The 115,343-nt window shown below is 42.8% G+C and carries 97 protein-coding genes, 2 tRNA genes and 1 other RNA gene (1 of these 100 cut by a window edge); 58 read left to right on the top strand and 42 right to left on the bottom strand.

Annotation, left to right across the window (positions count from 1 at the left end):
• Window positions 1-421: 421 nt before the first annotated feature.
• Window positions 422-497, bottom strand: a tRNA-Lys gene (locus tag AAFF35_RS16105).
• 410 nt (window positions 498-907) lie between these two features.
• Here AAFF35_RS16105 and AAFF35_RS16100 point away from each other — a divergent pair.
• Complete coding sequence (locus AAFF35_RS16100) at window positions 908-1,330, top strand: DUF2141 domain-containing protein (RefSeq protein ID WP_342327545.1); 423 nt, start codon at window positions 908-910, stop codon at window positions 1,328-1,330.
• 84 nt (window positions 1,331-1,414) lie between these two features.
• Here the strand turns inward: AAFF35_RS16100 and AAFF35_RS16095 are convergent, their stop codons facing one another.
• The 4 genes from AAFF35_RS16095 to hmpA all read right to left on the bottom strand — a co-directional run bounded on the left by AAFF35_RS16095 (window position 1,415) and on the right by hmpA (window position 5,584).
• Window positions 1,415-3,319, bottom strand: a complete 1,905-nt coding sequence (locus AAFF35_RS16095; protein ID WP_342327544.1) for an AAA domain-containing protein — start codon at window positions 3,317-3,319, stop codon at window positions 1,415-1,417.
• Window positions 3,320-3,331: 12 nt separating this feature from the next.
• Complete coding sequence (locus AAFF35_RS16090; protein WP_342327543.1) at window positions 3,332-3,832, bottom strand: GNAT family N-acetyltransferase; 501 nt, start codon at window positions 3,830-3,832, stop codon at window positions 3,332-3,334.
• 80 nt (window positions 3,833-3,912) lie between these two features.
• Entirely contained in the window at window positions 3,913-4,365 is a 453-nt protein-coding gene (locus AAFF35_RS16085) for an Rrf2 family transcriptional regulator (protein WP_342327542.1), read from the bottom strand.
• Between the two features lie 10 nt (window positions 4,366-4,375).
• Window positions 4,376-5,584, bottom strand: a complete 1,209-nt coding sequence (gene hmpA, locus AAFF35_RS16080; protein ID WP_342327541.1) for an NO-inducible flavohemoprotein — start codon at window positions 5,582-5,584, stop codon at window positions 4,376-4,378.
• A 209-nt stretch (window positions 5,585-5,793) separates the two neighbouring features.
• Here hmpA and AAFF35_RS16075 point away from each other — a divergent pair, with 209 nt between their 5' ends.
• The gene (locus AAFF35_RS16075) at window positions 5,794-6,225 is read left to right on the top strand and encodes a VOC family protein (protein ID WP_342327540.1); all 432 of its coding nucleotides are present in this window, start codon (window positions 5,794-5,796) and stop codon (window positions 6,223-6,225) included.
• 448 nt (window positions 6,226-6,673) lie between these two features.
• Here AAFF35_RS16075 and AAFF35_RS16070 read toward each other — a convergent pair whose 3' ends face one another.
• The 3 genes from AAFF35_RS16070 to AAFF35_RS16060 form a co-directional block, all read right to left on the bottom strand.
• Window positions 6,674-6,826, bottom strand: coding sequence for a hypothetical protein (locus tag AAFF35_RS16070; protein WP_158622627.1), 153 nt, complete (start codon window positions 6,824-6,826; stop codon window positions 6,674-6,676).
• A 148-nt stretch (window positions 6,827-6,974) separates the two neighbouring features.
• Window positions 6,975-8,798: a serine hydrolase domain-containing protein gene (locus AAFF35_RS16065; protein WP_342327539.1), complete on the bottom strand. Its 1,824-nt coding sequence runs from the start codon at window positions 8,796-8,798 to the stop codon at window positions 6,975-6,977.
• An 11-nt stretch (window positions 8,799-8,809) separates the two neighbouring features.
• Window positions 8,810-9,700, bottom strand: a complete 891-nt coding sequence (locus AAFF35_RS16060; RefSeq protein ID WP_342327538.1) for a LysR family transcriptional regulator — start codon at window positions 9,698-9,700, stop codon at window positions 8,810-8,812.
• A gap of 127 nt (window positions 9,701-9,827) precedes the next feature.
• Here AAFF35_RS16060 and AAFF35_RS16055 point away from each other — a divergent pair, with 127 nt between their 5' ends.
• Both AAFF35_RS16055 and AAFF35_RS16050 read left to right on the top strand, forming a co-directional pair.
• Complete coding sequence (locus AAFF35_RS16055; RefSeq protein WP_342327537.1) at window positions 9,828-11,066, top strand: MFS transporter; 1,239 nt, start codon at window positions 9,828-9,830, stop codon at window positions 11,064-11,066.
• Window positions 11,067-11,099: 33 nt separating this feature from the next.
• Window positions 11,100-12,395 carry a serine hydrolase domain-containing protein gene (locus AAFF35_RS16050; RefSeq protein ID WP_342327536.1) on the top strand — a complete coding sequence of 432 codons (1,296 nt, stop codon included), beginning with the start codon at window positions 11,100-11,102 and terminating at the stop codon, window positions 12,393-12,395.
• 34 nt (window positions 12,396-12,429) lie between these two features.
• Here AAFF35_RS16050 and AAFF35_RS16045 read toward each other — a convergent pair whose 3' ends face one another.
• Window positions 12,430-14,115, bottom strand: coding sequence for a patatin-like phospholipase family protein (locus tag AAFF35_RS16045; RefSeq protein ID WP_342327535.1), 1,686 nt, complete (start codon window positions 14,113-14,115; stop codon window positions 12,430-12,432).
• A gap of 182 nt (window positions 14,116-14,297) precedes the next feature.
• Between AAFF35_RS16045 and AAFF35_RS16040 the strand changes: the two genes are divergently transcribed.
• From AAFF35_RS16040 to AAFF35_RS16015, 6 genes are all read left to right on the top strand, one after another.
• A complete protein-coding gene (locus AAFF35_RS16040; RefSeq protein ID WP_342327534.1) occupies window positions 14,298-14,879 on the top strand; it encodes a Crp/Fnr family transcriptional regulator in 582 nt (193 codons plus the stop codon).
• Between the two features lie 74 nt (window positions 14,880-14,953).
• Window positions 14,954-15,379 carry a MoaF N-terminal domain-containing protein gene (locus AAFF35_RS16035; RefSeq protein WP_342327533.1) on the top strand — a complete coding sequence of 142 codons (426 nt, stop codon included), beginning with the start codon at window positions 14,954-14,956 and terminating at the stop codon, window positions 15,377-15,379.
• Window positions 15,379-15,999, top strand: a complete 621-nt coding sequence (locus tag AAFF35_RS16030) for a hypothetical protein (RefSeq protein WP_342327532.1) — start codon at window positions 15,379-15,381, stop codon at window positions 15,997-15,999. The genes AAFF35_RS16035 and AAFF35_RS16030 overlap by 1 nt, the downstream gene beginning before the upstream one ends.
• A gap of 13 nt (window positions 16,000-16,012) precedes the next feature.
• On the top strand, window positions 16,013-16,915 hold the full coding sequence (locus AAFF35_RS16025) for an MBL fold metallo-hydrolase (protein ID WP_342327531.1): 903 nt from the start codon (window positions 16,013-16,015) through the stop codon (window positions 16,913-16,915).
• Window positions 16,916-17,012: 97 nt separating this feature from the next.
• Window positions 17,013-18,329, top strand: a complete 1,317-nt coding sequence (locus AAFF35_RS16020) for a hypothetical protein (protein ID WP_342327530.1) — start codon at window positions 17,013-17,015, stop codon at window positions 18,327-18,329.
• 220 nt (window positions 18,330-18,549) lie between these two features.
• Window positions 18,550-21,663: an amino acid adenylation domain-containing protein gene (locus tag AAFF35_RS16015; protein ID WP_342327529.1), complete on the top strand. Its 3,114-nt coding sequence runs from the start codon at window positions 18,550-18,552 to the stop codon at window positions 21,661-21,663.
• 84 nt (window positions 21,664-21,747) lie between these two features.
• On the opposite strand, the gene AAFF35_RS16010 is transcribed toward AAFF35_RS16015, so the two are convergent.
• The 4 genes from AAFF35_RS16010 to AAFF35_RS15995 form a co-directional block, all read right to left on the bottom strand.
• On the bottom strand, window positions 21,748-23,343 hold the full coding sequence (locus tag AAFF35_RS16010) for a Na+/H+ antiporter (protein WP_342327528.1): 1,596 nt from the start codon (window positions 23,341-23,343) through the stop codon (window positions 21,748-21,750).
• 17 nt (window positions 23,344-23,360) lie between these two features.
• Complete coding sequence (locus AAFF35_RS16005) at window positions 23,361-25,103, bottom strand: ABC transporter ATP-binding protein (RefSeq protein ID WP_342327527.1); 1,743 nt, start codon at window positions 25,101-25,103, stop codon at window positions 23,361-23,363.
• 104 nt (window positions 25,104-25,207) lie between these two features.
• Window positions 25,208-25,633: an organic hydroperoxide resistance protein gene (locus AAFF35_RS16000; protein ID WP_342327526.1), complete on the bottom strand. Its 426-nt coding sequence runs from the start codon at window positions 25,631-25,633 to the stop codon at window positions 25,208-25,210.
• A 33-nt stretch (window positions 25,634-25,666) separates the two neighbouring features.
• Window positions 25,667-26,098, bottom strand: coding sequence for a MarR family transcriptional regulator (locus tag AAFF35_RS15995; protein WP_342327525.1), 432 nt, complete (start codon window positions 26,096-26,098; stop codon window positions 25,667-25,669).
• Window positions 26,099-26,286: 188 nt separating this feature from the next.
• Between AAFF35_RS15995 and AAFF35_RS15990 the strand changes: the two genes are divergently transcribed.
• Window positions 26,287-27,057: a DUF6515 family protein gene (locus AAFF35_RS15990; protein ID WP_342327524.1), complete on the top strand. Its 771-nt coding sequence runs from the start codon at window positions 26,287-26,289 to the stop codon at window positions 27,055-27,057.
• A gap of 45 nt (window positions 27,058-27,102) precedes the next feature.
• Here AAFF35_RS15990 and AAFF35_RS15985 read toward each other — a convergent pair whose 3' ends face one another.
• Window positions 27,103-27,288 carry a DUF4269 domain-containing protein gene (locus AAFF35_RS15985; protein WP_342327523.1) on the bottom strand — a complete coding sequence of 62 codons (186 nt, stop codon included), beginning with the start codon at window positions 27,286-27,288 and terminating at the stop codon, window positions 27,103-27,105.
• Between the two features lie 206 nt (window positions 27,289-27,494).
• On the opposite strand from AAFF35_RS15985, the gene AAFF35_RS15980 reads away from it, so the two are divergent.
• Both AAFF35_RS15980 and AAFF35_RS15975 read left to right on the top strand, forming a co-directional pair.
• Window positions 27,495-28,736 carry an MFS transporter gene (locus AAFF35_RS15980; RefSeq protein ID WP_342327522.1) on the top strand — a complete coding sequence of 414 codons (1,242 nt, stop codon included), beginning with the start codon at window positions 27,495-27,497 and terminating at the stop codon, window positions 28,734-28,736.
• A gap of 119 nt (window positions 28,737-28,855) precedes the next feature.
• The gene (locus AAFF35_RS15975; protein ID WP_342327521.1) at window positions 28,856-29,269 is read left to right on the top strand and encodes a nuclear transport factor 2 family protein; all 414 of its coding nucleotides are present in this window, start codon (window positions 28,856-28,858) and stop codon (window positions 29,267-29,269) included.
• 2 nt (window positions 29,270-29,271) lie between these two features.
• Here the strand turns inward: AAFF35_RS15975 and AAFF35_RS15970 are convergent, their stop codons facing one another.
• Entirely contained in the window at window positions 29,272-31,668 is a 2,397-nt protein-coding gene (locus AAFF35_RS15970; RefSeq protein ID WP_342327520.1) for an outer membrane beta-barrel family protein, read from the bottom strand.
• Between the two features lie 126 nt (window positions 31,669-31,794).
• Between AAFF35_RS15970 and AAFF35_RS15965 the strand changes: the two genes are divergently transcribed.
• Window positions 31,795-33,465 carry a histidine kinase gene (locus AAFF35_RS15965; protein WP_342327519.1) on the top strand — a complete coding sequence of 557 codons (1,671 nt, stop codon included), beginning with the start codon at window positions 31,795-31,797 and terminating at the stop codon, window positions 33,463-33,465.
• Window positions 33,462-34,163 (top strand): LytTR family DNA-binding domain-containing protein, encoded by a 702-nt coding sequence (locus AAFF35_RS15960; RefSeq protein WP_342327518.1) that lies wholly within the window; start codon window positions 33,462-33,464, stop codon window positions 34,161-34,163. The genes AAFF35_RS15965 and AAFF35_RS15960 overlap by 4 nt, the downstream gene beginning before the upstream one ends.
• A gap of 3 nt (window positions 34,164-34,166) precedes the next feature.
• Here AAFF35_RS15960 and AAFF35_RS15955 read toward each other — a convergent pair whose 3' ends face one another.
• Window positions 34,167-34,466, bottom strand: a complete 300-nt coding sequence (locus tag AAFF35_RS15955; RefSeq protein WP_342327517.1) for a hypothetical protein — start codon at window positions 34,464-34,466, stop codon at window positions 34,167-34,169.
• 32 nt (window positions 34,467-34,498) lie between these two features.
• Here AAFF35_RS15955 and AAFF35_RS15950 point away from each other — a divergent pair, with 32 nt between their 5' ends.
• Complete coding sequence (locus tag AAFF35_RS15950) at window positions 34,499-36,388, top strand: gamma-glutamyltransferase (RefSeq protein WP_342327516.1); 1,890 nt, start codon at window positions 34,499-34,501, stop codon at window positions 36,386-36,388.
• A 7-nt stretch (window positions 36,389-36,395) separates the two neighbouring features.
• Here AAFF35_RS15950 and AAFF35_RS15945 read toward each other — a convergent pair whose 3' ends face one another.
• Window positions 36,396-36,848 carry a hypothetical protein gene (locus AAFF35_RS15945; RefSeq protein ID WP_342327515.1) on the bottom strand — a complete coding sequence of 151 codons (453 nt, stop codon included), beginning with the start codon at window positions 36,846-36,848 and terminating at the stop codon, window positions 36,396-36,398.
• A 66-nt stretch (window positions 36,849-36,914) separates the two neighbouring features.
• Between AAFF35_RS15945 and AAFF35_RS15940 the strand changes: the two genes are divergently transcribed.
• Window positions 36,915-37,652: a class I SAM-dependent methyltransferase gene (locus tag AAFF35_RS15940; RefSeq protein WP_342327514.1), complete on the top strand. Its 738-nt coding sequence runs from the start codon at window positions 36,915-36,917 to the stop codon at window positions 37,650-37,652.
• Window positions 37,653-37,880: 228 nt separating this feature from the next.
• Here AAFF35_RS15940 and AAFF35_RS15935 read toward each other — a convergent pair whose 3' ends face one another.
• A complete protein-coding gene (locus AAFF35_RS15935; RefSeq protein ID WP_342327513.1) occupies window positions 37,881-38,780 on the bottom strand; it encodes a LysR family transcriptional regulator in 900 nt (299 codons plus the stop codon).
• A 96-nt stretch (window positions 38,781-38,876) separates the two neighbouring features.
• Between AAFF35_RS15935 and AAFF35_RS15930 the strand changes: the two genes are divergently transcribed.
• Window positions 38,877-39,833, top strand: coding sequence for an alpha/beta hydrolase (locus tag AAFF35_RS15930; RefSeq protein ID WP_342327512.1), 957 nt, complete (start codon window positions 38,877-38,879; stop codon window positions 39,831-39,833).
• A complete protein-coding gene (locus AAFF35_RS15925) occupies window positions 39,833-40,996 on the top strand; it encodes an MFS transporter (protein ID WP_342327511.1) in 1,164 nt (387 codons plus the stop codon). The genes AAFF35_RS15930 and AAFF35_RS15925 overlap by 1 nt, the downstream gene beginning before the upstream one ends.
• Here AAFF35_RS15925 and AAFF35_RS15920 read toward each other — a convergent pair.
• Complete coding sequence (locus tag AAFF35_RS15920) at window positions 40,959-41,615, bottom strand: hypothetical protein (protein ID WP_342327510.1); 657 nt, start codon at window positions 41,613-41,615, stop codon at window positions 40,959-40,961. The two genes, AAFF35_RS15925 and AAFF35_RS15920, sit on opposite strands and share 38 nt — an antisense overlap.
• A gap of 43 nt (window positions 41,616-41,658) precedes the next feature.
• On the bottom strand, window positions 41,659-42,810 hold the full coding sequence (locus AAFF35_RS15915) for an AraC family transcriptional regulator (RefSeq protein WP_342327509.1): 1,152 nt from the start codon (window positions 42,808-42,810) through the stop codon (window positions 41,659-41,661).
• Between the two features lie 242 nt (window positions 42,811-43,052).
• Here AAFF35_RS15915 and AAFF35_RS15910 point away from each other — a divergent pair, with 242 nt between their 5' ends.
• From AAFF35_RS15910 to AAFF35_RS15810, 21 genes are all read left to right on the top strand, one after another.
• Window positions 43,053-43,766, top strand: coding sequence for a helix-turn-helix transcriptional regulator (locus tag AAFF35_RS15910; protein ID WP_342327508.1), 714 nt, complete (start codon window positions 43,053-43,055; stop codon window positions 43,764-43,766).
• 124 nt (window positions 43,767-43,890) lie between these two features.
• The gene (locus tag AAFF35_RS15905; protein WP_342327507.1) at window positions 43,891-44,496 is read left to right on the top strand and encodes a DUF4255 domain-containing protein; all 606 of its coding nucleotides are present in this window, start codon (window positions 43,891-43,893) and stop codon (window positions 44,494-44,496) included.
• Complete coding sequence (locus tag AAFF35_RS15900; protein ID WP_342327506.1) at window positions 44,496-45,818, top strand: hypothetical protein; 1,323 nt, start codon at window positions 44,496-44,498, stop codon at window positions 45,816-45,818. The genes AAFF35_RS15905 and AAFF35_RS15900 overlap by 1 nt, the downstream gene beginning before the upstream one ends.
• Before the next feature lie 42 nt (window positions 45,819-45,860).
• On the top strand, window positions 45,861-47,291 hold the full coding sequence (locus tag AAFF35_RS15895; protein WP_342327505.1) for a phage tail sheath C-terminal domain-containing protein: 1,431 nt from the start codon (window positions 45,861-45,863) through the stop codon (window positions 47,289-47,291).
• 38 nt (window positions 47,292-47,329) lie between these two features.
• Window positions 47,330-48,358, top strand: coding sequence for a hypothetical protein (locus tag AAFF35_RS15890; RefSeq protein WP_342327504.1), 1,029 nt, complete (start codon window positions 47,330-47,332; stop codon window positions 48,356-48,358).
• A 48-nt stretch (window positions 48,359-48,406) separates the two neighbouring features.
• Entirely contained in the window at window positions 48,407-49,348 is a 942-nt protein-coding gene (locus tag AAFF35_RS15885) for a hypothetical protein (RefSeq protein ID WP_342327503.1), read from the top strand.
• Between the two features lie 26 nt (window positions 49,349-49,374).
• Window positions 49,375-49,839, top strand: a complete 465-nt coding sequence (locus AAFF35_RS15880) for a phage tail protein (RefSeq protein ID WP_342327502.1) — start codon at window positions 49,375-49,377, stop codon at window positions 49,837-49,839.
• 13 nt (window positions 49,840-49,852) lie between these two features.
• Window positions 49,853-50,311: a phage tail protein gene (locus AAFF35_RS15875; RefSeq protein ID WP_342327501.1), complete on the top strand. Its 459-nt coding sequence runs from the start codon at window positions 49,853-49,855 to the stop codon at window positions 50,309-50,311.
• A 1-nt stretch (window position 50,312) separates the two neighbouring features.
• The gene (locus tag AAFF35_RS15870; RefSeq protein ID WP_342327500.1) at window positions 50,313-50,471 is read left to right on the top strand and encodes a DUF5908 family protein; all 159 of its coding nucleotides are present in this window, start codon (window positions 50,313-50,315) and stop codon (window positions 50,469-50,471) included.
• The gene (locus tag AAFF35_RS15865) at window positions 50,461-51,183 is read left to right on the top strand and encodes a LysM peptidoglycan-binding domain-containing protein (protein ID WP_342327499.1); all 723 of its coding nucleotides are present in this window, start codon (window positions 50,461-50,463) and stop codon (window positions 51,181-51,183) included. The genes AAFF35_RS15870 and AAFF35_RS15865 overlap by 11 nt, the downstream gene beginning before the upstream one ends.
• Entirely contained in the window at window positions 51,183-52,958 is a 1,776-nt protein-coding gene (gene vgrG, locus AAFF35_RS15860) for a type VI secretion system tip protein VgrG (RefSeq protein ID WP_342327498.1), read from the top strand. Before AAFF35_RS15865 ends, vgrG begins: the two co-directional genes overlap by 1 nt.
• Before the next feature lie 11 nt (window positions 52,959-52,969).
• Complete coding sequence (locus AAFF35_RS15855; RefSeq protein WP_342327497.1) at window positions 52,970-53,260, top strand: PAAR domain-containing protein; 291 nt, start codon at window positions 52,970-52,972, stop codon at window positions 53,258-53,260.
• Window positions 53,261-53,274: 14 nt separating this feature from the next.
• Complete coding sequence (locus tag AAFF35_RS15850; protein ID WP_342327496.1) at window positions 53,275-53,700, top strand: GPW/gp25 family protein; 426 nt, start codon at window positions 53,275-53,277, stop codon at window positions 53,698-53,700.
• Window positions 53,701-58,269, top strand: a complete 4,569-nt coding sequence (locus tag AAFF35_RS15845) for a hypothetical protein (protein ID WP_342327495.1) — start codon at window positions 53,701-53,703, stop codon at window positions 58,267-58,269.
• Between the two features lie 3 nt (window positions 58,270-58,272).
• The gene (locus AAFF35_RS15840; RefSeq protein ID WP_342327494.1) at window positions 58,273-64,716 is read left to right on the top strand and encodes a hypothetical protein; all 6,444 of its coding nucleotides are present in this window, start codon (window positions 58,273-58,275) and stop codon (window positions 64,714-64,716) included.
• 1 nt (window position 64,717) lies between these two features.
• On the top strand, window positions 64,718-66,166 hold the full coding sequence (locus AAFF35_RS15835) for a contractile injection system tape measure protein (protein WP_342327493.1): 1,449 nt from the start codon (window positions 64,718-64,720) through the stop codon (window positions 66,164-66,166).
• 34 nt (window positions 66,167-66,200) lie between these two features.
• Complete coding sequence (locus AAFF35_RS15830) at window positions 66,201-69,710, top strand: DUF4157 domain-containing protein (protein WP_342327492.1); 3,510 nt, start codon at window positions 66,201-66,203, stop codon at window positions 69,708-69,710.
• An 11-nt stretch (window positions 69,711-69,721) separates the two neighbouring features.
• Window positions 69,722-70,258, top strand: a complete 537-nt coding sequence (locus AAFF35_RS15825) for an ankyrin repeat domain-containing protein (protein ID WP_342327491.1) — start codon at window positions 69,722-69,724, stop codon at window positions 70,256-70,258.
• Window positions 70,259-70,289: 31 nt separating this feature from the next.
• Window positions 70,290-71,627, top strand: coding sequence for a DUF6851 domain-containing protein (locus AAFF35_RS15820; protein ID WP_342327490.1), 1,338 nt, complete (start codon window positions 70,290-70,292; stop codon window positions 71,625-71,627).
• A gap of 11 nt (window positions 71,628-71,638) precedes the next feature.
• Window positions 71,639-72,769 (top strand): DUF4157 domain-containing protein, encoded by a 1,131-nt coding sequence (locus AAFF35_RS15815; protein WP_342327489.1) that lies wholly within the window; start codon window positions 71,639-71,641, stop codon window positions 72,767-72,769.
• 10 nt (window positions 72,770-72,779) lie between these two features.
• The gene (locus AAFF35_RS15810) at window positions 72,780-74,288 is read left to right on the top strand and encodes an ATP-binding protein (RefSeq protein WP_342327488.1); all 1,509 of its coding nucleotides are present in this window, start codon (window positions 72,780-72,782) and stop codon (window positions 74,286-74,288) included.
• Here AAFF35_RS15810 and AAFF35_RS15805 read toward each other — a convergent pair.
• Window positions 74,285-74,677 carry an acyl-CoA thioesterase gene (locus AAFF35_RS15805; RefSeq protein WP_342327487.1) on the bottom strand — a complete coding sequence of 131 codons (393 nt, stop codon included), beginning with the start codon at window positions 74,675-74,677 and terminating at the stop codon, window positions 74,285-74,287. The two genes, AAFF35_RS15810 and AAFF35_RS15805, sit on opposite strands and share 4 nt — an antisense overlap.
• Before the next feature lie 120 nt (window positions 74,678-74,797).
• Between AAFF35_RS15805 and AAFF35_RS15800 the strand changes: the two genes are divergently transcribed.
• Together AAFF35_RS15800 and AAFF35_RS15795 are read left to right on the top strand one after the other, a co-directional pair.
• Window positions 74,798-75,436 carry a class I SAM-dependent methyltransferase gene (locus AAFF35_RS15800; protein WP_342327486.1) on the top strand — a complete coding sequence of 213 codons (639 nt, stop codon included), beginning with the start codon at window positions 74,798-74,800 and terminating at the stop codon, window positions 75,434-75,436.
• Between the two features lie 77 nt (window positions 75,437-75,513).
• Window positions 75,514-76,347 (top strand): DUF1080 domain-containing protein, encoded by an 834-nt coding sequence (locus tag AAFF35_RS15795; RefSeq protein WP_342327485.1) that lies wholly within the window; start codon window positions 75,514-75,516, stop codon window positions 76,345-76,347.
• A gap of 61 nt (window positions 76,348-76,408) precedes the next feature.
• Here AAFF35_RS15795 and AAFF35_RS15790 read toward each other — a convergent pair whose 3' ends face one another.
• A complete protein-coding gene (locus tag AAFF35_RS15790) occupies window positions 76,409-76,795 on the bottom strand; it encodes a DoxX family protein (RefSeq protein ID WP_342327484.1) in 387 nt (128 codons plus the stop codon).
• 200 nt (window positions 76,796-76,995) lie between these two features.
• Complete coding sequence (locus AAFF35_RS15785; RefSeq protein ID WP_342327483.1) at window positions 76,996-78,126, bottom strand: DEAD/DEAH box helicase; 1,131 nt, start codon at window positions 78,124-78,126, stop codon at window positions 76,996-76,998.
• Between the two features lie 625 nt (window positions 78,127-78,751).
• Here AAFF35_RS15785 and AAFF35_RS15780 point away from each other — a divergent pair.
• A complete protein-coding gene (locus AAFF35_RS15780) occupies window positions 78,752-79,342 on the top strand; it encodes a hypothetical protein (protein ID WP_342327482.1) in 591 nt (196 codons plus the stop codon).
• A 74-nt stretch (window positions 79,343-79,416) separates the two neighbouring features.
• On the opposite strand, the gene AAFF35_RS15775 is transcribed toward AAFF35_RS15780, so the two are convergent.
• Window positions 79,417-80,199: a hypothetical protein gene (locus AAFF35_RS15775; protein ID WP_342327481.1), complete on the bottom strand. Its 783-nt coding sequence runs from the start codon at window positions 80,197-80,199 to the stop codon at window positions 79,417-79,419.
• A gap of 150 nt (window positions 80,200-80,349) precedes the next feature.
• Between AAFF35_RS15775 and AAFF35_RS15770 the strand changes: the two genes are divergently transcribed.
• On the top strand, window positions 80,350-80,982 hold the full coding sequence (locus AAFF35_RS15770; protein WP_342327480.1) for a hypothetical protein: 633 nt from the start codon (window positions 80,350-80,352) through the stop codon (window positions 80,980-80,982).
• A 182-nt stretch (window positions 80,983-81,164) separates the two neighbouring features.
• Here AAFF35_RS15770 and AAFF35_RS15765 read toward each other — a convergent pair.
• A tRNA-Lys gene (locus AAFF35_RS15765) sits at window positions 81,165-81,240 on the bottom strand.
• Between the two features lie 194 nt (window positions 81,241-81,434).
• Entirely contained in the window at window positions 81,435-82,268 is an 834-nt protein-coding gene (locus AAFF35_RS15760; protein ID WP_342327479.1) for an alpha/beta hydrolase, read from the bottom strand.
• A 121-nt stretch (window positions 82,269-82,389) separates the two neighbouring features.
• On the opposite strand from AAFF35_RS15760, the gene AAFF35_RS15755 reads away from it, so the two are divergent.
• Complete coding sequence (locus tag AAFF35_RS15755) at window positions 82,390-82,884, top strand: HAD family hydrolase (protein WP_342327478.1); 495 nt, start codon at window positions 82,390-82,392, stop codon at window positions 82,882-82,884.
• Window positions 82,885-82,915: 31 nt separating this feature from the next.
• Here AAFF35_RS15755 and fsa read toward each other — a convergent pair whose 3' ends face one another.
• Both fsa and ffs read right to left on the bottom strand, forming a co-directional pair.
• Window positions 82,916-83,575 carry a fructose-6-phosphate aldolase gene (gene fsa / locus AAFF35_RS15750; RefSeq protein WP_074610889.1) on the bottom strand — a complete coding sequence of 220 codons (660 nt, stop codon included), beginning with the start codon at window positions 83,573-83,575 and terminating at the stop codon, window positions 82,916-82,918.
• 101 nt (window positions 83,576-83,676) lie between these two features.
• Window positions 83,677-83,776: signal recognition particle sRNA small type (ffs, locus tag AAFF35_RS15745), an RNA gene on the bottom strand.
• A 399-nt stretch (window positions 83,777-84,175) separates the two neighbouring features.
• Here ffs and gltB point away from each other — a divergent pair.
• The 4 genes from gltB (at window position 84,176) to AAFF35_RS15725 (ending at window position 95,325) form a co-directional block, all read left to right on the top strand.
• Window positions 84,176-88,681 (top strand): glutamate synthase large subunit, encoded by a 4,506-nt coding sequence (gene gltB, locus AAFF35_RS15740; RefSeq protein ID WP_342327476.1) that lies wholly within the window; start codon window positions 84,176-84,178, stop codon window positions 88,679-88,681.
• A gap of 75 nt (window positions 88,682-88,756) precedes the next feature.
• On the top strand, window positions 88,757-90,223 hold the full coding sequence (locus AAFF35_RS15735; RefSeq protein WP_342327475.1) for a glutamate synthase subunit beta: 1,467 nt from the start codon (window positions 88,757-88,759) through the stop codon (window positions 90,221-90,223).
• A gap of 622 nt (window positions 90,224-90,845) precedes the next feature.
• Complete coding sequence (locus tag AAFF35_RS15730) at window positions 90,846-93,890, top strand: SusC/RagA family TonB-linked outer membrane protein (RefSeq protein WP_342327474.1); 3,045 nt, start codon at window positions 90,846-90,848, stop codon at window positions 93,888-93,890.
• A 10-nt stretch (window positions 93,891-93,900) separates the two neighbouring features.
• Window positions 93,901-95,325 carry a SusD/RagB family nutrient-binding outer membrane lipoprotein gene (locus tag AAFF35_RS15725; RefSeq protein ID WP_342327473.1) on the top strand — a complete coding sequence of 475 codons (1,425 nt, stop codon included), beginning with the start codon at window positions 93,901-93,903 and terminating at the stop codon, window positions 95,323-95,325.
• A 70-nt stretch (window positions 95,326-95,395) separates the two neighbouring features.
• Here the strand turns inward: AAFF35_RS15725 and AAFF35_RS15720 are convergent, their stop codons facing one another.
• The 3 genes from AAFF35_RS15720 to AAFF35_RS15710 are packed head-to-tail and all read right to left on the bottom strand — an operon-like array spanning window position 95,396 to window position 97,807.
• Window positions 95,396-96,058 carry a YdeI/OmpD-associated family protein gene (locus tag AAFF35_RS15720; RefSeq protein ID WP_342327472.1) on the bottom strand — a complete coding sequence of 221 codons (663 nt, stop codon included), beginning with the start codon at window positions 96,056-96,058 and terminating at the stop codon, window positions 95,396-95,398.
• 29 nt (window positions 96,059-96,087) lie between these two features.
• The gene (locus tag AAFF35_RS15715; protein ID WP_342327471.1) at window positions 96,088-96,618 is read right to left on the bottom strand and encodes an RNA methyltransferase; all 531 of its coding nucleotides are present in this window, start codon (window positions 96,616-96,618) and stop codon (window positions 96,088-96,090) included.
• Window positions 96,619-96,655: 37 nt separating this feature from the next.
• Window positions 96,656-97,807 (bottom strand): galactokinase, encoded by a 1,152-nt coding sequence (locus AAFF35_RS15710; protein ID WP_342327469.1) that lies wholly within the window; start codon window positions 97,805-97,807, stop codon window positions 96,656-96,658.
• 84 nt (window positions 97,808-97,891) lie between these two features.
• On the opposite strand from AAFF35_RS15710, the gene AAFF35_RS15705 reads away from it, so the two are divergent.
• The 3 genes from AAFF35_RS15705 to AAFF35_RS15695 all read left to right on the top strand — a co-directional run bounded on the left by AAFF35_RS15705 (window position 97,892) and on the right by AAFF35_RS15695 (window position 101,065).
• Window positions 97,892-98,929 (top strand): aldose epimerase family protein, encoded by a 1,038-nt coding sequence (locus AAFF35_RS15705; RefSeq protein ID WP_342327468.1) that lies wholly within the window; start codon window positions 97,892-97,894, stop codon window positions 98,927-98,929.
• On the top strand, window positions 98,930-99,568 hold the full coding sequence (locus AAFF35_RS15700; protein WP_342327467.1) for a DsbA family oxidoreductase: 639 nt from the start codon (window positions 98,930-98,932) through the stop codon (window positions 99,566-99,568).
• Window positions 99,569-99,730: 162 nt separating this feature from the next.
• Complete coding sequence (locus AAFF35_RS15695) at window positions 99,731-101,065, top strand: Gfo/Idh/MocA family oxidoreductase (RefSeq protein ID WP_342327466.1); 1,335 nt, start codon at window positions 99,731-99,733, stop codon at window positions 101,063-101,065.
• 88 nt (window positions 101,066-101,153) lie between these two features.
• On the opposite strand, the gene AAFF35_RS15690 is transcribed toward AAFF35_RS15695, so the two are convergent.
• The 6 genes from AAFF35_RS15690 to AAFF35_RS15665 form a co-directional block, all read right to left on the bottom strand.
• Window positions 101,154-102,068: an NAD(P)H-binding protein gene (locus tag AAFF35_RS15690; protein WP_342327465.1), complete on the bottom strand. Its 915-nt coding sequence runs from the start codon at window positions 102,066-102,068 to the stop codon at window positions 101,154-101,156.
• Window positions 102,055-102,462: a hypothetical protein gene (locus AAFF35_RS15685; protein ID WP_342327464.1), complete on the bottom strand. Its 408-nt coding sequence runs from the start codon at window positions 102,460-102,462 to the stop codon at window positions 102,055-102,057. The genes AAFF35_RS15690 and AAFF35_RS15685 overlap by 14 nt, the downstream gene beginning before the upstream one ends.
• A gap of 4 nt (window positions 102,463-102,466) precedes the next feature.
• Window positions 102,467-102,880 carry a DUF2141 domain-containing protein gene (locus AAFF35_RS15680; RefSeq protein WP_342327463.1) on the bottom strand — a complete coding sequence of 138 codons (414 nt, stop codon included), beginning with the start codon at window positions 102,878-102,880 and terminating at the stop codon, window positions 102,467-102,469.
• Complete coding sequence (locus tag AAFF35_RS15675; protein ID WP_342327462.1) at window positions 102,880-103,917, bottom strand: DUF6268 family outer membrane beta-barrel protein; 1,038 nt, start codon at window positions 103,915-103,917, stop codon at window positions 102,880-102,882. Before AAFF35_RS15675 ends, AAFF35_RS15680 begins: the two co-directional genes overlap by 1 nt.
• Window positions 103,918-103,983: 66 nt before the next feature.
• The gene (locus AAFF35_RS15670) at window positions 103,984-104,817 is read right to left on the bottom strand and encodes a helix-turn-helix domain-containing protein (protein WP_342327461.1); all 834 of its coding nucleotides are present in this window, start codon (window positions 104,815-104,817) and stop codon (window positions 103,984-103,986) included.
• Between the two features lie 101 nt (window positions 104,818-104,918).
• Complete coding sequence (locus tag AAFF35_RS15665; RefSeq protein ID WP_342327460.1) at window positions 104,919-106,583, bottom strand: FAD-binding dehydrogenase; 1,665 nt, start codon at window positions 106,581-106,583, stop codon at window positions 104,919-104,921.
• Here AAFF35_RS15665 and AAFF35_RS15660 point away from each other — a divergent pair.
• Window positions 106,543-106,827: a glycoside hydrolase domain-containing protein gene (locus AAFF35_RS15660; RefSeq protein WP_342327458.1), complete on the top strand. Its 285-nt coding sequence runs from the start codon at window positions 106,543-106,545 to the stop codon at window positions 106,825-106,827. The genes AAFF35_RS15665 and AAFF35_RS15660 overlap by 41 nt on opposite strands.
• Before the next feature lie 34 nt (window positions 106,828-106,861).
• On the opposite strand, the gene AAFF35_RS15655 is transcribed toward AAFF35_RS15660, so the two are convergent.
• Complete coding sequence (locus AAFF35_RS15655) at window positions 106,862-107,188, bottom strand: MazG-like protein (protein ID WP_342327457.1); 327 nt, start codon at window positions 107,186-107,188, stop codon at window positions 106,862-106,864.
• Window positions 107,189-107,357: 169 nt separating this feature from the next.
• Here AAFF35_RS15655 and AAFF35_RS15650 point away from each other — a divergent pair, with 169 nt between their 5' ends.
• The 3 genes from AAFF35_RS15650 to AAFF35_RS15640 are packed head-to-tail and all read left to right on the top strand — an operon-like array spanning window position 107,358 to window position 109,456.
• Window positions 107,358-108,164, top strand: a complete 807-nt coding sequence (locus AAFF35_RS15650) for an SDR family oxidoreductase (RefSeq protein WP_342327456.1) — start codon at window positions 107,358-107,360, stop codon at window positions 108,162-108,164.
• A 22-nt stretch (window positions 108,165-108,186) separates the two neighbouring features.
• Window positions 108,187-108,525: a hypothetical protein gene (locus tag AAFF35_RS15645; RefSeq protein WP_342327455.1), complete on the top strand. Its 339-nt coding sequence runs from the start codon at window positions 108,187-108,189 to the stop codon at window positions 108,523-108,525.
• 1 nt (window position 108,526) lies between these two features.
• Window positions 108,527-109,456: a helix-turn-helix transcriptional regulator gene (locus tag AAFF35_RS15640; RefSeq protein ID WP_342327454.1), complete on the top strand. Its 930-nt coding sequence runs from the start codon at window positions 108,527-108,529 to the stop codon at window positions 109,454-109,456.
• Between the two features lie 10 nt (window positions 109,457-109,466).
• On the opposite strand, the gene AAFF35_RS15635 is transcribed toward AAFF35_RS15640, so the two are convergent.
• From AAFF35_RS15635 to AAFF35_RS15625, 3 genes are all read right to left on the bottom strand, one after another.
• Entirely contained in the window at window positions 109,467-110,210 is a 744-nt protein-coding gene (locus tag AAFF35_RS15635) for a hypothetical protein (protein WP_342327453.1), read from the bottom strand.
• A gap of 89 nt (window positions 110,211-110,299) precedes the next feature.
• Window positions 110,300-111,046 (bottom strand): M57 family metalloprotease, encoded by a 747-nt coding sequence (locus AAFF35_RS15630; RefSeq protein WP_342327452.1) that lies wholly within the window; start codon window positions 111,044-111,046, stop codon window positions 110,300-110,302.
• 120 nt (window positions 111,047-111,166) lie between these two features.
• A complete protein-coding gene (locus AAFF35_RS15625; protein WP_074610972.1) occupies window positions 111,167-111,628 on the bottom strand; it encodes an Lrp/AsnC family transcriptional regulator in 462 nt (153 codons plus the stop codon).
• Window positions 111,629-111,864: 236 nt separating this feature from the next.
• Here AAFF35_RS15625 and metE point away from each other — a divergent pair, with 236 nt between their 5' ends.
• Window positions 111,865-114,180, top strand: coding sequence for a 5-methyltetrahydropteroyltriglutamate--homocysteine S-methyltransferase (gene metE / locus AAFF35_RS15620; protein ID WP_342327451.1), 2,316 nt, complete (start codon window positions 111,865-111,867; stop codon window positions 114,178-114,180).
• Between the two features lie 89 nt (window positions 114,181-114,269).
• On the opposite strand, the gene AAFF35_RS15615 is transcribed toward metE, so the two are convergent.
• On the bottom strand, window positions 114,270-114,578 hold the full coding sequence (locus AAFF35_RS15615) for a hypothetical protein (protein WP_342327450.1): 309 nt from the start codon (window positions 114,576-114,578) through the stop codon (window positions 114,270-114,272).
• Window positions 114,579-114,663: 85 nt separating this feature from the next.
• On the opposite strand from AAFF35_RS15615, the gene AAFF35_RS15610 reads away from it, so the two are divergent.
• Window positions 114,664-115,343: the 5' end (the start) of an endonuclease/exonuclease/phosphatase family protein gene (locus AAFF35_RS15610; protein WP_342327449.1), read on the top strand. 850 nt of this gene lie beyond the right edge of the window; only the first 680 of its 1,530 coding nucleotides appear in the window; its start codon is at window positions 114,664-114,666; its stop codon lies beyond the right edge, outside the window.

The raw sequence follows: 115,343 nt of genomic DNA, 5'->3' as shown, positions 1-115,343 counted from the left end.
TTCGACTTGTAGCGCTCAATTTCAGAAAGATGTTTTTTTCTTGTTAATTCGGGGACGTCTTGGTAAATGACCATGTTGGTTATTAGAATCAATATAACGCAAATTATCAAAGCCAGTAGAATTTTTTTCATCATTAAAAGTTAACCAATATCATAAAGATATAAATCATTATCTTAAAACAATCTATAGCGTCGAGAAAATTATATCTTTGATAAGATTTACATTTTAGAAAGCTAGCGCTTTCCTTTGGCGTACTTGATGAGAAGTTATCAGTCAGTTTAATTGTGTAAAGTTGTCCAGATTTTTAACTTTATCAATAACAGATAGTTAAATTTATAGGTAATTTTTTGCGGTCTGCCGTAAAAACAAAAAACCTGCAAACATTATGTTTGCAGGTTTTTATACGTTTTGATGATGAATCTGGTGATCCCGCTGGGATTCGAACCCAGGACCACTACATTAAAAGTGTAATGCTCTACCAGCTGAGCTACGGAATCATTTATGTTCCCTTGTTTCGGGAGTGCAAAGGTAGAAAATTTATATTAAGTTGCTAATAATTTTGAAAAAAAAATAGATTAAATTTCTGTAGACTTCCACATCTTTAAATGCTGACGCTGAATTGCCTTAATAATCAGCCTTTTCCGAAAAACTTAACCAGGCGAAAATATTTGCGCAAAAAAGAGCAATCTGTGTTTTTGGGCTAATGAATACTTGATGAAGGGGAGAGGGGAAATCAGCGCATGGGAAATAGAAAGAGAATTTTATTAAGAAGAGCTTTGCCAGATTGTTCAGAAAGCCAATTAAAAGACATCTGCTGAAATAATCTGAACCCTGCGGCGTTATCTTGCAAAAGACAAAAAGACGGCTTCACGCTTCTTTAATGAGTTCTAAAACACCTAAAAGAATTATGATGAGATACATCTTGGTACTGGCCCTTTTTTTCGGCCTTCAAAAAGGTTACGCACAACAAGGGCAGTTGAAAATAACGATTCCAAACATTGATAAAATTGAAGGGAAGATACAGGTCAGTCTGTATAATAGTAAAGATAAATTTATAAAGAAGGGGCAGGAATACAAATCCCAGATCAGAAACGTTAAGTCAAATTCTGAAACCTTTATTTTTAAAAATCTTCCGGTAGGAGTGTATGCGGTTGCGCTTTACCATGATGAAAATTCCGACGGCAAATGCAATACGAATTTGATCGGAATTCCAAAGGAAGGCTATGGCTTTTCACAGAATTTTAAGCCATCTTTATCAGCTCCTAAGTTTGACGACACGAAATTTAAGCTGGAAAACGAAACTGAAATTAGTGTTAAACTTATATATTAGGCTTTATATGTTAACTATCTGTATGCTTTGTATTTAAAATACTCATATTGATAAAATGGAATGTTCATTCCATGAGTTTGCAGACTAAATATCTGCAAACTCCCAGGCACTTTGGTAAGCGTTATGTGTTTCTGCGTAGCCAATGAAATCACTGTAAAAAGGCAATCTTGAAAGTGTGGCACTATCACCGATTACGACCAGTTTCTTTCTTGCTCTGGTCATGGCCACATTCATCCTGCGCGTGTCGGAAAGGAAGCCAATGGTTCCTTCATTATTGCTCCTTGTCATGCTGATATAAACCAGGTCCCGTTCCTGTCCCTGAAAACTATCGATGGTATTCACGGAGATCTTGTCTCCATAAGCTTTCAGCAGGGGCGAGTGTTGCAGGAGTTCTTTCATCAGGAAGATCTGCTGTTTATAAGGCGAGATCACGGCAATACTTGGGAATTCTTCGACCGTGTAATGGGCGCTCAGTTGTTCCACCATTTGTGTCAGGTGCTTGAACAGGAAAGCAGCTTCCTCCGGATTGGTGGTGCTGGTTCCTTCTGATTTTTCCTCAAATCCACAGCCTGCAGTATCTACAAAAGCAAGGGGCATGTCATCCGCAAACAACCTGTGATTGGCTACCGACTGATGTGCTTTTAATTTGTTTTCATAAAAGACCTTTGACGAATAACCCATAATGGTTTCGTGCATTCGGTACTGTTCTTCTAGTAGAATAACTGATTCAGGGTGAGCTGTTACTGATTTTTCAAGTAATGTAGTACTTAATCCGCTTTTTGCCGCCTCGTTGGATTTTATGGTTGGGGAGAGCTGGCAATGATCACCGGCAAATATTACTTTTTTTGCTTTCAGGATGGGGATCCAGCAAGCGGGTTCAAGGGCTTGTCCGGCTTCATCAATCACGACCGTATGAAATTTAAGACCTCTGATGGTATAGTGGTTGGCTCCAACCAGAGTCGCGGTAACTACCTGAGCTTTGCTTAACAGATCATCGATGATGTACTGCTCTGTATTGCCGACTTCCTTCATGATCTTATGTGCTTCATCAAAAAGGGCTTTGCGCTGTTCTTTTTCTGCCCTTCCAAAATTCCGCTTATACTTATGGGCCATGTTTTTGAATTCATTGGCCTGTTTCTTAAATGCACGCGCTTGTTTCATGCTCGGATGCTCAGCCATCCTGCCATCGAGGGTGAGGGAGAGCAATTTCTCTGATACCCTGGCCGGATTTCCTACCCGAAGTACATTTAAACCTTGTTCATCCAGTTTTTCGGTCAGCAGGTCGACAGCCGTATTGCTGGGTGCAACCACCAGAATTTGCTGGTGATCCTGCTTGATCAATGCTTTGATGGCTTGTACCAGGGTGGTTGTTTTTCCCGTTCCCGGAGGGCCATGGACAATGGCCAGCTCCTGTGCGGAAAGGATTTTATCTACCGCCTGCTGTTGTACTTCATTTAGTAAGGGGATGGCATAATGAGGGATCTGATTAGAAAAGGTAGGGCTGCTTACACCCGTCAGGATTTTTACCAATCGCTGATCCTCAGTACTGTCCATTGAAATGGCTGCCTGTTTTAAGGCCGCCTGCATCTCATCGTAACTGTTGTTGTCAAACAAGACGTCGATTCCCAGCTTACCATCACGTGTCCAGTCTGGCAACTCATCTGTTTTTAACGTAATTTTAAGCTTATTACCGCTTTGGTGGGTGATGGTTCCTTCTACACGGTCTTTTGCATCGTGGTTAGAGAACAATACCGCCGAAGCGCCAAAACGAAGCTGATGGGAGAGTTCCTGGTGGGTAGTACGTTCTATTTCTACCGTTAAATAGTCGCCACGACTCATCTCGGAGCCTCTGATGGCAACTGGATACCAGGAAAGTCCATTGGCCCGTCGCTCTGCGACAGAAGACGATTCGGTTAATTTTAGGTAAGACCTTAAGTCTTCTTCGCGCTCTATTTTTAGTAAGTCAAGGAGCTTTTTGAAATATTCCAACAGGTATCGGGGTTAAACTAGTTTTTTGTCCATTATAAAATCTTCCATCAGGAAACCATCTCCGATATCTATGTTTTCTTCTCCAACTTTTTCAAAGCCTATGTTTTTATAGAAATCAAAAGCAGAATTGTCCCGGTTCACATTTAAGGATAAAATGGTATCCTGATTTTCTTTGGCAATGGCTGTGATGCTGTTCATCAGTAATTTGCCTACACCTTTGCCCTGAGCTTCAGGAAGGATATAGATTTTATGGATTTTTGTTTTTGATAAACCTTTGTAATTTAATTCGTAAGAGGCGTAACCTAAATGCTTTGTTTCGTCTTTCACAAGAAGGAATTGGTGTCCTTTTTTAGAGGTTTGCTCCGTTAGTGATGCCGTACTGTACATCATTTCGAGCATGTAACTGATCTGTTCTTTGGATAAAATGGCACCGAAAGTATCCGGCCATGTTACATAGGCGATCTCCTGAATGATGGGAAAATCGCTGGAAGTTGCGTTGTAAATATGAAGCATTCGTAATTGTTAGAATGTTAAATGTATTTAGAAAGAATTATTTTTTCAACTATTCTGCTAAAAATGATAGAAGAATAGCATTAAATTTTTTGATCAGGGAGATCAGAAAACAGGGATTGCAGGGTCTTACTGACTGCAGGTTTGCTGATGTCGTCCAGGGTATACCTGTCCAGATAGAGGTATAATGCCTCCATTCCTCCATCAAGTATATTTTTAAGTCCGCAGTCGCCGGCAAGAATACAAAGTGGGTTCTGACAATTGATCAGGTCTTCATCCTGTTCCAGCAACCGGACCAGTTTACCGATCCTGTAAGTTTCAGGAGCTGCGAACAGGCGTAAGCCCCCGCCTCTGCCTCTTTGTGCAGCTATAATTTGCTGATTAGAAAGAAACTGAACCACTTTAACGAGATGGTTTCTTGAGATTCCGAAGCGGTCGGCGAGTTCTGTAATGGTCGTGGCAGGAAGGTGTTCCGGCTTACGGCTCATGTACATCAGAATTCTCAATCCGTAATCTGTAAATTGATTCAGTTTCATTGATATGTGGTTAATTCATTTGAATGGTTTGTGGACCAAACTCTTCAAAAAACAGCTTTTTGCGATTTACTCCTAAAGCGGAAAGATCAGCAATCGTTTTTTCTATAAAGGGCTTAGGGCCGCAAAGATAATAATCTGCTTCCGGTATCAGGAGCATTTCGCTGATTTCAGTGACATCCATTCGTCCCGATCGTGTGTTCTTATCTTCTTTCTGAGCGTTTTCATAGAATACAACATGTTCAAACCAATCGTGTTCGGCATCCCAGGTTTTTACCTGATCGCGAAAGGCATGTACGTTTTCAGACCTGCAGGCATGTGCCCATCTAACCTGGCGTTGCTGATCTGCGCGGCTCAGGAAGTCCATAATAGATACAAAAGGAGTTTGACCTACACCGCCGCTTAAAAGTACAAGAGGAGAGCGCTGAGTGGTGTTCAGGACGAAATCACCGGCAGGAGTACTTGCTTCCAATACATCTCCTTCCTGAAGTACATTGTGCAGGTAATTGGATACTGTGCCATCTTCTTTGTCGGCAGTGCCCAGTTCTTTCTTTACAGAAATGCGGTAATAATGCCCATCAGGTGCAGAAGAGATGCTGTATTGTCTCGGCTGATAAATGCCTGATGCGGGGATAAAGACCTTAACGCTCAGGTATTGACCGGGTTGGTGCATGGCAACTTCCAGTCCATCTTCCGGGCGCAGGTAAAAAGAGGTGATCTCATCTGATTCAGGTGTTTTCTGATCAATAATGAACTTTCTCCAGCCCGTCCAGGCCCCCTTAACGGCCGCTTTCTGCAGGTATATCGATTTTTCGAGATTGATCATGAGGTCTGCCAGCTGGCCGTATGCTTTTGCCCATGCGGTGATCAGTTCTTCTGTTGCTGCTGCGCCAAGGACTTCAGCGATGGAGGCGAGGAGGTGCTTGCCAACAATGTCGTATTGAGCTGCACTGATCTGCAGACTGGTATGTTTATCGCCTATTCTTTGAAGAACGGGGAGCAGTACAGACGGGTTTTCAATGTGTTCCGCATAGGCAAGAACAGCGAGTGCCAATGCGGTTTGCTGGCTGCCGTTTTTTTGGTTTCCCATGTTAAAAACATGTTGAAGTTCAGGATTATGACTGAACATCCTTTTATAGAAATGTTGGGTTAGCAATACTCCATGTTCTCTTAAAATTGGGACTGTGGCTTTAATTAAGCCAATTTCTGATGTACTAAGCATAGTGTGTATTTAAAGTTGCATCAAAAATACAACTTTAAAAATGACGCAATAATTTAAATGGGTTTTTCTTAGGAAATTACATTTCTCAGATAATAGGAAGGGAGTGGTAGTTTGTCTGAATTCCCCCCTCTTATTGTCTTATACGGCCTCTTTTGTTGCGGATATATTGAATAAATTTGAGTTGTAAAACAACTAAAAAAAGACAAAACATGGCAGCAATTAATCCTTATTTGAATTTTGAAGGACAGACCGAAGAAGCATTTAATTTTTACAAATCTGTATTCGGCGGAGAATTTCAAGTGATTCAACGATTTAAAGATATGCCCGAGGGAGATAAGATGTCTGCTGAGGATGGAAATAAAATCATGCACGTTTCTTTACCGATTGGAAACGGAAATGTACTGATGGGGACCGACACCTTAGAGTCGATGGGGCAAAAACTGAATGTGGGCAATAATTTCTCTATCTCCGTTAGCACGGATAGCGAAGCAGAGTCTGATCAGATTTTCAACGCACTTGTAGCAGGTGGTGAAGTGGTGATGCCATTGGAGAAAGCTTTCTGGGGTGCATACTTTGGAATGCTGACGGATAGATTTGGTATTCAGTGGTTGGTAAACTTTGATTACGGAAAAGAAAAATAACACTCATTTCTAAAAAAAATGGGGAGTTGATACGGGTCAGCTCCCCATTTTTTTATGCTTGTTTTTTTATCGTTCTGCAGTACATTTTTGCCAAAGAAAAGAGTGCTTCGGAAAGAGGGGGAATGGAAGGAGAATGAACCTCGGATAGAACAGGGATCAAGCAGGGGATTTGTCCCTGTTCTATCCGTGTTCTATCCGTGTTTGATCCCTGTTCTATCCGAGGTTCATCCGAAGCAGTTTCGACCTTGTTTGAGCGCTTTCGCAGCACAGAATTTTTTGGCTTTTTTCGTAAATCACTGACTTGTGTTTACGCTTCAATTGATGGCTATAATCTTTAGCCGGCCTGGTCTGGAGCCAAGGCTGTTTTGTCCGTATAAATGTCTCTTGATAAAAGACATTTATACGGAGTTTTTAGGATGCTGGAATTCTTTAAAAAGCACGTTGAAGGTTAATCGTCATAATAGTCCTCATTATCCTCATCATCGTCCATTTCTCTCCAGGGTTCATCGATATCCTGGTCAAATTCATCGTCATCATACTTCCTTTGTTTTTCATCCCCTTCCTCCCTTGGATCAGGATAATTTAAGTGGCTTGTTTTCATATCGTTTTGCAAATGAGTTACTTAAAGGTAAGCAGTTTCTTGCAATTGTATTTGTCAAATTTTATTTTTTTTCCATCAGATAATCGTTTTGACAAGGAAATGGCATTGAGGGGCCTATGGCGACAGGTTAAGTAAAGATTAAAGCGCTTTAAGCCCAGAGCAGGAAAGGAACCATGCCCCAGCAGATCAGTACGACAAAGAGCTGCAACGCAAAAATCAATGCGAGGAGTGTTATTCCTGAGGTTTTAGCAGGTTTTTTATCTTTGAAATGCGCCCAGATGCCTGCAATCATGGCAATGGGGAGTATTGAAGTCAGAATGGCCAGGCTAAGACTTGCCGGAGTCACATCTCCGAGTGCCGTAAAGTCCTGGTTCATAAATAAGGCTACGGGAATCGATAACAAGAAGATGGAAAGAAAAGGAATTGAACTCAGCTGTTTCAAAAAGGCCATTCTTTGGGTAATCAGTTTTACCAATCCGTTGAGGAACAGGTAAAATATTGCGAGGACACCCAGGAGGAAACTCAGCCACATTGCCCATAAATATAGAGAATTGATCTTTTTAAACGTTCTAAAGCCGGTGCTGATCAATTGATTTCCTGCTGCATCAGTATAAAAGGCATGGGAGGATCTCATTTTGTCGGCTGATTTGAAAAGGTGATGACCGGTAGGGCTCAATACTTTGTCGTCCTTTTGAAACTGGCGAAAGATAATCTGCTCCTTTTGGGGAAGGATGGTTACAAATCCCGCGAGGAAGTCCAGGTAAGCGAAAGACTTGATCTGGTCTCTTACCGCGATATAATTGCCTTTCCATTTGCTGATGTCTGCGGGCATTTCCGCCACTGCCTGTTCTTTTACTTTTCGGAGGTTCAGCGACTGAAGGAGTATTTTATTGAACACTTCATAATCCGCTGTCTCACTATCCATGTTATGGGAAATAAAGAAACCTTTCTTTTCAGATGGAAAGAGGTATAACATGGCATGGTAGCCGATGGTATTGCCGGAATGCGCATATCCGATGACCTTATTGAAATCCCGCTTCATGAGTCCGCCGCTATAGCCAATTTCAAGGCCTTGTGCAATGGCTTCGCTTGCAGCAGGGCTCCCCATAGCGCGGAGCAGGTCTTCCCGGATAAAGGGAATGCCGTTCAGGCTGCCATCACTCAGCAGGAATCGGATAAAAATTCCCATATCATAAGCCGTCGTGGTAAATTGTCCGGCTGGTCTGAGGTACATTGGAACCGTTGGTTGTGGCCTCATTTCTTCCAGATGCCCCATAGCCAGATCTTTGTCCGCATTTTCGCCTTGTTGTGTCACAAAGTGGAAGGTACTTCTGGTCATGCCCAGTGGTGTCAAAAGAAAATTATCGAGGTAATCTTCATAGCGCTGTTTGGTAACCGCTTCAATGATCATTCCCAATAGGGTATATCCCATATTGGAATAGGCGAACTGCGTACCCGGTTTGGTATAAATGTGCAGAACGGAAGGGTCTCTGCTAAAATTATCCATCAGCTGGGTATTGGGATTCACTTTCTTACTGAACAATTGCCAGAACCTTAAGTCCTCCATGCCTGAAGTATGGTCTAATAAGTGGCGCAGGGTTACCGGATTGCTGGAAGCCCATTGGTTTTCAAATCTGATTCCGGGTAATATTTTCTCTATCGGGGTATCCAGATTTAATTTATTGATCGTCACCAGTCTGAAAATGCCCGTTGCTAAAAGTGTTTTGGTGACTGAACCTACCTGCACCCGGTCTGCGGTAGACAATGGGCGTTTTGATCCGAAAGATTTGGTGCCATAAGCATCGGCTAAAACTACACCGTTACTATCTACGGTAGACCATACTGCACCTGCCAGTTTTTCTTCAGCGAGAGCGGTCATAATTTTACCACGCAACACCAGTTGATGATCCTGGCCAATAACGGAAAGAGAGAGGAGGCTAAAAAGAAGGCAGAGCGTAAAGATCCTGGTCATGTTTTACAAATCTATTGTTTTTGCACCAGTTTTCTTACCATTTCAATCTGCCCGGTGGTGGCCCTGTTTTTATCGTAGCAAAGGTAAATGGTGTTTGTAGTGGGTTTATGGCTTTTCCAGATTTCTTTGAGTTCCTTTTTTTCGAGTAATTCTCTGACGAGGTAATCAGAAGCGATGGTCAATCCGTTTCCTTTGCTGATGCCTTTGAGAATGGAATTGAAATCAGGAATGATAAAACGAGGTTTTATGGACGGTCTTTTTTTGAAGTTCTCCAGCCAGAACCGGCGGATGATGGCAAGGTCACTGCTGTAAGCATACCAGTTTTGCTCACAGAGCCATTTTTCCGCTTTATCAGTTTCGCCATTGGCGATATAGGTGTCAAATTCCTTTGTATCCAGTTGCGCATTGGCAACGAGCACAAAGTTTTCCTCTCTGATGGGTTCGTAAACAATGTCTTTCTCATCACTGCAATGCGTTGCAATGACAAAATAAAGCTTGCCTTTACCCAGTTTTTCCATCAGATTTTTAGTCAGCCCGAATTCGAAAACGAAATTTGCAGGTGCTTTGCTGATCTCCGGACTTAAAAGGGTATAGAAAAACTCTTTCGGGGCACCAATACAGGTGAGGGGGATATTGGAGGAACGGATATACCGGAACTCGGCTTCCACATTTTCCAATTTCTCCATCGCCTCAATAATTTGGGTGTAAAATAGCTTCCCATAGTCTGTAGGGACCATTCTTCTTGGCTTTCGCTCAAATAGTTGTTTCCCGATATGCGCTTCCAGTGCAGAGAGATGCTGGCTCACATTGGGTTGAGAAATCAGGAGCTCCTGTGCCGCACCTGTTAAAGTGCCGGTATGATAGATCGCCTTAAATGTCCGGTACCATTCTAAATTTACCATTCCCAAAATTACGGATATTCAGGGATGTTATCTATAATTATATTTATAGTAAACTATAAATCATGTTATTTCATTTATAGTTGTAGAGAGATGACCTTTGTATGGACAATAGTCTAAAAAGGAAATCATGAACAACAAAACAATAAAAGCCAGAACCGGAATGCCGCTTGCCCTCTGGGCTTTAACAATTAGCGCATTCGGCATCGGCACTACAGAATTTGTCATCGTAGGTTTATTGCCTACTGTGGCCAACGATTTATCCATTTCTATTCCTTCAGCAGGATTGCTGGTCAGTTTTTATGCGATAGGGGTCGCGATTGGGGCTCCGGTTTTAACCGCCCTGACCAATAAATTTCCCCGCAAACCTTTGCTGATTTACCTGATGTTACTTTTTGTCGCAGGTAATTTGCTGGCAGGAATTTCAACAGGCTTTATTCCATTGGTACTGGCAAGGATCGTGACCGGATTTGCACATGGAGTATTTTTTGCCGTTGGCGCCACCATTGCAGCAGCATTGGTTCCTGCTGATAAGCGTGCCAGTGCCATTGCCATTATGTTTGCCGGTTTAACAGTCGCAATGGCCATTGGTGTTCCGCTGGGAACCATGATTGGGCAGCATTTTGGCTGGCGCGCTACTTTTCTTGGCGTAGCAGGGCTGGGCTTGGTTGGATTACTGGCAAACCTGATTTTATTACCCGGAAATATCAAAAATGAAGCTGCCGCACCTATAAAAGAGCAATTCGGGATTCTGGGAAATAAGAAATTATTACTCGCCTTTCTGACCACCATATTTAATTATGGAGGGGTATTTCTTGTTTTCACTTACCTCTCTCCGTTGTTGACGGAGTTAACCGGGATGTCTAAGGATATGGTCAACCTGATGCTGCTTGTCTATGGTGTAGCAATTGCTGTGGGCAATATTATTGGTGGGAAACTCGCTAATAAAATGCCGCTTAAAGCATTGTTATGGATGTTGGTCTTACAGGCAGCGGTGCTCCTGGTTTTCAGTTTTACTGTGCATCATACCATTCCTGCAGTGATCACTTTGTTTGTTGTAGGTGCCTTATCTTTTGGTACAGTTCCGGCATCTCAACTATTTGTCGTTCAGACTGCAGAGCGAATCAATCCCTCCATGGCAAACGTGGCCTCGGCTTTTAATATTGCCTCATTTAATGCAGGTGCGGCTTTAGGCGCATACGCAGGTGGATGGGTGGTTTCATCTACTTTAGGTTTAGCAGCGGCACCATGGGTTGGGGCGATTTTCGTCCTGTTTTCTATTGTACTCGTCTTGCTCAGTGCGAAAGAAGAAAAAGTGACTGCCCCAAATTTCAATACTATTGAAACAGTGGTTTCAACAGCTAAGTAAACTCTTATTTAAATCAATTAACGAAAATTAGCGATGAACTTAACAACGATAAACAGGGCTGTGATCGGCAGCGCTTTGTCCTCCATTTTCCTGCTGACCAATGTACAGGCACAGGAAAAACAGTTTGACCAGGATAGATTACTTAAAATTGATGCCCTGATTCAGCGTCAGATCAGTGCGAAACACATTCCTGGCGCTACAGCATTGGTGCTAAAGGACGGAAAGGTGGTGTATGAGAAAGCATTTGGCTATGCTGATGTGGAAAGCAAGAGAAAGATGCAGACCGACGATATTTTCAGGATTGCTTCCCAGTCAAAGGCTATTACCAGTCTGGGGGTAATGATGCTTTGGGAAGAAGGAAAGTTTCTGCTCGACGATCCCATTTCCAAATATATCCCGGCATTTAAAGCGCCTTCTGTATTGAAAGCTTATGATGCGCAGTCGAAAACCTATACCACTATAGCTGCAAAACGGGAAATTACGGTGCGTGATCTCCTGCGACATACCTCCGGAATTGCTTATCCGGCCGTTTTCAGCGATCCAACGATGGCTAAGATCTATGAACAGGCAGGCGTTCCTTCGGGAATTGGTACCACTGCCGGTACATTAAAAGAGAAAATGGAATTGCTGGGCAGGCAGCCTTTGCAACATCAGCCCGGCGAAGCTTTTACCTATGGTCTCAATATTGATTTGCTGGGTTACCTCATTGAAATATGGAGCGGACAAGCGCTGGACGTCTTTATGGAAAACAGGATCTTCCGGCCCCTGGAAATGAAGGATACTTATTTTCATCTTCCCCTGGAAAAGCAAAAAAGATTGGTGAGCCTGTACGAAAGCAGGGCGGACAATGAACTGGTTAAGGTAAATCATCCATTGTATGAGGGAGTTGATCCGAATTTCCCCAAGCTTAAAGGCAGCTATCTTTCAGGAGGAGCAGGGTTAAGCGCTACCACAAGGGATATGGCCAATTTCTACAGCCTCTACCTGAACAAAGGGTTGTTTAATGGCAAGAGGCTGATTGGAGGGAAGACCATGGAACTAATGTTGCAAAATCAGCTGGGAAATGAGGTCAGGATTTCGGCCATGCCTCCGCAACCGGAGAATTTTCAGTTTAGCTTAGCTGGTTTCGCACTGGAAACGGCAAAGAACGATTACCTTTCTCCCTTAAGTCAGGGAGCATTCGGTTGGGGAGGCGCATTTAATACACATGGATGGGCAGATCCAAAAGAAGGCCTGATTGCAATCCTGTTTACACAGGAATATCTTTCCCCTTATTTTAGTATCGGAGAAGAATTCCAGATTGCCCTTTATCAGGCCCTCAACAATTAAAAAGAAAGGCGATAGAAATGCTGACGGGGCGCTGTTATCTTTCAGATAAGAGTTTCCAGATCATCAGGTCTTTCTTGATCTTTTTGAGCACCGCATTGGAAAGTACCCTGTTGAGTACAATCTTTGCACCTGCCCAGATCAGAAATTTACTGGTACCACTGAGCTCTGCAACATTTAACAGAATGGCCTGAATGCGTTCCTTAAGCTTCGATTGATACCGGTCAATGTCTTGATCTTCCAGAACCGGCCAGCTTTCCCCTGATTTAAACTTAAGCCGGGGGAAAGTATAATCGGTCTTTTCAGCGAATATGGGGATAATCTGATATCCTCCGTCTTTGGTTGATTTAAACCGGTCGCGGTTGGCATTCGCATAACCTTCTTTGAAAATGACATGTTCTTCCAATGCACTTTCAGGTATGGTAAAATAATCCCTGAGGAAGATTTTACAGTTGTGTCTGCCCAGAAAATAATCATGAACGCGGAACTCTTTGCTAAGAAATCCTCCAAAACCGTTTAAAGTACCACAGGCGATGGCCATTTCACCGGTAACATGCTGTTCTCCTTCCGGACCATTCACAATTCTGGAAGGAGCTACAAGAAACTGACCTGCGCAACTTTTACTTAAAGCGTCTGAGATTTCCAATGGTTTTGAGCGCATCTGATTGATCATGGAGCTGAGTGTGAGCCCCAGGACATTCATCAGGTCCTGTAGTTTGGAGATTGGTTTCGGCTTCTGACTTGGAAATGGATCAATCATCAATACGGTAGAAGTAAACCGATGGAAGTCGCGGTAATCTTTGGCTTCCTGCCCGGTCACTTCATAAAGTACATCACGCACTTTTTCGAAAGGTTCATTATTGATCAGTCCGCCATCCACATTGAGCGTTTGGTAATTGCCCGGGGCAAGAGGGTTATTGGTCAAGTATTTTTTTAACCAGAGGTTCGCATTGACATAGGAGGCATCGCGGTTCAATAGCCTGGATTTTAGTCCGACAGGGAAGGCTCCGGTTGCAATTGCAGCATCTCTGGCCAGATCAACATTGATGTCATCTTTGAGGTTCAGGGGGACCCATCCGCCATTCGAGCCAATGATATGGTCTTCGGTGAGCTCAAAGCAGGCATAATCGTTATGAATGGACATGTGATACTTTCTGGTTTGTGGCTTATCGGGACCAAAATCAGCGGTATAGCTAAAGCCTTCCAGATTGGTCAGGGTACTGAAAATCTTTAAACCCGGTTTAATGAAGGCCGGTAAAGGACGCCATTTGCTCCGGTCGGCTTCAGTAGCCACTACACGCTGCGCGATTTCATCAATAAATGCAGAATTTAACCCGGAAACCAGGCCTCGTTCTTTGATGTCGGCGGTGTCGAGCATTTTTTCTAAGATATCTCCCTGGCTAAGGTCTACCCAGGTATGGTAAAACTTGTTTTCCGGGTGTTCGGCAAGGATGTTCTCCCCGGGTTTATCGATAGGGATGTGCTGGCTGTTCAGGACGGTAGAGGTCAGGATGCTGGTCATCCCTCCGGCAGAAGCACCACCGATTACCGGGATTTGTACTTTGTGACTGGGAACGCCAGGTTCATTTCTTCTTTTTTCCCATTCGGCAAGGGCTTCTAACAGGTAATCCATTACTCCGGCAGTATAAGCGCCTGCGGAGACCGCACCGGCCATACACAGGCCAAGATAAAAGGTGTTTTCGTTTTTGTTTTCGGATGACATAGGGGGCTGATTTGTAAGTTGAAATTAAAGCTTAATTTCCATTGGAACCTATTTTTTTCGTGTTCTTTATTTCTAAAGGCTTCCGGGAACCCGCAAACTCCGTTTATCGTTTATGATCTTTTTTACTTCTTTATGTCATCTGTCAGCTCATGATGCTTCCCTTTTATCTTATATTAGGCCTTATGTTTGAGCTACTCCGTAAAAATATTGAAAAACATCTTTCGATCTCCGATGCGGATTTTGAACAGTTTACCAAACCATTCTATCATCGGAAAATAGCAAAAAAACAATTTCTCCTGCGGGCAGGGCAGATTTGTAAATTTGAAGGTTTTGTGATCAAAGGTTGTTTAAGGGTGTATTATCTGGATGAACAAGGGCAGGAGCGGATTTTATATTTTGCCATCGAGGATTGGTGGATTACCGATATCGACAGTTTTACGAACAATACCCCCTCCATTTTAAATATTGAAGCCCTGGAAGACAGTGAAGTGCTGCTGATTACCCAGCCTTATAAAGAAGCGTTATATGAGCAACTTCCTATCGTGGAAAAGCTTTTTCGCATCATGACACAGAAAACGCATGTCGCTTTGCAAAGAAGAATGATTTCTGCATTGGGAAAGACTGCCGATGAACGCTACCTGGAGTTCATAGAGAAATATCCGCAACTGGAACAGCGCCTCACGCAACTACAGGTTGCTTCTTATCTGGGCATCTCCCATGAATTTCTCAGTAAAATCCGAAAAAAGCTGTCTAAGCTGAGGTAATTTTCTTTTTTGAACTAGTTCAACTTTTTCCCTGTTCAGGTGTTCTAATTTTGCTGTCCTAATCATCAGAACATATGAAAATAAACACATTGATCCCTGGATTGTCTATATTTCTACTTTTTCAGGCTTGTGCCGGAAACAGCAATTCGGCAGCAGAAAAAAACGAAACCGCAGAGACTTTAGTCGGTAAAACGGCAAAGATTACTTATCCCGACTTTAGTGCGGAAGTTCAGTACTTAAACGACAGTACGGTGCATTGGAAAGCGGTTGATAAAACCGGAAAAACCAATGAAGGAACGGAACACATTTCCTATAAACAACTCAGTAATCACCTCTATTTCCTAAACTGGATTGAAAAGGACGGACTTACCGTGAGCCAGGTGATCAATACCAAAGACGGAGAAGTTGATGCTTTTCTAAGCTATAAAGACGATAAATCTCCCGCAGGAAGAGCTGCGCAATTTTTAAAAGGAAAATTTGAATTTAACACTAAAAAATAATGAAACTCATATATGTGATGGATCCGCTTTGCGGATGGTGCTACGGAAATTACAGGAATACCTTGCAGACTGCCGAAAGGTATAAAGATATTCCATTTGAAATTATTCCGGGAGGGATGTGGGCAGGGCAGAATGTCCGTCAACAAAGCAAACAAATGGCGGCGTATTTTATAAAGCATGACCAGCAAATTGCCAGCCTTACCGGAACGGCTTTTGGAGATGCTTATTTTAAGTTCATCAATCAGGATGAAGTGGTATTGGATAGTGAGATTCCATCCAGGGCGATCTTGACGGTACAGCAGTTTTGGCCGGAAAAGAATGTTGCTTTTACTGCTGCAGTACAAAAAGAACGGTATTTCTATGGCAAAGATCTGAATCTGGACCTGACCTATCAGGAGATGCTGGATGCACTGGGAATTGAAAAGGAATTGTTTTTCAAACATTTTCATAGCCCCGAAATGAGCGCGGCCACACAGGAGGCTTTTGCGAAAGCGGCAGATTATGCCATGTCTTATCCCACCTTATTATTGGATACCGGATCGGAGATGTTACTCATCGAACAAGGTTATTCTTCCCTGGAAGAGATCTTTAGTCGCATTGAAACGGGTTTAGTTAAATAATTATCTATTAGAAATGAAAAAACAACCATATACCATACTTTCCACAACCATTTTATTCTTTTTAATCCTATTAAACATGAATGCAACAGCACAAACATTTAAAGCGATTGATGCTGGTCCGTTAAAACTTAACGTGTACCATGCTGCTGAGACCAGCTTCGGTGTCGCCTCAGTGATCATTAGTGGGGAAACCGATGTGATATTGGTGGATGCTCAGTTTACTTTGCCGGATGCCAAAAAGGTAGCAGAAGAAATCAAAGCAAGCGGTAAAACTTTGAAGGCCATTTTTGTGAGCTATGGCGATCCGGATTTTTACTTCGGACTGGAAGTCTTTAAAAGCTATTTCCCGGGAGTAACCGTTTATGCGACCGAAACAACAGTGGAGCACATTAAAGAAACTGCTCAGAAGAAACTGGAGGTATGGGGACCACAGTTAGGGGATAATGGAACAAAGAATGTGGTATTGCCACAGGTCTTGAAAGGGAATAGTCTCGATCTGGAGGGCAATAAGCTGGAGGTCGTTAATGTGGAAGGCGCTCCACAACGGACTTTTGTCTGGATTCCCTCGATTAAAGCGGTAGTTGGCGGAATTAATATTTTCGGAACAGGTTTTCATTTATGGCTTGCGGATGATGCTACGGAAGAAAAACGTCAGCAATGGTTAAAAGCCCTTGATAAAATTGAATCACTGAAACCGGCAATCATTATTCCTGCACACCATAGAGATGGCGCTGCCTTAAATATCGAGTCGCTGAAGTATGACCGGACCTACATTAAAGCATACGTGGAAGAGCTGGGGAAAGTAAAAACTTCTGCGGAACTGATTGACGCGATGAAAAAGCGCTATCCGGAGGCTACATTCGAAATTGCATTACAATTGGGTGCAAAAGTCAACACCGGAGAAATGAAATGGTAAATTTTTTTTCCTAGCTTCACTCGAATATATCCAACATTTCCCTATACCCGACTTCCGGGGATAGGGAAATGTTGTGAAAAAATAGATTTAGCTGAATATGAAAAAATATATTGCCTTGTCCCTTATTATTTTAACACTTGGATGTTCAAGCGAACAAACAGATCAGGTATTACTCGAAAAAGACCGCTTATCATTGGTGAAAAGCCTTACTTCTGATAAAATAATCGTGTGGAAGTTCGGGAAAATCGGATTGCGTTCTGCAGGAGTACAGGATACCACGATGCCGCAGTATCAGCAGCACCTTAAGGAATTACAATCTGTATCCGGTAATCTTTCTAAAATGTCTGCGGGACAAAAGGACATTCCGGTTACGGACATGATCCTCATGTATCGGGATTACCGCCGGATTAAAAACTTTATTATTGAAACTGATGAGGATATCTTTCCTCCGGTGCTCGATGGCGTAACCGCAGTCTATGGTTCGCCCGGTGAGAAGCAAAGCTTTATGCAACAGGTGGCGAAGCGCTCTGACGCGGATAAAGTTTACCTGCAAAACCTGGAACATGCAGTTTTAAGCGTTCTTGTGCTGGCCACCAGAGATCTGGGGGCAGAATTGTCTTTGTATGAATGCAGTAAAACACAGCCGGATAAATTACCGGATAGTGAAATGAAAACTTTACTGCAGTTTGTACGTGGTTTTCTGTTCTTCTCCAATAAGTTTTTTTACTTATCAGAAGACGAGATCAGCAGCAATATCAAATGGCTGGAGAAAAACAAGGAAGTAGACCTTCCTTATACCAGAGCCTTTTTTAACTGGGGCAAACTCAACAATGAACAAACACATACTGCTTTTCATGGGCTGAATCATCTTTTCAGAGGGTTTGACCGTCTGATGATGGAAAGAGCCGTGGATGAGGAAAGGGCACTGGATGATTTTGAATCCTTTCTGGCAGATGCACATAAACTTGGCATCCAGAATGAAACAGTTTGGAGCATAGAAAGCTTTGTCTACATAAAAAGAGGTAAAAATGAGCAGGCCATCGCCTCGCTTGGTAAACTTAAAAATAGTGCCTTGTTGAGTGATGCAGAGAAAGCTTCGATTCAGGAATCAATCAATTACCTGAAAGCACGTGAACCTGATGCTAAACTTAATGGGGTATACGATAAGTATTTCATCAGTAAGATTGCCACGAGGTACGTATTGGCTACTTTAGCAAAGGTGGATTGGGAAAAGGTGTTAAAAGAGAATAACGTGAGTCATGCGGAAGAGATTCTGGCAACCATTGCACAGTTTAAAGCCATTAGTGCCGGGATGCAAAAGATGACCAGTACAGAGACCATCACTGATCAGGGGAAATCATTAAAAGAAAAAGGAGGGAAAATTTTGGATAAAGTAACAGACTTTATTAAATAGAGGTGTTCTTTTTATTCATAATTACAATCGCAATCATTTTGTTCATCTTCTGAGTGTACCAGCGCTTAAAGGAGAAAAACACAAAGGAATGGTTAATTTGGGTTTAACCTGTTGATTGTGATGTTGCATACTGAACTATAATTAAACTATTTTTCGTTAGAAGGGTTGGGATGCCAGCAGGTTTACTGTTAATGATTTTTTACCATTAAAATAAACCAGCATGTCTAATCAACAATCAGCCCTAAAAAAAGCGACTACTGAAACTTCCAGTCTGCCATTGAGCATGGAAGAAAAACACAAAATCCTGAATGTATTTAATGATACAGACTGGATTTATCCAATGGAAGAGAGTCTGGTCTCCTTATTTGGAAAACAGGTCCATCGCTATCCGGAAAATCCGGCGGTGTTCTTTGGTGCAGACTGGCTCAGTTATAAAGAGCTGGACGACAGCAGTAATCAGGTGGCAAACTATCTTTTGAGTCATGGAATTGGCGTAGGACAGTTGGTCCCTGTCTGGATGGACAGGTCTATCGAATGGCTGGTTGCCGTTCTGGGAATTTTAAAAACAGGCGCTGCTTATGTGCCTGTTGATCCGGCTTACCCGCTTAAACGCGCCGAATTTATCATTGAAGATACTCAGGCAAAGGTGGTCATTACCAACGGGAATTGTGGCTCAGATTTAGTACCCAACAGCGAAACGAAATTGCTTTTCCTCGACCAGCTTTCCGTTGTAGGGGGATATTCGACTGATTCGGCCGCCATTTATCCGGATGAAAACTCATTGGCATATGTGATATATACTTCCGGCTCTACCGGCAATCCCAAGGGTGTGATGGTAGAGCATCAATCTATCCAGCATTTGGTGACCTGGCATAACCATAAATTCGGCCTCGACGAGAATTGCCGGCTCACGCTGGTTGCAGGTCTTGCCTTTGACATCTCCGTTTGGGAAATCTGGTCCGCACTCGCTTGTGGTGGCTCACTGCACATTGCGAAGGAGGAAGAAAGGATGGACGCCATTTCTTTACTGAATTTTTTTAGCCTTCATCAGATCACACATGGCTATGCACCTTCTGTACTCGTGCCCTCCATAATTGCCCATAGCAAGGTTCAGACAGGCTTAAATTTAAAATATTTATTTACCGGCGGCGAGCAGTTAAAACCTGTGTTAACCGAAGGGCTTCCTTATCAGCTGGTGGATTACTATGGGCCGACCGAATGTACGGTCTTTGCCACCTGCAACCTGGTGAATACTACAGCCACCCAACTCCGTTCTACCATTGGGATGCCCATTGCGAATACTCAGGCCTATATTCTGGATCAGAAAGGAGGGGTACAGCCTATCGGGGCAATCGGGGAACTTTGCATCGGAGGAACAGCACTGGCCAAGGGGTATTATAAGAACGAGGTGCTGACCGATCTGAAGTTCGTGTCACATCCATTTCAACCGGAAAAGAAGATTTACCTCACCGGCGACCTCGCCCGCTGGTTGCCCGACGGACAGATTCAGTTTCTGGGAAGGGTCGATAACCAGGTTAAAATCCGTGGCTTCCGGGTGGAACTTGGTGAAATTGAAGGCGCTTTAATCCGTCAGGATCAAATAAAGAATGCGGTGGTCATCACCAAAGAAAATAGCGGTCAGAATAAATACCTCATTGCTTTTATCGTACTCAAAGATGGAAATCAGCAGGCAGATCTTGCGCAGATCCGTCAGGAGCTCAAAAAAGAACTGCCGGGATATATGATTCCTGCGGAGATCATTGCAATTGCAGAAATCCCTTTAACGGCAAATGGAAAAACAAATAATGAGGAACTGGGGATCATTGCGAGAAAGCATGTTCAGGAAAACCTCAGCGTGGAGGCCCCGGTAACCGAAAGCGAAAAGGCCATTGCAACGATCTGGTCTGCAGTTCTGGAACGTCCGGCACTGAACAGGTCGGACAATTTCTTTGATATTGGAGGTGATTCCCTGCTAGTCGCAGTAGTGGCCGTTTCTATGAGCAATAAGCTTGGCATTAAAGTATACCTGCGCGATTTGTATCAATACCCGGTCTTGCAGGAATTGGCGGAATCAATTGATGCAAGGATCCAGAAGACAGAGCAGGCATTGCCAGTGGAAGACGTAGAACCATTTACAGAATTGCAGGAAGACATTTATCTTGCTCCCGGAACGGTTTTTTCCGGTGATTTTGACGAAGAAAGCCTTAAAGATCCTGCAGCAGTGATGCTGACCGGTGCTACGGGGTTTGTCGGCATTCATTTGCTTCAGGAATTGCTGGACCATACCAGGGCGAGGGTATATTGCCTGGTCAGGGCACAGGATGAGTTTCATGCGATGGAAAAAATCAACCAGACCTTCAAAACGTTTAATGTCCCCGTTAACGCCGCACAAAAATCCAGGATCATTCCGGTGGTAGGGGACCTTACGGTAAATGGGCTGGGCTGGTCTGCGGAGCAGTTTGATGAACTCGCTCAGCAGGTAGAGGTCATTTATCACTCGGGAAGCTCGGTGAACTTTATCGAACCTTATTCTTATATGAAGTCGGCCAATGTAGATGGTCTCCGTGAAATTATCCGCTTTGCGGCCGCAAAAAAGACCAAATGCCTGGTGTTGTTGTCTACCATTTCCATCTATAGCTGGGGACATGTTTTCACTAAAAAGACGGTGATGAGAGAGGATGATGACATTGCACAGAATCTTTTGGCGGTAAGTAAAGATATCGGTTATGTCAGGAGTAAATGGGTGATGGAAGGGCTGGCTGATCTGGCTGCAAGTCAGGGCTTGCCGCTGATTACGCACAGATTGGGTTATGCCATGTGCCATAGCGGGACCGGTGCGAGTGCACCTTACCAATGGTGGTCTGGTTTGGTGAGGAACTGTATTGAGTTTCAATCTTATCCGCAGTTAAAAGAGCTGAGAGAAGGCCTGATTACGGTAGATTACATGACAAAATCTATTGTGCACATTTCAAAGGATAAGAAGGCTATAGGTCAAAAGTTTAACCTGATTGCTTCGCCGGAAACCAACCTTACACTGGAAGATTTCTTCGGTCTGTTAAAGCAGTATTATCCTTTTAAACTGGATGGTTTGCCATATAAGGCATGGCGGAAACAGTGGGAAGACGATCCTAAAAACCGCTTGTTTCCATTAACCAGCTTGTTTAAGGACAATATGCATGAAGGACTTTCTACTGTAGAACTTTACCAGGATACTTATGTCTGGGATTGTGAAAATGTAAAGGCTTTTCTTCAGGATTCGGAGATCAAAGAACCTGTCTTTGATAAAGAGTTATTGGATAATTACTTTAGATATCTTGATATATCTATATCATAATATTTAGATCTGGCAGGTCAGACCTCGGTGTTCCGGGGCTTTTCCAGGAACAGCGGGGCTGTTGGTTTCTACTTATGATGGGTTTTAATGTTTGTAAAAACGTGCTTCTTCCAGATCCAGGTTGTTTTCCATATCTCTGAGCACTTCATCATCATATTTTTTGGTTGCCCGGAGTTTATTTAATTCTTTCCTTCTGAAAGTAGTGAGGTCGAGCATGATCTTTTTATATAATTTTCGTACAGAAGCAACCTGTTGTTTTTGCTCGGCAACCGTTTGTTCTGTGGCCCTGATGCTGCGCTCCATTTGCTCTTTGATCCTCCGGATGGTTTCAAAATCAGCCATTTCTTTACTGTATTTGTTGTCCAGGTATAAAACAGCTTCCTTGGCTAAGAAGAGATGAATGGCTTCTTTTTGCTGATCAAAAGGAACATGGTCGTCTATTTCTTCTACTTTTAACAGTTTAAGGAAAATAGGTAGGGTTAATCCCTGAAACACCAGGGTAATCAGGATGACAATAAAGGTGATGAACAAGATCAGGTTCCGATGCGGGAATGCTTCTCCGTTGCTTAAAGTGAGTGGAATGGCCAAAGCTGAAGCCAGGGAAACCACGCCACGCATGCCTGCCCAGCCAATAATAAATGGCAGTTTCAGGCCGGGACTCTTTTCACGTTTCCTGATTTTCGGGCTTAACCTTGGAATAAAGGTCACCAGGTATACCAGGATGATCCTGGCAATGATCACAATTGCACTGATGATCAAGGCATAATTAATGGCTTCATCTATGGAATAACCTTCCAAACCTTCCACAATGACTGGCAGTTCCAGACCAATAAGAATGAAAACAAATCCATTCAGCAGGAAGCCTACCGTAGCCCATACTTCTTTGGTCTGCAGACGCGTATGATAGTTTAAGAAATCATTGGAACGGAAAGAGAGGAACAAACCACCACTGACTACTGCTAAAACGCCCGACCAGTGGAATTGCTCTGCCACAATATACATCAGGTATGGTGCGATCAGCGTAATGGGTGTTGTAATGCTGGAGGACTTTGCCCAATAGCGAAGTACGAGGTAAAGGATATGTGCAATCGCCAGTCCGACGATGACCCCCATTACTGCAAGGATGATAAAATCTGTGGCTGCTTTTTGAAATACAAACTGCCCGGTGAGGATACAGGCCAATGCAAAACGAAATACGGTTAATGAGGCCGCATCGTTGACCAGACTTTCGCCTTCCAGCATCGTTAATCCCCGTTTTGGCATGTCGACCCCTTTTAACACAGAGGTAGCTGCGACCGCATCCGGGGGAGAAATGATTCCACCCAATAAAAAGCCCAACGCGAGGGTAAAACCGGGAATAATGCTGGCCGAGAAATAAGCAATGGCCAGAGAAGTAATGAGTACCAGTCCAAAGCCGAGTAAGAGTATAGACCTTTTCCATTTCCAGAATTCATTCCAGGAAGTGTACCAGGCTGCTTCAAATAGCAAGGGAGGAAGGAAAATGAGAAAAACGATGTCAGGATTGATATTGATTGGAGGAATGCCGGGAATAAAACTGATGCCCAGTCCGCCGATAACCAGGAAAATGGGATAGGAGATTTTCCATCGTTGGCTCAGCAGGTAAAGGAGTGCCATTGCAAAAAACAAAGCAAGGATCAGGAGGAGGTTCGCATGTATCATTTCGCAAAGTTAAAAAATCACTTCCTTTCTCCAACTTGTTGTCGCCACATTGCATAGTAGAGGCCTTTTTGTTCCAGCAGTTCTTCATGAGAGCCGGCTTCAGAGATCATTCCTTTTTCCAGCACATAGATCACATCGGCATGCATGATCGTCGAAAGGCGGTGGGCAATGACAATGGTGATGCGGTCTTTGCTCATGGAAAGGTCGCGGATGGTACTGGTAATTTCTTCTTCGGTAAGGGAATCCAATGCAGAGGTGGCTTCATCAAAAATGAGCAATCTCGGATTCCTCAATAAAGCTCTTGCAATGGAGATTCTCTGTTTTTCTCCTCCGGATAATTTCAGGCCACCTTCACCGAGCAGGGTATTGATCCCTTTCTCCGATTTGGCCAAAAGGTTGGTACAGGAGGCCTTTTCTAAAGCGCTCATCAATTCTTCATCTGTTGCCGTTCCTTTTACAAATAATAAGTTCTCTTTAATGGTGCCGGCAAACAATTGGGTATCCTGGGTCACAAAACCAATCTGGCGCCGCAATTCATTATAGCTGATCTCTTTTGCATTGAATTCATTGAAGAGAATCGACCCGGATACCGGGCGGTATAATCCGACCAGGAGTTTCACCAGGGTTGATTTTCCAGATCCTGAAGGGCCAACAAAAGCGATGGTTTCCCCACTGTTGACATGGAAAGAGATGTTGTCTATGGCATTTGTCTGTGCTGTTTTGTGTCGAAAAATGACCTGGTCAAATGATAAGTTTTTTAATGGACCCGTCTTTTTCGGAGATTCGGGCTTGCGCTCGATGGGTTTTTGCATCAGCTGATCAAAGTTATGAACTGAAGCTTCCACTTCGCGGTAGCTTAAAATGATGTTTCCAAGGTCTTGTAGAGGCCCAAAAATAGAAGTAGAAATGAATTGCATCGTGATCAGCTCTCCGGTGCTGAGTTTATTGCGGAAGATCAGCCAAAGCAGGATAAATAAAATGGATTGTTTCAGCAGGTTCAGCGTGGTTCCCTGGAGAAAGGACAATGTTCGGACCCGCTTTGTTTTCATCATTTCCAGATCATAAATCTTTTGTGTCTGGATTTTTAATCTGCGAATCTCAGGGAAGGTCAGGCCAAGACTCTTGACCAGCTCTATATTGCGGAGCGATTCTGTGATCACCCCCGCCATTTTATTGGTTTCTTTGTTGATCGAACGCTGTACAGTTTTTATTTTCTTACTTAACAAGCCGGTGAGTGATCCGAGCACCAGGATGCCAATGATAAAGACCGGAACCAGCATCCAGTTCTTGGTAATGGAATACCAGATGAGAAAACCCATTCCTACAAGGGAAGAAAAGAGAATGTTAATGAAAGAATTGATGAAACGTTCTGTATCTGTTTTTACCTTTTGTAAGATGGATAAGGTTTCTCCGCTATGGCTTTCCTCAAATTCCTGAAAGGAGAGGCGGAGTGTTTGTTTCAAGCCATCGTTAAAGATCTGCATTCCGAATTGCTGAACGGCAAGGCGGGTATAATATTCCTGAAAAGCTTTGGCGATTCTGGCGGCGATGGCAATCCCTATCGCTATGCTCAGCCAGTAAAGTACGCCTTTTACCAAAACTTCCTGACTTTTGTTACCTGGATTTGTGGCGTATTCATCAATGATCTTTCCAAAGATAATGGGGTCGGTAAGACTTAACAATTGGGCTATAGCGGCAAGGAAAAGAGCCAGAACTACCCACCATTTTTGTTCTTTAAAATATTTCCACAGGATCGGCATAGGGGAGGGAGTTTAAGTCAAAATACGAATTATTGTGCCAATAAAAAAGCCTGAGCGGATGCTGTTGAATCCGCTCAGGCTTTAAAAATTTAAAACGATGATGGTTAACCGTTATTTGTTACACTAAGGATCACTTCCATATTTCCCCTTGTGGCGTTAGAATAAGGGCAGATCTGATGTGCCTTTGCCACCAATTCTTCCGCTTGCTGCTGGTCTACTCCAGGGATATTTACCGCCATTTTAACCGCCAGACCAAATCCGCCGGTATCGTTCTGACCAATGCTCACTTCTGCAGTTACGGTGGTGACCCCTGTAGTAATTTTTCCGGTTTTGATCACCAGGTTCAAGGCGCTGTCAAAGCAGGCGGAATATCCGGCAGCAAACAATTGTTCCGGATTGGTGTAACCATCCTGTGCACCACCCAATGCTTTTGGCATGCGTACTTCAAGGTCTAATACACCATCTGAGCTTTTAACTTGTCCGTTTCTTCCGCCTGTTGCTGTAGCTGCGGCTGTATACAATACTTTCATTTTATCTGTTTTTTAAAGGGTTAATAAGGGCTTCTATTTATTTGTAGGGGTTACCGATAAGATTTGTTTCAATTGATCGCGCAAATTAAAAAGCTGCTCATCATCTGTTGACAAGGCATCTTTTATCGCCTCCGGGATAGAAAGGGCCAGTTGTTTCAATGCGGTTCCTTTAGCAGAAATCCGGATGTTGACCACCCTTTCATCTGCTTCGGAGCGGTTTCTGCTCAATAATCCATTTTCTTCCATACGTTTTAGCAATGGAGTCAGGGTGCCGCTGTCCAGCCATAATAATTTACCCAACTGTTTTACGGTGACTGTTTCATGTTCCCAAAGTGCAAGCATTACTAAATACTGAGGATAGGTGAGCTCAAGTGCTTCCAGATGAGGCCGATACAGGGCCGTAATCTGGCGTGATAACGCGTAGATAGGGAAACATAACTGGTTTTCAAGTTTTAAATTTTCCATTGCTGTTGAATTGGTTTTGTAAAATTATATTGTGTACAATTTAATTCCTAATTTATTTAGAATTCTGACTTTTCTATGAAGATAGCTCGTCAGCTTAGTTTTATCATGATTGTGTCAGCTTTTAGCAATTTCGGGATTTCAGATAATCCTTTTTATTTTCGTTTCGTCCTATAGCTAAATTGATAGATATGAAAACTTCTTGGTTTAAACCGCTGATCATTGCAGGGGCAATTGTGTTGATGAGCGGCGCTACGGTTAGCACTGTTTTTGCCCAAAGATCCGGACATGGCGGAGGAAGAGGGGGCCATGGTCCGTCCAGAGGAGGAAGTTCCTACAGACCTTCAACAGGGCAGGTATTCCGGGGAGGGAACCGGATTGGCTATATTGGCAGAAGGCCCGGACATATTTACAGACCTGGCTTCGGAATTTACAGAAGACCATTTTATGGATACCGCAGTTATTACAGACCTTACCTCGGACTTCGGATTAATGTATTGCCATTCGGGTATTATCCTTTCTTCTTTGGTACCGATCAGTTTTATTATTCCGGTGGATTATTTTACAGGGAATATGACAATGCTTATAAAGTAGTCGTTCCTCCGGTAGGCGCCGAAGTACCCAATATCCCTTCCGATGCCAAGGAAGTTCAGATCAACGGACAAACGTATTATGAATACAAAGGGGTGTACTATAACATTATTGAAAAAGCCGATGGGAAATCTGTGTATGTGGTAGCCGGAAAAGATGGGGTATTGAATACGGATTCCAATAATTCAGCTGCTAAGGATCGGGGTGTTCAGGTGGGCGATGTGGTAGAGACTTTACCTGAAAGTTCCAGAGAGGTCTTTATCAAAGGAGAAAGATATTATGTAACTGATGATGGTGCGTATTATGAAGAAGTGGTCAATGGCGGGAAAATAAGCTATAAAGTGATCGGACTGGATAATTCTGGTCTTTAACCGCTGAATCATCTTTTTCCTGGTGCTTTAAGGTCATCATCCTTCCTAACAGCAAATGACATCAAGGTCACTATCAGCGATCGCAATATCAATTGGAACCGTTCCTGCAAGAATCGGATCAAAGCTTTTTAACTTTTCTAATACCTGGTGCGTTTCCAGTGTATCATAAGCATCCTGCTGTTTTAAAGTGCCACTGGCGAGATGAGCAATGGTGTCAAACTTTTTGATCATCAGGGAAGTTCATTTTTGAATTCATGGCGCTTTTCTATAGGGGCATGATCAGTTGGCAACTGATCGGGATAAATCTACATTTTTTCGGGTTTTCCGGGGTAATAATTTCATGATCTTTCCTGAATAAGGGATTCTGGCTCAATTTCTGCGACGATTTTTGCACTGCCTTTACCTGAATTCTTTCGGTCCTTCAGGGACAAACAATTATGGATATAAGTACTTTCAACGCATTTAAGAGTCGCAATTACCGATTATATTTTACCGGACAATCCGTGTCGCTGATTGGGACCTGGATGCAAAAAACGGCAGTCAGCTGGGTGATCTATGAGAAAACGCATTCTAACTTTATGCTTGGACTGACACTCTTTGCCAGCTTATTTCCATCCTTTGTGTTCTCTTTTCTGGGTGGGGTAGCAGCAGACCGCTATAACCGTTATAAGCTCTTGCTGCTTACTCAGGTGGCCTCGATGTTGCAGGCCGTGCTTTTGACCTTGCTGATTTTCTTTAAGGACTATTCCGTTTGGGAGATCATTGCTTTAAGTGCCATGCTGGGCATCATCAATGCTTTTGATGTACCGGCAAGACAATCTTTAGTTTATGAAATGGTAGAAAATAAAGCCGACCTGCCCAATGCGCTGGCTTTGAATTCTTCTATGGTGAACCTTTCCCGGTTGATCGGACCCGGACTGGCTGGACTGGCCCTGGAGAAATTTGGAGAAGACATTTGTTTTGGCTTAAACGCTTTTAGTTTTATCGCCGTAATCGGCTCTTTATTGATGATGAGGCTGCCAAAATTTACAGCGACAGCGCATCAAAAGAATATTTTTTCAGAACTTAAAGAAGGCTTTCAATACATCAGAAGAACACCTTCCATCTCTTATGTGCTCCTGATGCTGGCATTGATCAGTCTCTTTGTCTTGCCATTTAGTACCTTGATTCCGGTATATGCAAAAGACATCTTTAAAGGTACGGCTTCTACTTTTGGTGTGATCGACAGTGTGATTGGACTCGGTGCTTTTTCCGGAGCAATTTTTCTGGCCTCTCTTAAACCCGGAAGAAACCTGAGGAGAATCCTGGCCATCAGTACCCTCATCTTTGGTGCCGGACTGGTTTTATTTTCGCACAGCACTTATTATCCGGTTGCACTGGTCTTTGCGGCAATCTCCGGCTTTGGAATGATGTCGCAGATTACCATCAGTAATACCCTCATTCAAACGACCGTAGATCCGGCAATGCGGGGAAGAGTGATCAGCTTTTATGCGATGGCATTTTTTGGAATGCAGCCTTTAGGCGGGCTTTTAATCGGGACTTTGTCTCATTTGATCGGAACACCCGATACCGTGATGATACAGGGCTTTATTACTTTGTTGATCGGCTTTTTGCTTTTCCGTTTTCTTCGTAAGGCCAAAAAAAGACTACAGGAAGCAGCAGCTCTTGATCAGAATTAATTGTTCGTTCCTTCATAAATTTGTTTGTTGCATCACTAATTATGATGCCTTGCATCGCTTTTAATCGTTTTTAAAGCAGGTATTCCTCTTGTATTTTTGTCGCAAATAAATATCAAATCATGATGGAAAAGAAATATCCGCTACCCCCATTTACGCTTGAAACAGCGATTCAAAAGGTTCAACTTGCCGAAGATGCCTGGAATTCACAGGACCCTGAACGCATTTCTATGGCGTATTCATTGGATACAGAATGGAGAAACCGCGATACATTTGTGAACGGGCGTAAAGCAGTTCAGGAATTCCTGAAAGGGAAATGGAAAAAAGAATTGAATTATAAGCTGAAAAAGGAATTATGGGCATATACCGACAACCGAATTGCGGTTCGGTTTGAATACGAATGGCAGGACCAGCAGGGGCAATGGTTCAGGGCCTATGGAAACGAAAATTGGGAGTTTAATGAAGACGGTTTGATGGAAAAACGTTATGCCAGCATTAATGACCTCCCAATTGACAAATCTGAGCGTCGGTTGTAAATTTAATTCCGGTTTCCAGTCTTTGCCTGACGCACAGACTGGCTTTCTTTCCCCTTAAAACGATAGACAAAACTCAAGCGATACCTGGATGCATCGGGACGACTGACCTGGTTTAAGACATAATTTGTCCCCCTGGTTAAAGTGTTGGTCTTCCTGCTGTTGAGCACATTTGTTCCATCTAAAACCACTGTCGCTTTATTCTTAAACAGGTTTTTACTTAAGCCCAGGTCCATGAAATGGATCGCATTGGTCCGGCTTTGCGCATTACTTTGCACTCCGGTAAAATTATATCGTCCCTGAAGACTGAACTCTGCCGGGAGCTTTACCTGTGCGCCCAGTCTCGCAGTGGAGGCTCCGCCAGAGAAATTGAAATCCTGCGTGCCGAATGCGCCGGCCTGTTCAAAATGATAAATGTTCAATTCCAGGTTTAGGGAAAGCACTTTAACCGGATTGTAAAGAATGCTCAGTTCCGCACCGCGTCTGATCTCCTGGTCAATGTTGACCGCTGAACTGATAAAAACACCATTTGAATTTCTATACGTATAATCCTGTATCGGGCTTTTGATGTATTGATAATAGAGGGAAGGATTAAAGGTTAATGTTCCCCATTTTTGTAAGAAACTGAATTCAAATACATTGGCGTAGGATGGGTTCAGGTCGGGATTGCCGACAAATTGCGCATTGAAATCCGTGAGTTCATTGAAAGGGTATAAAAGGTATAATGAAGGTCGGTTGATGCGTTTGCTATAGCTCAGCTGCAAAGCAGAGCCAGTCTTAAACTCGTAGCTGGTATGAAGGGTTGGAAACAAACGGAGGTAATCTTTTTTATTGTTGAACTCATTTCCAAGATCTTCAATCGTGATTTTTGTGGCTTCAGTACGTAAGCCGATCAAATAAGAAAACTTCTTGATTTTACTGCTAAACTGGGTATAGGCACTTCCAATCAGTTCATTGTAATCCATTTTATTGTCAATTCCATCTATGATGTGCCAGGAATCTCCCGGTTGTTCTTCTGCTTTGAAATCGCTGCTCACCAATCTCTTTTCCAGTTTTAATCCCAGTTCAAGATTGGATCGGGTACTCAGTGGCTGTACAAAATCGGTTTGTAAAAGGAAATCTTTGCTCGAACCTATGGAAGCCGTTCGGATCGGAGCGTTTGTTGCCATTACCGGCGACAGCCTGGTGGTGTTCAACTCCCAGTTTTTATCGCTGTTCCAGAAGTCATACTGCATGTCTACAGTCAGCTTTTTCCCGGCGTCCTTAAAGGTTTTGGTATAGTTAAATTCCAGTTGATTGTAATTTCTGGACTCCCTGGATTCTCCATTACGTCGAATCGTGCTGTCTGTAGCAAGGGAACTGCTGAAGTCGTAATTTAAAATTGTTTTATCGTGATCTTTGGTTGCATTTCGAAGAAAGGCTGCGGTAATGGTATTTTGAGCGTTGATAAAATAATCAGCGCCAAGGTAGAACAGCTTTCCTTTATCATTGCGGTCTTCTTTCTGTACCTGATTCAGGTGTGTCGGTTTTCCTTGATCTGTTATGGTTTGTTTAGTCTGATACAGGCCATTATAATCCGTATTTCTAATGCCAAAAGTGGAAAACAGATTGAGCTTGTCCGACTTGTAATTCAAGCTTGGATTAATCCTCGAATCATTGGGAAGACCTGCAACAATCCTGGCCTGTCCGTTAAACCCGGTATTCTTATTTTTCTTCAGAATGATGTTGATGATCCCTGCTGAACCGGAGGCATCATACCTGGAAGAAGGGTTCGTGATGACTTCGATTCTTTCGATATGATCGGCAGGAATCTGCTCGAGCGCATTGCCCTGTGTAAGTCCGGAACGGCGGCCGTTAATGAGGACAAATACATTGCTGTTTCCCCTTAGGCTCAGGGTTCCCGATGGACTTACCGCAACGGAAGGTACACTGTTCAGCAATTCCGTCAGGGAGCCACTTTGCAGCAACACGTCTTTGCCGACTTCAAATATCTTTTTATCCAGCTTTAGGTTGAGGGTTGATTTTTCGCCATTGATCGATACTTCCTTTAACAGGTTTTTGTCTTCTTCTAAAGATAAGATGCCAAGCTCAGCGGTACTTTGAGCAGCAGTCAGGATAACGGACTTTATCAATGGCTGAAAGCCCATGAACCTGAATTCTATGTTAAAGGTGCCAAAGGGAAGCTCCTCAATTTTAAAGAATCCTTTTTCGTTGCTCATTGCGACGACAACAGATTTTGCGGCCTGGTCTTTAATGCTGATGGTTACGTAGGCGATGGAAAGTTTGCTGGAATGGTCTGTTAAACGGCCACTGATCATCCCTTTATTTTTTTCAGGAGAGAGCGGCTGTGCAGCAGCGTTGAAACAAAGCAATACAAAAAGGAAAAAGAGTCGAATGTTCATGGTTTTATCAGATATATGCTGCAAGATTAACCTCCCGGATGCTTTTTTTGAGGAGAAAACATGTGAACTGCTCCATGACCTTGTGTAATACATTTTTCTCTCCTATATTCATCTTAACTTTACCAGATGTTCCGATTTACGCTATTGATTGCGCTTCTTCTTGCCTTATCCTCTTGTAAAAGAGAGGTCGTTTATGAGGTTTCCGATCCGGTTTATAAGACCGGGGATAGCCTGGCCTTGGCGGCTAAAACTTTCAATTCAAAGGGATGGGCGCAGGAACGTGGGGAAACAGGAACCGGGGTTTTTTGGCTGAGGTCTGATGTTTTGATCAGGGAAATCATGACCACCGAACATTTGGGTATAGATATTCATACTTTCGGTGCTTTTGAAGTGTTCTGGGATGGGCAGAAAATTGGGGAGAATGGAAAAGTAGCTGCCGGGACTTCGGAGTTGCCCGGTACGGAAAAAAGTAGTTTTCTGATCCCGGATTCCTTAGCCACAAAAGGAAAACACCTATTGGCGTTAAGGGCTTCCCAGTCTTATGAACAGGATACCGATCGCCGGTTTGCGGTCAGGATGGAAAGCTACGACCGGCTGCTGCAGGAACCTCTGATCATGACGTCTTTTATGAACCTGATGGCAGGCGCATTTCTGATCGCTGCGATATATTACCTCTTTATGTTTATCAACAGCAGTCGGAAGGAATATGCCATATTGATTTTCTGCGTGACTTGTTTTCTGTTTTTCGCCCTGTTAATCGTTGAATACCTCAAATTCTACGTTGACATTCCTTATACCCGTTTCTATTTGAGACTGGAGACGATCGGATGGCTTACCTTTTCCATAGCATTATTGGTTCCCCTATATTTTACCATTCAGTTTTCTTTTAAAAGGAGATGGCTGTTGATGGGCATATTGCTCATTGCATTGCTTTATATCTATGTTTCTCATTTCAGGGAATATGACCTCAGCGCGATGTATTTCAGTTATGCGATGTGGGTTGCCGCGCTGATCGTGGTGGCCAATGCACTTGTTCAAAAGGAAAAAGGAGGAGGGATTGTCCTGGCCGGACTGCTCCTTAGTGCGGTCGTCAATTTCTTTTTGTATTACGATATTGGTCTGTTTATCAGTTTTACGATCATCGTACTTTGCATGCTTTACCTGTATGCCATCAGGGCCAAGGAAGTGGAAAGGGCGCATCAAACTTCTTTGCTCTTATCCTCCCGGTTAAAACTGGAATTGCTGAAGAAAAATATCCAGCCTCATTTCATTAAGAACACCTTAACCTCCCTGATGGATTGGGTAGAGGAATCCCCAAAAGAAGGGGCACTTTTTGTGCAGGCCCTGGCCGCAGAATTTGATATCCTCAACCAGATCGCGGAGGAGACTTTAGTTCCGGTCAGCAAGGAAATCGAGTTGTGTCAGGTTCACCTGAAGGTGATGCAGTTTCGTAAAGAAATCAGTTACGACTGGACCAGCTCAAATATTGACCTGTCCGATCTGATCCCACCGGCAATTATCCATACGGCATTGGAAAATGGAATTACCCATAGTGCTCCCCCTGAAGATGGCATCATCCGCTTTAATTTAAACTTTGAACGGGGCCAGGGTTATAAGAAATATGCTTTGAGCACCACTGCTAAAAACAGACCTATGAGAAAAGATAAATCGTCCGGTACGGGCTTTCAATACATTCAGGCGCGTTTAACAGAGAGCTATGGAGCTGCCTGGGGCTTTGATTCCCGGAGTTTAACCAATGGCTGGCAAACAGAAATTACCATTTATACCCCTCAATGAGAATATTAATAGTGGAAGATGAAGGCCGCATTGCGGGAAGAATTGAACGCATGAGCCGTAGCTTTTTCGGCGCAAAGCTGCAGCAGATTACGATTTGTGAAGCGATAGAAGAAGCATTGGCTTTTTTGGAAAATAATGAGATAGAGGTATTGCTGCTGGATTTAAATCTAAATGGAAGGGATGGTTTTGAGCTGTTGAAATCGGTGGTCTCCGGATCTTTTCATACCATCATTATTTCCGCCTATATAGAAAAGGCCATCACTGCATTTGAATATGGTGTGCTTGATTTTGTAGCCAAGCCTTTTGATGAACGCAGGCTGTCTCAGGCTTTTCAAAGGATTTCTATTGCGGAAAATCAGAAGGAGAACGGGCTTCGGTTTCTGGCAGTAAAAAGATCAGGAAATATTGCGCTGATTGATGTGAATGAACTCCTTTATATTAAAGGAGCGGGGATTTACGCGGAACTGCATTTGAAAAATGGCAAACAGGAACTCCATGATAAGTCATTGGAGAAGCTGGAGCAATTGCTGCCAGCTTCTTTTGAAAGGATTCATAAATCTTATCTCGTTCCGATCGGACAGGCGATGAAAATCACCGTCAGCTCAGGAAGTAAATACCAGCTTTTACTGGAAAACGGGGAGGCACTTCCTATTGGCAGAACCCGGTATGCCGCTTTAAAAGAAAAGCTGTTTCATTAAAGGCTATTCATATTTGAGGGCATCGATTGTATTGGTCACCGCTGCTTTGTAGGAGCGGATGCTGACCGTAATCAGGGTGAGCAGCATAGAGATCAGTATCGCCAATGCAAAAGGCCAGATGCTGATTTCTGTGCGATAAGCGAAGCCCGACAACCATTTGGACACAAACAAATAAGCCAGTGGCCAGGCCAGCAGATTGGCCATAAAGACCATGATCATAAAGGAGCTGTTGAGCATTTTAACCAGCTCCAGGTAGCTATATTGTGACAAGCCGATAGGTATTGTTCTTTGGGCTTCTTTCAAAATTACTTAATTTTAAGTACTTATAGATTTTTATGAAACACTTATTCTCCGCATTGTTCCTTTCTGCAGCTTCTATACTGCCGCTTTCCGCACAGCAAACCCAAAAACCAGTGCTGCATGGCCGCAACTGGATGGCCATTACAGGCAAACCTTTGGCCGCTACAGCAGGGGCAATGATCTTTCAGAAAGGGGGGAATGCCGTTGATGCATCCTGTGCGATGCTCGCTGCGACCTGTACCATGTGGGATACGCTGAGCTGGGGCGGAGAAACACAAGTCCTGATCTATAACCCTAAAACTAAAAAGGTCATCGCGATTAATGCGATGGGCGTGGCACCAACAGGGGCGACGGTAGATTTCTTTAAGAACAAAGGGTACAACTTCCCTCCGGAATATGGAGCTCTGGCGGCGACTACACCGGGCACGCCGGGAGGACTGATCTATATGCTGATCAATTATGGAACCCTGAGCCTGGAACAGGTACTTGCTCCGGCAATGGAAATGGCAGCGGGATATCCGATTGAAGCACAGGCTGCAAACAGTATGGAGCGTGGAAAAGAACTGATCAGGCAATGGCCCTATAGTAAAAAGGTATTTCTGACCCATTCGGGAGAAAAGAGAGAAGCGCCGGAAGCAGGGGAGATCTTTGTACAAAAAGACCTCCTGGTTACGCTGACTAAAATGGTAGAGGCCGAAAAAACAGCGCTTAAACAAGGAAAAAACAGGAAACAAGCGTTAGTGGCCGCCTATGATCGATTCTATAAGGGAGATATCGCCAAAGAATTTGTACGTGGTTGTCAGGAGCAGGGAGGCTTGATTACCATGGAAGACCTTGCAAAATGGAAACCCCTTGAGGAAGCGCCGCTTACCGTGAATTATAAAGGTGTTGATGTGTACAAACTTCAGCAGTGGACACAAGGTCCGGCGATGTTACAAGCTTTAAATATCCTTGAAAATTTTGACCTTAAAGGAATGGGGTACAACAGTTCAAAATATATCCATACTCTTTACCAGGCTATGAACCTTTCTTTTGCAGACCGGGACTTTTACTACGGTGATCCGGCAACTAACCCTAAAGGACCTATTAAAGGCTTGCTGAGTAAGGAATATGCCAAACAAAGGGCTCAATTGATTCAGTTCGATAAAAACAATCCGGATATCGGTCCCGGAAATCCATATCCGTTTGAAGGTAAGGTGAATCCTTACCTGGACCTCCTTAAAAAAAGAGGATATGAACTGGATACCACTAAACGTAATTTTGCACCTAAACATGATTTGGGTAAACTCAACAATAGTCCGGACGACCTGTATCAGGAAAGGTTATGGAAGGGTACCACCTCTATAGAGGCGGCGGATAAAGAAGGATGGGTGGTTTCTGTGACCCCAAGTGGCGGCTGGCTTCCGGCATGTATTGCGGGTGAAACGGGAATAGGAATGAGTCAGCGGATGCAAAGCTTTGTATTGGATTCCACGTTGAACCCTTTCAATGTCGTTGCCCCCGGGAAAAGACCAAGGGTAACATTATCTCCTTCACTGGCCCTAAAAGATGGTAAGCCTTTTCTGGCTTCCGCCGTACAGGGTGGTGATACTCAGGACCAGAATTTATTGCAGTTTTTTTTAAACGTGACGGAGTTTGGTATGAATGTGCAACAGGCCTCAGAAGCCGCAAACATCAATACCAATCAGCTATGGCTTTCTCTGGGAGGGACAAAAACGGAAGACCGTAAGCCCAAGCCAGGGCAGATTCTGTTAAATAATAATTCCTCAACGGCTGTCCGTGAGGAATTAAAGAAAATGGGGTATACGTTAAGCTTTTCTGACCGGACCAGCGGACCAATCAATGCCATTTATTTTGACTGGAAACATGGCAGTCTCTGGGGCGGATCAAGTAACCACGGCGAAGATTACGGGATCGGATGGTAAGCTTCGGCTATTCTTGTGTTAAGATGGCTTTTGCGTTTCCCTCTTCAGTTTTATAGAGCACCCAATGTTTTTTTGCATCCTTTTCCAGCTTATATACTTTATCAGTAGATATATAGAGGTCATTTTCTGCAGCACTGATCACTAAAGCAGGTTTAAAGTCTTTGGCAAAAATTTCAACCTGTTTTTTATTCCCGGAAAAGAGTAAAAAAGCCGCCATGGTGGAATCGGTAAGGTCTTTTAGTTTATCGGTTAATTCGAAAGGGCGGATGCATTCCTGCTTGATCGTCGACCAGGAATAACCGGCAGAAGCCTTACATCCATGTTCGTCTTTATCGCCACCAACTATCGCCATGGTTTCAGGTTTGGTCTGTTGCTGTGCATTGTTTCCTGTCTTCTGACTGTTGCAGCTAAACAAAGCAAGGGAAAATAGTGAAATTGTAAAAGTGAGGATGGTTTTCATAAGGCGTTTTTATTTAGGTGGATTTTTTATTGTATACCCAACAAATGATGGTCATCTTTGTTTACGATGAAAGAAAATAAATACGACGATCCTGATTTCTTTGCCAATTATGGCAATATGCCACGTTCCGTTGAAGGATTAAATGCTGCAGGAGAATGGCAGGTATTGCAGAAAATGCTGCCTGATTTTGAGGGAAAATCAGTGCTTGACCTGGGTTGTGGTTTTGGCTGGCATTGTATTTATGCCAAACAACAAGGTGCAAAAAGAGTGGTTGGAATTGACCTTTCTGCAAAGATGCTGGAAAGGGCTAAAATGAAATCTGCCGGACTGGATATTGAATATCACCAAATGGCCATTGAAGACATTGACTTTCCCAGGGAAGAGTTTGACCTGGTGATCAGCTCTCTGGCCTTTCATTATGTGAAAGATTTTAGCCTGATCTGCCAGAAAATAAATCATTGCCTTAAGCCAGGTGGCCATTTTATCTTTTCACAGGAACATCCGGTATTTACCTCCAGACCTGAACAGGACTGGTCTGTGGATGAAGCTGGAAACCGCTTGCACTGGCCATTAGATCATTATCAGGAGGAGGGGATCAGGCCTACCAGTTTCCTGGGACATACGGTTACCAAATACCATAGAACCCTGGAAACGGTCTTTAATGCCCTGATCGATTCCCGTTTTACTTTGCAAAGGGTTTCCGAGCCAAAGCCTTCCGAAGAAACACTGGCGGCTTACCCGGAGATGAAAGATGAAAAGCGCAGGCCAATTTTTTTAATGGTTGCTGCAATTAAAGAAAATTAATTTGGGCTTTCCTGAAAAGAACCTGGAGGTTTTGAATGGCATCTCCGAAAGTCTCAGGAAGTAAATAATTAAAAGACATTTGAAATAGATGGAATCTATGTCTGCCAGTTTTGTACTTCTTATCTGTGGACATGGCTGGAAGCGCTAAAGAGTTATCTGGACAGCAACGAAATGACTTATATCATAATTGATTACCAGGAATAGCATAAGGGACAGTCTGCTATTTATTTATAATTGTTGTGATGTTTTTAACAGATCGTTCATGATTTTGATTTGCTCCTGACTCACTTTGCTCTGATCATAGGCCAGGTACAAGGTGTTTGACGTTTCCCGTCTTCCTGTCCAGATTGTTTTTATCTTTTGTTCCGAAATTAAGGCTTCGGTAAGGTAATTTGCCGCAATGCTGATTCCCTTGCCGTTACTTATCGCCTGAAGAATGGTGTTCATATCCGGGATTATAAATGCGGGTTTTATGGCCGGCCGTTTTTCGAAATTGTTTAGCCAGAACCTCCGGATAATTGCCAGATCAGGACTATAGGCAAACCAGGTTTGCTGAAGCAGCCATTGTTCTGCTGCTGTCCAGTTTTCATGCTGAAGGTATTCGTTAAATGTGGAAGTATCTATGCCTGCATCTCCGACAAGCGTAAAATGTTCTGTCAGTATCGGCTCATAAACGATACCTTGTTCCTGACCGTGCTGTGTCGCGATCACAAAATCCAATTCCTCTTTTAAAAGTTTCTGAATAAGGTCTTTAGTCAGGCCGAAGGATACTTTCAACTGAGCGGGAAGGTCAGTCAGGTACCTGGAAGAAACGGCATGGAAGTATTCTTTTGCAGATCCCAGACGAAGTAAGGGGAGCTTTTTGGAAAGACAAATGGCCCTAAATTCGGTTTCCACATCTTCCAGTTTTTCCAGCGGTTCTACGACCTGCGTGTAAAATAATTTTCCGTAATCCGTAGCCAGGAACTTAGGCTTTCTCTCAAATAATTGTTTCCCGACATGAGCCTCCAGCGCCGAGAGATGCTGACTTACATTGGGTTGTGAGATGAACAATACTTTAGCAGCTGCGGTGACCGAGCCCGTCTGATAGATCGCTTTAAATGTTCTGTACCATTCCAGGTTTACCATCAGATAAAGGTATAAATATTTTTATGAGGTATGATAAATCACCTTATTTTATTTATATGTTTTATAGTGCCAGATTTGCGGACTAAAGATAATATCATGAAAAATAAACTGTCATTTTTGCCTCAGGTAGAGGCTGCGTTAGCATTTATAGCGGGCATCGAGGTATCCGCTGATCTGGAGGAGTTGGAAGCAGGAAGAGCATTCTATAAGGGATTTATTCCCATGGCTGGAGCAGCAGAAAATGTATACCAGATAGAAGACCGGTTAATTCCATCTTTACAGGATCAGCAGGAGATCGGGATACGGATCTATCGTCCCTCCGCACAGGAGAATCTTCCTGCAGTAGTTTATTTCCATGGAGGCTGGTTTATTGCCGGAGGCTTGGATACCCACGATAGGCCCCTGCGCTCATTGGCAAACTTATCGGCCGCTGTAATTGTATCTATTGATTATCGTCTTGCGCCGGAATTTCCCTTCCCCTATGGAATTAACGATTGTTATGATGCCTTACTGTGGATTGTCGCAAATGCTGCTGAGCTCGGCATTGATAGCAATCGCATTGCGCTGGCAGGCGACAGCGCAGGAGGGGCGCTTGCTGCCGTAACTTCAAGAAGAGCTGTTATGGAAGGTGGTCCTAAAATAGCCGGGCAGGTACTCATCTATCCGGTTACGGATTCCTCACTTGGTACTCCGTCCTGGAAAGAATTTGCAGAAGGTCCAAACTTAACTTTGGAAGGGGCGGAGCAGGCCTGGAATTGCTATACCCCGAAAGTCGGGGATAGCATCCGGCCTGATGCCTCACCGCTAATGGCGGATGACCTTTCCGAATTACCACCTACACACATTATCATGGCAGAATATGATCCTTTGCGGGATGAAGCAGCCCTTTACGCCAAAAAACTGAAAGCTGCAGGTGTAATTCTTACGGAAACTACTTACGGTGGTATGGTACATGGTTTTTTCCAAATGGGAGGGTTGATCGATCAGGGAAATGAAGCGATAAAAGAAGTTGCCGGAGTTTTACGGAGTTACCTGAAAATGACTGAAGCATAATGGAGAGGAAGAAAGTCGCCTATATGGGTTGCCTTGGTTTGATTGGGGTAATCACGACCGAATTCGGTGTGATCGGAATATTGCCGCAACTGGCGGCACATTATCAGATCAGTATTGAGGTCGCCGGGCTATTACTCAGTGCATTTGCCATCGTTATCGCGCTGGCAGGTCCGTTCATGACGCTTTTTATGTCCGGTTACAATAGAAAACACATGATGGCGCTTAGTCTTGCTGTATTTTTATTTACGGGAATTGTCTCCGCGCTTTCGCCTCCATTCTGGTTGTTGTTGCTGGTTCGGATGCTTCCTGCATTTCTCCAGCCTGTTTACATCTCTACTGCAGTTGCCGCAGCAACAAATGGGGTAGACAAAAAAGAGGAACATCAGATGATGGCCATTGTATTGGGAGGAATTGGGATTGCTACGGTGACTACCGTTCCCTTTGCCACTTATATTGCGGACGAACTTCATGGCTGGAATTATTCTTTTGTAGTTCAGGCCGTCGTTAGTTTACTGGCACTGATTGGTATATTGACGGGCTTACCTTCGATGCCGGTGCCGGAGAGAAAGACTTATGGAAAGCAACTGAAAATTTTAAAGAAACCTGGATTTCTAATCAGCTCATTGGTCGTGTTGCTGATGAATGCAGCCATGTTTACCACTTATTCTTATTTTGCCGATTACCTGGGTCGGGTAAATGGGATGGAGCCTAAAATGATCAGCAGCATGTTATTGCTCTTTGGAGTGATGGGCGTACTTGGGAATTTTGTCGCGGGTAAAGCATTGAGCAAAAGCCTGACCATGACGACTGCATTCTTTTTAGCCGGGCTGGCATTGGTTGCTGCAGGAATTTATTATTCCGCATCTTTGTCGTCTGTTGGCACCATTCTGCTCATCGGCATTTGGGGTTTCCTGCATACTCCATGCTTCCTCACCGGACAGGCTTACATGATCGCAACCGCAACAGAAGCGTCTGAATTTGCCAATAGCCTTTCGATCTCTTTTGGAAACCTTGGCATCGCCATAGGTACGGCAGTAAGCGGTGTGGTGATTGCTGGTTATGGCATTCACAATGCGCCATGGGCGATGCTGGGTTTTAGCGCATTTGCTTTGTTGATGATGTGGGTTAAAGCGCTCCCTGTTTTCGATAAGCGGCGATCATAAAACCAATGGCAACCAAGGCCCCGAAAACAGAAGGAAGGAATTGGCTGTAAGGCTGATATTGTGGGAAAACGGTTCCCGTAAATGCGGATAACAAACCGCTGAATGCGCTGATCATTTTAAGGATATGTTCATATCGCCATAAATTGGCATAAAAGGGAACAGGGATAAAATATCGTCCTAAATCATAAGTAACTACTGCAATTAAATAACCCAGTGTACTGTAAATTATCGAAGGTGCCCATATCATTCCAATCGACTTGAAATAGTATAAAAAATAACATACAGAAAGAACGGAAAGTAAGGCAATACCAATGTCTGTTATCTTAGGTTGGTTTGACCTGGTTTTCAAAGTCCGGTAGCCTGAGTAACCTAAATACCCGCTTAATACAGTGATGACCAACAGAAACGAATTTCTTTTAAAAACAAACACACCAACAAGTCCTGTGAAGATGACGATCGCTAATAAGATCAAAAATATTTTACCTGCATTGCGATGAAATCTACCGCCTTTGCTGGTCGTTAAGATGATGATTCCGGCGATTAAAGCGATAGATCCGGCTGTAATATGAAGGATAATATTGGACTGGTGTAGGCTGGAAAGCGTTTCTGTAGTCATCATTTTTTTATCATTTGATGAGGCAAAGAAAAGGCAAATCAGGTGTTTAAGCGTCTTTATGGGTAGGGATGGACCTATACTCTGAAGGTGTTTGACCAACTATTTCCTTGAAAATTTTGTTGAATGAAGATTTAGAGCGAAAACCGCAGTCGTAACCGATGGCAAGAATGGAATAATGGCTATAGGCAGGATCATTTAACCGTTCCTTCACAACCGCTACCCGGTAGCGGTTTATAAAAGTGAAAAAGTTAACCGCTGACTTTTGATTGATCACCTGCGAAAGTTGATTTGCGGTTAATCCCAATTGAACAGCAAGGATGCTGAGGCTTAAATCTTCTGCTAAAAAAGGTTTATTTTCCTCCATGTGATGTTTTAACTGATGAAAGAGCTGTTCACACATTTCCTCGTCCATCCCTGAATTTTTATAGCTGGTTTTGGGAACAACCTCCGTTACAAAATCTGTTGTTAAAGGATGATCCCTAAAGACGGTCGTTTGACATAAGCCAAAGTAGCCGATAAAAAAGATATAGAAAGAAAGAATGGCCCCGACTACTGCAAATAAATTATCATAAGTGAGTAATTCATAATTTACCCCATATTTTATCAGCAGAAATAAAGTAATAAACAGAATTAACAGGGATATGATGATCCATTTGAGCCAATTGAGGGTTATTTTTTCGGTATAAGCATAATTATCGGGTAATAAGCGCTGATATTTTAGCAGAATAAGCAGGCTGTAAATGGTGTAAAACCCGGGTATGGCGGCCATTAACGAAGTTAAAAACCAGATCATTGGCCCGGGTATTTCTTTATTGAAATGTGGAAATCCATTGCTGATCAAAATGCTATCCGGATTTTGTAAACAAAAGTAGTAGAGCAGCAGGTTGAACAGGAAATATGGAATTAAGTGCAGCCAAATCCGCTTCCATTTAAACTGATTACCAAAAGCGAGGGCATAGGTGTAAAGAAAAAGCAGGGGAGAGCCGATCAATGGCAGGGAAAACCCTAAAAGCTGCAGGAATTCCGGAGCGAGGGGAGTCTTTGATAGGTTGTCGTAATAAAATAAGAGCTGGACAGAAATGATGCCGAGCCAGATCATCAGCAATTGATCTGATATGGAATTTTTTCTTTTAGTTTTTAACAGTAGTATTAAAAAAAAGCCTTGTATTGCTCCGGTTAATATCAAGGATTTAAGCATGATGCTGTCGCTTAACTTTTGGCCGGGGTTGTGCTATTTCCATGTCCAAATATAACAGATTTGCTATGTTCCTGCCTTTTGTTTGAATATATTGATTTGCAAATTGCCTATAATGATCTGTAGAGTAGGTTGTTAGTATAGGGTTTGCTGATTTTGAAATAAGTCATATTTAATTTTTTTTTTCGAAAACAATTTATAATACATAGGTGTTGTGCTGTACGATTAGCAAAGAATCATACCCTATGAATCTAGTACATTCCATCCCGGTCGAGCAGGTGGGGACTTGCCCGGATCAAATGCATCGTGTCATTAACCTGATCATGCAACGGAATTTTCATGCAACTGAAATTGGCGATTACTTTCTTGGAAATGTGCTGGTAGATAATCAAAAAGTAATGGTCAGTAATTATGCCAATAAGGTTGAATCAAGACTCCTGAACCAGAACGATAAAGAAGCGCATCAGCTTTGGCTTGCTTACTTCGAGTTTTTTTTTCCTCCAGAGGATGACATTGTCATTGACCCGGAATTGTTTGAGGCCATCCGGGAAAAAGAGCATTGGAAAGTTCATTTCTTTTTTCAACGTTTGAGACCTCCAAAAAAATCAGATTATAAATGGCATTTCTCCACTTCGAGACTCTGCTGCCCGGAAGAAAAAAACGTTTCTCCAATCTTGTTTCATTATGCTTTTGAGCTTAACATTTCCGGCTGCAGCTCCGAAAGCCTTGAGGAAACAGATTATGCACAAAAATACCATAGTCGCTTTGAGCTGCTAAGCAAGCGGGAAAAGGAGATCATTAAATTGATTGTGGAGGGGAAAAGTAGTTTTGAGATCTCCATCATCCTGTATATATCCATGCATACCGTTAACAATCACCGGAAGAACATCATTAGAAAGCTGGAAATAAATAACCTCTGCCAGCTCACCAAATTCGCCATGTCATTTCATATCATTTAACATCAAAAAAAGATACTTGCATCCTGCTTAGGACTGCAGGTATCTTTCCTGATAGAAATGACTAGTAGTAGCTATTGTGGTTATAGCAAAACTTATGGAGCTTTAATCTGATAATTATTTAGCTATGATTGACAAGACGCTCCAATTGTTAAAATCAGAACTGACGAGTTACCTTATTGCTAAGGGCGACAATGCTGCGAATGTCATCATCGACAATATCGGCTTGTCGGAAACTGCAAGTGGTACTAGTCTGGTAGATAGCATTGTCATCAGTCTGGTTAACATTGAAGAAGAAAGTACCCTCAAAAACCAATCTCCTTTAAAACGTTTCCCTTCCGGAACGGCGATTTATGAAAATGCTCCGGTCTATTTAAACCTGTATGTTTTATTAAGTTGTAATTACTTTGGAGACGGATACCTGCTGGCACTCAAAAGGCTTTCTTCTGTGATCCGTTTTCTTCAGAGCAAAAACTCCTTCGCTTCTTCGACATCTTCAAGTGGCGGATCAACAGATCCCAATGACCTGGAGGAACTGACCTTTACCATGGAGCTTTATACGCTGACTTTCGAACAGATCAACCATTTATGGGGTTCACTCGGCGGAAGGCAGGTTCCTTTTGCCATGTATAAACTCAGATTGGTGGCCATCTCTGAACATGCCACCGTGAGAGAAGTACCATTGATCGAAGAAATTGAAACCAATATATCCACCTTATCCGGGCACAACTGATGAATACGGTTTATAAGATCTTATTTGAAATGCGATTGCTGCATGAGTTTTATCTGACAGATAAGGAGGGTAAAACAATATTTGATTTTCCTGCACAGGCCGACCGGTTGAACTTTTTAAAGCAACGATTCGATACCGATGCTGAAAATATAGAAGATGAAATTGCATTTGAGCTACCTGAAAAAACTAAGGTTTTGTTTGATAATTATCATTTGAAATTGGTGCCCACTTATGCCGGATTCAAAGTGGCCGTTAATGTTATCCCTAAGAAATTACCAGGCGGAACGGTGGTTTACGAACCTAAATACACTTTGCCGGATGATTTGTGCCTCTCCATTCTGGCAGTTAAGAAAAGCCAGCGCCTGGATAGTTTTACAAATGCTAAAATGGAAAAGATCTTACCTGCGATGTATTACTTCTCCAATGAAAACACCGTTACCGGACCAAGGATCTTTCCTTTTTTATCTGCTGATATTACGGCATTTGATGCAGGCGCGACTTACGAACAGGGAGAACTGGTGAAATTCGCGGCCAATGACTACCGGGAATTCTATAAAGACGATGCCGATGCGGTACAATGGATTTCCTTATCCGGGAAAGCCTTTGCCAATGAAAATGACCGGATGCTATTACCGCTTAACTTCTATTACGCATTTCCGAAAAATACCGCTGTTACCAAAGCAGATTTCTTACTCAAAGATAAAGATGGAAATACCGTCGATAAATATCAGTTTAAAGGAATCCAGCCCCTACGTAAAGTTCAGCTGGCCATAGATCCAAAGAAAGTACTACAGATCCCCGGTCCGGCGGTGACAGATCAAATGGTGTATAGCCTGAAGGTAACCGGGAACGGGGGCTATAATAAAACCCATAAACTCATCTTTTACCAGAATGAGCAGGAGATCAGAGATAGCCTGGCGCTGATTGTGATGAAAGTGAAAACATCTGTACCTGCCTATAATCTGATCGACAATCTCGGGCGACTGATCACGAGGAAGCTACCTGATCAAACGGTGAATCCGCTTCCTCCGGTATTTGAGCTCAATTTTAAAAGCAAGCCTTCCTTCTGGCGTTACATCAATAACCGCAGGAAAAATCTGAAAGTGGGGCTTCATCCCGATTTCCTACTCTCCAAAAATGGACTACTGGTGACTAAGAAACCCCGGTCACTGACCTATAGCGCTACCTTATTCCGTAAGCCCGATAACAGCCTGTATTATCTGCCGAATCCAGAACCTTATCAAACTTTAACCTTTGAAAATAATAAACTGTATAGTGATATCCTGGTGCAGGAATCAACCCTGTTTCCCTTAGCACCTTAATCTAAGAATGTATTTAAACTTTTAAACTAAATAACATTTGTTATGCAAGATTATAAAACTCCGGGAGTTTATATTGAGGAAATTCCGCATCTCCCACCTTCTATTGCATCAGTAGAAACAGCTATTCCAGCGTTTATCGGTTATACCGAAAAGGCACAGTGGAAAGAGACAGATGACCTGAGAAACAAGCCATGGCGCATCGAATCTTTGTTGCAATATGAACAGTTTTTTGGCTATCCTGATCCTGAAAAGGAAAGCCTGACCGTCGTGTTTGATACCACTGCCGGTAAAAATGAGGTGAACGGAAAAATTGACGAAACCAAGAGGTCTAAATTTCTGATGTATTACTCCCTGCAGCTGTTTTTCGGTAACGGTGGGGGTGCCTGCTGGATTACCTCTGTAGGAAATTACACGGATACCGGAGGACTGATCATGGCCGCAGACTTATCGGCCGGGCTGAAACAGGTGGCTAAAATCAATGAAGTGACCCTACTGGTCTTTCCAGACTCAGTTAACCTGGCAACGTTGACTGATTATTATGACATCCATACTCAGGCCATTCAGCAATGCGTGGACCTTCAGGACCGGTTTACCGTTTTGGACGTTTATCATGATGCAGCAAACCTCGAAGAATGGGAGCTCGATATCCAGGCCTTGCGTGATACCTTATCAGGGCCTACAGATTTTCTGAAATACGCTGCGGTATATTTTCCTAAAATATACTCCGGTGTGGATTATAACTATAAGGTGGTTGGAGATCAGTCTAAAGACAATGACGACCTGGTGAAAATAACAGGCATTGCCGGCGTAACGAAACTCTCTGAACTGCTGGCCACTAAAAATGCCCAATACTTTCAGGCTAAAAGTGCGATCACGAATATCCAGATGTTATTGCCTGTTTCGGTAGCCATGGTAGGCGTATACGCACAGGTAGACAATGCGCGTGGCGTATGGAAAGCACCTGCAAATATCAATATCGCCAATGCGATAAGGCCACAATACCTTATCACGCACAGCGAACAAATGGGCCTCAATGTAGATGCACAGGCCGGTAAATCCATCAATGTGATCCGTTCTTTTGCGGGCCGCGGACCGGCCATCATCTGGGGTGCCAGAACATTGGCCGGAAACGACAATGAATGGCGTTATGTACCGGTAAGACGTTTCTTCAGCATGGTCGAAGAATCGGTGAAGAATGCAACCGAACAATTCGTCTTTGAGCCCAACGACCGCAATACCTGGGTAAGGGTGAAATCAATGATCGAAAACTACCTGACCCAGCAATGGAAATCAGGTGCGCTGATGGGTGCTTCCACCAAGGAAGCCTTTTTTGTGCACATCGGGCTTGGGGAAACCATGACAGAACTCGATCTGTGGGAGGGAAGGATGATCGTCGAAATCGGTATGGCCGCTGTTCGTCCGGCAGAGTTTATTATCCTCAGGTTTATGCATAAAATGCTGGCTGAGTCTTAATCATCGAATTGTTATTTATTGAACTTAAATCTATTGTCATGTCTATAGAAAGCTCAGGTTCCTGGGAACCAAAAAATGGGAATTGCAATGATGCAGAAGCAGAGACAGCAACACAAAAAACAATCCACCTGCTGAAGGAGGAGTACTGCAAAAGGCTAAAAGGGAAAGTCGCTGAGCTCGGTGAAAGCGAACTGACCTACGATGGTGCGGTAATGAGCTACCAGAAAAAGAAATGCGCTTTTGTGAAAACCGAGAAAAACTACCTGCTGGTCAGGAATCTGGAACTCAAAATCGGTGTCGAGCTGATCACGGCTTCGGAGGAGATCAAGAAAAATGTAACCGCGGATATCTCGCAGAATGACGCATTGGTCCTCGCTTTGAAAGCCGTGGTGAAAACGGCGAAAGAAGCGAAGGCGAAATTCGGAGAACTCAGGGAAGCTGCGGGAAAACTGGATGGCTGCAGAAAAGACAGCTGCAGCGCAGTGCAAATGAAAATATTAGGTTGTAGTGAGGGTGACGATTGTAATGACAACAACAAGCAGGAGGATTCGGCCAGAAGGCCAGACCCATGTCGCAATGTTTGTCAGATTCTGGACGACCTGATCACGATACCGGATGGCCTGAGCCAGGATATCGACATCATCTTTAATTCGGCAGCCGAAATTGTAGGCATTCAGTCTTTTTCCAATATCAAATCTCTGGAGAAATTTCAACAGGATTTTGCCGCCAACGCGAAAGCATTTGACGACCTGATCCTGGCACAAATGACAAGCGGAGGAGTCAGTCTGAAAAAGGCGCAGGAGGATTTTGTGCTGGCTACCAAGACCGTCACTCAGTCGGGTTATGCCTTGTACAATAAACGCAATGAAGTCGGAACGCTCGATGAGACTAAAGATTATCTGTGTCACCATGAATGTAAATGCATTTCCGGTTGTGGCTGTGATGGGGAAAAAGGCGAGGATGATAACAGGCTTAAAAAATGTAAATGTGACATCTGCGATATCTGTAAAGAGGTTACAGAGGTGTATTCCTGTGAGAATCCCTCCGATAATTCATCCTGCGATTAAGCCTTGAGGGGGCTGGCGCAAATTTGTTAAATCATTAAAATCACTACTATGTTAGTCTACGATAAAATATGCAACATTGACAGAGATATATTTGATTGTTGTCATAAAAATCCAGGAACTGAGACCCCTGGAGGGGATTGTTGTTATGATGCCTGGGTAAAAGATCTGGTACAGGTTACGGCCGACTGGAAGCAGGCTAATGCAGATGCCCAGAATAAAGAAACGGAATATAACCTGACCGTTGAAGAGCTGGAAAGGCTTAAAGGATGGTGGGCAGATTGGGAAGCAACCGATGAAAAAGCCGATGCGCTTTGTCGCCAGTTAGAACTGTTTACCCTGCACCTCGGTAAAGTATGCATGGTCACAGAAAAGACCAATGACGCCATTGAAATTCTGTTCTGTATGACGGAAGACCTGTATATCCGCGTGGATAAACTCAAAGCCTCCTACGACAGGCTGATTCAATGCATTCAATGCCTGAAAAGACCGGAGCTTGCGCCTGGAGTAGGGATCATGAAATGTATCGAAAACTACGGCGCAAAACTGGATGCGGTGATCCTGACGAGGGATGTCCTGATTACTCAGATTGTAACCGCGCTGGAACTTGCCTATGGTATGCACCTCAGCATCTGCGAAGATTATGGCCTGAAAGAAGTGATCCTTTACTGGAAGAAAAAATTCAACTGCGGAGGCACTTGTGGCGAGCAGCCTAATTCTAATCCTAACCCTTATCCGCAGCAACAATCCAAAATTGAGCATAGCGGATATGCCAAAGAATGCTGCTGCCTGGAACCACGGATTTCATTACCAATAGATGAAGATGAGTATTTCATCCACCTGGAAAATGACTATAAAAAATTAAAGAATGAGGTGGTTCAGCTTAAAAAAGACCTCGATGCGGCGAAAGAGAAAAGAGATGCTTTACTGTCTTGTAAACAAAGTCTGGAGAAAGCAATAGAAGAGGTGAATCCTGCAAATAAGTGTAAATAAATACCATAAAAATAAAACCTACCATTATGGCAACGGATCCTAAAAAGAATTATCCTCTTCCAAAATTTCACTTTCAATTGGATTGGGGAGGAACAAGAATCGGGTTTACAGAAGTAAGTGGACTTGATTTTGAAACAGAGGTAATTGAATACAGGGAAGGCAGCAGCCCGACTTACAATAAAACAAAACAACCAGGGCTTACCAAATATCCGAACGTGGTTCTGAAAAGGGGAACCTTTCTTGGCGACTTCGAATTCTTCGAACAATGGAAGAAAACGATGATGTTCCAGGAAGGTAAGGAGAAGTTCAGGAGGGATGTGACCATCCGGCTGCTGGACGAAGAACACCAGCCCATCATTTCCTGGACACTGTCGAGGGCATGGCCTTCAAAAGTGCAATCCACCAATCTGAAATCGGATGCCAATGAAGTGGCGATCGAGACGATAGAGCTGGTGCATGAGGGATTGTCCATCGTTGAGGCGAAAAAATAAATCCAGCTGAACCATGGCCGATCAAACTTATCAAACCGTCAACTTTCATTTTGCGGTGAATTTTACACTGCAGGGGGCGAAGTCTGTAGACATCAAATTCCAATCTGTAATGGGTTTAGACGCCACTATTGATACGGATACCGTGAAAGAAGGTGGGGAGAACAGATTTGAACATGTGATCCCTACCCGGCGTAAGTATGGTCCCTTGATTTTGAAACGTGGACTGCTCGCACCGGGAACTTCGGGCGTGACGGACTGGTTAAAAAAAGCTTTTGACGACCAGATCTATGAAACACTGGAGACTGTTGTGATTAGCCTGCTGGATGAACAGCATCAATCCTTAATGCATTGGAAAATTAACAATGTCTGGCCCCGAAGCTGGAAAATTGCCGAGCTGAACGGAACAAAAGGTGATGTGCTGATCGAAACCCTGGAATTGAATTATAACCGTCTGATTTTTCAAAAATCATAATATGCCCATTGAAATAAGAGAGTTGGTGATCAAGGCCACGATATTGCAGGACCTCAATAGCAGTTCTGCGCAAAGCAATGGTGTTCCTCCTTCTGAGGAGCTGGTAAAAGTATGTGTTGAAAAGGTACTGGAAATTTTAAAAGAAAGAAATGAGCGCTGATTACATGTCCGGAAAACTGGAGAAATTACTGATTTATTCCTTTACTGACCGCAAATTCCAGATTAAGGATGCGGAACAGAAGAATAAGCCAGCATTTGTCGCGCCTATTAACCCAGAATCTTTTACTAAGAACTATAAGATTGAACACGATGTACAGCGCCCGCATGGCAGTGGTGCGCCTGAGGTGAAATTTAAATCCACGGCACCTGAAGAGCTGAAGCTGGAGTTTATTCTCGATGGCACGGGCACGATGGAAGGCTATTGGAAGGAATATAAAGAAAAACCGGTTTATGAGCAGCTGAAGATTTTTATGAACTGTGCCTATAATTACCAGGGCGACATTCACCGGCCAAACTTCCTGCTGATCATCTGGGGATCGGAAATCCGGTTTCGCTGTGTACTCACGAATCTGGATGTGAATTATACGCTGTTCAAACCCGATGGTACGCCCTTGAGAGCGAAGCTAAGCGCTACTTTTCTTGATTATCAGTCGCGGGAAACAAGGATTGCAGCAGATAAACCAGCCTCACCAGACCTTACCCATCACCGGACGATAAAACAGGGAGACCGTTTAGACCTGATGACTTATGCCATTTACAATGACCCAAAATACTTTATGCAGGTCGCGAAGGCCAACAACCTGATCTCGCTTAAAAAGCTGAAATCAGGCAATGACATTTATTTCCCACCTTTTAATAAAAATGAAATCTGATGGAAGAGCTGATCATACCCAATCCCTCCAAGCACGATGTATCCAGTTATAATATTTTGCTGGATGGTGCCGCTATGGATGCTTCGTATGAGGTGCTGAGCATTTCCATCGAAAAGGAAATCAACCGGATTCCAACTGCGAGGATCTTATTGAAAGACGGGGATGCAGCGCTGGCCGATTTTGAAATCAGCAATAAAGAAGATTTTGTGCCCGGCAAAGAGATCATTATAAAAATGGGCTTCGATGGCAACAATACTCAGGCATTTAAAGGAATCATCACCAAACATACCATCAAGGTAAAAGAGAATGGGAACACCCAGCTCCTGATCGAATGCAGGGATTTAGCGCTACGGATGACGATTGGTCGCCATAGCCGCTACTTTCTGGAGGTAAAAGACAGTGAGGTTTTTGACCGGCTGATTGGAGATTATAAAGGTTTAAAAGGAGACATCAGTACGACCAGCTTAAAACATAAAGAATTGGTACAACACCACCTGAGCAATTGGGATTTTATGTTGCTTCGGGCAGAAGCAAATGGGATGCTCGTGAATGTGGACGATGGAACCGTCAAAGTGGCGCAGCCGGATACCTCAGCATCGCCGGTTTTGCAGGTGAGTTATGGATCTTCCATCATCGAGTTTGAGGCGGAAATGGATGCAAGAAGCCAATGGGCGAACGTAGAAGCCATATCCTGGGATTACAAAACGCAAAACCTGTTTAAAGCCGATGTCTCAGAAGCAAAATCCTTTACCCAACATGGAAACGTGTCGGGAACAGACCTTGCGGCGGCGGTAGACCTGGATAAATTCCAGCTCAACCATAGTGGCCATCTGATGGAGCAGGAATTGCAGAACTGGGCAGATGGAACCATGTTACGCAGTCGCCTGGCAAAAATCAGGGGCAGGGCAAGAGTAACCGGATTTGCAGGAATAAAACCTGGAAATATGTTAAAGCTCAGCGGAGTGGGCAACAGGTTTAATGGAAATGCTTATGTGACCGCGGTAAAGCAGGATATGGGCGATGGTTCCTGGTATACTCATATCCAGTTTGGCCTCGATCCGGAGCGCTATAGCGCCGCTCATCCGGACATCAACGATTTTTCTGCTGCCGGTTTAATCGGTGGCATCAAAGGATTACAGATTGCCAAGGTATTGCAGCTGGAGAACGATCCGGAAGGAGAGGACCGCATTCTGGTGAAGATTCCGGTGATCGACAATACCTCTAATGGCACATGGGTAAGGATTGCCTGCCTGGATGCAGGTTCTTCCCGGGGTTCCTTTTTCAGACCTGAGATTGACGATGAAGTGATTGTAGGCTTTATCAACGATGATCCCCGTCATGCGGTGATGTTGGGCATGCTTAACAGCAGTGCAAAGAAAGCACCACTGCCCGGAAAGGACGTAAACCATGAAAAAGGCTTTTTTACCCGCAGCAATATGCGCATTCATTTTAATGACGATACCAAAACCATTACCATAGACACGCCTGCAGGAAACAGCATTCAGCTGGATGAACAGGGAAGTAAAATTGAAATTAAAGACCAGAACAGTAATAAAGTAACCATGAACAGCAGTGGGGTTTCTATGGAGAGCCCGAACAATGTGGAAATAAAAGCAGGACTGAACCTGACGTTGAGCGCAGGGGCGAGTTTGTCTATCGGGGCGGCTTCCATCTCTCTGAAAGCAGACACGAGCCTGGGATTGGAAGGTGCAGCAGCAAAGCTTTCTTCTTCAGGGATTACAGAAATCAGCGGTTCATTGGTTAAAATAAACTAACAGATAAAATTATGCCTTCAGCAGCAAGAATCAGCGATATGCACGTTTGTCCGATGGTAACGGGTGTAGTACCACATGTAGGTGGTCCGGTTTCAGGGCCTTGCGTGCCTACGGTTTTGATCGGCAGCATTCCGGCAGCAGTGGTTGGTGACTTGCTCGTCTGCACTGGACCGCCTGATTCCATAGTGAAAGGATCGGCAACGGTGTTGATTGGGGGTAAACCTGCGGCAAGGCAGGGAGACCTGACGGCACATGGCGGTGTGATTGTAGCGGGATTACCCACTGTACAAATTGGAGGTTAAATAAAACAGCAGATATGGACAATTCTTTTAAATCATTTCTTGGAACCGGATGGTCTTTCCCTCCGGAGTTTAATCCGGAATCAGGAGCTGCCGAAATGGTTAGCGGGGCCGAAGATATTGAGCAGAGTTTAAATATCCTGCTTTCCACCTCTCTTGGGGAAAGGGTGATGCAGCCGCAATATGGCTGTGACCTGAACGATTATGTATTCGAGGCTTTAAACAGTTCTGTGATCGGTTACCTGAAAGACCGGGTAACCAATGCCATTCTGTTCTATGAGCCCCGGATTAAAGCGGAGCGGATAGAGGTAACCGCCAGTGATTCTTTTGACCTCATCGAGGGCCGCTTTACCATCAGTGTGGAATATTCCATACCCGGCACCAACTCGAGGTTCAATTATGTATATGATTATTATAAGAATGAAGCCTTAAAGCCTATATAAATGGAATGCAGCTCAGTTATACATCCTTTCCAGAATGATCCAGGTGTAAGCCAGCGTCAGCGGGTGATGGACGACCTGCTGTCTGGGGCTGCAAAAATAGATGGCAGAAGCTTAGCCGATCTGCTGGATTACTTTGTGCAGTTGTCAAGACACATCAATTATTATGATCCGCAGATGAAGGTCACTGATTGGCAGCCTTTTTTCCAGTCGAGCCTGCCTTTTACCCTGAGCGCCATTTTAAAGTACGACCGCAATAAGGTGAACGATAAACTTGCTTTCTACAATAACCTCTTCGATAAAAGACCGGGAAAAGCGAGTTTGCAGCTGTTGTTTAATTACATCTACCATACGGTAATCCGACCGCTGAATACCTGGAGTACAAAATTCAGGGACAGTGGCCTGCCGATAGAACTCCTGCTGGATAAACTGATTAAAGACAAGCTGACTGACCCGCTTAAAGTATTTATCGTTCAGTTAAATGCAGGTGTAAAGTGGTATCATCTGAAAGCGCTGGACTTTAACGAGCTGCTGGACAATGAAGTCTGGGGTCTGGACATTACCGATACCTATGCCAATTTTGATGCTGCTGCATTTGCTGCCAAAGGGGCGACCAAACGGAAACGCCTGATTGCGCTTCGCAATGAAATGGTCGGGTTGGTTGCTTCTTTTTTGGACGCCATCCAGCTCATTGAAGGTACTGCAGAATTGAGTATGGAGCAGAGTTTGTTTCCTCTGAAAGAAGAACTTAAAGAAAAACACACCCCGCATCTGGCCTTATTGTTCTCCTTCCTGAAGCTTTTTCAGCACCTTCAGGGAGACCTGAATTCTTTCAGTAAAAAACACCTGGATTTCTTTTACAAAGAGGTGTTGGCCCTAAAGCCCAAAGCAGCAAAGCCAGACCAGGCGCACCTGGTGTTTGAAATCCAGAACCAGCTGGATAAATACCTCTTAAAAAAAGGGTTGCTCGTTAAAGACGGGAAGGACAGCAATAAAACAGAGATTCTGTTTTCCCTTGACGAAGAAATTGTGGTCAACAAAACTCAGGTGGCCGATCAAAGAACCCTGTTTCTCAATAACCAGATCCATGGTGACGATACCTTTCTGGAAGGACTGTATATTGCGCCTGACGCCACCAAAGCGGATGGCCTGACTAAAGAATTTAAAGAGGTCCCTGCAAGCTGGCCAACCTTAGGTGCAGCATACAGCAAATACGTTGATCCGGAGCATAAATTTGTAAAACCTTATCCCAATGCGCGATTGGGTTTTATGCTAGCTTCACCGGTTTTACTGTTAAACGAAGGAACCCGGACGGTGAACATTACGCTCTCCTGTAAACTGCAGGACGATTGCTGCAGTTTTTTAATGACCGAAAATGGTCACAGTAATCCATGTTGTGAGGAACATACCGCTCCGGGAACCGGAGCTGGAAAGCCTTCGAAAAGTAAATCCCCACATTTCTATGCTGCAACGGCTTTATACCATAAGGTGAGGGCGGCATTGAATCAGGTGTATTATGAGGTGAACCGGGACCTGATTGCTGCAGCATGGAAGAAAGGCATCAGTAAGGAACTAAAGGCTGCACTGGATCAGGTGCTGATCAAGGACCCTATTCCGGGCAAAGAAAAGTTATGCTATTGTCCGGTGGATACCTTATTATTTGAAAAAACATTAACTGAAGCCGAGTTTTTTAAGGCGATTCCTGATGTAGAAGAAAGGAAAATGCTGGCGGAGATTTTTAAGCCTATGAAGGCATTAAACATTCTTTTTAGCGGGGAAAAGGAATGGATCAGTCCGGCAGAAGTTCCGCTCATCAAACTCAGTCCCTTGAATTTAGGCAATGACGGCGCCTTTAAAATCAACATCACTGCCATTTTATTGCCGGAACAAAAGGCCATTACCTTTTACAATGCGGAAGCATTGAAGGAAGATTTCGATACGACGATGCCAGTGGTTAAAATAGAACTGAATGATAAGGTCAAATGGAAACAAGATGTTCAATGGAGTAGTCAGGAGGAATGTTGTGAAAAGAAATCAAAAGAGCAATTCCAGCAGGTTTCCTTGTATCATTTCTTTAGAAATGTGAAAATTGCTGCGGATGACCAGACCAAAATTCATGTCCAGGTTTGCGGATTGAAGAACTTCATTGTACAAAATGATGAAAGCGTACAGAACGTAAACGGACCTGTTTATCCCTTTGGAACGAGACCTGAGGTGATCGATTTTGACATTAAACACCCTTTGAATCCTCCTTTTTCTACCAATGCCAATCTTATCGGTCCTAATTTTTACATTGGCAGTAAGGAGGTATTCGGTAAAAAATGGGACAACATTTACATCAATCTGGACTGGAAAGATAAACCCACCGACTTTAGGGATTATTATAAAGGCTATTTAAAAGATGGCGCCTTATTCGGACTGGATGTCAACAAGTTTCTGATCAACCTTTCCATCCTTGAAAATGGAAAATGGAAAGGAGAAGCCACACATGGTAATGCTACTACGGTAGAAGTTGAGATCCTAAGTAAGAAATATAATGACCGGAGGTTGTTTGCGAACGACGGTAAATTCAGCAGTTGTACACCTGCCAACCCTTTTCAACAAACGATTCACCTCGAGAGTTCTTTCTTCGGTCTGGATCAGCAATTTGTGGTAGACAATAAGCCTTTTGTGAAATACGGTGTAGATAGCTTTAATGGCTTTGTTCGCCTGAACCTGCAGAATCAGGATTTTTGTCATAAAGTATATTCTTATGTTCTTGCCCGGCAAATGATGGCCTTGGGCAGGCCTAAAGACGATAAGCTGGAGGATGCGATCTATTATGACGTCAATAATGGCAATTTGATTGTTTTTAGCACCAACACCATTAAAAACGATTTGCTTGCGGCAGGTGTGACCGCAGATCGGGTGGAAAGTCGCGTAAATGACAATCCCGATGGGATCATTTCAAAAATCGGCCCTCATGGAGATGGCCCGATCAACGATCCTAATGCGGAAAATATTCGGAAAATCGTTTATGCGCCAAACTTCCTGCACCCGACTGATAAAAACCTGACCGGGGATGTGACGGCTTTAAAGAATCAGATTGCGGCAATCAGTACGGTCATTGCCGGTAATGACCAGTTTCAGGCAGTTATCCCTGCGGAACCCTGGACACCTGTTTTGAAAAACATGTCGCTGGATTATACCGCCACTGCCACAATTAAAGACATTGACCTGATTCACTTATATCCTTATCAGCATACTTACAAACCGGAGGAGCTGGAGTTACAGCCTGCACTTTTTCCAACGTTCTGTGAAGAAGGTACACTATTTATCGGCCTTAAAGATTTGCAGCCTGGCAGTAACCTGAACATGCTGTTTCAGCTGGCAGAGGCGACGGCAGATTCCGAATCTGAAAGAGTGGATGTACAATGGTATTACCTGGAAAATAACTCATGGAAAGCTTTACGTAAAGGCTTTGAAGTATTGGAAGATGATACCGATGCGCTGACCACTTCGGGGATCATAAAATTCGCTTTGCCTGCCAATATTACTAAGGAGAATACCATCCTTCCGAAAGGATTACATTGGATAAAAGTGGCCATTCCTTACAGTAGTAAATCCGTGAGTGAAACGATGGCGATCTATACCCAAGCCATCAGGGCGACCTTTACCAATGACGATGCGAATGATAAGCTTCGCCTGTCGCAACCTTTGCCTTCGGGCGCTTTAAGCAAACTGAACGAGGCTGATGCTTCGGTTAAAAAGCTAAGTCAGCCTTTCGATTCTTTTGCCGGCAGGGTTTCTGAAGGGGAAGGACATTTTTATACCCGTGTGAGCGAATTGCTGCGGCATAAAGGTAAGGCGATTCAGAAATTTGATTATGAGAGATTGGCTTTAGAAGCTTTTCCTCAATTGTTTAAGGTGAAGTGTATCAACCATAGCTTCGCTTTGAATGCACATCGGTATTTGAACGATATGCCAATGGCACCCGGATATGTATTGCTGGCGGTAATCCCTGATCTGAACCAGTTAAAGGCCGCACAGCAGTTTGAACCCAGGGTTCCGGTGAGCCTGCTGGAAGAGATACAGGCTTACCTGAAACAACGAAATTCTCCTTTTGCAAGGCTGAGGGTGATGAATCCAAGGTATGAAAAGGTCAACTTTTGTCTGAAAGTAAAACTCTATCCAGGGAAGGATGAGAACTTCTACAAGGAAAAACTGAGACAGGATCTGAGGACCTTTCTTGCCCCATGGGCAATAGGTGAATTTGATAAGCTCAGCTTCGGACAATGCATCAATCAGTCGGACCTGGTAGGCTTCCTGGAAACGCGGGATTACCTGGATTATATCATGGAATTAAAAATGCAGCATGAGGAAGATATAGGCGCAATTGCGAATGCTGAACAAAAGTCAATCTGCCCGATCAGTCCGCGGTCTATTTTGATAGCCGGCGACATCGATGTGTGCATTTTGCAGCAGGATTGTGAAAACTGGGGAAACCGTAAGGAGTATCCGCCATGTGAAAACAGACCTGTTCCAATTGGAGATTATTGTAAGGATCAAATCAATTTTCGGCCCAACGCATAATTTATGGCAAACGAGGAACAAAATATCAAAGTGATTAGCAAGAACAATTCTGGTTTTCCGGAGTACCTCGATTTTGAGAAATTACGGACGGAAGGGATTGAGTATCTGGGGCAGCTGTCCGGGAAAATCTGGACGGATCATAATGTGCATGATCCCGGAATTACCATCTTGGAAGTCCTTTGTTATTCGCTTTTAGATCTAGGCTACCGTACAAATTTACCCGCAAAAGATATCTTTACACGCAATCCATCGGCGACAGGGAAAGACGATAATTTCTTTAGTCCTGCGGAGATTCTTGCCTGTAATCCGCTAACCATCATTGATTACCGGAAATTGCTGATCGATATTGATGGGGTGAAAAATGCCTGGCTCAGCGCGGCTACTGATCAGCATGACTTTTGCAAAACAGGAACGGATACCCACGAGATGGCGACTGGAAACCGGGAATGTGAAGAGTTTTTAAACGGCCTTTACCATGTTTATATAGAACCGGAAAAGAATGCAGCAACAGATTTCAAGACGGAAGCTGATGCAAAGTCCTATTTCAATGCGCTTATTGATAAGGTAAAAAGCACGTTGATGGCACATCGCAATTTCTGCGAAGATTTTGTAGATGTCTACCTGATGTGTAAACTTCCGATGGGGGTATGTGCTGATATCGAGCTCGAAGAAGACGCAGATCCCGAAAAAGTATACCTAAGTGTTACACAGCGCTTAAGAGATTTCTTTTCCCCATCACCGCAGTTTTATACACTGCAGCAGTTGTTGGATAAAAATAAACCGATAGATGAGATCTTTGCAGGTCGTCCTTACGATGTCAATGAAAGCCATGGCTTTATCGATACGGAGGAGTTGATGCAGCTCAAACTAAAAAAAGAGATCCATCTTTCTGATGTCTATCATGTCATCCTGGAGACCGGGGGTGTTAAAAAAGTAAACAACCTCGGACTGAGAAACTGTCAGGACCAGTCCTTGAAGACAAATTCCGACTGGAAGTTTAAACTCCCTGAAAATCATATTCCTGATTTTTCCATGACCTGTTCCGGATTTCAGTTTACCAGGAATGGATTAGCCCTTGAATTTGATGCTAAAAAGTACGAAGGACTGCTAAACATCAATTTTACGCACAACGGAAAGGTTTTGTACCAATCGCCTTCCGCATATCTGGATAAAGAAATTCCGAAAGGCATTTATCACAGTGATCTGGAGGAGTATTTCCTGTTGCAGGATGATTTCCCAAGGGTATATGGCATAGCCGAGGGTGGATTGCCTGAAGATGCGTCCAGTCATAGGAAAGCCCAGGCATTACAGCTGAGGGGTTATTTGTTGTTCTTTGATCAGCTGCTGGCTGGTTATCTGGCGCAGTTAAAAAACATCAGGTCCTTATTTGCCATGTCTTCCTCCGGCGATAAGGATCAGCAGCGAACCTATTTCCTAAATGAACTGGAGTCTCTACCTGAACTGAATCAGTTGCTTCGTTTTGCCATGGGTGCAGGGGAGCTGAATGGATTGGGGAAAGCAGGCAGTATTTTGATCCGTGTGATCTCAAAGGCAGCATTGCAGGGATTGATCAGCCAGAATCAGACCAAAGAAGTCGACCCTTCCTTAGTTCCGGGGCATACTTTTCCATCGATGGCCAGACAGCAAATTGCGATTAACGGACTAAAAGACGACCTGTACAACCGTCAGTTTCAGTATGGTTTTCTGAACGAAGGTACTTCCTGTATCTATTACTATATCAACTGTTCGACTGATGAATTCTCTTTGGTCAGTAATAAAAGTTTTAAAACAGTTGAGGCGGCAGAACTGCATTTAAGCTCAGTGGTTTATGTGGGGATATTTGATGAAAACTACCGCAGTTTTATTAAAGATGCCGATCATGTTTCTTTTGACCTCGAACTCAATATTGTCTCCGCCAAAGGATACCTCCAACGGGTAGTGGAAGATGAGCAATTGTATTCAGAGCGGAGGAACAGTTTTCTCGATCACCTGTTGTCCCGTTTTGCCGAGCGCTTTACCGATTTTGCCTTGTTCTCCTTTGGTAACCTCAATGCTCAGGAACGGTCCACAGCGACCATCCACGCGAAAGAAGAATTCCTGTCCAATTATGATACGCTTAGTGCCAACCGTGGAAAAGGCTACGATTACTTTAAAAATAAATGGAACAACAATAATATTTCCGGCTTTGAACGGGAAGCGAAATACCTGAGCGGAATTGACAACAAGCAGTTGCACAGCCTCTGTAATTTTGTAGTCGAGCAATATGATGAACAGTACCTGGTTAACCTTAAAATTGCCGGGGAAACATTCTTTGCCCTTAGAGAGAAATTCGATTCCAGAGCGGAAGCAGAAGATGCTGCAAAAGGGGTATTGGCCGCTTTATCCAATCCGGATAAGTTGAAAACCCAATATCTTGCACATGAGAAAGTCTATGCGGTACAGTTGCAATACGACGATCGGAACGTGGTTTTCTTTACTGAAAAATATAAAAGCTCACAGGAAGCAGATGCGGTAAGGGCTAATTTCAGCAGGATGTTTCTGGGGACTGCCCATGAAGAAGACGTGTTCATCAGCAGCTATAAGTACAACTTGCATCTGGTTGATCATAATGGAGATATATTTAGAACTGCTGCTGCTTCATTTGAGAATATTGCGGAAGCCGATGCCGGGGCAAAGGCACTGATTCCAAAAATCAATGAAGCGAAAAACTGGCAGACTGATCAAAAGCTAAAGACCGGAATTGGTACCTTATACTTCAATAAAGCGAATCCTGAGGCCTTGAAATTTGTAAATGTTAAATCTTTCAAGATTGACATCAACAATACCATTGTTGGAAAGCCTGATCTGTTTACTTATGATTTGCTGGACAGTGACAACACCTTTAAACTTTATCCTGAAAAGGAATTTGGAACCGCTAAGGAAGCACGTCAGCATTGTTATTTCGTGATCAGCCTCGCGGCAGATGAGGCCAATTACCGGATAGATCCTAAATCGGATAGTTTTAAAATCAGCCTTTTGCACAACAAGGAATTAGAGGCCAGTTGTTATTCCGAATTCGCGACGCTGGAAGAAGCGCTGAAGATGCAGCAACAAATCGTTGCGCTGGTTCGGAAACGTGAATTTACCTTGAAAACGGAACCTGTAGCCAATGGCTGGCGGTTTAATTACCGCTTGGGGTATGATCCCGCATCGGATCTCCGGTTTACGAGTGTATCCGAATATTCCTCCCCGGAGGAAGGGCTGAAAGCGGCAAAGGCATTTCATCAGGCTGTTCCTTCTTTAAAAATCCAGCGTAGCCAGGAACGTACATTTTTAGCGGTGGCGCAGAAAAACAGTCAGACGCCTATGGTTGATCTGGTCAGTGTTAAAAGTGAGGCGGCGCAACAGGAGCAATTCCTGACCAGGGCTCTGGAGCAGCAAAAGGAGATTGCAGGCTTGTATAAAAACAGTAAATCTCCTGCATTCCGCAGGGCGGTAGAAGTAGATGAGTCCAATGGCGATGGCAGATATGTCTATCGATTAGTAGACAAAGACAATGTCCTGGCCTTTTACCTGGACCGCTATTTCGATAAGGAACAAGCTGGACTGGGCAGAAGGAAATTGGCCAGAACCTTACGACGGAATCTGAAATACCTGCAGCTTTGCCTGGGAGGAGCTATTGTTCATGAAATATCAGTGGGGAATGGCAAAGCACCACTGTACCGTTATCAGCTAAAAGCGCACAATTACTGGTACAGTTCCGCTGAATTGAACGGCCAGGAAATGGTCTTGTTTGAGAGTTGGAAGACTTATGCGACTAAGGACCTTGCTATCCAGGCTTTTGAAGAAAATTACTTTTCCATTTTGGAACTGGCAATTGATCAGAACAGCTATGCCAATCAGATCAGTTTGGAAGAGCCTCAGGACAGTATAAGTCAGCTCCCTGTAAATCAGCCGGCAATGGTGTTTATACCGGTTGCCACTCAAAAGGAAATAGAAAGTCAGGCCGGGGGAATGTCTTTGAGGGAGGCGATGGTCAACCTGATCAAAACTTATCCCATTAAGCGGGTGGAATATGGTTCTGAAACCTTTGGGCAATTGTTCTGCGAAGCGGTTGACAGCTCGGCAAATGACCCTTGTAAAACAGGGGAGCCGCGCAAACAAGTCTATTATTTCAGCACTTATAACAACCCTAAAGATCCCGGAGAATGGCAAAGTGTTAAATATTACGACACGCCGGAAGCAGCGATGAAAGACTTTATCTTCTTTATTGCCTTGCTTCGCTTTACCGGAAACCTCTATGTAGACTGTGATTTATGCGACCAGCAGAAAGGGCCTTTTTACAGGATCTACCTGCGCGAAGTCCTTGCAGAAAGCAGTACCAGGTTTGTTGATGAAGCTACGGCCTGGGGCAAAGAAGGAGTAGAGAAATTCATCTGTGCGGTACAGTCGGGCAGAGGCTTTCACAATTATCAGAGAAGGGAAGATTGCTGTTATACCTTTTACCTGAACTGCGGGGAAGATCTTGTGATTCACCCTTGTGTTTACGATACCGCTAAAAAAAGAAATGAAGTACTGAATGATATCTACAGGCAGTTTAACGCAATATTGGAAAAAGAATCCTATGGATTGAAAGTGGAAGAGAAAACCTTGTTGTGGTTAGATGAAGGCGGTCAGCCTTTTGCCCTCCAAAGGCTCGACAACGAGGATGCTTCCTGTGACTCCTTAATGGAGCTGCTGGATCGCATAGGGGCTGCCGATAGTATCTACACAGAAGAGAGTGGTCTCTTGTTTTTGAAAGATGGTTCGGGTAAAGTGATTCTTCAATCTTATACCAAGGACTATGGTTTAGCCCGATGGAAAGCGACCTTAGCGGCCTTTGTTTACTTTTTTCCGCTCGTTAAAAGCAAAGATGAAAAGACGGGGCGGGACCTTTTTGGAATAGAATTAAAATTCCCGGGTTTCAGCAGCTGTGAGGAGGAAGAAAAAGTCAAAGATCCTTGTGGTTGTGAGGAACAACCTGGTCTGGAAGAGCCCCGGTCTTATACCGCCTGGAAATCTCCTTGTCGTTATGCTTCCTGTGAAGAAGCTCTTCGGGTATTGGCAGAGGTCCGCCGTTTGCTGGGTATTTTTGAAAACTATCAGGGGGTGTTTGATTGTGAATGTAATTCTTTCGGCATTGCGCTTCATTTCAATCTTCAGGAAAGCAGGCCAGGAACCGGGACACATGAACTGAAGGGGCTGAATCGGATTACCGGCAATCGCATTGCTTTTAATCCACAGTGTTATGAGTCTGCGCAGATGGCTTGCAGCGCTGTTGCCCGTACCAAAAAACTCAGCAATGCTGAAGGATTACATGTGGCGGAACATATTCTGCTCAGACCGCGTTGTTATGAAGATTGTGACTGTAGAAGGAATTCCTGGTGCGGAGAAGAGAAACGTCATTGTGGCTATAAATGGCTTGCTGATGATGATCCCTGCAGCGAAGAGAAAGATATTTGTTTCATTCCAGGCAGCGATCCTTATTCTTTTATTGCCACTGTTGTCTTACCAGCATGGCCGGAGCGGTTCCGGACGGCCTCAGGGCGTATGTTGATGGAAGACTTGCTTTATAGGCTTGCGCCTGCCCATGTGATGCTCCGGATCCTTTGGCTGGCACCACATGATTTCTGTTGTTTTGAAAGCAAATATAAGAACTGGCACCTTTGGCTGGCCGGAAAACAAGGTTGCAGAATGGATTTCTCTGTTTGTGATTTTCTGGACCTGCTGTTCAGAAGGAACTATGAGTGCCTGAAGGATTGCGATACCTGTCTGCCTTGTGGAAATGGAAATCCTGAACCGAGCCCTTGTTTTAAAGAAACAAAAGTCGAAAAAGATCCGAATGCCTTCCTGAACCAGATCAACAGGACTTTCTGTTGGCGGACACAACAATGTGAAGAATATGAGTTTATTCCTTGTGAGACGGAAAAAAGGCGAATCGTAGAAAACATCTCTCAACCAGAGATCAGTGCTGCAGATAAGAATGTTTTCCGGGCTAAACGGTTGGAAGCATACCGGACCAGCACTGCTCATATTGCTGAAAAACTAAAGAAAAATAAACTCGTAACAGAGGTGCAGGCCTTCCTTCAGGAGAAAGCGCCGGACATTCCTCAGTTTGAAGCAATTGTAACGGCCATTATTCAGAATAAAAAACCTTCAGGGAAGCAGGATATACCGGCACTCAACAGGCATCAGGTCCTACATTTAATGGAGAATGTGACCGGCTATGTCCTTGATCATTTGTTTTTCAAAAAGGGAAAAGCCGCAGGTCTGGAACAATTGAATCCGGCTTTTGAAAAAATGAGGAAGGCAAAAATAGATGTTGCGGCAATTTTTAACCATTGGGATGGACTGGAGTTGAAAAAGTACCTGCCCAACCTGCATATAGAGGACATAAAAACAGTATTCACAGGGACTAACAAGAAATGAGATGCAGCATGTGATCAGAAAACAGCGGATTGACCTTCAGTTAGATAAACAGCTGGACAGTTTTCGTGTACAGCAGCAATTCAGCGATCAATTCTGGAAGTATATGGTCCCTTTGCTTGACCATGAATTTGATAAAATGGCGAATGAAGAGGAGGTGATCTCTCTGGATCGGATAGAAATAGACCTTGGTGTCATTACTGAAGCCCAAATCAGTCAGATTGTTTGGAATCCTGATCTTTATGAACTCTTTAAAACTGAAATCAAAAAAGCCATTTTTCAGCAAGAAGCTTTGGTTACCGAGGGTAGGCAGACCGTTAAGCGATCTATTTCCGGACATGCTTTCCAGCAATGGATTTTCTATATGCAAAAAGGGTATTTGCCATGGAGCCTGACTCAGGTCAATGCACAATGGTACGATCAGGTGATGGAAGAGCTCGCCACAGATTACACCAGTACTGCTGTCCTGAGACGGGAGATTCAGGAAAATGAGGCCTTTTTGTTGCGGATCATCCGACAACATCCTTTGTCATTTCTGATGAAACTGCTGGAAATACTGACCGCTGAAAAGCAAAGCCAACTTTTTACTGCGGTTCATCAGCTCCATGACCGCCTGTCTGACTGGTCGATTCCCGGGCAGAAATCCAGGTCTTCAAAAAATATCGCAGCACTGATCCGGGTCTTCCAGCAGCGCTATGAAGAGATCTGGACAGAAATTTTAAGGATTTCCACGGAAACTAACGGAACGACCTTGTTCGCTGTATTTGAGTCCCGGATTCAGGAGATGATCAAGGCCACTGAACTGAGTAAAACGGATGTGACTTCAGGCACTGATTTACTGGAAGCGATCTATAACAAATCCTACCAATCTTTTCAGGAAGAAGGAGGAACTCTGGAAGAAAAAGAAGAGAACAAAAGCGATGAAGATATTTTAAGAGATGCCATTGGCGATGAAGGTGTTTTTACGACACACGCGGGATTGGTACTTATTCATCCTTTTTTAAATTCGCTGTTCCAGCTTCTGGGTTTACTTCAGGAGAAGCGGTTTTCCCAGATATCCGCACAGGAAAAAGCGGTCTATTTACTGCATTACCTTGCTACAGGCCAAAATAAAGCCGAGGAGTATGAACTGCTCATGCCTAAAATCCTTTGTGCTTATCCGATTGATCAACCGATACCCGCGCAGATCAAACTCTCAGAGGAGGAAATGGAAGAAGCAGATACTTTGCTGAAAGCAGCCATTGCTTCCTGGGACATTTTAAAGAATACCAGTCCGGCGGGACTTCGTGAAGGATTTTTACAGCGAAGTGGAAAGTTGCAGGTTCGGGATGGAAAAATAGGCTTACAGGTGGAGAAAGCAGCGATTGACGCGTTGCTGGATCATTTGCCATGGAACCTAAGCATTATAAAGTTACCCTGGCTCAGGGAAGTTGTTCAAGTGGAGTGGAGATAGAAGAAGATTTAATGTGGTATTAAAAAGATAAACTATGAAAGCTGCTGAAGCTAAATCAGTGGCAACACCTGCCAAATCGGATGCTCCTTTCTTTAATAAGGGGACGGATACGGCTTTGCTCAGTGACAGCTCCAGGGAAACCTCTTTTTTTCATAAACAGAACAACGATCCTTTTTTTGTACAAACCAAGTTGACTGTTGGCCAGCCTAATGATAAATATGAACAGGAGGCTGATGTCACTGCTGATAAGGTAGTCCAGCGACTGGGAAATGCGGAAAGAAGCCCATCCGCTTCTGTTGAAAGTGCCGGAGTTAATTTCTTGCAAACAAAAACCTTAGCTCCGGTCGCCAGTTCGATCAGTCCTTTTGTACAAACCAAATGTGCCGCCTGTGAGGAAGAAGAAAAAAAAGAAGAAAAGGATAAAGGTGAACTTAAAGGAGGGAAAATAAGGCGTAAACCTATTTTTGAAAGTAATGCTGATCCGGAGGATACAGATGGAAATCCGGTACAAAGGAAGTGTTCCGCCTGTGAGGAAGAAGAGAAACACATCCATAAAAAAGACGATGCCTCTGGTTCAGAGAACGACATGCCTACTATCGAAAACAGACTGTCTGAGTCCAAAGGGTCGGGAAGGCCGATGTCGGAAAATACCCGGGCAGAGATGGAAAGCTCATTTGGCGTTGATTTTTCCGATGTACGCATCCACGACAATAGTAATGCAGTGGAGATGAACAAAGGCCTGAATGCCCAGGCCTTCGCCCATGGCAGTGACATCTATTTTAACAGCGGGAAATACGATCCGGAGAGCACTTCCGGTAAGCACCTGCTTGCCCATGAGCTGACGCATACCGTTCAGCAGGGAGGCAGCAATCTGAAGAAAAAGCCTCAGCAAGGCGGTGCCGGTGCAGGAATCAAAAGTGATGCCGCCACGCCAAACATCCAGGCCAGCTGGTACAATTTCAATATCCCCTTTACAGACTATCAGTTTGACCCAAGTATCAACGGCTTGAAGAATGCCGGAAATATGGCGGTAGATGCCGCAAAATGGACTGGCGGGAAGGTCAGGGATGGAGCAGTATGGGTGAAAGATAAGGCTGTTGAAGGTTTTGAATGGGTCTTTGATCAGATCAAAGGGCTGGTTAACTCGGGTATTGAATGGCTCAGCAATAAATTCGATGAGATTAAAAAGTTTGCGACCTCTGCATTCGACAGCATAAAAGCGACACTTGGGGCGGCGGTCAACCTGGTAACTGCACCATTAAATATGATTACTGCGGCATTTACCAATATGAATGCCGATACGTTGCTTGCGGCCTGGAACATGCTTACAGCGGGAGCAAATGCCATGATGAACATGGTGACCAGCGTGGTGACTGGTATCCTGAAAATAGGAGAAGGCATTTGGGGCACTGTTGCAGGATTTATCAGCTCTATATTTAGCCGGATTAACGGGGTCATAAATAGTACGGTATTCGGTTATCTTCCTGACTTTCTTCAAAAAGCGGCCAGGGCCTTATTTGATACTCTTAAAGGATTATGGGATGCTGTCCGCAATTTCTGGACAAACTTCTGGCAAAAAATAACCGCGCAGATTAAGCAAATTTTAACCGCCATTAAGAACTTTGTAAATAAGGTCTTGTCCTTTGCCATCCATGGGGTAATTAAGCTGGTGAGGATGCTTAAAACGGCCTGGGATCTGGTGACACAGGTAGCTAAGGATCCGGAAGCTTTTATCAAACCTATTCTCGAGAAGCTGGCGGCCAAGCTAAATACAGAGGCTCCTCCTAAAGCCAAAGAAGAAGCAAGGAAAAAACTTAAAGAAAATGTTCCCAATAAAGGGAATGACCCATCTGCCGGCGGAGTGGTTCAAAGGGAGCCGGAAAAAGGTGCAGAAGCTAAGACCAGCAGAAGTACGGCAAGCTATACAGAGATTGACCGGGGAATTGATCAGGCCATTTCAAAACAGTGGGACGACATTAAAATTGTTCCGATGTTATGGCAGACGGTGAAGAATATGTTCTGGCCGCCGGCAACTATTAAGGCGATAGGTCATGAGTTCTACGAGCTATGGACGGTGGATTGGGCTAACGCGGTAGATAGTTTGTTCATGCCGCGGAATATACTGGATGATCCGCTGGGATTTTTCCATGATATCTGGTCTAACTTCCTTTTTCTGCTGGATTTTCCTCTGGCCCTATGGAGAAGATTGAACAGTATTTTAATGCTGCTGATGGGCTATGTAACGATTGTTCTGGTGATCATTGGACTTGTTGGTGGTGCGGCAGTTGGCGGTGGTGTAGGAGGCTTGCCTGGGGCAGCGGCGGGATTGGCCCTTGCGGGTACGCTTGGAGAAGGGTTAATGATTTCCTTCCTGCTGGCGGAGGGAATAACGATCGTCAAAGCCTTGCTGGATCTGTTTACAGCCAGACAGACGGCAAAAGAAAAAGATGGGGATTATAAACAGATTGCAGGAAGTGCTATCGGGATCGGAATTGCCATTGCACTGGAGATGCTCTTTGCTTTCCTATCGAGCCTGGTTTCGGAAATTGTTGCGCGTATTAAAGCAAAACCCGGAGCGGCTGTACCTGAGCCTAATGTTAAAGGAGAAGCACCTAAACCCGGTGAGCCGGTGGAGCCTAAACCTGGAGAGAAGGTGGAACCGAAATCCGGAGAAGGGGAAGGGGCTAAGGCGGGAGAGACGAAGGTCGGGGAAGGTGAAGTTTCACCAAGTAAAGATGGAAACAGGGATATCCGGATGAATGAGAAGGGCAAGTGTGAAGTTTGTGCTTCGCCATGCGCGGATATCAGGGCGAAATACAAGGAAGAGATCACACCCGAAATCAGGGGAAAAATTGAGGCGATAGAAAACAATCCGAAGCTCTCTGAAGCGGCGCAAAAAGAAGCGCTGAAACCAATTGAGCAGGAGCTGGCGGATTTGAAAGTAGCAAACGAAACCAAAGGTGGGGCTGAGATTGCCAAGCAGCTGGGACTACCTGATCCGCCACCCGGGCATCACTGGGTTAAAAAACCTAGCGGTGGTGTCAGATTGCAGCGGAATCCTGAATTTAAAGGTCAGTTGCTGGAATACGATCCTGCGGCGCCGAAAACGGAAGGGATCCCAGAGGGCTTTAAAAAGGCAGAAGGCTCTTATATGTCTGAAAGAGAACTCAACCTGCCTAAGCCATTACAGCGCAGAGTAGAGTTATCTGTGAAAACCAGAGAAGCAATCCTGCGTAATGCGGAGACCAGACTTGATCCTAAAGGCGAAAGAAGATGGGTGGATGGAAAAACTGACAAACTCATCCCCGGAGAAAAACAAACGCTGGATCCGACGACCGGTGAAATGACCAAAGGTGATTTTGCTTTTGGACATAAAGAAGGCGATATTGCATGGAAGAAATTTCAGGATGCCCATGCCAATGATGTTCCGCCAATCACGAGAGAAGATGTGATCAAGTATCAGGATGATCCTAAAATTTATCAGGTAGAAGAAGGCAGGAACAATTCGGTCTCAGGGGCAAAAGGAAATGCAGCAGACAAATAAAAGAAAATCATATGTATACAGAATTTCAAAAATTACAATCAGCAGTTCGTCTTCCTTCAGCTGAACAAGCGTTGGCCGCATTTAAAGACATAGCAGATTTAAATGCCAGATATGAAGATAAATATGATAACATTCTTCATTATATGATTAGTGCTTTTGAAAAAGAGCACCTGAGGATTGCGGACTTTGAGGCATTGATCGAATCAGGTGTAGATGTTAATGCCAGAGACAAGGAAGGGCAAAGCCCATTACATTACACCACCTTATATCCGAATTTTGCATTGGCAAAAATACTGATCAGTCATGATGCCGACATCCATGCAGAAGACAAGATGGGAAACACGGTGCTTTGGAGAGCCGTCAAGAATTATCGTGGAGAAAAAGAGCTTTTAGACATTATTCTGCTCCTCCTGGAAAAAGGCGCCGATATCAATAAAAAGAACAATTACGACAGGTCATCCAGAGATATGATTGAGGACCGGAAAGCGAATATCACCAGTGGTAGCGCAGAGTCTGACCTTTCTGAAGCACTTAAAGCGTATTTATGATTTAAAAACAGGAAACTAAATAATTTACACCATGTCAGAAAAAAGCCTGGTTATTCAATGGAATGAACTCATTCTTGACGCCATTAAACTGACCAAAACCTCGCCGCCACTTGCAGCCAGAGCTTTGGCAATGGTACATACGGCCATGTATGATGCATGGTCGGTGTTTGATAAATGTGCCATCAGCACCACGACGGCAAAATACCTAAAAATGGCAGATCATGAATGTGTAAAAGAGAACACAAGGAAAGCATTCAGTTATGCCGCTTACCGGGTGTTGATGGACCTCTTTTGGCTGGCCCTTCCTGCTCCAAATAAAGATATGTTCCGTGATCTGATGTGTACCTGTGATTATGATCCGGACGATACGACGCTGGACATCTCTTTGCCGCAGGGAATCGGAAACCTGGTTGCCCGGCTGGTGATAGAAAAAGGGCATGGTGATGGAGCCAACCAGCAGGGGACTTTGCACATGCCACATTGGTCTGATTATACGGGATACCGGCCCATCAATACTCCGGATCAGGTCAATGACCTGAGTTACTGGCAGCCATTGAGAAAAAATGGAGCTACACAGGAATTTCTGACGCCTCAATGGGGATTGCTGAAATCATTCTCTTTAAATTTTAACTGGCAATTCAGACCGGCGCCTCCTTTCCGGAAGGAAGATTTTGATTTTAGGCCCCAGGTTAAAGCAGTCCTGGAAATCAGTGCGGCACTCACAGAGGAGCAAAAAGCAATTGCCTCTTACTGGGCGGATGGTGTAGGAACATTTACCCCTCCGGGGCATTGGTGTGAGATCGCACAGTTCATTGCAGAAAGAGAAAAATACAGAAATACAGCTTGTATCAAATTGTTTTTTGCCTTGAGTAACGCCTTGTTTGACACCTCTATTGCCTGTTGGGAAGCTAAACATCACTATAATTCCGTACGTCCGGTAACGGCGATCAGAACGATATACAAAGGACTGGAAGTACAAGCCTGGGCTGGTCCGGGCAAAGGAACACAAACCATGAAAGGAGAACAATGGACCTCCTATATTGAAACACCTCCCTTTCCCGAGCATGTATCCGGACACAGCAGTTTTAGCAGGGCCGCCGCAACCGTATTGCGGCAATTTACGGGCAGCGATCATTTTGGTGGCTGTACCACACTGAAGCCGGGGAGTTCCATTATCGAACCAGGCACATCACCATGTACAGAAGTGCGACTGGACTGGCCAACATTTACCAGCGCTGCGGAACAGGCGGGATTATCCCGGATATATGGGGGGATTCATTTTCCCAGAGGAAATGAAGAAGGACAGAAGCTGGGGCTCAGCATAGGTACAAATGCCTGGGAAAAAGCGCTGTTTTATTTTAACGATTAAATCTTAAAATTATGCCTTATAGCTCAAGAGTCTATCGTCAACGCAATGCACATGTGCATGATGACGTAAAGCCACAACCGTTTTTTAGCAATCAGCAGGAACAGGCCAAAGCAAAAGCCGGTGGCTTTTTTCAGGCAAAATTAACCGTAAACAAGCCCGGCGACCACTATGAACATGAGGCCGATGCCCTTGCCGATCAGGTGGTCAACAGGCCATCTGAAAAGAAGGCAACGCAACAGGTCAGCAGCGTACAGCGTCTCGCCACTTCTGCGGAGGATGAGAAACAGGGAACAAACGACGCGAGGATGGCGGCAGATAAGGAAATTCAGGAAAAACCAGAGCCTGATGCAGAGCAAATAAAGGAAGAGCAGGAAGAAAATAAGAAAATACAGGCCAAAGCAGAGGGGAATGCAAGTCATGCCTCAGCCAAAGTGGCTTCCAAAATAGAAAGCAACACGGGAAAAGGAAATGCCTTGCCTAAAGCTGTGCTGAGAGAAATGAACAGTTCTTTTGCTGCGGATTTCAGTAAGGTCCGGATACATGACAACGGGGAATCTGCTGGTATGGCTAAAGCGTTACATGCCCAGGCATTTACCCATGGTCATGACATTTACTTTAATGCGGGTAAGTTTGATCCCGGAAGTAATGCCGGTAAATTTCTGCTGGCACATGAGCTGACTCATGTATTGCAGCAAAAAGGAGGCTCTATGGAAAGACATATTCAGAAAGAGGGGGAGCAGAATCCGGCAACGGCCGTTCAACCTGGCGGCCCTTTTGATATGAATGACCAGACTTTTACCTTAAACTGGAAAAATGGGCAATGGGAAGGCTGTGGGCCGGTTCCAGGTACGGCAGCGGGAGGGGAGAATGCCTGTGTCAGTTCAGACGCTATAGAACAGATTAAAAACTATTTCAAAAAGAAACCAGTACCGGGAAATGTTGACCGGCCGGCAAATTGTCCGCCTGAACGATGGAATTTTATGTTTAATTATTGCTGCAGCCAGGGCAAACATATCGATCCCAATCAAAAGAGCAATTGTATTCCGGATAAAGTGCAGGAACCGGAAATGAAAATAGAAAAACCTGAAGCTCCTGAAAAAGGAGATTTTGAAGTACCTGATGGTGATACAAAAATGGCTTAACAGAGAGATCATGAACCTGCAGAAGTTAAAATCAATTCTTGGAAAAAATCCGAATGAAGGACCTTTTAGTCGGCTGGAAGATGGCTCCTCAGCCGGGCGTCTTGCCGAAGCGACAACCATACAGGATGATCCTACAGAAAACATAAATTCAAGTGATATGCCCCAAACCTTTACCGACCGGAATGCCCCTGAAGAGTTCAGGTATCTGGAACAATTGATTTTATACCGCCTGGATAGCTGGTTTCCTTCAGACGAGGAGATTAAAGAGCCAATCCTGGATACCAGCAAATGGTCCCCCTCTTTGGCAAACTTTATTCAGCAGCATGAGCTCAGCTCAGATGAAGCGGTCTTGCTGCTGATTGGCATTACGCCACATGTTCAATCTGACCTGTTTGACCGGGTGATCAGTTATAAAATCCAAAATTCGGGAGATTTTCAAAGAATCGGAGGGGTAAGAGGGAAAGATTTCAGGGGCTTTATGCCCACTGGTGAAACGGCGGTGTTCCTGCTGGGAGCTGATGATTTTGAAAGGCGTTTAGCCATTCAGCAGTTGTTCTGGCCGGATCATTTGTTCGAAAAGAATAAGATCCTGTGGTTGGCCGAGCAGCCGCATGGAGAACCTGTGATGAGTGGTAGAATTATACTCTCCGCGGAGTATCTTGATACTTTCATTTATGGCAAGCCCATTCCGCCAAGATTCAGCATGACCTTTCCGGCAAAACTAATCCATACCGACCTGGGCTGGGATGATCTGGTGATCAATGATGAACTGAAAGAACAGATCAATGAATTGAAGAGCTGGTTGAAATACAATGACCAGCTGGTTGGAGAATGGGGAATGGGCGATCGCCTGAGAAAAGGTTACCGCACTTTACTTTACGGTCCATCAGGTACAGGAAAGACCTTTACCGCAGGTTTATTGGGTAAAGAAGTGGGGAAAGATGTCTATAAGATTGACCTCTCTATGGTCGTGTCTAAATATATCGGGGAAACTGAAAAGAACCTCGAACTGCTCTTCGCCAGGGCGGAAGATAAAGGATGGATCCTGTTTTTCGATGAGGCAGATGCTTTATTTGGAAAACGGACAAATGTGAGGGATGCCCATGATAAGTATGCGAACCAGGAGGTGTCTTACCTGTTGCAACGGATTGAAGATTATAATGGAATGGTGATCCTCGCCACGAATATGAAGAATAATATTGACGATGCTTTTATTCGCAGGTTCAATTCTATCTTGAAATTCTCCTTACCGGAAGCAGAGGAGCGGGTCGAAATATGGCGCCTTGCCTTTCCTAAAGACGTTCGGTTTAGTAATGAACAGGAGGAAACAGTTGATATTCCCGATCTCGTAAAGAATTACCTCCTCTCCGGAGGCTGCATCGTAAACGTAGTTCATTATGCGAGTATTAAGGCGCTGGAACGATACAATGAACAGAATGGAGCAAAAAACATTTACCTGAGTGATGTATTGTATGGCATAAAGAAAGAATTGCTGAAAGAAGGTAAACCTTTTAATTAAAACCTCAGGGTATCGAAAATTTCTCCTCTGCTCAGTGTGCCATTTATCTTGGCAATAACTTCAACCTTAGCTTTCAGGCATAAGCTATTGTCAGCACTGCGAAAGATGTCCTGAAAAAACAGGAGCTTCAAGCCTTGTCGCTCTGTTCTTAGTTTCACCGAAAAGGTATCACCGGAGGTCAGCGACCTTTTAAAGTCCATTTCTATTCTGGAGACCATTAGCAAGATGTCTTTTTCTGCCAGTTCCTTAAAGGAAACCTCTTTTGACGAGAGGTATTCATGCCTGGCATGTTCTAAATAATTCTGATATACGGCGTTATTTACCACGCCCTGCAGGTCACATTCGTAATCTCTTACTTTTAACTGAATTTCAAAAATATAGTTTTGCATATTGTTTTGTAAAGATGTAAATAATGTAGCTATCCGCTGCGCCCTCATGCAGACATTTTTTTATTTAATAAATAATGGATAAATAGCAGCTGTTAAAAAGATACCAATTGCAGAACTACAATGAAAAAGGATAAGACAAAAATCGCCGTAGCGGTATTTAATAAACGTGCAAATGAATATCAGGATAAATTTATGGATACACAGTTGTATCAGGAATCCTTCGATTTCTTCTGTGCGCAGATCACAAAAGAAAATGCTGATATTTTAGATCTTGCCTGTGGACCTGGTAACATCACTAAATACCTGTTAAGGAAACGTCCCGATTTTAACATCTTAGGCATTGACCTGTCTTTGAATATGATTGACCTTGCTAAGGCAAACAACCCAACCGCCACATTTGAATTAATGGACTGTAGAGCTATTGGGTTAATTGATAAAAAATATAATGCGATTATGTGTGGTTTTGCGCTGCCGTATCTGTCAAAAGAAGAAGCACTGGAACTCATCACTCATGCATCCATACTGTTAGCACCGGATGGCATACTTTATTTAAGTACAATGGAAGGGAATTACAGCAGTTCCGGACTTCAACGGTCAAGTTCAGGTGATGAAATCTATATTCATTTTCATGAGGAAGATTATCTTGTCAATGGGCTTAAAGGAAAAGGTTTTGAAATTTTAGAACTGCAGCGTAAGCATTACCTGATACAGGGAGGGACGGAGACTACAGATCTGATTATCATCGCGAGAAAAAGGTAACTACTTGTTTAGCCAGCCAAATCTTGCTGGGATGGGTTTAAATTCCTATTTTTAAAGCCTAACCATTGCTTTTAAGTATGAAACTAAAAATCGGCTTGTCGCTATTTGTATCCCTGACTTTCTTATTTGTAACCCAGTGTTCCGCTCAAAAGGGCTGGATAGATCTTTTTAACGGAAAAGATCTGAAAGACTGGAACATTAAAATTTCTAAACATGATTACAATGAAAACTACGCGAATACTTTTCGTGTGGAAGATGGCTTAATCAAAGTAAATTATGATGGATATGCAGATTTTGATCAGCAATACGGGCATATTTTTTACAAAACACCCTTCTCTTATTACCTGCTAGAGGTCACTTATCGTTTTGTTGGTGAACAAGCCAAAGGAGGAGAAGGTTGGGCGCTGCGGAATAGTGGGGCGATGCTGCATTGTCAGGCACCTGAAACGATGCTTAAGGACCAGGATTTTCCAATCTCCGTCGAAGCACAAATTCTGGGTGGTGACGGTACACATATCCGTCCAACCAGCAATTTATGTACGCCAGGCACACAAGTCATTTATGAAGGGAAATTATTTACACCACATTGTTTGGATTCTAAATCAAAAACTTATGCTGGTGATCAATGGGTGACCGCCAAATTCCTGGTTTTGGGAGATTCAGTGATTAAACATATTATTGATAAGGAAGTGGTGCTGGAATATTCTAAACCTCAAATTGGTGGGGGTAATGTAGCCAACTACGACCCGAAAATGAAAGAAGATGGTAAAGCCTTAACCGGTGGTTATATTTCTTTACAGAGCGAAAGCCATCCTATTGAATTTAAAAAAGTAAGACTTTATAACCTGGAAGCTTACTCAAAAGATAGGTCGAAGTTGGCTAAAGTAATAGAAAAGGTTTTAAAGCAGTAATGCCCATTTTTGATCGTGTAAATACTGAATATTTACACGATCAATTACCAAAAAGGAAAAATTAATAAGACTTTGATTCACTGACCATAGGTTTGTATTTGTTCCAGTTGTCGCCGATTATCCAGAGATTGATCAGAAAAAACGGCAATGCGATGGTTAAGCCAGATGGATCGAAAATAGCATTATGAAATACGATACCTACCATAACCGGTAAAATGACAATGGCACCAAGGGCTCTGTATTTTGGTAATGCAAATAGCAGTCCGCCAATTACTTCAATCGCGCCGATTAAAGGCATCAGCCAGGAAATCTTAACAAAAGCTCCCATTAATGCCATTTGATCTGCCGTCATTTCAGGCATGGGCATATAGTTAAAAAATTTGTTTAACCCGGCATTGATAAACATCAGACCGAAAAGAATACATACTACGATTTTTACGATTTTCATTTTATTAATTTTAATGGTTAATAATCTATGCCGTCTCTATTCAAAAACCAGCGGCATTTTCAATAGTTAAATTACATTTTTTATATTGTAAATCAATGGCTTAGCTGTAAAAATAGGTTGGCTTGTTGTCGCATAAAAAAAGGCTTCCAAACCTATGTCGGGAAGCCTTTTTAGACCTTAGCGGTCGTCGTTGTATTTGTTTACAGGATGTTTTCTCCATCAATCAGATTGACCTTTTTACCCATCTTTTTTTGAATGACTTCAAAATGGTGCAGTTCATTTTTGCTCACCATGGAAATGGCATCTCCTGCAGTCCCTGCACGACCGGTTCTACCTATGCGGTGCACGTAATCTTTTGGGGAACGTGGTAACTCATAATTGATCACAAAAGGAAGGAAATTAATGTCTATTCCCCTGGCCATTAAATCTGTGGCTACCAGGACCCGGAGTTTACCTGATTTAAAATGATGTAAAACTTCCGTTCTGGCACCCTGACTTTTTTTGCTGTGAACGGCTTTTGCATCAATGTTATTTTTGCGAAGCTTGTTCACGATAGCATCGGCCTGATGAACCGAAGATGCAAAGACCAACACTTGTTTCATATCATGGTGATTGATCAGATAACGCAGAAAAGGACCTTTTTTCTCATCCGAAATAATATAAGCGACTTGGTTGATCAGCTCAAGAGATTCCTCTTCAGCTTCTATCTTAACCACTACCGGGTCATGTAATAAGATTTGGTGAATATGTTGAAGATCGCTGCTCAATGTGGCAGATAGCAATATATTCTGACGCTTTTCAGGTAAAAGCGATAAAATCTTGTTCAGCTCTTCTTTAAATCCCAGATTAAGCATTTTGTCTGCTTCATCCAGTACTAATGTTTCAATCGCGGATAAATGAACGGCATTAGAATCCACTAATTCCAATAAGCGGCCCGGTGTAGCAACGAGTATATTTATGCCCTGCATGGCCATCATTTGAGGGTTTATAGAAACGCCACCATAAACTGCCAGTGTTTTAATCGATTCGGGAAGTGGCTGACTAAAAGTGATAAAAACATTTTTCACCTGTTCAGCAAGCTCACGGGTAGGCACTAAAACCAATACATTCGCATGGCGATTCTTTTGTCCGAATGTCTTTTGTACATTCATTAAAAGCGGTAAAACATAACTTGCAGTTTTTCCGGAGCCTGTTTGAGCAATGGCTAATACATCTTTATGATTTAATATAGCGGGTATAACACTTTGTTGAATGGGAGTGGGTACTGTGAAATTTTGATCTACCAGTGCTTTTGTTAAAGCAGGTGATAAACCTAAGGACGTAAAAGGCATATTACTCGATTTTTTTGTAAAAATAAGCAAAAATCACGGGAAGACAGGTTTACTTATCATTGCTGTGTTATAGGTCTGCCAAAAAATAAAACATAACCATCGGCATCTGTTACTTCAAAGCCACGTAACCCATCATCATCGTCCTGAATAAATTGTTGAAATGTTACACCAGCAGAACTGTATTCCTCAAATAATGTATCCGGTTCAACGGTGTGAATAAATGAGCCCCAGCGTGCCCATTCATGCCGGGAATGGTTGGGGAGGGGTGGTATGTCGTTAGCAATATGCCAGACTTCGAATCCAAGCTTATTTACATAGAAGGATACCGAATCTGCTATATTCGATACGATGAAAAAAGGGGAAATGTAAGTAAGATTTGATATCGCTATTTAAAATCGATGAACTCACACTTTAATTGTACAAATAATGAAACCTATTGCGATATCTAGTTTCCAAATCATTACCTCTAAGTATGGAAGCGAAAAAGGTCAAATTCATTTCGATGCTAAGGAAGAAGTCGTACATGACATTTTTTCAAACCGAATTGTATTGAATACAAATTTTAGGGATGAACGATCCTACGAAACTTACATGGAGGATGATGTACTCCATGTAAAAAAAACTGATGTATAATACCCGCAAAAAAGAATTATTCGAGACTATTATGGATGAGGATGATTGGGAGGAGCTGGATGAATTATGGAGTCGAATGGAATATGAGTTGGTTACAGGGTCAAGATTGAACGAAATGGACGTTCGGGCAGAATTACTCGAACTATTTTCTCTTATCTTAACGGAGAGAGAAGCTGAAATCTTTTCTAAAAAGCTCCCGACTAAGAAAAATCCTGATTTAAAATGGGTGTGGAAGCAAATTGCTTCGGCATTAGCGCAGGTAAAGAGGTCAGTCTCTTTTGAATGGAAGGAGTGGGGAGAAATTGGAATTATGGAGGTAAACAATTTAGCCGTAGTAAGGGAATTGGACATTAGCTTACCTTATCCAGGTGAAGAACAAATACAGGAAGTAGCTCATGATTCTGATTGGGAAAGTGCCATTTTACGATATTTTAATCGGCTAAATGCTTCTGACCTTAAATTAATTGCGATAGGGAAACATTTCGATGAATACCAAATGTTCGCCTGCCTGCCTATACGTGAGCTTAACCTGGCTAATGCTTTTGAAATACTTAAAAAGCTAGGAATTGTTTATAAGGGTTAAGGGGATAAAACTTAAAAGCCCTGCCAATCGTGGTGATTGGCAGAGTTTTTTTGAACCTGTTGATGGTAAAAAGATTATTCAAATTCAACCTGACTGAGCGCTTTGTTCGATTGTTTGCTAACCAGTGCTATGATTTCTTTATTCTTCTGCTGGTCGTTGAAACCATGGTCTCTGGAGCTCCATTTATTTCCGTCATTGAAGGTAACCAGAAAATAAGGCTCATTCCGTATGTTTCCGTTAGGAGCTTTTACCTTCATTACAGCAATGACATTTGAAACGTCGGAATAATGATACGATTTGGTTCCAAGACTTAAAAAAACATTCATTTTGATCTCTTTGTGTCCAAACGAAGAGAACCAATCTAAGGAAGCAATGGTGATTACGATCGTAATTACGGCCAGAGTCCTCGTAAGATAAACAGCAGCTTTCGCATAGTTAAACTTATATTTTAGATTGTAATAGGCCATATATTCCTTCCAATCATCTTTAAGTTGTCGTTTAATGAGGAGAACAATGAGCAATGATGATGACAACAAAGCCCAGAAAAGAGATGGCATTAGTAACAACTCTATACGAGGGGCGACCACAATTAAAGCATCTGAAAGCAATGAAGTCCTGAATCCGGTAAATAATAAGAAGATTTCATAAAACAAATAACCTGATGCGCCTACCATAACGAGGAATATTCCCAAGTGTTTTAAGTCAAAAACAAGGTATTTAGCACTTAGCGTTTCGAAAGATTTTTCCGTTTTATATTCAGATTTTTCAACGGACATCAGCCTACCAAGTAAAAAATAAAGACCAATAATGGTGGCTACGGTGAGTATTGGAGAGATGTTGGAATAGCTGAAGCTCATGGTTCAAAGTTAGGATGATTTTCTTGAGTTCTCGTCAATAGATCGGCTCGAAATCCGGGAAGTTTGCACTTACGCAACTTAAATAAGTTGCGTATATTCATGAATTAGCCATCAGTTTTTAAAAAAAAGAAAACAAATAAATTTAAAATTATGAAACACATTTATTTATACTTTGTAGTCATTTTGATTTCAGTCCAAATGAATTTATTCGCTCAAAATATTAAAAATAAAGACAATTATACTTATCAAGTAAGAGAAGAAAAAGGCGACTTAAATAATGATGGTAAAATGGACAAAATAACGGTAAAAATGGATACAATAAATGAAACAAGACCATTAAGATTACAAATTTTCCTATCACAGCCAAATGGAAAAAAATTAACTTTAGCCGTATCTTCGACCAAAATAATTGAGCCACAATATCCTGTTGAAAACCAGGGGAAATTTAATGGATACCAAATTCCAAGTTTTTTTATTGAAAAGGGAATTTTGACAATGTGGAGTGAAATTAAAGGAGGAAATATTACTTACGATTTCAAATATCACAAAGGCAATTTTGAATTAATTAATGTAAAAAAGTTGACTAATAATGCAACCAAAGGGTATATTGACGAAAGCACCATATTTACAGAAACTAAATTTAACTTAATTTCGGGGCTCAGAACTGAAACTGATGAGCTATTGGGTTCAAAAAAAATATTAAATAAAAGAAAAAAAATAATTAGGATCAGTCCCTTACCGAAAATACAGGATTTCAAATTTTCCGATAAAAAATTATATTGAAAACACCGAGCCGCTAACTTCGGCTTGGCTGTATGTATAAGATTTGAAATTTTTAATTATTTGAATATAAGATGCTTATTGCAACTTAGGGGAGTTTTATGAAGTAAATTTTGACACCCTAGAAAAAACAAAAACCTTGCTAACATTATGTCTGCAGGGGTTTTGTTTTTTGATATTGAATCTGGTGATCCCGCTGGGATTCGAACCCAGGACCACTACATTAAAAGTGTAATGCTCTACCAGCTGAGCTACGGAATCAAAGCTGTTATTTTCAGCTTTACTCTAAGCGTTTCCGTTTAAAGTGATGCAAATATAGGGCTACTATATATAGAGTGCAAATTAAAATCCGATAAATTATATACTGCGCTGATTTTTAGTCAGATTATTTGCATATCCCTAAATTCAAACCCTGTTTTTAGCCTAAAAAACGATCATTTTCCGCTAAAAACAGCCTATCTTTTTAAAAAATTTACCAGCAATTGGTTCAGTTCATCCTTATGTGTGATGAATAATCCATGTGGTGCACCTTCTATGACATAATATTCCGCATTTGGTAGCAGCATGGAAGTGATTGCACTGGTCGCTTTAATTGGAACAGTTTTATCATCATCGCCATGGATAATCATAACAGGTATCGTAATGGTGATCAGGTCAGTTCTGAAATCAGTTTCAGAGAAGGACCTTACACAATCTGCAGTTGCTTTTGGACTGGCCACAATGGCAAGTTGGTGCATCCAGTTTTGGATTTCCTGACTTACCGGTTTATTCAGCACACCTTCACTAAAGAATTGCTTACCAAAACCGGTCAGAAATGCCGGACGGTCCTGATGGATACTGGAAACAATCCCATCAAATACTTCGGCAGGAACACCTTCTTCATGGTCATCAGTTTTTAAAACCAGCGGGACTACAGAGCTGATCAGGACTGCTTTCTCCACTTTCGAAGATCCATATTTACCGAGATAACGTACCACTTCACCACCACCCATGGAAAAACCTACTAAGGTCACTTCAGACAAGTCCAGCGCATTGATCAGTTCATGCAGATCAGAAGCCAGGGTATCGTAATCGTAGCCATTCCAGGGTTTATCCGACTGACCAAAACCTCTTCTGTCATAGGCAATACAGCGATAACCACTATATACTATGGAAGCAATCTGATATTCCCACATTTCGTGTGATACCGGCCATCCGTGGATCAGGATTACAGGTTTACCTGATCCCAGATCTTCATAAAATATGTTGACAGATTTACTGTTCTCTGGGTTTCTTTTGATATAAGGCATAGTTCATCTTTAAGTTTAACTGTTTTAATAACATTGGGATCGTCATTATGTTTAACTAAATCCACAACAGACTGCGATACTAATTTAATATCCCCATCTTTGCAAAAAAAAGATCATACGAATGAATAAAGCAATTTTTTTGGACCGTGATGGCGTACTCAATCACGAAATATACGATTATATCTGTCGCGTGGAAGATTTTGAGGTTTTAGAATACCAGATTCCTCCTTTAAAGAAACTGTATGACGAAGGATATATGCTCATCATCATTACCAACCAGGGTGGTATTGCTTTAAAGCGTTATACGGAAGAGACCCTTGCAGAGATGCATGCCATTCTTGGCAAAAAGTTTGAAGAGCAGGGCGCATTGATTACCCATGCTTACTATTGCCCGCATCATCCAACCGTGTCTGAAGAATGTGCCTGTAGGAAACCCAAATCAGGAATGGTTTTAGAGGCGATTGCGACTTACAATATCGATCCGGCATTGTCTGTGATGATCGGAGATAAACCAAGAGATGTGGAGGCCGCGAATGGGGCAGGAGTGAAGGGAATTCTCATTGAACCGGATGAGCAGATCAGTTATGAAAACATAAAAAAAGTCCTGTCGAATTAATCAACAGGACTTTTTTATAATATAATATCGCTTATTTACCGGCAGCTTTAGCATGATCAGCTAAGAACTGAGCAAGACCGCTATCGGTTAAAGGGTGTTTGATTAATGCAAGAATTGCAGAAAGTGGTCCTGTCATCACATCAGCGCCTAATTTAGCACAGTTGATGATGTGCATTGGGCCTCTTACTGAAGCTGCAAGAATTTGAGTTTCGTATTGATAATTGTCAAAAATTAACCTGATGTCTTCGATCAATTGGAAACCATCTGTAGAGATGTCATCTAAACGGCCTAAGAAAGGAGATACGTAAGTAGCACCTGCTTTGGCAGCGATCAATGCCTGTCCTGCAGAGAAAATCAATGTACAGTTGGTTCTGATGCCTTTAGATGAAAGATATTTAATGGCTTTAACACCGTCTTTGATCATTGGGACTTTAACCACGATTTTCGGGTCCAGTTTAGCTAAAGCTTCACCTTCTTTGATCATTGATTCATAATCAGTAGAAATAACCTCTGCACTTACATTCGCGTCAACGATATCGCAGATTGCTTTGTAGTGGTTCAATACATTCTGATCTCCGGTGATTCCTTCTTTAGCCATCAGGCTAGGGTTGGTGGTTACGCCGTCTAAAACGCCAAGGTCTTGAGCTTCTCTGATTTGTTCCAGATTTGCTGTGTCTATGAAAAATTTCATAAGATATATAGTTTAAGAAAATATATGATTTTATTTAACTCGTGGTAGTCGTTAGAAAGAAGAGTATGCATTCGAAGCATGGTCTATCTAAAAAAAATAAAAATGGGCAAGCACCTTTTATCGCACCGCTACAACCTTCTACCCTTGCTTCGTTCCCGCCCTGGGGGAGTTCAAAGGGAGCTGATCGTAAAAGACTTGCCCGTCACAAAAGTAGGAAAAGAATTGAATCTACAAAAGTAAATATCGCTTTTATTGTAGTTTTTTCGAGGGATTTTGGGTAATTGATTGAGATTAAACCTATTGTAGTGTAAAATATTTTTAATCTTTTTTCTCATTTTCTTTAACAAATGGGGAAAAAGGAAAAAATCTGCAAAACATCAGGTTCAGAAAAGAAACCTAGAAATACTATGCATGAATAATATTGGTTATGAATGTCGTAATTTAAATCGATGTAATTTGTGAATATTGTAAAATACAAAGATTATAATTGAAATATGCTGTGTTTCTCCTAAAAAATATAACGATATTATAATTCCTTGATTTTTTTTCGTAACTTAGTGTCTCAATCACACTATACCCAACCAACACTAAATTAAACTTATGGAACAAACACAAGATCAGCAAGGGTTGTACGACCAGCGTTTTGAGCACGACGCATGTGGCATTGGTTTCGTTGCCCATATCAAGGGCAGAAAGTCGCAACAAATCATTTCCGACGCCATTACCATTCTTGAAAATCTTGATCACCGCGGGGCTTGCGGAGCAGAAATTAATACCGGAGATGGCGCAGGTATTATGATACAGATCCCTCACGAGTTTCTGTACGACGAATGTCTTAAAATCGGATTTAGTCTGAATGAATCCGGCGATTATGGGGTAGGGATGCTATTTTTACCTAAAGATGTCAAGGCGAGAGAAGAGTGCAGAGAGATCATTTACCGTGCTGCAGAGAAATTGGGACTGGAAGTTTTAGGCTTCAGAAAGGTACAAACCAATACAGAAGGTATTGGCGATATGGCATTGTCGGTAGAACCGGAAATGGAACAGGTGTTTATCGCGCGTCCTTATGCAATTGCAGCAGGAGCAGATTTTGAACGTAAATTATATGTGTTCAAGAATTACCTGTCAAAGACCATTAATAATACTGTAAAGGGTATCAATGGCGAATTTTATATTGCTTCTTTCTCTTCAAGAACAATAGTATATAAAGGACAACTGACCTCTTTGCAGGTGAGAACCTATTTTACTGAACTAAGTGATAAGCGTGTCGTTTCCGCTTTTGGCTTAATTCACAGCCGTTTTGCAACCAATACCTTTCCTTCATGGAAGCTGGCACAGCCTTTCAGGTATATCGCGCATAACGGAGAGATTAATACCCTGCAGGGGAACCTGAACTGGTTTAGAGCAAGCGTAAAGTCTTTGGCTTCGTCTTACTTTACGCCTGAAGAACTGAATATTTTACTTCCTGTAATTGACGAATCCAATTCCGATTCGGGATGTTTAGATAATATAGTAGAGTTATTGCTTCATGCAGGCCGCTCCCTGCCACATGTACTCATGATGTTGATTCCTGAGGCATGGGATGGCAATGACGATATGGATGAGCTTAAACAAGCATTCTATAAGTTCCATGCTACTTTAATGGAGCCATGGGATGGACCAGCAGCTGTTTCTTTTACAGATGGTAATTTGATTGGTGCCACGTTGGACAGAAACGGACTTCGCCCGCAAAGATATGCCATCACCGAAGATGACCATGTGATCATGGCCTCTGAGGCAGGTGCACTGGCTTTGGATCAAAGCAAAATCATCGAAAAAGGCAGATTAACTCCCGGAAAGATGTTTGTGGTAGATATGGAGCAGGGAAGGATCATCAGCGATACAGAAATTAAACAATTGGTTTGTGGTCGCAGGCCGTATGCCGACTGGTTAAATCAGTACCAGATCAGACTGGAAGAGCTTTCAGATCCAAGAGTGGTCTTCAGCGGACTTTCTCAGGAGTCGATCTTCAAATATCAGCAGGTATTTGGCTATAGCCGTGAAGACATCGATCTGATCCTGAAACCAATGGCCAGGGATGCTAAAGAGCCGATTGGATCTATGGGAACGGATATTCCTTTAGCTGTTCTGTCGCAAAAACCGCAACACCTTTCTTCTTATTTCAAACAGTTGTTTGCACAGGTAACCAATCCACCGATCGATCCGATCAGGGAAAAAGTGGTGATGAGCCTTGCAGGTTTCATGGGCAACAACGGAAATATCCTGGAAGAAAAAGCCATGCAATGCCATTGTGTGGGGATTAAACATCCGATATTAACGAATTTAGAGTTAGAGAAACTGAGAAGTATCGATACCGGTGTATTCCAGTCTAAAACTTTACAAACATATTTCAGGGCTACTGGAAAACCGGGTGCAATGGCTAAAGCCTTAGACAGGCTTTGCCGTTATGCGGTAGATGCAGTGGAAGACGGGTTCCAGGTGATCATCCTTTCCGATCGCGCACTGGATTCTGAACATGCTGCAATTCCTTCTCTCCTTGCCGTTTCTACAGTTCACCATCATTTGATCCGTAAAGGATATAGAGGTGATGTGGGCTTGGTCGTAGAAGCAGGTGATGTTTGGGAAGTTCACCATTTCGCGTGTTTAATCGGATTTGGTGCAACTGCAGTGAATCCTTATCTCGCAGAAGAGACGATTACAGGTTTCGAAACGGAATTGGAAACTAAACCAGCAAAACTAATCCAGAACTATATATATGCAGTAAATAATGGATTGTTGAAGATTTTCTCAAAAATGGGAATCTCCACTTTGCAATCTTACCATGGTGCGCAGATCTTTGAAATTTTGGGGATCAACAAACAGGTGGTCGACAATTATTTTACGGGTGCTGTTTCGAGAATTGGCGGATTAGGGTTGGATGAAATTGCGAGAGAAGCATTGATCAAACACAACAGGATTTTCGGCCAGGCTACACGTCCGGATACGATCCTGCCTACCGGTGGTAATTATAAATGGAAACGTAAAGGAGAACAACATTTGTTCAATCCTCAAACGATCCATTTGCTGCAAAATGCAACAAGAAAGAAAGATTACAACGTCTATAAACAATACTCTAAGCTGGTAAATGAGCAAACACATCAGGCTTATACCATCAGAGGTTTATTTGAATTCAATTACGATCGCCCTGCGGTGCCTTTAGCCGAAGTAGAGCCGATTGAAAACATATTGAAACGCTTTGCTACAGGTGCGATGTCATTTGGATCGATCTCTCATGAAGCACACTCTACTTTAGCCATTGCCATGAACCGCATCGGCGGAAAAAGCAATACCGGCGAAGGAGGTGAGGATGAATTACGCTATGAAACCCTGCCTAACGGCGATTCTATGCGCTCTGCCATCAAGCAAATCGCTTCTGCACGTTTCGGAGTAACGAGTTATTACCTGAGCAATGCGGATGAATTACAGATTAAAATGGCGCAGGGTGCCAAACCAGGTGAAGGTGGACAATTACCGGGAGATAAAGTGGACGACTGGATCGCTAAGGTTCGTCACGCTACGCCAGGCGTAGGTCTGATCTCTCCGCCGCCACACCATGATATCTATTCTATTGAAGATTTAGCACAGTTGATCTTTGATTTGAAAAATGCAAACAGGGAAGCAAGAATCAACGTTAAACTGGTTTCTAAAGCTGGTGTTGGAACAATTGCTGCCGGAGTAGCAAAAGCACATGCAGACGTGATCCTGGTTTCAGGATTTGACGGAGGAACAGGTGCATCGCCACTGACCTCTATTCAGCATGCCGGACTTCCATGGGAGCTTGGCCTGGCGGAAGCACATCAGACGTTGGTTAAAAACCGCTTGCGCAGCAGGGTAGTCCTGCAAACAGACGGACAGCTGAAAACGGGTAAAGACATTGCCATTGCGACGCTTCTTGGAGCAGAAGAATGGGGTGTTGCTACCGCAGCACTGGTTACCTCTGGCTGTATCATGATGAGGAAATGTCACCTGAATACCTGCCCTGTAGGGGTAGCGACTCAGGATCCTAACCTTAGAAAGCTGTTTACCGGAGAAGCAGACCATGTGGTGAATCTGTTCCATTTCCTTGCGGAGGAATTGAGAGAAACGATGGCAGAATTAGGTTTCAGAACGGTAGAAGAAATGGTGGGTCAGGCAGACGCCTTAAGCTTACGCCAGATCGATCCTACAGACTGGAAGCTCAAAGACCTTGACCTTTCTGCAATCTTGTATAAAGCGCCTGATAATGGCCTGAGCCTTTATCAAACAGAAGAACAAGACCACGGGCTGACAGATATCCTGGATCATGCCTTAATTAAAGCGGCTCAACCTGCTTTACTGAATAAAGAGCCGATCTACAGAGAGTTTGAAGTGAAAAACACCAACCGTGCCTTGGGAACGATGCTGTCTAACGAAGTGTCTAAAATTTATAAGAGCCAGGGTTTACCAGCAGATACCATCAATTTCAAATTTAAAGGCTCCGCCGGACAAAGCTTTGGTGCTTTCGCAGCAAAAGGAATCTCCCTGCAACTGGAGGGGGAGGCCAATGATTATGTTGGAAAAGGACTTTCAGGTGCGAGGTTGTCTATCTATCCTTTCAGTACGATCAGCTATGTGCCGGAACAAAATATCATCATCGGTAACGTAGCCCTTTATGGTGCAACTTCCGGCGAATTGTATGTAAGAGGACAGGCAGGAGAACGTTTTGCGGTGAGAAATTCCGGAGCTACAGCAGTAGTGGAAGGTTTAGGTGATCATGGCTGTGAATATATGACTGGTGGCGAAGTCCTGGTGATCGGTGATACCGGAAGCAATTTTGCAGCTGGTATGAGCGGTGGAGTGGCCTGGATATATGATGTTAAAGGGGAGTTTACCAATAAATGCAATAAAGAAATGGTAGACCTTGATCCTCTGGATGAACAGGATGAACTTCGCATTAATATCTTGTTGAAGAAACACATTCAGCTGACAGATAGCAGCCTGGCTAAATTTATCTTGAGCGACTGGACCACACAATCTGCCCATTTCATTAAGGTATTCCCTAAAGAATACAAAGCAGTATTGAAGAAAAGAGCAGAAGTAACTGTTTAACCTTATGCTCCGAAACAACCAGAGAAAATTGAAACACAAAATGATCAGAACCACTAAACTAAATATAGCTTAACTATGGGAAAAGTAACCGGATTTTTAGAGTATGAAAGAACTGCTCCTGTAAAAGAAGATGCTAAAGAACGTTTAAAGCATTATAATGAATTTGTACAGAATTTTGAATTAGAGCAGGTAAACCGGGAAGCCGCAAGGTGTATGGATTGCGGAGTTCCTTTTTGTCAGTCGGGTTGCCCGCTGGGTAATGTGATTCCGGAATTTAACGATGCGGTATATAAAGGAGACTGGCAGCTGGCTTCTACCATTTTGCTGAGCACTAATAACTTCCCTGAATTTACAGGAAGAATTTGTCCGGCACCATGCGAGTCTGCCTGTGTACTTGGCATCAACAGGTCGCCGGTCTCTATCGAAGAAATTGAAAAACATATTATAGAGATTGCCTTCAATAAGGGGTATATCAAAGCGGAACAACCATTGATCCGTACGGGTAAGAAAGTAGCGGTAATCGGTTCCGGACCTGCAGGTTTGGCAGCAGCAGCACAGCTGAATAAAGCCGGTCATGAGGTGGTGGTTTACGAACGTGATGATACTCCGGGAGGTTTATTGAACTATGGTATCCCTGATTTTAAACTTCAGAAAGATGTGGTCAGCAGACGTATTGCCCTGATGGAAAAGGAAGGTATAGTTTTCAAATGTAATTCCAATGTTGGGGTGAACGTAGAGTTGAATACTTTACTTAGAGAATACCAGTCGATTGTATTGGCCGGTGGATCTACCATTCCAAGGGACCTCAACATTACAGGCCGGGAGGCTAAAGGAGTTCATTATGCAATGGATTTCCTGAAACAACAGAACAAGCGTGTCAGAAACATCAGTGTTGATGGAGAGGCGATACTTGCAGCAGGTAAAGATGTAATCGTAATCGGGGGCGGAGATACCGGTTCGGATTGTATCGGTACTTCTAACCGTCAGGGAGCGAAATCTGTGATGCAGTTTGAGATCATGCCGATGCCATCACAAAGCCGTACCTCGAATATGCCATGGCCAACTTTCCCAATGTTATTGAAAGTAACCTCTTCTCATGAAGAAGGTTGTGAAAGAGCCTGGGGAGTGAACACCAAGGAGTTTATTAAAGATGAAAATGGAAACCTGAAGGCTTTAAAAGTAGTGGATGTAGAGTGGGAAATTGATGCAACAGGCAGACCCTTGAATTTCAAAGAGAAAGCTGGTACAGAGCGTGATTTGCCTTGTCAGCTGGTTTTACTGGCGATGGGTTTCTTACATCCGCAGAAAGAAGGTTTAATTGAAAAATTAGGTGTAGAACTGGACAACAGAGGAAATGTGAAAGCCGAAGAAGGTAAGTACCAAACCAATATTGCCAAGATCTTTGCCGCAGGAGATATGCGCCGCGGACAATCACTGGTGGTCTGGGCCATCTCTGAAGGCCGCGAAGCAGCCCGTAAGGTAGACGAATACCTGATGGGACATAGCAGCCTGGCATCTAAAGATGGAATCCCTTATGCTTAACTCTTAAAAAAGAGATAAGATATATTTCATTATTTACAATAAAACCCCGGAAATTTAGTATTTCCGGGGTTTTTTGATTTAAATCTGCATCCGGAATTCCCATGATATGGACGGTTTATTGCGAAAAAATGGCAATATCAATACTTTTTCGGAAAAATCAGTTAAATGATCAGAAAGATAAAACAGAAATTCTTCACAGGAATGATCGTGTATTTTACTTTTTGGTAGTTAATTTATGAAGAATTTACAATTGATATATGTTATTCTGTAAATGGCGTTTTTATTTAATTTATATCGCTCTATGCTGTTTAAACGATGTTTTATAAGTAAAGTCAACTGCATAAAATTTCACTGAATTTCAATTTCAGAAATCAAATGAAAAATATTTGGACGGAACCTTGATTTGGGATTTTTAGAACTCAAAAAAAGATAATGATGCCGTATTTTTTATGATAAATACGTCAATTTTATTCCTAAATGCGCTGTTTTATGGTCTTTGTTTTAACTTAAATCCTTGGTTAATTGGCTATTAGTGGTGTTTTGTAACGGAAATGAGACACTGTTGACATATGAAATTCGTCAAAAGCTTAAATTATAGTTATTAACTAAACCTGGAATAACTATGAAAAGACCGTTACTAATGCTAATGGTGCTGCTGCTGTTTACAATAACAGCATGGGCACAAACACGTACCATTACTGGTACCGTAATCGCGACAAGCGACAAAAATCCCCTGCCTGGGGTGTCTGTAAGGGTGAAAGGGCAGAAAACAGGAACACAAACCGGGGCCAATGGGAAGTACGCCATCGAGGTGAACGGAAGCAACCTGAGTCTGGAGTTCTCTTACCTGGGTTTTACAACTCAAACGAAAGCAATCGGATCAAACAATCAGTTGGATATTTCTTTAAATGATGAAGAAAATAATCTAAATGAAATTGTGGTTACCGCACTTGGTATCAAGAGAGAAAAACGCACATTGACCTATTCTACACAGGAAGTGACCGGGAATTCTTTGGTTGCCGCGAAAGAGAATAACCTGGTCAATGCACTGGCTGGTAAAGTAGCCGGCGTTCAAATCACAAACTCCAGTGGTGCCGCAGGTAGCTCTTCCAAAATTGTAATCAGAGGAAATACTTCCCTGACCGGAGAGAATGGTGCCTTATTCGTTGTGGATGGAGTGCCGATCAATAATACAGAGGCAGGAAATCCGGACGGTGCTTTGAGTGCCGGAGGAACAGCCAACAGGGCAATTGATATCGATCCCAATATCGTAGAAAGTGTGTCTATCCTTAAAGGAGCAGCAGCAAGTGCCTTATATGGTTCAGCTGCAGCAAGAGGGGTGGTCATCATCACGACGAAAACAGGTGCAGGAAAACCATCCATTTCACTTTCTTCCGGTATCACCTTTGACAATGCCATATTCCCTGAATTCCAGGATAAATATGCGCAGGGTACCAACGGCACCTATGTAGATGGTAATAATGGCCAGCTAAGTTCCGGTTCATGGGGACCACTGATTGATGGACTAATGGTAAATGGTGCTCCGGTAACGAAGCATGATCCAAGAAAGGAATTCTTTAAACAAGGTTTTACCACAGACAATACACTTGCGGTAAATGGATCTACGGATAAATCAACGTATCTGGTTTCTTATTCCTACCTGAATACTAAAGGCACGATGCCCGGTACGGATTTTGGCCGTCATTCTTTCTTTACCAAATTTACAAACGCAATTACGAGTAAGGTATCTGTGACCGGCCAGCTGAACTATATCAATACCGCAAATGACCGCTTACCCGAAGGCAATAGTCTGGCCAGTCCATTCTGGACGGTATATGCTGCGCCAATTTCATGGAATCCTTTTCCAACCCTCAACCCTGACGGAAGTCAACGGCTTTACCGCGCAGCTAGGAATAACCCTTACTGGCTGGTAGACAACGTTAAATTTGCCTCAACCGTAAACAGATTTTTGCCGGTATTCACGCTGAATTATAACCCTACACCATGGTTAACGATTACAGAAAGATTGGGTGCTGACATTTTTAACGACGGAACAACCTATCATGAAGCTCCGGGAATCGTTGGTGGTGAATCTGCCGATGGAAAAATGTACAACCGGGAAATCAATTTCAGACAGTATAACCATGACCTGATCGTTGAAGCCAAGAAAAACTTTGGGGATGATTTCTTTGGGAGTATCCTGGTTGGAAATAACATCCTTTCTTCTGAGGAAAGAACGGTATTTGACAAAGGGATCGGACTGGGAGCGAAAGATTTCTACAACATTGCAAATGCATCGACCATTGTTTCCAAAATTACAGACAGGAATTATAGAAAAGTAGGGATTTACGCACAAATGACCGCTGAATACAAACGCATGCTGTCTTTATCCTTAACAGGCCGTTATGATGGAACTTCAGTACTTAGTGCCGACAAAAGATTCTATCCTTATGGATCTGCTTCAGCAGGTTTTATATTTACAGAACCTCTTGGGCTAAGTAACAATTCCATACTTAACTTTGGTAAAATCCGTATTTCCTATTCTTATGTAGGAAATGATAACGTTGCGCCTTATAGCATTGGTACTCCTTATACAAAACCAACAATCGGGAATATTGAGTTCCCTTACGATGGACGTAACGGGTTTTTACTGACCAATACTTACGGTGATCCCAACCTGAAAAATGAGGGCTTAAAAGAGTTTGAAACAGGTCTGGAGTTAAAGATGTTCAAGAACAGATTTAATATTGAGGCGACTTATTTTAACAAGATCAGTAAAGACCTGATCAGCACTACTCCAATTACGCCATCGAGTGGTTTTAATGCAGCTGTAATTAATGCAGCAAGCATGTACAACAAAGGCTTTGAATTGATATTAAGCGGTACACCTGTTAAAACTCAGGACATCACCTGGGTAGTAGGCCTTAACTTCTCCAAAATCAATAATAAGGTGACTGATATTGGTCAGAATCTGGACAATATTCAGTTTGCCGGATTTGTCAGCCCTGGAGTATTTGCTTACAAAGATCAGCCTTATGCGGTTATTTTTGGTTCAAGATACCTGCGTAACGATGCCGGAAAAATGGTGATCGGCGACGATGGCTATCCGATCATAGATGAAAAACTTGGCCCGATTGGCAATACCGTACCGAAATGGAATGCGGGATTAACGACTACTTTTACCTGGAAAGGCCTGAGTCTTTCTGCGGTATTGGATATGAAAAAAGGCGGAGATGTATATAACCTTGATAATTTCTACCTGAACTTCTATGGAGTAACGAAAATAACGGAAGACAGAACAGGTACGAGGGTATTTGACGGGGTCACAGAAGATGGACAGGTAAATACCAAAGTAGTTCCAATAGATCAGGGATATTATCAAAATAATTATTCTCAGGTAGATGAAAATGGGGTAGAAGATGGTACGTATGTGAAATTGAGACAGGTAAGCTTATCTTATAATTTTGCGCCTTCGCTTTTAAAGAGAACACCCTTTAGAGGATTGAGCGTTTCCGCTACAGGAAGAAACTTATGGTTCTATACGCCACATTATACTGGCTCAGATCCGGAAGTAAGTTTATATGGAACCGGAAATGGTGGCGGCTTTACCAACTTTGTTACCCCATCTAACAGAAGCTATAATTTCGCTGTAAAAGTTACTTTCTAAATCGAACAACATGAAAAAGATATATTATACCTTAATCGCATTTATATTACTGGTGTCCGCATCAGGATGTAAAAAATTCCTGGACATCAATAAAGATCCAAACAATCCGGTAGACGTTCAGGAAGCTTTGATTTTAACTCCTTTGGAGATTTATACGACGACCAATATTATTGGTGGGTTTCCGGGCAGCGTATCCGCCTATTGGACACAGCAACTGGCGATCAATCAGCCGGCTCCGGAAATTGATTCTTATAGAATTACGCCAAGTGATGTGAACAATACCTGGAGCTTTGACCTTTATCCTGCAATTTTCTATAATTCCAGAATCATGATCGACAAAGCAGAAAAAGCAGGAAATAATGGCTATGCGGGGATCGGAAAGGTCTTGCTTGCCTATAATTTAGCGGTTTGTACTGACCTTTGGGGAGACATTCCTTATACAGAAGGCTTTGCTGCTTTGGGCAATTTAAAACCTAAATATGACTCACAGGAGAGCATCTATAAATTAATCCAGACTACACTTGATCAGGCGATAGTGATCCTGAATTCTGCGCCTTCTGGCATTCGGGTAGGGAGTGATGATCTGATCTATGGTGGTGATTTCGCGTCCTGGAAAAAGCTGGCTTATACGCTTAAAGCGAGATATCACCTTCGCCTGAGTAAGGCAGCAGGTTATTCGGCAACAACACAGGCGGACTTAGCTTTGGCAGCATTGCAGAATGGATTTTCTGCAAATGAAGACAATGCAAAAGTAACCTACTCCGGAAAAGCAAAAGGAGAAAATCCATGGTATCAGGGAACACTGCCAGGTGCAGGGGGAGTGGTACTTTCTAAAAATTTCGTAGACCTGTTGAAGGCAAATGATGATCCCAGACTCCCTATTTTAGCCGCTCCAGGTTCTGGTGGCGATTATGTAGGCAGACAAAGCGGAACGGTTCCAACTACAGATCCTACGATTTATGCTGCAGTTTCACCTAATGTTGGCGGGTATATCGCGGACGATGAAGAATCAGGAAAATCGGCCCCGGTATACCTTGCTACTTATGCGGAAGCGCTGTTTATCAAAGCTGAGGCTACTTTAAATAAATCTGGTGTGGTAGCTGCACAGCCGGTGCTAAAAGCCGCTATTGAAGCCAATATGGATCTTTTAAAGGTGGCTACGGCTGATAAAAATGCATATACCGCCATTCATTCTATTCCTGATCCTGTAACTCCTTTGAAAACATTGATTACGGAGAAATATGTGGCGAGCTTCTTGTCGCTGGAAGCATATAATGACTGGCGCAGAACTGGTTTCCCTATTTTGAATGTGGTTCCAAATGCATTCAGGCCGTATATTCCTCAGCGTTATCCTTATCCTTCACAGGAAGTGACCTCAAACCCTCAGCCTCAACAAAGCATTCCTACCTCTGAGAAGGTCTGGTGGGCTAAATAATCATAAAGTTTGCTATAAAATAAAAGCGACCGCATCAATTGATGCGGTCGCTTTTATTTTAATGATCAGATCAGGATTTGTCGTTGGGATTTTTCCTTTTGCTCAGCAACATTTCAATGGTTTTCTCAATTCTGCTGAGCCTGGTCTTCTCCTGCTTGGCAGTTAAAATCCAAAGTACATATTCTTTTCTATGAGAATAAGCCAATGATTCAAAATAAGTCAGGGCTAATGGATGTTCTTGCAGGGCGATAAGCAAATCCTCCGGAGGGAGGACCTGTTTGTTGACGACATCAATATATGCTGAAAATTCATTCTGCTCAATGTTTTCATTTCTCACCGCAGAGGCTTTGACCAGATCTATAGGTTTCAGACGCAGACCGGTCCATACTTCCGAAATCGAGACAGAGGCACAAGGTGTCAACTGATAAACCTTCACTTCGTCCCATGGCGCCATCATATGGAGATCGCTGTCCATTCCCGAACTTTTTTTAGGATAAGCAATCCAGAATAAAGTATCGGGCTTAAGTTTTTGGGAGATAAAGGCCAGTTGTTCTTTCAGCTCATAGCTATTCATTACAAATAGCAGCAGCGCATCAAACTCTTTTTCTGTGTTAAAACTGAGCTGTATAGCATCAAAATCCCCCAACAGCTCCGATACATTTTCAGGTGCATTTTCTACAAGAAGCTTAAATCCGGCTTTGACATGTAGTTTTTTCAGTAATTTGTTGTCCATCTGTCCGCTCGTTTAATCTGGCAATGCAATTATAACCTTAGCTTGGCAAAGAAATCCCAAAGGACGATCCCTGCAGAGATCACAATATTGAAGGAATGTTTGGTTCCAAACTGAGGGATTTCAATACATTTATCAATTTGCCCCATCACTTCCTCGCTTACTCCATTGACTTCATTTCCAAAAATCAAGGCATATTTTTTTAGGCTTTCCGGCTGGAAAGTATTTAACATGGTACTTCCCGATGCCTGTTCTATGGCAATGATTTCATATCCCTCTTCACGAAGAGAGGCGATTGCTTCCATAGTGCTTTCAAAATGTGTCCAGGCCACAGACTGGGTTGCGCCTAAAGCCGTTTTTTCTATTTCACGGTGCGGAGGTTGAGCGGTAATGCCACAGAGGTATAATTTCTCAATGGCAAAACCATCTGCCGTTCTGAAAACGGAGCCTATATTGTGCATGCTGCGTACATTGTCAAGCACCACAACAACCGGTAACTTCTCCTGTTCTCTAAACTCTTCTACACCGACACGGTTTAGCTCGTCTGATTTTAATTTTTTCATTAAAGACTTTTGATAATTCTATCCCGCAAAATTAAAATTAAATTGCAGAAGCACCATTACCAATCTCACTGATATATATGGCAGCCGGATAACCGATTCGTTCTACGTAGAAATCAGTCAGTTGTCTGGCGAAATCTTCTTCCTGGCCTTTCTTTAACAACGCAATTGCACATCCTCCGAAGCCGGCACCGGTCATTCTCGCACCGATTACATGCTCGTAATCTGTACAAAATTCAACTACAGCATCCAGTTCCGCACCTGTAACCTCATATAAATCCTTTAAAGATTGATGAGAAGCATACATTAAGCGGCCAAACTCTGCTAAATTCCCTTCGTTTAAAGCTTTGGCAGCAAGGCTTACCCTGTCGTTTTCGCGGATCACATGTGTGGCTCTTTTCAAAACAGTTTCATCAGTAATCAAATGACTGTGCAGTGAAAATTTCTCTGCAGTCAGTTCGCAAAGATTATTCAGCGTAATCTCCTGGTTCAGTTGTGCTAAGGCCGCCTGGCATTCGGCAACTCTTTCATTATATTTAGACTCCGCCAGTTTTCTTGGTTTATTGGTATTGATGATGGCCAAAGAATAATCGCCAAGGTTACAGTCTACAGACTTGTATTTTAAAGTATCGCAGTTCAGAACCAGCGCTTTATGGGCTTCTCCGAATGCAACGGCAAACTGATCCATAATGCCGCAGTTCACACCGATAAATTCATTTTCTACTTTTTGAGCAAGCAAGGGGATCTCAATTTTTTCATAACCAAGATTGAAGTAATCATTTAAAGCATAGGCCATTGCAACCTCTATCGATGCTGAGGAAGACAGGCCGGAACCAATCGGAATATTGCCGTAAAAGAGCAGGTCAAGACCGGTAGGAAGTTCGTGTTTTTTAAGGATTTCATGGAAAACACCCAATGGATAATTGTACCATTCCGAACCCGTTTTTGTATAAGATGGTTGTAGTGCAATTTCTTGTGTTTCAGGGAAGTTAAGGCTGTTGAACCGAATAACCCGGTCATTGTTTGGAGCAATGCTCAACCAAGTGCCTAAAGTAACTGCGCAAGGCATTACCAGCCCGCCATTGTAATCAATATGCTCGCCAATCAGGTTCACGCGTCCAGGGGTAAAATAGTTCGCCTTTGGCTCTTGTCCATATAGCGCTAAGAATTTATCGGTCAATTCCGCTTTCATTGTAATATTTTGATTTAAAGTTTTTGTTTTAAGTAAAGTATTGATAGTATTGTTTTAAATAACAACCGCCCTAATATACAATTTATGGAAACAAAGCTAATCAAGACCGGGAAATTTATTGACGGTAAGGAGATCCTTGGTATTGAGTTAACAAATACACATGGCACCTATGTGAAAATATTCAATTATGGTGCAATCATTAATAAATTTATCGTAGTAAATAAGCGGGGCGAAAAGCAGGATATTGTGCTTGGCTTTGATGATTTTGAAGGGTATGTAAGCGAAGAGTACCTGGCAGACTATCCTTATCTGGGCGCAGTGATCGGCCGCTATGCCAATCGGGTGAAGAATGGAAGATTTACTATTGATGGAACAGTGCATCAATTGACACAAGCCAAAGGTGGCGATTGCCTTCATGGCGGAATCAAGGGCTTTGACAAACAGGTTTGGGATGTCTTATCGACCATTGACCCAAGTGTTACCCTACAATATGTGAGCCCTGACGGAGAAGAGCATTTTCCGGGAAACTTAACCCTGCAGCTCACTTTTAAATTAACAGACGACAATGAGTTGATCCTGGATTTTAAAGGGATTACGGATCAGGCAACAGCAATCAACATCACCCACCATAGCTATTTTAACTTATCACCTGATCTGGACTCTGTTGGAAAACATCATCATAGGATGCCTGCAAGCCATTATCTTGAGCAGGACGATAACTATGCCGTTACAGGTAAGTTAATTCCCGTAGAAGGCACGATACATGACTTTCTTGGCGGAAAGCTGATCTCTCAGGATTGGGATCCGGAAGAGGGTTACGATCAGAGCTATGTTTTGGATAAACCATACGGGGAATTTACACTGGCTTCAGAAACTTCAGAGGAAAAAAGTGGTTTGAAACTCTCAGTTTATACCACAGAACCTGTTGTGCATTTGTACACGGCAAAATATACCGCTGTGAAACATGGCAAAGGTGGCGTTGAATATCATCCTTTTGGTGCTTTCTGTGTGGAAACACAACACCATCCGAACGGCATTAACATTCCTTCTTTCCCGAGTACGATATTAAGACCGGGGGAAACGTATAAACAAACTACAATTTATAAAATAGAACATAGCTAAATGAAAGTTGATATCTGGTCGGATGTAAGGTGTCCGTTTTGTTATATAGGAAAGAGAAAGTTCGAATCTGCACTCGCTGAGTTTGAACATAAAGAGAAGATTGAAGTAGAATGGCACAGCTTTGAACTGGATCAGAATATGGTTACTGTATTGGACAAAAGCTCAGAGGAATACCTTGCTGAACGTTATGGAAAGAGCAGGGAATGGGCGGCAGAAAGTCATAAACATGTAACCGAAGCAGCCGCAGAAGTGGGATTGAACTTTAATCTCGGAAAGTCCATCGTTGCCAATTCCTTTGACGCACACCGCCTGATTCAGCTGGCAAAATCCAAAGGTTTAGGCGATGAAATCGAAGAGGCTTTGTTTAAAGCTTATTTTACAGATGGAAGGAACATTAGTGATCCTGCTTCCCTGGTGGAGATAGGAGTGCAGGCTGGTTTGGAAGCCCCCGAAATTACCGCAGTATTAAATAGTGATCATTTTACAGATGAAGTCAGATATGATGAGAAAACCGCAGAAACCATTGGTGTTCGTGGTGTTCCTTTCTTTGTCTTCAATGAAAAATTGGCTGTGTCTGGTGCACAGCCTTCAGAGACTTTTCTTGGCGCATTAAAGCAGGCCTGGGAAGGTCAGGCCTGATGTTAATACCGGCTATTGTTTATCTGCTATTTAATCAATAATTGCCGGTTGAAGAAGTAATGCTGATCAGATAACGTATTTTTTTAGATGAATACCAGTTGAATGGGGTTTATTTAATGCTGTAAATTTAAAACCAGGGTTAATATAAAAACCATTCATATTATGGATTCTAGAAGACAATTTCTGATAAAGGCATCTTTACTTGCGGGTGGTGGCCTCCTTGCATCGACGATAAATAATTCCGCATTTGCGATTTTCAACCAGAGGATCATGCCTAGCGATCAGCTCAATATAGCTGTTATTGGGGTAAACGGGATGGGTTGGTCTAATGTAAATGCGGCATTAAATATACCTGGCGTCAACTTAATTGCGATTTGTGATGTAGACCGGAATGTCATTGATGGCCGGCTTAATGAACTGAGCAAACGAAATATAGATACCCGTAAAATTATCATTTATAATGATTACCGGCGGTTATTGGAGAATAAGGACATAGATGCTGTCATTATCGGAACACCGGATCATTGGCATGCCTTACAAATGATCCATGCCTGTCAGGCGGGCAAAGATGTATATGTGGAGAAGCCCGTTGGCAATTCTATTGTGGAGTGCAATCGCATGGTCGATGCCCAGGTAAAATACAATAAGGTGGTTCAGGCTGGACAGTGGCAGCGCAGCCAGCAACATTTCAGGAATGCGGTAGATTTTATACAATCCGGACAACTCGGCAATATCAGAACTGTAAAAGTCTGGTGTTACCAGGGATGGATGAAGCCTGGTGCTGTAGTTCCTGACAGTGCTGTACCAGCCGGAGTAGATTATAAACAATGGCTTGGCCCATCGGCTATAGTTCCTTTTAACAGCAGTCGTTTTCATTTTAATTTCCGTTGGTTTTGGGACTATGCAGGAGGTCTCATGACGGATTGGGGAGTCCATCTGATTGATTATGCCTTGTTGGGTATGAAGGCTGACCTTCCAAAGTCCATCGTAGGACTGGGCGGACGTTTTGCTTATCCGGATCTATACGAAGAAACACCTGATACACTGACCACCTTGTATGAGTTCGATAAATTTAATCTGGTATGGGATTCAGCCATGGGGATAGACAATGGATCTTATAACCGGGATCATGGGATCGCTTACATCGGAAACAACGGGACATTAATTCTGAATCGTGGTGGATGGGAAGTGATCGAAGAAAAGAAAAGTACAAACAAGGTGTTGAAACCTTTTGAAAAGGCCAGCGATAATGGCTTACAGAAGCACATGGAGAATTTTGTTGCGGTTATCAAAAGCCGTAAAATGGAAGATCTTAACTGTAGCATACAGGCCGGTGCTCATGTGGCTTCAGTTGCACAGATGGGTAACATATCTTATCGCAGTGGTCAGAAACTCATATGGGATGCCAATGCAGGTCAGTTTAGCGATAAGAAGGTTAATAAATTATATCTGGAAAAAGAGTATCACAATGGATACGTATTGCCGAAACTCAGCTAATGTATATACTGAAAAAAGGAAAGGAGCTGATTATTAGATATTCAGCTCCTTTTTTTACATCTGATTCACCCGTTGTTCAGGGGAGGATTTATAACAAGAGTTTCCAGAGTGGTTTTCTTTTAAAATGGTGTCGGCATTCCTGTAAGTATTCCTCCATGATACGTGGCTTTCTTAAAATTAAGTCTGTAATCGTATCAGATTCCGGTTCCGGAACTTTGATGGCCAGATCATCAAGTTCCACTATGTGGTTGGCTAACCATTCAGGTAATTTTGCTTTCCTGGTTAACTGATTAAATAAGGCTTCCGGTGTGATGTCTACATAGTCGATTTTACTACCCGTTATGCGGGATAGTTTTGCGGCCATTTCTATATTAGTAATCGCTTGTGGACCAGCAAGAACAATGGATTTTTCCTTTAATGGGGTGGTCGATAATAAATTGTTCACGGCTACGGTGGCTACATCACGACAATCCACATAATTTCTTGCTGCATTTCCTAAAGCTCCGAAAATCTTGCCGAAATATTGGATGGTGAATACATTTCGTTCCCAATTTTGCATAAAGGAATGAGGTCTCAGGCAGCAAAAATCCCCGATGTTTTGGGAAAGGTAATCGTCTATTTTACCATGCCATTGGCTGACCTCCACTTTTGCCGGCAATTGAACGATTGGTGCAGACAGCTTAACGATCCGTTTTATACCGCTTTGTTTGGCGGCATCAATGATGTTCATTTCATGCGCCACCTGATCCGGAGAAGTTGCCGTTAAAAGAAACAAGGCATCTGCGCCCAGACAAGCTTGTTTCAATTGCCCGCTTGAGTTTAGATCGGCGCTTACATAGGTGATGTTTGATGGAAGGCCGTTTTTCAATACCGGATAGGGCCGTTCCGGGTTTCGAAGAACTCCTCTCGCAAGACAATCAATGCCATTTAGCTGGCGCATGACCTCTTTCCCAACAGTGCCCGTGCATCCAAAGACAACGATTGTAGGCTTAATTTCTTTCATTTCTATAAATCTTTATCGGTTGACGGATCGTTAATATGGTGGCACCTAAAAATGCGGAAAAAGTAATGTTAAAGTATTCTGATTGAAGTTGGAGTGTCCAGGTGATCAGTACGCCCAGGCTCATCATGAGCAATATAATAACCAGGGATCTAAGCAATTTTTGCGCTACTAAAATCTGTTTCAGCTCCAATTGCCAAAGGATCAGAAAGCTTAAGAGTGTCGACAATAAGGAAGATATACCTATCGTCGTATAGCTAGCCTGAATCAGGTCGCTTTTCTGAAGAATAATTCCGGAGATACCAGACATTAGCGCAGGAAATACATAAGAGGGGACAATTGCAAAGAGCAGGGAGCGCAGGGTAAAATTCCCGCCCGGGTAATTTCTATGATTCATCGGTCTAAAAGAGTTTTATGGCTTGAGTAACCGGATCATTGTTCAGCGTTATCGAGCAGTCATTGAACCTCGGCTTTGCCGAAGGTTTGAAGTTGTTGCCATAACCAACAGGTTCCTGAGGGATGCCGAACCAATCCTGTTTTAGTTTTTTATTGTCATCTAAATCCTGAAAAATGGTGACCGCATAAGTTCCTTTTTTCGGTAAATCAAGGGTAAACGTCAAGGTCGAAGCATTCGCCTTAAGCGTTTTGCTGAGGAAGACTTTTTTCAAAAAATCTTCTTTTTTATCGTAAACATTTAACACCACAGTTCCTTTACCTGGTTCAATATTACTGACGTTGATGTTCATTTTTACTTGTTGTGCCTTTGCAAATGCGGATGCAAAAATGGCAAGCATGATCAGAATGGTTGTTTTCATTATTTCTTATGGTTTATTAGTTTTCTGCCAATACGATAGCTTAATGCTGCTTTTCCGTAAGCCATGTTAGAGATGGAGAAGTCATTCACTGTTTTTTGTTTGGCATCGAACACTTCATAACGGTTCAAAAGCCCCATTCCTCCCTGTACCTGAAGCCAGATGCCACCAACCAGTCGCTGGTGCAGATGAAGGCCGCCATGGATGGTAGAAAACTGTGCGTAATCGACTTCCTTTCCATTATAACCTTTATAGTTTTTCAGGTTAAACCGGGTCCAGTCTATTGAACCGGCAAGACCTATCTGGGTATTTTCAGTCAGGCTATAGAGTACATTTAACCTCGGCCAATAGAATTGCGCCAGCCATTTACGGTTCGTACTTTTGTAATCAATTGATATTCCAGGGGTGATTAAGGTTTCTCCGAAGGAATACATGGCATGCACGCCAAGTCCAATTTCAAGGTTTGATTCTGCACCAAATGTTTTGGATACCCCTAATATTCCATCCAGAATCAGGTCGTCAAAAGAAACTTTCTTTTTAAAATCGGCAGCCAGGGTTGGCATAGCTATTCCAAGAATAGACCATTTACTTGAAATCGGATGTCTGATAATAATGACCGATTTTATTTCATGAATTCGGTCAATGCGATTTAAATCGGCAACCGTTTCATTGTCGTATTTAAAATCCATCATTCTATAGTTAAGGTTGCTGAAAACACTGGTTTTGCCGATGTTGAAAGTAGGAACAGGTAACCAGGCATCGTAAGTATTCAATTGGAACTTGTTCCCTTTCAGTGAACTTTCTGATGGTAAATCTTTGAAATCACTCTTGGCATGAACGGTGACCGCGATACCGCCAATGTCCTGAATAATCTGACTGTGACCTTTATTGGAAAATAGGAAAGCGGAGAGGAGGATAAATAGAAAAGATAAATTTTTTCTATTTATACGATAATACAGGAATACCTTCAGGTATCCATAGGTACGCTGGGAGGGGAGCGCTTTTTTTTTGAAATTTCTAATGGGAATTGATGTTTTCATTTTCTTTGAATTTGATGATACAAAGATGGACTGAAAACAAAGGCTGCTTTAAAACAAAACCGTCCTTTACCCGGACAAATCCTGCATAAATGCAATCCGGTATTCGGAAGGAGTGATTCCGACTATCTTTTTAAAGAGGCGCCCAAAATAGCTGGGATCGCCAAAATTGAGCTCAAAAGCAATTTCAGAAATACTTTTGGTCAGATCCTGTAGCAATAATTGACTTTGCAGGATACTCACTTTATTGATCCATTCCTTCGGACTTGTGCCGGTCGTTTCTTTCACACATCGATGGAGGTAGTTCTCGGATACCGCTAACTCATCTGCATAGAATAAAACCGTTTTATGTGTTACATGATGTTTGTATACCAGCTCTTTAAAATTAAAGGTAATTTCGGAATTTCGGTTTACCCCTTTATTTAGTGCTGCATTTGAAGTGAGGATCTTTTGCAATCCTGCCTGAAGAAGCGAATAGCAGATCCCAAGGTTGGGGGCCGGGCTATAAAGTTCGATGCTCAGGAGCTCAAAAAGAGGGGTCAGCCATACACTGCTCTCCTTAGATAAATGAATGACCGTATTTGCGGAGAAAAGTTTGATGAGTTCCTGTTTGGACAACAGTTGATTGAGTGTCTGATCTTCAAATAGAATGATGTGTCCGGTAGCATCTTCGCTCACCTCTTTTAAAGCCGTAACATTACCTTGCCTGATGAACAAAACTTCATTTTCCTTTATGGACAGCACATCGGCATCTACCTGCTGTTTTGCCCTTCCGCTGGTAATGTGAACAATGAAATTAAAATCAGGCCTGTGCAGAGGGCTGGGCACTTTAATAAACCCGGATGTCTTTCCGATATCGTGGATTTGGATTGGTGTTTTTAAAATCACAAACTCCGTTGACATTTCGGACATATACTGACCTCGGAAGTCTGTCGGGCTTACTCTCTTTATTTTAGTCACAGCACAAAACTAATAGAAATAGTATTCAGACAGACATTTTTTACTTATCGATCAGCAATATATTTCCCAATTTTCATTCCGGAGAAGATACATCCTCCAAGAAAAGTCCCTTCCAATGCGCGATAGCCATGCATACCGCCACCGCCAAAACCAGCTACTTCACCTGCTGCATACAAACCCTCTAAAACACGGCTATCCGTTTTTAAAACCTGTCCGTTAAGATTCGTCTCGATACCACCTAATGTTTTACGGGTCAGGATATTGAGGCGTACAGCAATCAGTGGTCCGTTTTCCGCTGCCAGTATTTTATGTGGTTTGGCTACGCGGCCCAGTTTATCTCCTAAATATTTTCTGGTGCTCCGGATATAATTAATCTGGGTGTCTTTGGAGAATTTATTATCCAGTTCCCTGTCTCTGGCTTCAAGGAGTGATCTTATCTTTTGCTCATCGAGCAACGAATCACCCGAAAGTTCGTTCATCTTTTTCACCAGGTCTTTCAGATCATTTGAGACGATAAAATCTTTACCATTTTCCTTAAACGCTTCTACCGGAGCAGGTGCTTTTTTACCAAAAATTCTTTTCAGAAAAAGGAGGTAGTCTTTATTGGTGATGTCGGGGTTTTGCTCTGATCCGGAAAGCGCAAATTCCTTTTTAATGATTTTTTGTGTCAGGATAAACCAGGAGTAGGCATAACCTGTTTCCTGGATATGTTTCAGTGTTCCCAGTGTGTCAAATCCCGGTAGGAAAGGAGCGGGGAGGCGATTGCCCTTCGCATCAAGCCAGATGGAAGATGGGCCCGGAAGTATCCTTATGCCATGATTTGGCCAGATCGGATTCCAGTTTTGCAGCCCTTCAGTATAATGCCACATCCGGTCGCGGTTAATGATCCTCGCGCCTGCGTTTTCGGCAATGCCGATCATTTTGCCATCTACGTAAGCCGGGACGCCACATACCATATTTTCCGGGGCTTTGCCCAGTCTTTCCGGCCAATTTTGTCGCACGAGTTCATGATTGGCACCAATTCCCCCGGTTGCAATCACAATGTGATCTGCTTTATATTCAAATTGCGAAACAACATTTCTATTGGTGGCAAAGCCCCGTTCCTGATCATCATCTTCCAATACATCACCCTGTGTGCCAACGATTGTACCCTCAACGCTGATCAAAGCGGTAACCCGGTGCCTGAATTTCATTTGAAGGAGGCCTTTACCTCTTGCTTCGTAAGCTTTTTCAACAAATGGTTTGATGACGCCGGTACCTGTGCCCCAGCTGACATGAAAACGTGGAACTGAATTGCCGTGACCACTTGCTGCGCCGTCTCCGCGTTCTGCCCATCCCACCATAAACATTAGTTTAATGTCCATCTTAGAGATGTATTCATACTTTTCCCCTGCAGCAAATTTTAGGTAAGCTTCGGCCCATTGTCTTGGCCAATAATCTTCTTCACGATCGAAAGCTGCTGTACCCATCCAATCCTGTAAGGCCAGTTCATAAGAATCTTTGATACCCATTCTTCGTTGCTGGGGAGAATTGATTAAAAACAAACCTCCAAATGACCAGAATGCTTGTCCGCCGAGGTTTTGCTCAGTTTCCTGATCCAGTAATAACACTTTTTTTCCTGCATTGGTAATTTCCATAGCGGCAACCAGTCCGGCCAATCCGGAACCAATGATGATGGCGTCAGCTTTAAACTCTTCTTCTGTAGGCATATACACAAATATAGAAGAAAAGTTGAGGGTTTTATTCCGGGGAGATCACAGTACGAAATTTACAATAGAAGCAAGGCAGGCCTCAAAAGAGAATAAATATATTCAATCTGCGAAGTTAAGCGGGAAGCCGATAGCGGATTTCAGGATTTTGCAGAGAGAAGTTTTAAAAGGTGGAATATTGGAACTGGGTAATCAACCAAACAAAGAATGGGGTGTTCAGCCAAATGCTTATCGAAGCCAGTAGCAGGAACTCCTGACGTCGATAAGCAGGGCGTAGTTTATTTTTCTAAAAGCTTTTCCGTTTTGCTGAGGAATCCGTCAAGAGCAGTATTGATATCCATTCCCATACGATCTGCCAAAATGGTCAGCCACCAGATGCATTCTCCTAATTTATGTGATAATTCAGCATCGGTATCCGGGCCTTTAGGCCATCGTCCTTGCTGCGACATCGTCAGCCGGCCAACCAGGCCGGCATCGGTTAGAAATGCTAAGGCATCTTCTTCAATGGTCCACTCGCTGCCATGGTATTGTAGTTCTAGTTTGCGATAAAGTTCCCTGATCTTTTGCGACCGGGCTATTACTTCATTGAAATTCAATTCGCTCATCGTTATCTTATTAAGTGTTATTTATGCGGCAAGATACCTGGTTTTGCTAACCGCAGATAAACCGGATCTGTTTTATTTGTATCCAAATAAACCGTACGAATGTTTTTTTGGTTACAACATTGATGGAAACGGCAACACAAGACCCGAGAGACGAATCTACATTTGGAGAATGAAAACTATACTCATTACAGGCGCATCTTCCGGATTAGGAAAAGCCACAGCAAAATTATTTCAGGCAAAAGGATGGCACGTAATTGCGACCATGCGTAGTCCGGAAAAAGAAACAGAGCTCTCCGGGCTTGACAACATAACCTTACTGGAAATGGATCTGACCAAACCCGGTCAGGTAGAAAATACAGTGGCAATGGCCATTGGCTCAGCCGACATTGATGTGGTGTTGAACAATGCTGGTTATGGACTTGCCGGACCATTTGAAGCATATTCTGCCGAACAGATCGGAAAGCAGATCGACACCAATCTCACCGGCGTATTGCGCGTTGCTCATCCATTTGTTAAATATTTCAGAGAAAACCAACGAAAAGGGCTATTTATTACGGTGACCTCCGCAGTGGCAATTGCTGCAAGTCCTTTCGCTTCTGTATATACTGCTACCAAGTATGCTTTGGAAGGCTGGTCTGAGTCCATGAACTACGATTTGAGTGCTTTCGGTATTCAATTCAAAACAGTAGCCCCGGGAGGCATCAAAACCAACTTCGGCAGTGGCGCATTGGTGCTGGAACAACATCCGGCCTATGAACCGCTTTGGAATAAGATGATGCTGGGTTTTCAGGATGGCAGCTTGATCCATTTTTCGGAACCTGAAGAAATCGCTGCGGTGATCTATCAGGCAGCAACTGACGGGAAAGACCAGCAGAAGTATGCAGCGGGAAAGGATGCCCTTGCTTTGTCGGCCAAAAGAAAGGAACTGGGGTTTGAAGCACACCGTAAAGAAATTACCAGATATTATCAAGCTTAACCATAAAATATAACCTTAGAAAATGACTGCAATAAATAAACCAGGAGGACTGGAAACTACCACCTTCAAACTTGAAAAAGGGAAAACCTATTCCGACTTTATAACCGCAAATGCAGACGTAGACGCATGGCTGAAAAAGCAACCCGGGTTCCAGTCCAGACATATTGCGCAACGCTTGGACGGAACAATAATTGACGCACTCATCTGGGACTCTGAGCAGGATGGAAGGGATGCGATGCATCGTTTAATGAGCGAGCTGGCAGATTCGCCGGTGCATGAAGTGATCGATCAGGGAACCGTTTCCTGGAATATTTACCCCATCTATCATCAAATCCGGCAGAAAAATAATTTATTAACTTAGCATGATGACTTCAGCAAAGGGAAATACTCCTCCAGTGATCTTCCAAAGTATCTCAGCGCTGCTTAAAGCGCTGGGGCTGGACAAACCAATGCATCCTTTAATAGCCCTTGTGGACTATAAGGACATCAAAGTCGATACTTCGGAACTGGGCCGGGGATATATGCTTAACTTTTATAAGATCTCTTTTAAAGCGCATTTTGCAGGGCAGATCAGATATGGCCAGGGACACTATGATTTCGAGGAGGGCGGGCTGTCGTTTACTGCACCCAATCAACTGATCGCCGCCGCTGCCGAAGAAAAAGACTATAGCGGATATACTTTGCTGTTTCATCCGGACTTTATCCGGAATTATCCTTTGGGAAAGCAGATGACTAAGTATGGTTTTTTTGCCTATTCCGTGGCTGAAGCTTTGTATTTATCAGATAAGGAAAAGAAAATCATTTTTTCTGTTTTTGACAACATTGGGATGGAACTGGATACCAATATCGATCATTTTAGCCAGGATGTATTGATCTCGCAGATTGAGGTGCTGCTCAATTACAGCAATCGTTTCTATGGACGGCAGTTTATTACCAGAAAGGTAGTTCACAACGATCTGATCGTCGAAATGGAAGCCTATTTGTCGGGTGTTTTTAAATCCGATAAAGCGCTCGTTACTGGACTGCCTACCGTTCTGGAGATCGCGAATCACCTGAAAGTCTCTCCCCGTTACTTGAATGATATGCTGCGCTCCTTAACCGGACAAACAACACAGCAACATGTTCACAATAAGCTGATCGAAAAAGCGAAGGACATCCTAAGCACAAGTAACCTTAGCGTCGCTGAGATTGCCTACGGACTGGGATTTGAGCATCCTCAGTCGTTCAACAGGCTCTTCAAGGCCAAGGTGAAAATCTCACCACTTGAATTCAGGCAATCATTTAATTCATAAACCGGATTTTTTAAAAGACTAAGGGAATATCAAAGGATACTTTTGCTTTTCCCTTTTCAAATTCTTTTCCTTTTATCTGCAAGAATGTTTTTCCATTTTTTTCAAGACGACCTATGGTCAGTTTGTAAAATTTAGCATTAAGATTTTCAAGATCTTTAAACTGATCTGGGCTGATATTTTTAGGCAATTCCAGGTCCCAGTTATAACCCTTCCACTTGCTCCTTAAGCCGTTTGATTCATTTGTAATGTCAGATTTTCCGGTAAAATTCAGCTCATGATCACCGATGAAAACGAGGTTCTTTTCTAAATCAATTCTTACTGCGTCCAGAATTGCCAGTCTCCCTCTGGATTTAAAACTGATGATGATGTTGTTGTTTAGAATGCTAACGACTTCACTTCCCGAGGAACTGCTTTCCATTTCTTTCATCGCGCGCTGCATTTCTATATATTCTCCCTCTGTCAGACCCAGGTTAGGATGATAAGGAAGGGGCCTGACATTTTCAAATTTCTTGGTGTGATCTATAAACCAGTCGTAATTTTTTTGTACACCCAGTTTAAATTTTTCCATCAATTCCGCTTGTCGTTTGCTTTGTTTTATACCATCAAAAATATCAACAGTGACCTCAGCTTGTGGCAGCAGATTATTGAGGTCTTTGAGGATGTCGCCGGTTAACAATGGTTTTTGATTTTGCTGAGAAAAGCAGGTTGAAAAGAAGAGTGTAGAAGATAAAATCAAGGTAATGAAACGGAGCATGGTGCAGGTGTTTTTAAGGGTTATAAAAAAGAGCTGCCTTTTTGGAGGCAACTCTTTTTATCATCACGAATAGTTAATTGTTTTTTTAATTATAGAGGATATAATACTGCGGTTGCCTGTTTATCTTTCGCTGATAAAACGGTAGCACCGCTTCCACATTGTCCGCCGTTCATTAACGACAAAGTATCAGTTCCTCCAACTCCAGGTACATTGATGGTGGTTGATTGATTGGTGTGTTTGAAAGATATGGTATGTCCAAACTCATGTGTAATCGTTCTGGTACGCTGTGCAAAAGAATTATTTTGAATCAACGCCTGATTGATCCATATTACACTACCTGCTTTACCGTTGCTGGTAGATAAATATGCCTGTCCACATGTCGAAGCTCCAATGGTATTGTCTACCTTGATTAAAATATCATAAGTACTTCCAGTGGTAAGCACGAACTTAATTTTAGAATTCGGTACGGTATTCCATTGTGCAATTGCAGCGTTAATTTCAGCGGCCATACTGGTGATAGATGCATCAACTTTAACAAGAATATTATTGCTGTTGGTGACCAGGTATCCATTGTAATACTGTTCTGTTTTTGGACCTCCGTTAGTTGGAATTTCCATGTTTTTATCAACTACCATATCTCCATCAACGATATATCTATCGCCTTTTTCGACGATTTGTGCGTCAGTGAATCCAAGACTTTTGATGTAAGCAAGAACTTTGTCTTTTTGTTCAGTTTTAACTTCCTGATTTGCAGGAGTGTCATTCTTTTTTGAGCATGAGGTAATTAAAATAGCGAATACTGCGATGAGCGCAATGCTTTTAAATAGGTTTTTCATAATTTGAATTTTAGGGATGATCGTGATGATGTTACAATTTAATAATTATTCCATAAATATATCATGGAATAATTATTAATCTTTCCCCGGGTGTTCAAATTTTAATGTTTATCGATGGATTTAAAAACTAACGTTATACGAATTCTTGATCTCCGCCATTGCGAAAGTACTATGCGTACTTCCTATACTTTTAACAGAGCCTAGTTTGTTAAAAACAAAATCCTGGTAATGCTTCATATCCCTCGCATGAACCTTTAATATAAAATCAAAATCCCCGGAAATATTATAACACTCTACAACTTCATCGATCTTTAAAATGTCTTCCACAAACTGATGACCTATTTTTCTATCGTGCTGTTTGAGCTTAATGTTGCAAAAGACAATAAATCCCTGATTGAACTTTTCCGCATCGAGTATGGCGATGTACTTTTTAATATATCCGGTACTTTCCAGTCTTTTTACCCGTTCAAAAACAGGAGAGGGCGACAGGTTTACCTTAACTGCCAGCTCTTTTATCGTGTAGTTTGAATTGCTGCCCAATATCTTCAGGAGCAGCAAATCCGTTTCATCCAATTCTTCCATAGAATATTTTCCCTTAATGGCTGCTAAAATAAGCAGATAAAAGCATAATATGCTTAAAATATTTACTTGAAAAGTTATTTATGCTTATTTATTGCTATATGTTAAGTTTTATAATCTGCATATATACATTTGAGAAGAATTTAAAACTGACTTGTAATAAATAAGGCGCCCTGGATTAAGAGTTAATTCCGGAGCTTTTTACAATGATTATTAACCATTTAAAAAGTTGAAGAAAGATGAAAACGCACAACCTTGGCTATCCACGAATTGGTAGCAACAGAGAACTCAAAAAAGCCTGCGAGCAATATTGGTCAGGCAACATTTCATTAGCAGAGCTGTTAAGTAAAGGAAAAAATATCTACGAGCAAAACTGGAAATTGCAACAGGAAGCAGGAATAGATCTGATCCCTTCCAATGATTTTTCGTACTACGACCAAATTCTGGATATGTCCTTAACCGTAGGAGCTGTACCGAAACGTTACAATCAGGTCGCCTTAAAATCCAACAATGAAATGGATTTGTATTTCGCAATGGCGAGGGGGTACCAGAAAGAGGGATTGGACATTACCGCGATGGAAATGACCAAATGGCTGGATACAAATTACCATTACATCGTTCCTGAATTTTACAAAGATCAGGAGTTTAAATTATTCTCGAATAAAATCGTCAATGAGTTTGCAGCGGCAAAACAATTGGGAATCAAAAGTAAACCGGTCATCATCGGCCCAGTTTCCTATCTGCTATTAGGAAAGGAAAAAGAAGAGGGCTTTGATAAATTAGATTTAGTGAAAAGGCTGTTACCCGTTTATATTCAGATTTTAAACGAATTAAAAGCTTATGGAGCAGAGTGGATCCAGTTCGACGAACCATTTTTGGCACTGGACATTAATGATAAAGCAAAAGAAGCTTATCAGTATGTTTATGCAGAGATCAGGAAACAATTTCCGTATCTGAAAATTTTGGTGGCTACCTATTTTGAAGGCTTAAAAGATAACCTGACCTTAGCCTTGTCATTGCCGGTTTATGCATTGCATATCGACCTGGTCCGCTGTCCGGAACAACTGGATGAGGTACTGAATGCCATTCCTGAACAATTGGTTTTATCGCTTGGCATCGTAGATGGAAGGAACATCTGGAAAAATGATTTCGAACAGTCTTTGGCCATCATAAAAAAGGCGACCGATAAAATAGGGAGCGACCGGATCCTCATCGCGCCGTCCTGCTCACTATTACATTCGCCATGCGATCTGGACCTGGAAACCAATGATAAAACCTTGACTCCCGAGATTAAAGAATGGCTGGCTTTTGCCAAACAAAAGATTGATGAAGTAGTGGTATTGAAGGCTTTGGCGACTGACCATCCGGATCAAAATGCATTGGGTAAATTGGAAGAAAATAAAAAAGCAGTTTCCAGTCGCAGAACTTCCACATTGATTCATAACGAACAGGTCAAACAGCGGGTAAGTTCCATTGCCGCTAAAGATGCCCAGCGGGAAAATACCTTTTCCATACGCAAAAAAGCACAGCAGGAAATTTTACAACTTCCGCTTTTTCCAACAACAACTATTGGCTCATTTCCACAGACGGCAGAGGTAAGAAGCTGGAGAGCGAGGTTTAAAAAAGGTGAGATCAGCCCTTCAGAATATGATCGCCTGCTAAAAAAGGAAACTGAAGAAACCATTCGCTGGCAGGAAGAAATCGGTATTGATGTATTGGTTCACGGAGAATTTGAGCGCAATGACATGGTGGAGTATTTTGGCGAACAATTGAACGGTTTCAGCTTTACAAAGAATGGCTGGGTGCAAAGCTATGGCAGTCGATGTGTTAAGCCGCCGGTTATTTATGGAGATGTCCATCGCCCTGCAGCGATGACTGTTTACTGGACTGCCTATGCACAATCCTTGACCAAAAGTCTGGTAAAAGGAATGTTGACGGGCCCGGTTACCATTTTACAATGGTCTTTTGTTCGCAATGACCAGCCACGTTCTGTGACCTGTAATCAAATCGCATTGGCGATTCGCGATGAAGTAGCAGATCTGGAAAAAGCAGGAATTAAAGTTATTCAGATTGATGAACCCGCCATTCGGGAAGGTTTACCGTTAAGGAAAACAGATTGGCAGAATTATTTACAATGGGCAGTAAATGCATTTAAAATATCAGCAAGTGGTGTAAAAGATGAAACGCAAATCCATACGCATATGTGCTATTCTGAGTTTAACGACATCATTCAAAACATTGCTGATATGGATGCAGATGTGATCACGATTGAATGTTCCCGTTCGCAAATGGAATTGTTAGATGCGTTTGCAGACTTCAAATATCCCAATGAAATAGGACCAGGAGTTTACGACATCCATTCTCCAAGGGTGCCCTCTAAAGACGAAATGGTAAGGCTTTTGGAAAAAGCTAAAGCAGTAATTCCTGCTGAACAACTTTGGGTAAACCCGGATTGTGGATTAAAAACCCGTCATTGGCCGGAAACAAAAAGCGCTTTAATTGCGATGGTTGCTGCCGCTAAAGAATTGAGTGCAAATCAATTGGTCGCTTACTAGTCAAGTCTCAATCCGATAGGAAGTGGTCCAACCAGATACCCCTTTTTACAAATTGTAAAGAGGGGTTTTCATTGATGTCCGATTCTTTTTTACGTCCTTGTATAACCACATTCTCCACAACCCCAAAATTCTTCATTGCCATCATTGATATAAGACATAATTCCATCAGCACATTTCGGACAATTTACAGGCCCGGCGATAGTTTCCTTTTCTGATGCTTCATCTTTTTGAGGTTCATTAGACAGAAGATCGCCCGGATTAAGGGGAACATCCCAATAACATTCCGGACATTCCAACATCACCAGTCTTTGGCCTTTTCCAATGGCATAGGTCAATAAGTGCTCTTGCTGTTGATTTGCTTCAAATATTTTCTGGCAATGTGGACATCGTACGTTCATGTTTTAAAAATAAAAAGAAAATATGCCCGCCACAATAGCAGGGAAAGAATGTTATGTTTGCTTACCTGAAAACAAACAATGTATAATGGCCTCTAAATTAAAATTGATAACCACGCTTGTGATGATCAGCACAAGCATCTTTGCTCAAAAACCAGTATATCTTCAGTCTTTCGAGCCTGCTATTCAGTACAGTACGACAAAAGGCATATCCGGATCTGCACTGGATCTTTCGGGAAATGCTGCCATCCGTAAAGTATTAACGGTAAAAAATCAGCTGAACGAAAATGATGGAGATTTTTCTGTTATGCTATGGGTAAAAGCATCACCTCAACTGGCCAATGATTATGATGTGCTTTCTTCTACCAGTTTAACAGATAAAAAATGGAAAGGTTGGAGATTGGGTGTTCAGGCAAATGGCGCATGGCGATGGGAGGCCATGGGCAAAAATAGCTACGAGTATGAACCCACTGCAGCGCGACAAACAGTTAAAGATGATAAATGGCACTTGCTTGCTTTTAGCTATTCAAAAGAAAAAGAAGAGATCCGTCTATATTACGATGGCTTAAATACAGCAATTTATTATTGCCCGGGCTTAGATTCAATCCATACAAATGAACTGTTTATTGGTGGCCGAATCGCAGATCCGACAAATTCTTCGAGTGCAGAATACCGGGATCAATGGCATGCTTTCAATGGTGCACTGGATCAGGTCGCTTTATTTTCGGAAGTGCTAAGTCCTGATTTTATTGGCAAGCAATACGGTGC

Source organism: Pedobacter sp. FW305-3-2-15-E-R2A2 (assembly GCF_038446955.1).
GTDB lineage: Bacteria > Bacteroidota > Bacteroidia > Sphingobacteriales > Sphingobacteriaceae > Pedobacter.
This window is presented reverse-complemented; position numbering and strand designations above follow the sequence as displayed.

Coding starts and splice junctions, on each gene's coding strand:
- AAFF35_RS16045 (WP_342327535.1), bottom strand. CDS start 14,115: ATGTCATCCGAAAACAAAAACGAAAACACCTTTTATCTTGGCCTGTGT.
- AAFF35_RS15845 (WP_342327495.1), top strand. CDS start 53,701: ATGGAATGCAGCTCAGTTATACATCCTTTCCAGAATGATCCAGGTGTA.
- AAFF35_RS15935 (WP_342327513.1), bottom strand. CDS start 38,780: ATGGTAAACCTGGAATGGTACAGAACATTTAAAGCGATCTATCAGACG.
- AAFF35_RS15925 (WP_342327511.1), top strand. CDS start 39,833: ATGGAGAGGAAGAAAGTCGCCTATATGGGTTGCCTTGGTTTGATTGGG.
- AAFF35_RS15960 (WP_342327518.1), top strand. CDS start 33,462: ATGAGAATATTAATAGTGGAAGATGAAGGCCGCATTGCGGGAAGAATT.
- AAFF35_RS15815 (WP_342327489.1), top strand. CDS start 71,639: ATGCCTTATAGCTCAAGAGTCTATCGTCAACGCAATGCACATGTGCAT.
- AAFF35_RS15730 (WP_342327474.1), top strand. CDS start 90,846: ATGAAAAGACCGTTACTAATGCTAATGGTGCTGCTGCTGTTTACAATA.
- AAFF35_RS15805 (WP_342327487.1), bottom strand. CDS start 74,677: ATGCAAAACTATATTTTTGAAATTCAGTTAAAAGTAAGAGATTACGAA.
- AAFF35_RS15985 (WP_342327523.1), bottom strand. CDS start 27,288: ATGATCAAAAAGTTTGACACCATTGCTCATCTCGCCAGTGGCACTTTA.
- AAFF35_RS16070 (WP_158622627.1), bottom strand. CDS start 6,826: ATGAAAACAAGCCACTTAAATTATCCTGATCCAAGGGAGGAAGGGGAT.
- AAFF35_RS15700 (WP_342327467.1), top strand. CDS start 98,930: ATGAAAGTTGATATCTGGTCGGATGTAAGGTGTCCGTTTTGTTATATA.
- AAFF35_RS15875 (WP_342327501.1), top strand. CDS start 49,853: ATGGCCGATCAAACTTATCAAACCGTCAACTTTCATTTTGCGGTGAAT.
- AAFF35_RS15945 (WP_342327515.1), bottom strand. CDS start 36,848: ATGAAAACCATCCTCACTTTTACAATTTCACTATTTTCCCTTGCTTTG.
- AAFF35_RS15950 (WP_342327516.1), top strand. CDS start 34,499: ATGAAACACTTATTCTCCGCATTGTTCCTTTCTGCAGCTTCTATACTG.
- AAFF35_RS15940 (WP_342327514.1), top strand. CDS start 36,915: ATGAAAGAAAATAAATACGACGATCCTGATTTCTTTGCCAATTATGGC.
- AAFF35_RS15835 (WP_342327493.1), top strand. CDS start 64,718: ATGCAGCATGTGATCAGAAAACAGCGGATTGACCTTCAGTTAGATAAA.
- AAFF35_RS15690 (WP_342327465.1), bottom strand. CDS start 102,068: ATGAAAGAAATTAAGCCTACAATCGTTGTCTTTGGATGCACGGGCACT.
- AAFF35_RS16040 (WP_342327534.1), top strand. CDS start 14,298: ATGTTTGAGCTACTCCGTAAAAATATTGAAAAACATCTTTCGATCTCC.
- AAFF35_RS15685 (WP_342327464.1), bottom strand. CDS start 102,462: ATGAATCATAGAAATTACCCGGGCGGGAATTTTACCCTGCGCTCCCTG.
- AAFF35_RS15650 (WP_342327456.1), top strand. CDS start 107,358: ATGAAAACTATACTCATTACAGGCGCATCTTCCGGATTAGGAAAAGCC.
- AAFF35_RS15785 (WP_342327483.1), bottom strand. CDS start 78,126: ATGCCTTTTACGTCCTTAGGTTTATCACCTGCTTTAACAAAAGCACTG.
- AAFF35_RS16065 (WP_342327539.1), bottom strand. CDS start 8,798: ATGACCAGGATCTTTACGCTCTGCCTTCTTTTTAGCCTCCTCTCTCTT.
- AAFF35_RS15795 (WP_342327485.1), top strand. CDS start 75,514: ATGAAACTAAAAATCGGCTTGTCGCTATTTGTATCCCTGACTTTCTTA.
- AAFF35_RS15840 (WP_342327494.1), top strand. CDS start 58,273: ATGGCAAACGAGGAACAAAATATCAAAGTGATTAGCAAGAACAATTCT.
- AAFF35_RS15660 (WP_342327458.1), top strand. CDS start 106,543: ATGATGATGGCGTCAGCTTTAAACTCTTCTTCTGTAGGCATATACACA.
- AAFF35_RS15890 (WP_342327504.1), top strand. CDS start 47,330: ATGTCTATAGAAAGCTCAGGTTCCTGGGAACCAAAAAATGGGAATTGC.
- AAFF35_RS15880 (WP_342327502.1), top strand. CDS start 49,375: ATGGCAACGGATCCTAAAAAGAATTATCCTCTTCCAAAATTTCACTTT.
- AAFF35_RS15855 (WP_342327497.1), top strand. CDS start 52,970: ATGCCTTCAGCAGCAAGAATCAGCGATATGCACGTTTGTCCGATGGTA.
- AAFF35_RS15885 (WP_342327503.1), top strand. CDS start 48,407: ATGTTAGTCTACGATAAAATATGCAACATTGACAGAGATATATTTGAT.
- AAFF35_RS15670 (WP_342327461.1), bottom strand. CDS start 104,817: ATGTCAACGGAGTTTGTGATTTTAAAAACACCAATCCAAATCCACGAT.
- AAFF35_RS15920 (WP_342327510.1), bottom strand. CDS start 41,615: ATGATGACTACAGAAACGCTTTCCAGCCTACACCAGTCCAATATTATC.
- AAFF35_RS15975 (WP_342327521.1), top strand. CDS start 28,856: ATGATGGAAAAGAAATATCCGCTACCCCCATTTACGCTTGAAACAGCG.
- vgrG (WP_342327498.1), top strand. CDS start 51,183: ATGGAAGAGCTGATCATACCCAATCCCTCCAAGCACGATGTATCCAGT.
- AAFF35_RS15865 (WP_342327499.1), top strand. CDS start 50,461: ATGAGCGCTGATTACATGTCCGGAAAACTGGAGAAATTACTGATTTAT.
- AAFF35_RS15755 (WP_342327478.1), top strand. CDS start 82,390: ATGAATAAAGCAATTTTTTTGGACCGTGATGGCGTACTCAATCACGAA.
- AAFF35_RS16010 (WP_342327528.1), bottom strand. CDS start 23,343: ATGATACATGCGAACCTCCTCCTGATCCTTGCTTTGTTTTTTGCAATG.
- AAFF35_RS16020 (WP_342327530.1), top strand. CDS start 17,013: ATGAAAAAATATATTGCCTTGTCCCTTATTATTTTAACACTTGGATGT.
- AAFF35_RS15735 (WP_342327475.1), top strand. CDS start 88,757: ATGGGAAAAGTAACCGGATTTTTAGAGTATGAAAGAACTGCTCCTGTA.
- gltB (WP_342327476.1), top strand. CDS start 84,176: ATGGAACAAACACAAGATCAGCAAGGGTTGTACGACCAGCGTTTTGAG.
- AAFF35_RS15645 (WP_342327455.1), top strand. CDS start 108,187: ATGACTGCAATAAATAAACCAGGAGGACTGGAAACTACCACCTTCAAA.
- AAFF35_RS15980 (WP_342327522.1), top strand. CDS start 27,495: ATGGATATAAGTACTTTCAACGCATTTAAGAGTCGCAATTACCGATTA.
- AAFF35_RS15970 (WP_342327520.1), bottom strand. CDS start 31,668: ATGAACATTCGACTCTTTTTCCTTTTTGTATTGCTTTGTTTCAACGCT.
- AAFF35_RS15995 (WP_342327525.1), bottom strand. CDS start 26,098: ATGGAAAATTTAAAACTTGAAAACCAGTTATGTTTCCCTATCTACGCG.
- AAFF35_RS15695 (WP_342327466.1), top strand. CDS start 99,731: ATGGATTCTAGAAGACAATTTCTGATAAAGGCATCTTTACTTGCGGGT.
- AAFF35_RS15675 (WP_342327462.1), bottom strand. CDS start 103,917: ATGAAAACATCAATTCCCATTAGAAATTTCAAAAAAAAAGCGCTCCCC.
- AAFF35_RS15635 (WP_342327453.1), bottom strand. CDS start 110,210: ATGCTCCGTTTCATTACCTTGATTTTATCTTCTACACTCTTCTTTTCA.
- metE (WP_342327451.1), top strand. CDS start 111,865: ATGAAAACGCACAACCTTGGCTATCCACGAATTGGTAGCAACAGAGAA.
- AAFF35_RS15830 (WP_342327492.1), top strand. CDS start 66,201: ATGAAAGCTGCTGAAGCTAAATCAGTGGCAACACCTGCCAAATCGGAT.
- AAFF35_RS15930 (WP_342327512.1), top strand. CDS start 38,877: ATGAAAAATAAACTGTCATTTTTGCCTCAGGTAGAGGCTGCGTTAGCA.
- AAFF35_RS15850 (WP_342327496.1), top strand. CDS start 53,275: ATGGACAATTCTTTTAAATCATTTCTTGGAACCGGATGGTCTTTCCCT.
- AAFF35_RS15710 (WP_342327469.1), bottom strand. CDS start 97,807: ATGAAAGCGGAATTGACCGATAAATTCTTAGCGCTATATGGACAAGAG.
- AAFF35_RS16015 (WP_342327529.1), top strand. CDS start 18,550: ATGTCTAATCAACAATCAGCCCTAAAAAAAGCGACTACTGAAACTTCC.
- AAFF35_RS15770 (WP_342327480.1), top strand. CDS start 80,350: ATGAAACACATTTATTTATACTTTGTAGTCATTTTGATTTCAGTCCAA.
- AAFF35_RS15965 (WP_342327519.1), top strand. CDS start 31,795: ATGTTCCGATTTACGCTATTGATTGCGCTTCTTCTTGCCTTATCCTCT.
- AAFF35_RS15720 (WP_342327472.1), bottom strand. CDS start 96,058: ATGGACAACAAATTACTGAAAAAACTACATGTCAAAGCCGGATTTAAG.
- AAFF35_RS15810 (WP_342327488.1), top strand. CDS start 72,780: ATGAACCTGCAGAAGTTAAAATCAATTCTTGGAAAAAATCCGAATGAA.
- AAFF35_RS15655 (WP_342327457.1), bottom strand. CDS start 107,188: ATGAGCGAATTGAATTTCAATGAAGTAATAGCCCGGTCGCAAAAGATC.
- AAFF35_RS15760 (WP_342327479.1), bottom strand. CDS start 82,268: ATGCCTTATATCAAAAGAAACCCAGAGAACAGTAAATCTGTCAACATA.
- AAFF35_RS15910 (WP_342327508.1), top strand. CDS start 43,053: ATGAATCTAGTACATTCCATCCCGGTCGAGCAGGTGGGGACTTGCCCG.
- AAFF35_RS16100 (WP_342327545.1), top strand. CDS start 908: ATGATGAGATACATCTTGGTACTGGCCCTTTTTTTCGGCCTTCAAAAA.
- AAFF35_RS15725 (WP_342327473.1), top strand. CDS start 93,901: ATGAAAAAGATATATTATACCTTAATCGCATTTATATTACTGGTGTCC.
- AAFF35_RS15915 (WP_342327509.1), bottom strand. CDS start 42,810: ATGCTTAAATCCTTGATATTAACCGGAGCAATACAAGGCTTTTTTTTA.
- AAFF35_RS15780 (WP_342327482.1), top strand. CDS start 78,752: ATGTATAATACCCGCAAAAAAGAATTATTCGAGACTATTATGGATGAG.
- fsa (WP_074610889.1), bottom strand. CDS start 83,575: ATGAAATTTTTCATAGACACAGCAAATCTGGAACAAATCAGAGAAGCT.
- AAFF35_RS16025 (WP_342327531.1), top strand. CDS start 16,013: ATGAAAAAACAACCATATACCATACTTTCCACAACCATTTTATTCTTT.
- AAFF35_RS15680 (WP_342327463.1), bottom strand. CDS start 102,880: ATGAAAACAACCATTCTGATCATGCTTGCCATTTTTGCATCCGCATTT.
- AAFF35_RS16090 (WP_342327543.1), bottom strand. CDS start 3,832: ATGCTTCATATTTACAACGCAACTTCCAGCGATTTTCCCATCATTCAG.
- AAFF35_RS15905 (WP_342327507.1), top strand. CDS start 43,891: ATGATTGACAAGACGCTCCAATTGTTAAAATCAGAACTGACGAGTTAC.
- AAFF35_RS16000 (WP_342327526.1), bottom strand. CDS start 25,633: ATGAAAGTATTGTATACAGCCGCAGCTACAGCAACAGGCGGAAGAAAC.
- AAFF35_RS15705 (WP_342327468.1), top strand. CDS start 97,892: ATGGAAACAAAGCTAATCAAGACCGGGAAATTTATTGACGGTAAGGAG.
- AAFF35_RS16050 (WP_342327536.1), top strand. CDS start 11,100: ATGAACTTAACAACGATAAACAGGGCTGTGATCGGCAGCGCTTTGTCC.
- AAFF35_RS16035 (WP_342327533.1), top strand. CDS start 14,954: ATGAAAATAAACACATTGATCCCTGGATTGTCTATATTTCTACTTTTT.
- AAFF35_RS15895 (WP_342327505.1), top strand. CDS start 45,861: ATGCAAGATTATAAAACTCCGGGAGTTTATATTGAGGAAATTCCGCAT.
- hmpA (WP_342327541.1), bottom strand. CDS start 5,584: ATGCTTAGTACATCAGAAATTGGCTTAATTAAAGCCACAGTCCCAATT.
- AAFF35_RS16030 (WP_342327532.1), top strand. CDS start 15,379: ATGAAACTCATATATGTGATGGATCCGCTTTGCGGATGGTGCTACGGA.
- AAFF35_RS15790 (WP_342327484.1), bottom strand. CDS start 76,795: ATGAAAATCGTAAAAATCGTAGTATGTATTCTTTTCGGTCTGATGTTT.
- AAFF35_RS16075 (WP_342327540.1), top strand. CDS start 5,794: ATGGCAGCAATTAATCCTTATTTGAATTTTGAAGGACAGACCGAAGAA.
- AAFF35_RS16005 (WP_342327527.1), bottom strand. CDS start 25,103: ATGCCGATCCTGTGGAAATATTTTAAAGAACAAAAATGGTGGGTAGTT.
- AAFF35_RS15825 (WP_342327491.1), top strand. CDS start 69,722: ATGTATACAGAATTTCAAAAATTACAATCAGCAGTTCGTCTTCCTTCA.
- AAFF35_RS16085 (WP_342327542.1), bottom strand. CDS start 4,365: ATGAAACTGAATCAATTTACAGATTACGGATTGAGAATTCTGATGTAC.
- AAFF35_RS15990 (WP_342327524.1), top strand. CDS start 26,287: ATGAAAACTTCTTGGTTTAAACCGCTGATCATTGCAGGGGCAATTGTG.
- AAFF35_RS15775 (WP_342327481.1), bottom strand. CDS start 80,199: ATGAGCTTCAGCTATTCCAACATCTCTCCAATACTCACCGTAGCCACC.
- AAFF35_RS15715 (WP_342327471.1), bottom strand. CDS start 96,618: ATGAAAAAATTAAAATCAGACGAGCTAAACCGTGTCGGTGTAGAAGAG.
- AAFF35_RS16055 (WP_342327537.1), top strand. CDS start 9,828: ATGAACAACAAAACAATAAAAGCCAGAACCGGAATGCCGCTTGCCCTC.
- AAFF35_RS15630 (WP_342327452.1), bottom strand. CDS start 111,046: ATGAAAAACCTATTTAAAAGCATTGCGCTCATCGCAGTATTCGCTATT.
- AAFF35_RS16060 (WP_342327538.1), bottom strand. CDS start 9,700: ATGGTAAATTTAGAATGGTACCGGACATTTAAGGCGATCTATCATACC.
- AAFF35_RS15900 (WP_342327506.1), top strand. CDS start 44,496: ATGAATACGGTTTATAAGATCTTATTTGAAATGCGATTGCTGCATGAG.
- AAFF35_RS15625 (WP_074610972.1), bottom strand. CDS start 111,628: ATGGAAGAATTGGATGAAACGGATTTGCTGCTCCTGAAGATATTGGGC.
- AAFF35_RS15870 (WP_342327500.1), top strand. CDS start 50,313: ATGCCCATTGAAATAAGAGAGTTGGTGATCAAGGCCACGATATTGCAG.
- AAFF35_RS15615 (WP_342327450.1), bottom strand. CDS start 114,578: ATGAACGTACGATGTCCACATTGCCAGAAAATATTTGAAGCAAATCAA.
- AAFF35_RS15640 (WP_342327454.1), top strand. CDS start 108,527: ATGATGACTTCAGCAAAGGGAAATACTCCTCCAGTGATCTTCCAAAGT.
- AAFF35_RS15820 (WP_342327490.1), top strand. CDS start 70,290: ATGTCAGAAAAAAGCCTGGTTATTCAATGGAATGAACTCATTCTTGAC.
- AAFF35_RS15665 (WP_342327460.1), bottom strand. CDS start 106,583: ATGCCTACAGAAGAAGAGTTTAAAGCTGACGCCATCATCATTGGTTCC.
- AAFF35_RS15800 (WP_342327486.1), top strand. CDS start 74,798: ATGAAAAAGGATAAGACAAAAATCGCCGTAGCGGTATTTAATAAACGT.